The sequence below is a fragment of the Streptomyces melanogenes genome, from assembly GCF_014649795.1.
Taxonomy (GTDB): Bacteria; Actinomycetota; Actinomycetes; order Streptomycetales; family Streptomycetaceae; genus Streptomyces; species Streptomyces noboritoensis.
Genome location: NZ_BMTS01000004.1, coordinates 1 through 114,550 on the forward strand (window position 1 = coordinate 1; position 114,550 = coordinate 114,550).

Here is a 114,550-nt window from a genome sequence, read left to right on the forward strand (position 1 = left end):
GTCCAGCACGTCATTGCCTGGTCGCTATGGCGCAGAAGAAGCCAGGCCCAAGCCCGGATCAGCCACTACAAACGCAGAGGACATCACGGAGTGTCGTTGCAGTACTAGTTGACACTGCGTGAGCTGTGGCGCGTTGGGTTGGAGTCTGGCCGTGACGAGGTGAGGCTCCTGGTTTTCGTGCTGGTGTTCTGCATGCACCCGCACCATGTCTGAGAGGTCTCCTGAACCCGACGGCGTGAACTGAACACCCGCTGGCTAAGGCTTGGTTGGTTCCAGCTGCCTGCTCGTGCTCGTACATCTGCGCAAGAACGAGACCTCACTCAGGTAGGGGCCGGGTTCGGTGTGTCCACCACGGCCGCTGGACGGTACATCTGCGAAACTGTGGGGCCTGACGGAGTACGCGCCCGCCAGGTGTAGAGATGTGAAGGTTTCGACTCCACAGGTCGCGGACGGGACAGACGGACCGTTGTGGCTACGGGCGAAGCACGGCGCTATGAGCAGCTGCGGACATGTTTGGCCATGTCCGCTGCCAACGACCTGTCCCCGCGCAAATCGGACTTCAGCTGGGACTCAACCGACCAACGGATGGGCCCAAGGCTTGTCCCGTAAAGATCTTCGGGCGACCGTGATTGGCTGCAGCCCGCTCTGCTCGCCTGTTGGCCAGGGGCGAGGTTGTGCAGGCGGGCGATTCCACTCATCGCGTGATGGACGCCGTCGTCCTTCAAGCGGCAGTCGCGGAGGATCTTCCAGGTCTTCATGCGGGCGAAGGCGTGCTCGACACGGGCGCGGACCTGGCGGTGGGAGGCGTTGTGCTCTTCCTTCCAGGTAGGCAGTTCGTTCTGCCCGCGCTCGCGGCGGTGCGGGGTGATCAGGGCGGTGCCGCGGTAGCCGCCGTCGGCGATCACGGTTGTGCGGTCGGCGGCGTCCTTGGCTCCGGACAGTGCTCACGCTTTGCAGTCGTTGCGGTTTCCGGGTAACGGTCGGCCGACCACGACGACGAGTCGGGTGTCGGCGTCGATGACGACCTGGTGGTTGGTGGAGTAGCGATAGTTCTTCGAATGCTCGGCCACCGTGTGGTTGCGGGTGGGGACCAGGGTTCCGTCCACAATGAGCACGGTGCTCTTGCGGAACCGGCTGCGGGGCTTGAGCGCGAGCAGAGGGTCGGGGTGGCTGATGATGCGGTCAGCCGCGGACTTTGAGACGCCGAACAGTGGTGCGAGCTGTCGCGGCGTCAAGTTGGTGCGCCGGTAAGCCGTGACCAGCAGCACCCGGTTCTCCAGCGGCAGGCTCCACGGCCGGCCTCTTCGGACCGCGTCAGCTCCTTCGTGCCGCAGCTGTGCCACCAGCGTGCCGAAACGGCGGGGGCTCAACCCGGTGAACGGGACTGTTCAGGACGGCTGCGACGCCGTGATCACACCAGTCACGGCGGGAGCCTCACACGGATCCCCCAGGTGCCAGGGTTTAGTCGAGTACCTATCCTGCCCAGATTTCTGGCCCCTGCTTGACGATGACGAGTCCATGAGCTTGGTCGGATGGCCAGAGATCTACCTGATACAGGAAGTGGTCACCGGGGCCCCTATTGGTGTCGCACGGTGGTGGTCCGGTTGGAACGTAGGAGACCCGGACCCGTAGCAGTCCAGCGGGAACAGGCAGGCTCGGCCCGTCGGTGGCATCGGTCCCAGGGCTGGACATGGTGAGCTGCCCAGTTGGGGCGTCGAGGTCGGTTTCCACGATGTGCTCGGCCGTCGGGTCCGTCGTCGGCGCGCAGGCGTGAACGGTGATCGACGACTCGACCATGTCGTCCCGGGCTGTACCGACGGAGATCGAGTGCGGTTCAACGCCGATGCGATGGACGTAGACCGCTTCGTTCGTCCAGCCGGCGGGTGCCAGGTCAGGGTCCGTCGCGTGTTCGGCGATCCACGCGCCATAGGGGTCAAGGTCCTGGACATAGAACTGCCCGTGATCGGCGTCGATCATGAATCTCAGTGAAGCATCGGCCACTAGAACAGACTATCGAGGCTGATGGCGGCTGCTGAGGCGAGTGCTGCCAACTGGTCAGCCCGAGGCAGACCCGGGAGCAGGAGCAGCCTCCTGCAGTATCACCACTTCGACCGCCCAGCCGGTCACGAGCTCCAGGAGCGACACCAGACGTATTCGCGGAACAGCCCTTAGTCAGGGCGCTCCAATTCCCGCCGCCGACAGAGCTATCTGGCTGAGGAGGACCGCAGTAGCGTCAAGCGCCGGGTGGGCGAGGTGCATGGCTTAAATCCAACGCACTATCCCCGTGGTCACACGCCATGCCTTCCTGCGCCAGGAAGCCTCGGCAATCCATTCTCGATCCTTGTCGATGCTTAACCGTGTAACACCTGCTGCGCCGCTGCTATTATCGGCAGGAATTAGATACCCGCACGCGATACGCCAGCCCACCCGCGCGAGCGATATTCCAAGCAGCTTCGCAGCTTCGCGTTGAGAGACCCACTCATCATCTGAGCAAGATACAGGAGGGTTGCTCCAATTCTTCATTACCCGCGGATACGACCGCTCAGTCACTATGCTTCGACCCCACTTCGATCCAAGTGATTTCGCACACGGGAATTCCGTGAGGCGCCGAGAAATGAGAGCGGGTCCCTGCCTTCCGTCTGGTCGATTAAGCTGGAAGGTAGGGGATGCCGTTGGAACAACCAGTCCTTCATTGTTCTTTCGATTTGCAGTGTCGCCAAATCGGCCTTTGGTCTTCGGTTGGAGCACTAGAAGCCATCAATCAATGGGTTTCGGAAGAATTGATCCAGCCCCGCCATTTCAAATATGGAGATCGCGGCTAAAGCGTGAAGATTTCCATCTTCGACAGTCCAGCCCCCCTTGGACTTAAAGGCAAGGCGTCGCGCGTCTGGCATATCCTCCAATTGGGCGCCCCAGAAATTCCCTCGAAACTCCATGTCGTTCGCCTCGGGGAATGAGAATTTCACAAATCGACGCTTGGGGGAGACTGCTCGCCCAGCTGTAAGGCGACAAGGTGCACCACGGACCACGCCATCTACACCTGATCGAATTTGCCTACTCAAGGAATGGTGTGGTGCGGATAGGCCGTAGAACTCGCATAGCGCTTCCCCGTCGAGCGAAATCCTCCAGTCTTCAAGAGTCCCTCCGGTCGCCGACCGTGAGGGGGATTTCGTCGATGCCGAACGCGTCACAGATACGCGGCCGAGCGGAGTCTCCGCGTACGCGCACTCGCTCCCATCCGTGATGGGGGAAATCCAGGCGACAGGGGAAACCTGAAGCTTTCGCTCAAATGAAAATCTCATCCACTTCCCACCTTGATTGCTCTGAGGTGTGGGCTGCGGCCGGTTGCACTGGCCGGAGCCCACACCTCGTCTACATGAGTCACGATCAGGCTATCTCCGCCTGAGCCTATTCCAGGCCTGTCCGAAGTAGTACGTTGCTGGTCCCTGCCCTGTCAGTGCCCTGAAGGCTCCTTGGAATCCTCCTCGAACGCTGTTACTTGCCAGGTAGCCAACACTTTCGGGCCCTGTGGTCTTATGGCCGAAAGCTTTGTCTACAGCTAGGTTCGCTGGCGTTGCAGTCAAAGAACCGATCACCGCGCCAGCGATTACCACGCATGCTAGACCTGCCGTTCCTGCACACGCTGCACCGGCTGCGATCCCTGCGATGAAACCTGAGCCAACACCGATGGCGAATTGGGTCAAATTCCTCGCTCCTATCGCCTGCGCTGCGTCCGCGACACCAGAAACAACCTTTCCTCCGCTACTGTCCCAGGCGTCGCTGAAGTGACCCTTCATCAAGCTGCCGAAGATGCCGTCCTTCTTGCGGCGCTCCGCTTCCGCCTTCTTGCGCGCTGCTTCGGCTGCGGCTCGTTCCTTGGCTCGGGCGGCGTTGCCGCGGTGGCTGCCGTCCCAGCTCTTGCAGTCCGGGTCGTGGTGGCACGCGCGTTGCATGCGCTGCTTGTAGCGGACGTAGTCGGGGGCCAACGTGCCGCCGCGCCCGTGGGTGATCATCTCGTAGTTCTTGCCGTAGCCGGTCGGCCGCGTGCCGCCGTGGGTGCAGGTGTACTGGCCGCTTGCGCATTCCTCCAGTCGCTCACCGGTCGGGTCGGAGAAGGTGACCGGGTTGTTGTTGCTGTAGGCGTAGGCGTTGTGCTGGCGCGGGTCATCGGTGATCAGCAGGGGATCGACCGAGATGAACCTGCCCAGTGCCGCATCGTACTCGCGGGCGCCGAGATGGGTCAGTCCGGTGGGGTCGGTGGTGCCGCCGACGAATCCTCGTGTGCCGGGGAAGGCTCCGGCTTGGGTGGATCGGTCCTGGCCGAAGGGGAGTTGCTTGCGTCGGGTGATGGCGAGCGAGCCGACGGCCACTGCGGTCAGGGCGGTGCCCTGGCGGTCGGAGAAGAGGTAGGAGATGTCGGAGCCGGTGCGGACGGCGACGGTTTCGCTGTTGTGGGTGTAGTAGCGGGTGCCGGCCTTGGACCCGTCCGTGTTGAGCTTGAGCTCGTTGCCCGCGGGGAGGGTGAGGGTGCTGGTGCCGTCGGCGTTCTTGGCGATCAGCCGGTCGTCGTCGGCGTCGTAAAGGTAGCTGGTGGTCTTGCCTGCTTCTGTGAGCGTGGCCAAGTGTCCCTCGGCGTCCCAGGTGAGGTTCTGGGTGTCGGATCCGATCTTCCGCTGGGTGGTGTTGCCCGCCTTGTCGTAGGCGAAGGTGCTGGTCTGGCCGTCGTGCGTGCCGCCCTTGACGTCGGCCTGCTGCACGGCGTGCGGAAGACCTGTCTTGGCGGCCGGCTGCGTGTACGTGGTGACGGCGTCAGAGCCCGCCTGCGTCCCGGTTCCGTGCTCGGTCAGCTTGGTGCGGTTGCCGATCGCGTCGTAGCCGTAGGTCTGCCAGTAGGCGTCCGGACCACCGACCGTGCCCGACGAGGGCGCTGCGGTGCAGTCCGCGGTGGCCGTCCAAGCCTCGGTGAGACGCCCCAGAGCGTCGGAGGTGAAGCATTGGGTGTCTGTGCTCTTCGCGGTGTCCTGGCCGCTGGCGGTGGTGATGCCCGTGACGTTGCCCGACGGGTCGTAGTTGTACGAGGTGTCGTCGATGCGCTGAGGCGCGAGGTCGCGGTCGGTGGTCTGTCGCATCATGCGGCCGGTGAACTCGTCGTAGGCCTGGCTCTTGTAGACCTTCTTGCCCACGTCGCCGAACTCGGTGCGCACCGGACGCGAGTACACGTCGTAGGTGGTGTTGGCGGCGAGGACCACGCCTGCCCGGCTGGTGCGGATGGGCAGGTCGTCGCTGTTGTAGTTGGTCGTCACGCGCTCGGAGGGGATGTCGCCGATCGCGGGGTGAAGCGTCCAGTCCGGCAGGCCCGTCTGGTTGTTGTAGCCGTACGTCCAGGTGTAGGAGCCCGCGAGGCCGCCGGCCGTCGTTGGGATGCTGACCGTCGTGGACGTCGGCTGGTAGCTGTCGGTGAATCCGCCGTTGGCGGTGGTGTATTCGGCGCCGCCGACGTAGCGGGTGCTGCTGGTCAACTGCCCCTTTGCAACCGTGTCGTAGGTCCATGTCGCCAGAGTGGTCGCGCCCTGCTTCAGTTCAATCTTGCGGCCGAGCTTGTCGTAACCGCTGGTGAGCGTGACGCCGCGGGCGTCCGTGCTGCTCACGGCCCGGTCTGCCTTGTCGTACGAGACGGTGGACAAGCCCTTGTCCGGGTCATCGGCTTTGATCTGCCGGCCGCGTGCGTCGAAGCTGAACGTCCACTCGTTTCCGGCGGGATCAGTGATCTTCTCCGGCTGGTCCTGCTTGCCGTAGGTGTAGGTGGTCGTCTGGGAGGCGGAGCGGTCTGCGTTGGTGTACTGGATGCGCTCGGTGGTACGGCCGAGAGCATCCGTGACCGTCGTGCCTGCAGTGCCGCCCAACGGCGGGATCACGGTGGTGCGATCGCCGTCGTAGGCGGTCTTGGTGCGCCACTGCTCGTCGCCGAACTTGACCGCGATCGCGTCGGTCACACGCCCGGTTCCGTCGTAGAGATTCTGGGTTGCTGCGGGAACAGTGTTGTCCGCTGCGGCCACCAGGGTCGTCGAGGGGGCGCCCGAGGTGTAGTAGGCGGAGTACGTCTTCCTCGTCCAGCCGCGGGTGTCGTACAGGGTCTCCGTGACGATCCTGTCCTGGGTACCTGTGGCGGGCGACTGGGTCTCACGCTGGCGCAGGAGGCCGTCGTAGATCGTGTACGACGCGGCGTAACTTCCGTCGCGCTTGAGCGTCTTGGACGTCACCGAGCTCGGCATGGTCTGGGAGATGTTGTAGCTGTACTGCGCGGACGGCTGGGTGGCGTGAGCGGCCTTGGCCCAGCCGGGCTTCCACACGTTCAGCACCCGTCCGAGGCCGTCGTAGGTGACGTCGGTCCGCTTGCCGTTGGGGTCGACGGTCCCGGTGGTGACGCCGCGTGCCGGGTCGTGCTCGGTGGTCGTGGTGTGGCCGAGCGCGTTGGTGTCGGTGCTCGATGTGGGCGCTTCGCCGGTCTTCGGGGTGTAGGCGGTGGTGGTCGTGTTGCCGAGGGCGTCGGCTTCGGTCAGCACGCGGCCGTACTGGTCATAGGTTCGGGTCTTGGTGGTGAGGTAGCCGGTGCCGGTGTCGTCCTGCTCGTCCAGGCGGGTGACGTCGCCCGCGGTGGGCGCGGCGGTGAGCGAGCCGGCGCCGTCGTAGAAGTTCCGCTTGGTGGCGATCAGGTCGTCGGGCAGGGACGGCGTGGTGTCACAGGCGACGGCGACGGTCTGGGTTTCGGCGATGAGGTCGAGGATGTTCGCCGATGTGTTCTTCGCGTAGGTAGTGGTCGTGCATTCCTCATCGCCGCTCTTGGTGGTGTCGCCGAGCCGCGATTCGGTCAGGATCTGGCCGTTGCCGTCGAAGGTCCGATCGGTCTCGGTGGTGCGCCAGCCCGAGCCCACCAGGGTGCGGGACTTCTCCGAACCGGCGGCGGTGACGTACGCCTTCATCGCCGACAGGCCGGTTCGGGCCTGCGTGGCGGTCGCGGCGGAATGCCACGGAGCGTAGGCCGTGGTGGAGAGCAGCTTGCCGCCGTCACCGTTGAACGTGGCCTCCTCCCGGGCCATGCCGGCGAAGGCCGGATGGTCGGTGGCCGCGACGCCCTCGTGATCCTTGACGTCTGCACCGTCGATGCCGCGGAAGTAGCGGTACTCCCGCAGTGTCCTGGCGTCCGAGCCGGCACCGTTGCGGACCTGGACGCGCCCGTAGCCGCGGCGGCTGCCGTAGGTGAGGTACTTGGACTTGGTGAACTCGTCCTCGTCCTTGCCCCAGGACACGCCGTCGAGGTACGCGTAGTCGGTTTCCTTGGCGGGCGCGCCGCCGGTGTTGTCCTGCTCGAGCACCTGGGTGGCGACGTAGGAGTGGAACCAGTCTAGGTACGGCTCGTAGTTGTCGCCGGGGGAATCCGGCGGTGACCACATGACCGGGTAGCAGCGTCTGGCGTTGGACGAGGGGCTCGGTACGTCCCCTGCCTTGCAGTCGGCGGCGGAGTACGTGATGCCGATGGTGCCGCCGGTCTCGGTGTCGATGCCGTAGACGCGGTAGCGGATCATCTGGGGCACCGGGTCGGCGTTGCCGCCGGTGGTCGCGCCTTCGACGCGGTTGGCGAGCGGCTGCCCCTTGAATGTGACGGGTGGCAGGGAGGCGTCGCCTGTGCCGGTGTGTCCAGTGCGGGTGATGGAGGCCAGCCACATCGCGCGTGTCGTGCCGTCGTTCGTGGCGGGGAACTGCTGGGTGAGCGCCCAGGAGTCGACAGGCTTGTAGGCGCCGCCGACCAGCACTGATGTGTCGATGGTGGTCAGGCGCATGCGTGTCCAGAAGGAGGGCGAGTACTTGTCCTTGCACTCGGTTCCCGTGGCGCAGTACTGGTCGAACGGGACGTCCGGCCAGTTGGGGGCATGGTTCTTGTCGAAGGTCGCGCAGTCGGTCAGGCACCGCTCGGAGACGCCGAACTCGGCCTTCGCCGCGGCCTTGCCGTAGAAGTCGCCGGCGCGCAGTCCGTATTCGATGCGCTTGAGGTAGCCGCCGCGGTCGTACGCAGTGGCCGTGGAGGCACCGGTGGTGGCGTTGACGTTGCGCCCGTAGGAGTTGGCTTCTTTGGCCCAGTAGTACGTGATGGCATCGCCGTGCGGGTCGATGACGGCGTCCAGGTTCCACCGCCAGGCCTGCTGGCACCAGGAGTCCGCGAACGCAGCGGCGTGGCAGGGCTCGCCGGACTGGTTGCCGTACACCGGCACCGTCCACGTCGAGTTGGTCTCGTCCTTGCCGGCGGCCCAGCCGTTGGGGTGGTTGTACCCGAAGTAGTAGCGGGTCCCGTCGGGCGTGGTCACCCGCCAGTACTCGCCGTCGTTGTCCTTGTTGTTGATGGTGCTGCTGGTTAACTTCTCGATCTGCGTGCCGTCGTCGTTCTGCAGGTGCCATTCCCCGGTCGTGTCGTCCTTGACCAGGGTGTTGGTCTTGCCGCCGAGGTTGAGGACGGCGTTGTCCTTCTTCCAGCACAGGTCGCCGACCTTGGCGGTGGTGTTGCTGCCCGTGGTGTCGTCCACGCAGGAGACGTAGCGGCGCTCGACATACCCCGGATCGAGGGACCAGCCGTCGCCGATCCAGTTGGCCTGGTTGTTGGTGGCCGCGGTCCGGCCGTCGATCGACTGCGAGGAGTACGAGAGATCGAGGTCCGGCTCCAGGCCGCCCGGGACTTCCGGGACCTTGATGTCGTACGTCCAGGAGAAACCGCCGTTGTTGCCGCCCGCCGACCAGGACGCGGACGGCGCCAGCGAGGTCGCCTTGAAGTCACCGGAGGCTCCGGACGGGCCGGCCGTTGCCGCCAGCAGCACCGTGTCCTGTGCCGCCGAGAGGCCGGTGGCCGAGTGCAGGGCTGCGGGCGCCTTCGCCACAGGGGCTTGAGGGTTGGACGCGGTGCCGTCGGGTGCCGGTAGCTCGACGGAGGCAGTCAGCGTGGCGTCCGAGGTGTTGTTGGCGGTCTTCAGGACGCGTCCTGTGCCGCAGTTCTTCGCCACGGGAGTGACCAAAGCGCACCCGGGGAGCTGTCGCAGCGTCAGCCGAGATGCCCAGTCACCACCGTACGCATCTCGGAAACCGGAATAGTCGACCTGCACATCGACGTCGCCCTTCACGCCCTTGGTGGGGCGCACGGCCAGAACGACGCCATCGACGCCCAACTTCTCAGTGGTCGCACGGTCCAGGATCTGGACCTGAGCTTCTGCAAGGCTCCCTGCGGCCGCACCCCGGCTCAGCCGAGCCGGCAGCGAACCCGCCTGGGCCTTAACGGGCTTGGTCAGGTCGGCCTTCGCGATACCGGGCTCAGGCCACGCCACCTTCGGCGGCTTCTTCCACGCATGGCGGGCCGCCTCGTCCGTCCGGGAGTCCGGGCGGGCTTTCACCGCCTTCGTGGGCACTGGATCCGGCTTCTTCAGGCTCAGCAGATTCAACTCCGCCGCAGCCGCGACCGGCCCGCCCAGCAGCCCGGAAAACAATAAGACAGCAAGGAAGACCGAGGTGCTCTGCACCCATCCCCCACTGCGTCTTGCCCTGATTCTCCCACCCCGTGGCATGTGCAGATCCCCACCTAGATTGACAGATAGATCACAGCAATCAAAGGACGATAGCAGTGCACTCACATCACCCTTGATGGAATATCGGATTCAGTGCCTATTTTTAAGCCGCATTCATGGCAGCGACATAAGGGATTCGATCCTGAAGGTCCGGAATGTGCCGCTGTCTTGCGCTCCATACAGGCCACTTTGACCCTTCGGGAGCGGCGACCGCGCGACACGACACCGTAACCACTCGCCCCACCCGCCCCAGGCGATCTAATGTTGAATGTGACCGAATCCGGGAGGGGAATGATCGGCATGGGATATCGGATAGCCCGAGGAAGAAAAAGAGCGCGGGGGGCCGCGCTTTCCGCAGCTATAGTCACCGTCTCCATTGCGGCTCTAATTCCGCAATCCGCTGCAGCCGCACCACGGCAGGCCCACTCTCTGGCCGACTCTAAAACGGCTGATAACGAAGAAACGCGCGCCCTCGCCGAGGCAGCCACGTCCGGTGAGCGGGTGGAACTGCCTTCCCTGCGTACCGAGACGAGGCAAGTGTTCGCCAATCCGTCAGGATCGTTCACCGAGGAGCAGTCCGTCATCGCTCAACGGGTGCGGCAGGGCAACAAGTTGGTGGATATAGACCCGACTCTTCACGCAACGGCAGACGGAAGAATTGTTCCCAAGGCGACGTCGGTAGGGCTGGAGTTCTCCGGCGGTGGGAGCGGTCCGCTGGCTACGATCATCCGTGACGGGCGGAGCATGTCGCTGTCGTGGTCGGCCCCGCTGCCCAAGCCGACCGTTGTGGATGACAGTGTGACCTACCCGGAGGTACTGCCGGGGGTAGATCTGAAACTGCGGGCCGCGTCTACTGGATTCGGCCAGCTGCTTGTGGTCAAGTCTGCTGAAGCAGCAGCCAATCCGGCGCTGAAGAGCCTCACATTCAAGCTCTCCACCAGTGGCGTAAGCGTCTCTGCGGATGAGCACGGCAATCTGCGTGCGCTGAACCCTGCGGGACAAGAGGTCTTCACGGCGCCGGTCCCGCTCATGTGGGATAGCTCCACGTCAACAACGGGCGGCTCGGGCTCCGGCTTCGCATCCAAGCCGGGCGCACGGCTTCCGGCATCGGCAACCGAAACAGCCACCCCGCCAGTGCCGACCGATGAATTCGAACCGGGACACGGGGCCCAGGAGAGTGCGATGCCGCTGACCGTGGCAGGCGACACAGTCACTTTGGCGCCGGACCAGTCGTTGCTGACCGGCAAGAACACTACGTATCCCGTGTACATCGACCCGCCTGTCGACGGCTCCCGCGAGGCGTGGACGATGGCGTACAAGATGTACCCGAACAGCTCCTTCTACAACGGCAAGGGCTGGGGCGGCTCCGGGTCCTCGACCTCCACTGCCCGGGTCGGCTATGAGAACGAGACGAACGGTCTGGCCCGCTCGTTCTTCCAGATGGACACCGACAAGCTGTGGAACACGCGGAAGAGCATCATCAAGTCCACGTTCCGGATCAAGAACACGTGGTCCTGGTCGTGCGAGGACCGCAAGGTGGAAGCCTGGTTCACGGGATCCATCTCGTCCTCGACGACCTGGAACAACCAGCCGTCCTGGGCCCGCTACCTCAATCGTGTCGATGACGCCAAGGGCTGGAGCGCGGACTGCCCGGCCGGCAACCTCGCCTTCGACGTCACCTCGGCGGCCGTCGAGGCCGCCAACCGGCATTTGCCCAACATGACGCTGGGCCTGCGGGCAGCCGATGAGGACGACGTCTACGCATGGAAGAAGCTCGACGTCGGCACAGCACTGCTCAGCACCGACTACGACACCTACCCCAACAAGCCCGGCGGCCTCCACACCCAGCCGGACAGCGGCGCGCAGTGCGGAGCCAACGCGCCGTTCACCATCATCGGCAACACGGACATCACCCTCGGCGGCACCTTCTCCGACCCTGACGGCGGCACGGTCAAAGCGCACTTCGAGCTCTGGCCCACCGGTCACGGCGGCGCCGCCAACGAGGTCAACACCACCGTCGACGTCACCTCCGGACGGGGTGCGAAACTGGTGGTCACCAAGGACAGACTCGCGCAGCTCATGAAGAACGCCGGATTGACCGGCACGACCACCTTCAGCTGGCAGGCCCAGACCCAGTCCGGCCCGCTCAGCAGTCCCTGGGCGAACGAGTGCCACTTCCAGTTCGACGGCACCCGCCCCAGCAACCCGCCCGGCGTCACCTCCAGTCAGTACCCCGACGGGTCGGAGGGCTGGCCCTCCCAGACCGGCCAGGCCCGCACTGAGGGTGCCTTCACCCTCTCCAGCGGCAACGTCGGTGATGTGGCCAAGTACGAGTACTGGAGCGACTGGGATCCCACGGTCCGTACCGCAAGCCCGGCTGCGGTCGGCGGATCGGTGAACATCAAGCTGACTCCGCCATCCGCAGGTGCACACGCACTGGGTGTCCGGAGCCTGGACCGCGCAGGCAACCGCTCGGACGGTACGGCCTACCGCTTCTACGCCAACAGCCCAGCCACCCCCGACAAGCCCGGCGACCTCAACGGCGACGGCACAGCCGACTTCTACGGCGTACGCACCGACGGCGCCCTCTGGCTCTACCCCGGCCAAGGCAACGGATACGCGGGGGCCTCCGCCGTCGCGAGCAACACGGACTTCAGCGGCGCCTCCGTCACCCACCGCGGCGACTGGACGACCGACGGCTTCGAAGACCTCGTCGGCCTCATCCCCAGCGGCGATGGCAAGATCCTCAAGGTCTTCCCCAACAACGGTGTCGGCTACGCCTGCACCGCACGCAATGAACAGGCCGACGGCGCCTCCCGGTCCTGCCTGTACGACCAGCAGCAGCTCGACGTCTACAACCCCGCCGACAACCACTGGTCCAACGCCGACCAGATCCTGGCCATCGGCGACGTCGACGGCCCCCTGGACACCAACGGCGACGGCACCATCGACGTCCCCGGCCACACCGACCTGCTCGTCAAAACCGGCGACCAGCTCTGGCTCTACTACGGCTCCGACAGCTTCTCCCTGGACGAGTACCGCGCCCCCGTACTCATCGGCGACGGCGCCTGGTCGAGCTACGACCTCGCCGCACCGGGCGACCGCACTGGGGATGGCCGCGTCGATGTGATCGCCCGCAGCAAGAGCAACGGCGAGCTCCGTCAGTACCAGGGCACCGGCCCCAACGGGGAGGGGCTCGGGTACGGCCCCGGCGCCACGGTGATCGGCACCAGCTGGACCCCCGCCTATCGGCCCCTGTTCACAGCGGTCCCCGACACGAACGGTGACGGCAAACCCGACCTGTGGTCCACCGGTGGCGACGGCAAGCTCTACTTCTACTCCAACGTCCAAGGCGCCGGCGTCGAAGTCGGCATCGGCGGTTGGAAGAACTTCCAGCAGATCAGCTGACACACGCTCCTGCGTGGGTGAGGGGCAGGCCGCCCCTCACCCACGTGCCTCAGGCGAGGCGCGCCACTCAGCGCACCGAACGGTCCCAGGGTGGTTGCCATCTTCCTCAAGGCGGGAACATGGTTGGGTGCCCGCCAGGAACCTCGTCAAACTGGCCCCCACAGGAGGTGGCCGCGCATGCCCGAACCCAGCCCGCTGCTCACCGCGCCCGACCCCGGCTACTTCGGCCCCCAGTCGGTGACCTGGCAGATGCACGGGGATCCGATCATGTGGGTCGCCGGGGTGCGGGCGCTGTATCTTCAGGCGCTGCATCCGCGGGCCGTGCGCGGGGTCGTGCAGAACAGTGACTTCCGCAAGGACACCTGGGGGCGGCTGCTGCGCACCGCGCGGTTCGTGGCGACCATCTCGTACGGGACGAAGGACGAGGCGGAGCGGGCCGGTGCGCGGGTGCGGCGCATTCACGGGTTCCTGAAGGGCGACGACCCCGTGACGGGGGAGCCGTTCCGGATAGACGATCCCGCGCTGCTGCTCTGGGTGCACTGCGCGGAGGTCGACAGCTATCTGCACGTCGCGCGCCGCTCGGGATACCCGGTCAGCGACGCGCAGGCCGACCGCTATGTGGACGAGCAGCGCGCGGCCGCGCGGCTCATCGGGCTCGACCCGGCCGTCGTCCCGGCGTCCACCGCGCAGCTCGCCGCCTACTTCGTGGACGTACGGCCCGAGCTCGCCGCCGGTGCCGACGCGCGCGACGTCGACGCGTTCCTGCGGCGGCCGCCCGTGCCCCGGCTGCTGGCACCGGCGCGTGCGCTGCTGTGGCGGCGCGTGGCGCGGCTCGCCTACGACGCGCTGCCCCCGTACGCCCACGAGTTGTACGGGCGGCCCGCGCCCGGGCCGGACGAGGTCACCCGGCGGCTCGTCCGCGCCGGGCGGCTGCTGCGGCTCATTCCGGCGACCGTGCGCTGGCAGCTGCCCCCGAAGCACATCCTGCGCGCGGTCGCCCGGATGGGGGCGGGAACGCGCCCGTCGCCGTACACACTCCGCAGACAGGCGGCCATACTGGAGGCAGCCGGGGAGGGCGCAGCTCAGTGACGTGACGGGGGCGACATCGCGCGATGGCGGACACCAGGCTGATCCACGGCCGGTACCGGCTGCTGGAGCTGATCGGGCGCGGCGGCATGGGCGAGGTGTGGGCGGCCCGCGACGACTCGCTGGGGCGGCGGGTCGCGGTGAAGTGCCTCAAGCCGATGGGGCTGCAGCACGACCCGGCGTCCGCCCGGGTGCTGCGCGAGCGCTTTCGGCGCGAGGCGCGGGTCGCCGCCGCGCTCCAGCACCGGGGCGTCACGGTCGTCCATGACTTCGGCGAGTTCGAGGGCGTGCTCTACCTCGTCATGGAGCTGCTCGACGGCCGCAATCTGAGCCAGCTCCTCCAGGACGGCAAGGGGCACCCGCTGCCGGTGCCGGACGTCGTGGACATCGCCGAGCAGCTGTCCTCGGCCCTCGCCTACACCCATCAACAGGGCATCGTCCACCGGGACCTGAAGCCCGCCAACATCATGCGGCTGCCGGACGGCACGGTGAAGATCCTGGACTTCGGGATCGCCCGGCTCGGCGCCGACATCGGGTTCACCTCCCGGCTCACCGGCACCGGCATCGCCATGGGCACCCCGCACTACATGTCGCCCGAGCAGATCGGCGGCGCCCCCGTCGACCACCGCAGCGACCTGTACTCGCTGGGGTGCGTGCTGTACGAACTGGCCACCGGGGCGCCGCCGTTCGACCTCGACGACGCCTGGGCGATCCTCGTCGGCCACCGCGACACCGCACCCGAGCCGCCGCGCGCCAATCGTGCCGAACTCCCCGAGTACTTCGAGGAGATCGTGCTCGACCTCCTCGCCAAGGAGCCCGGCGCGCGGCCCCGGGACGCCAGGGAGCTGGTGCGGCGGCTGGCCGGCGGGCGCGGGCCGGTCAGGGGCCCGGTGGCTTCCGCCGTCGTGGCGCCGCCGCCCGTGCGGCCGCGCGGGCTGCCGTCCTGGGCGCGCGGGATGACCACCGGCCACAAGGCGACCGGCTCCACACCCCCGGACCCGGCCCCGCCCGACCCCGACGCCAGCCTCACCGGCGCGTGGACGACCGCCCTGCCGCCCGCCCCGCCCGCCCCCGACCGGCCGCCGCCGCCCCCGCCCGAGCTCCTCGCCGAACTCGACGACCGGCACCGCGAAGGCCTGTGCCTCGGCCGCGCCGGGCGCTGGGCGGAGGCGGGCGAGGTGCACCGCGCGGTCGCCGCCGAACGCGCCCACGCACTGGGCCCGGACCACCCCGACACCCTGGCCAGCCAGTACGAGGTGGCCTTCGCCCTGAGCCGGACCGGGCGCGAGGCGGACGCCCTGCGCGAGTTCGGCATGGTCGCCCAGGCCCGGGCCCGCACGCTCGGACCCGACGACCCGGGCGCGCTCGACGCCCGCCAGGAGACCGCCTACGTCCTGGGCCGCCTCGGGCGCCACTTCGAGGCCCACCAGGTGTACGCCTCGGTGCTCGCCGCCCGCGAGCGCGCCATGGGAGCCGACCACCCGGCGACCCTGCGCTGCCGCCACAACCTCGCCTTCAACCTGGGCCGTCTGGGCCGCCTGGAGGACGCCTACCGCATGGCGCGCGACGTCGCCGCCGACCGGGCGCGCGTGCTCGGCGCGGGGCACTCGGACACCTTGGTGTCCCGGTCCGAAGTCGCCTATGTGCTCGGCCAGTTGGGGCGCTGGGTCGAGGCGCTCCAGCTCTACCGCGAGGTCGCCTCGGCGCGCGCGACCGTGCTCGGGGCCGACCACCCCGACACGCTCGCCACCCGCTACGAGGTCGGCATCGCGCTCGGCCGCCTCGGCCGCAGCGCCGAGGCGCTGGAGCTGTACCGGGTGCTCGTCCGCGACCGCACCCGCGTCGAAGGCCCCGAGGACCCCGAGACCCTGCGCGCCCGCCACGGCCTCGGCGTCAACCTCGGGCGCCTGGCCCGCTGGGAGGAGGCCCTGACCGAGGCCCGTGACGTGTGCGCGCTGCGCGAGCGCGTCCTCGGCCCGGACCACCCCGACACCCTCGTCAGCCGGCGCGAGATCGCCGTCGGGCTCGGCTGGCTCGGGCGGTGGGCGCAGGCCCTGGCGGTCTACCGGCAGGTCGCCGACGCCCGCGAGCGGGTCCTGGGCACCGCCCACCCCGACGCCCTCGCCAGCCGGAACGACGAGGCCCACTGCCTGGAGCGGCTGGGACGCGGCGCCGAGGCCGCGGCCCTGTACCGGCGGGTCGCCGCCCTGCGGCAGCAGGGCGCGCCACGCGGGAGGTAGCGGGCGGCGGATCACCGGCGCCACCCTGGCCGCCGGCGATCCGCGCGTGCTAGGAAGGGCCATGCCCGCACACCAGGTGTACGACACCGTCATCGTCGGCGGCGGCCACAACGGCCTGGTGGCCGCCGCCTACCTCGCCCGCGCCGGCCGGTCGGTGCTGGTCCTGGAGCGCCTCGGCCACACCGGCGGCGCGGCCGTCTCGACCCGCCCCTTCGCGGGCGTCGACGCCCGGCTCTCGCGCTACTCCTACCTCGTCTCGCTGCTGCCGCGGAAGATCGTGGACGACCTGGGGCTGCGCTTCGCCGTCCGCAAGCGGACCGTCTCCTCGTACACGCCGGTGGTACGCGACGGACGCCCCACCGGGCTGCTCGTCGGCGGCGGCGAGGAGCGCACCCGGGCCTCGTTCCGCAGACTGACCGGCTCCGACGCGGCGTACACGGCCTGGGAGGAGTTCTACGGGATGACCCGGCGGGCCGCCGAGCGGATCTTCCCCACGCTGACCGAGCCGCTGCCCACCCGCGCGGACCTGCGCGAGCGCCTGGGCGACGACACCGCGTGGCGGGTGCTGTTCGAGGAGCCGATCGGCGTCGCCGTGGAGGAGCGGTTCGACGACGACCTGGTGCGCGGCGTCGTCCTCACCGACGCCCTGATCGGCACCTTCGCCGACGCCCACGACCCCTCCCTCGCCCAGAACCGCTGCTTCCTCTACCACGTGATCGGCGGCGGCACCGGCGACTGGGACGTGCCGGTGGGCGGCATGGGCGCCTTCACGGACGCGCTCGCGGGCGCCGCGCGGGCGGCCGGCGCGGAGATCGTCATCGGGCACGAGGCGACCGCGCTGCGCACCGACGGCCGCGCGGCCGAGGTCGACTTCCGTACGGAGTTCGGCGAGGGCACGGTCGCGGCCCGGCACGTCCTGGTCAACGCCTCGCCCGAGGCGCTGGCCGCGCTCACCGGCGACCCGGCACCGGAGCCCGCCGAGGGCGCCCAGCTCAAGGTCAACATGCTGCTCACCCGGCTGCCCCGGCTCAAGGACACCTCGGTCGACCCGCGCGAGGCGTTCGCCGGGACCTTCCACATCGGCGAGGGGTACGGGGAGTTGGCGACCGCGTACGCGCAGGCCGCGTCCGGAGTGCTGCCCACCGCGCCGCCCTCCGAGATCTACTGCCACTCGCTGACCGACCCCTCGATCCTCGGCCCGGAGCTGGCGGAGCGCGGCTACCAGACGCTGACGCTGTTCGGGCTGCACACCCCGGCGCGGCTGTTCGCCGGTACCGCCGAAGAACACGACAAGACGCGTGAGGTGCTGCTTGAGGCGACTCTCGCCCAGCTGGACGCGCATCTGGCCGAGCCGCTCGCCGACTGCCTGGCCACCGACGCCGACGGGCGGCCCTGCATCGAGGCGAAGACGCCGCTCGACCTGGAGCGGGAGCTGAGGCTGCCCGGCGGCAACATCTTCCACCGCCCGCTCTCCTTCCCGTACGCGCAGGAGTCCGCGGGCCGCTGGGGCGTGGCGACCGCGCATCCGAACGTCCTGCTGTGCGGGGCGGGCGCGGTCCGGGGCGGCGGGGTCAGCGGCATCCCCGGCCACAACGCGGCGATGGCGGTGCTGGGGAGGTAGGACCGGCCGTCAGTGGGCGATCGCCCGAGCCAGGGCATCGGCCAGGGCCACGCGCGGCGCCGAGCCGGAACGCCAACTCCGCACCGGATGAACGGAGTTGGCGAGGACGACCAGGAACGTCTCGGTGTCCGGGGAGATGACGAGGCTGGTGCCGGTGAAGCCGGTGTGGCCCGCCGTGCGCGGCGAGGCGAGCGCGCCCATGTACCAGCGCTGGTCGAGCTCGAAGCCGAGGCCGTGCGCGTCGCCCGGGAACGCGGCGTTGAAGTCGGTGAAGAGCAGGTCGACGGAGGCGGGGCGCAGGATGCGGGCGGTGCCGTACGCGCCGCCGTTCAGGAGCGTGCGGGCGAGGACCGCGAGGTCCCAGGCGGTCGAGAACACCCCGGCGTGCCCGGCGACCCCGCCGAGCGCGCACGCGTTCTCGTCGTGCACCTCGCCCCACAGCAGCCCCCGGTCCAGCCCCGACCAGGGCTTTCGGGCGTCCTCGGTCGCGGCGATCCCGGGGCGCCAGGAGGCGGGCGGGTTGTAGCGAGTGCGGTGCATCCCGAGTGGAGCAGTGATCTCGTCGTGGAGCAGGGCATCCAGAGTGCGAGCGGTGATCCGTTCCAAGAGCAGCTGAAGCGCCAGAAGATTGAGGTCGGAGTAGCGGTAGGCGCTCCCCGGCGGCCGCTCGGGCCGCTCCTCCCACAGCAGCCTCAGCTTCCCCTCGTACGTGGGCTCCTCGTACAGCGGGAGCCAGGCGCGCAGCCCCGAGGTGTGGGTGAGCAACTGCCGTACGGTGACGGCCTCCTTGCCCGCCGCCGCGAACTCCGGCAGGTACGCGGCCGCCTCGGCCTCCAGCTCCAGCGCGCCCCGCTCGATCTGCCGCACCACGAGGAGCGAGGTGAACAGCTTGGAGACGGAGGCGAGGTCGAAGACCGTGTCCCGGGTCATCGGGATCCGCTGCCCGGGCGGGAGGTCGACGCCGGTGTCCGTCCGCTCGTCGTACGCCGAGTAGCGCACGGCCGCGCCGACGGCGTGGTGCAGCGCCACCGTCGAGCCGCGCCCGGCGAGCACCACCGCGCCCGCGTACCAGGGGTGGACCGGCGACGGCCCCAGGAACCGCTCGGCCACGCCGACCAGCTCGCCCAGCGGCCCCGGCAGCAGCCCGGCCTCCTCGGCGCTGCCGTACCGCAGCACGGCCTCCATGTCGTTGCGCCCGATCATGGCGGCAGCCTAACCGGCCCGGATGCGCCGCCCACGTAAAGAATCTGACGTGGCATCAGAAAATCTCTTCCCTCGTCGTCCGGGCTGCGGCATCCTGCGCCCCATGCAGACGGAGCTGAGCAGAAGACTGGGAGTGGAGCACGCCATCTTCGGCTTCACGCCGTTCCCGGCGGTGGCCGCCGCCATCACCCGGGCCGGCGGGTTCGGCGTGCTCGGCGCGGTCCGCTACACCGCCCCCGACGCCCTCGCGCGCGACCTCGACTGGATGCAGGACCACACCGACGGGCTGCCCTACGGCCTCGACGTCGTCATGCCCGCGCGGAAGGTGGAGGGCGTCACCGAGGCCGACGTCGAGGCGATGATCCCCGAGGGGCACCGGCAGTTCGTGCGCGAGACGCTCGCCAAGCACGGCGTCCCCGAGCTCGCCGAGGGCGAGGCGTCCGGCTGGCGGATCACCGGGTGGATGGAGCAGGTCGCCCGCAACCAGCTCGACGTCGCCTTCGGCTACCCGATCAAACTGCTCGCCAACGCGCTGGGCTCCCCGCCCGCCGACGTCGTCGACCGGGCCCACGCCAACGGGGTCCTGGTCGCGGCCCTCGCGGGCAGCGCCAAGCACGCCCGCCACCACGCCGAGGCGGGCATCGACATCGTCGTCGCCCAGGGGTACGAAGCCGGCGGCCACACCGGCGAGATCGCCTCCATGGTGCTGGTGCCCGAAGTCGTCGACGCGGTCGGACCGCTGCCCGTGCTCGCCGCCGGAGGCATCGGCAGCGGCGCCCAGGTGGCCGCCGGACTCGCCCTCGGCGCCCAGGGCGTCTGGCTCGGCTCCCTCTGGCTCACCACCACCGAGGCCGATCTGCACTCGCGCGCGCTCACCCGCAAGCTCCTCGCCGCGGGCTCCGGCGACACCGTCCGCTCGCGCGCCCTCACCGGCAAGCCCGCCCGCCAGCTGCGCACCGAGTGGACCGACGCCTGGGACGACCCCAGCGGCCCGGGCACCCTGCCCATGCCCCTGCAGGGACTGCTGGTCGCCGAAGCCCTGTCACGGATCCAGAAGTACGAGGTCGCGCCGCTGCTCGGCACGCCGGTCGGCCAGATCGTCGGCCGGATGAACTCCGAACGCAGCGTCCAGGAGGTCTTCGACGACCTCACCCGCGGCTTCGAGCAGGCCGTCGACCGCATCAGCCGCATCGCCCGAAGGAGCGGGTCATGACCCCATCACAGCAGCCGCCCAACGGGTTCTGGGCGCAGGCCGCGGCCGACCCCGACCGGGTGGTGCTCACCGCGCCCGACGGCGAGCGCTGGACGGCGGGGCGGCTGCACGCCGCCGTCAACCAGCTGGTGCACGGGCTGCGCGCGGCCGGACTCGAACAGGGCGACGCGTTCGCCGTCGTCCTGCCCAACGGCGTCGAGTTCTTCACCGCGTATCTGGCCGCGTCCCAGGCCGGGTTCTACCTCGTCCCCGTCAACCACCACCTGGTCGGGCCCGAGATCGCGTGGATCGTCGCCGACTCCGGCGCCAAGGTCCTCATCGCCCACGAGCGGTTCGCGGCCGCGGCGACCGCGGCCGCCGACGAGGCGAAGCTGCCGGGCAGCCACCGGTACGCGGTGGGCGAGGTGGCGGGATTCCGCCCGTACGGCCAACTCCTCGACGGACAGTCCGCGTCCGTGCCCGACGGCCGCACCCTCGGCTGGGTCATGAACTACACCTCGGGCACCACCGGCCGCCCGCGCGGCATCCGGCGCCCGCTCTCCGGCAAGCTCCCCGAGGAGTCCTACCTCGGCGGCTTCCTGGGGATCTTCGGCATCAAGCCGTTCGACGACAACGTCCATCTGGTCTGCTCGCCGCTCTACCACACGGCCGTGCTCCAGTTCGCGGGCGCGTCCCTGCACATCGGGCACCCGCTGGTCCTGATGGACAAGTGGACGCCCGAGGAGATGCTGCGCCTGATCGACGCATACTGCTGCACCCATACGCACATGGTGCCGACCCAGTTCCACCGGCTCCTCGCACTGCCCGAGGAGGTCAGGGCGCGGTACGACGTGGGCTCGCTGCGGCACGCCATCCACGGCGCGGCCCCCTGCCCCGACCACGTGAAGCGGGCGATGATCGAGTGGTGGGGGAGCTGCGTGGAGGAGTACTACGCGGCGAGCGAGGGCGGCGGGGCGTTCGCCACCGCCGAGGACTGGCTCAAGAAGCCGGGCACGGTCGGCCGGGCGTGGCCCATCAGCGAACTCGCCGTCTTCGACGACGACGGCGAGCGGCTGCCCCCGGGCCAGTTGGGCACCGTCTACATGAAGATGTCGACGGGCGGCTTCAGTTACCACAAGGACGAGACCAAGACGCGGAAGAACCGCATCGGGGACTTCTTCACCGTGGGCGACCTCGGCTACCTCGACGAGGACGGCTACCTCTTCCTGCGCGACCGCAAGATCGACATGATCATCTCGGGCGGGGTCAACATCTACCCGGCCGAGATCGAGGCCGCGCTCCTCACCCACCCGGCCGTCGCCGACGCCGCCGCGTTCGGCATCCCGCACGCGGACTGGGGCGAGGAGGTGAAGGCGGTCGTCGAGGCGGCGCCCGGGCACGAGCCGGGCGACGCGCTCGCCACCGACATCCTCGCCCACTGCGGGGAACACCTCGCGGGCTACAAGCGCCCCAAGTCCGTCGACTTCATCGCGACCATGCCGCGCGACCCCAACGGCAAGCTCTACAAGCGGCGGCTGCGCGAGCCGTACTGGGAGGGCCACGAGCGGGCGATGTGAGCGATCCTTCGCGGTGATGCCGCGGCCCACGTCACATCCGGCGACTGTCACGCGCGGCGGCCCCGGACGCGGTCGTGTACCCGCTCACCTCCGTGCGCGGCCCGCCCCGACGGCGGGCCGCGCGGACGTCAGCGGTGCTCGCGCACCTTCACGACCCGCAGGTCGGGCGAGGAGCGGATGTCCCGCTCGCAGAAGCGCGAGGTGGCCCAGCGCTGCTGAGAGTAGAGCTGCGTCTGGTCGCTGTAGTGCGGGGAGAGGACGTTCTCCGACTGGGAGTACGTCAGGAGGGTGCGGGCGACGGGGCACTTGCCGCCGTCCCAGCCGACCGCCTGGATGTGGCTGGATCCGGTGGATATCTCGGCGTAGCCGCGGGCCGGGTCCCAGATCCCCTCCACCTTGTTCCAGATGCCGAGGGCCTCCGTCCCGCCGGAGACGGGCAGACGCTTGCCGTTGCGCACCACGTACTGGTGGTCGCCCAGCGCCGAGTCGAGCGGGATACCCGCCGCGCGCAGCTCGCCCACCGCGTCGGCGAGTGCCCGGGCGACGCCGGGCGAGGCGGTGTTGAGGGTGTTCGGCGTGCGCACGGGGTCGGCGGCGGAGAACGGCACCTTCCACAGCTCGGCCGCCGGAACCACCGCTGTCACCTTGCGCCAGTAGCGGTCGAAGAGCAGCGCGCCCCGGCTCCTGGCGTCGACCGTACGGTGCCAGCCGGCCAGCACCGCGCACGCCCCGGAGACGTCGACGGCCTTGCCGGTGCTGTCCGTCGCGGTGCCGCCCGGCAGCGCGGCGCAGGCCTTGGCCGTGTCGGCCGCCGCCAGGCTCCCGGCGGGCGCCCGGTCGGCGAACTCCTGGCGCTGGAGGTCGGCGACGGTGAGCCGGCCCTTCGCGGCCATCGCCGAGACGTCCTCGACGGCGCCACGCGTGCGCAGCGAGCGCGCGGTGGCGAGGGTGCCGAAGATCCGCTCGTAACCGGTCAGCGGGTGCTCGGCGTTGGTCAGCCAGGCGCTGTCGTTGGAGTTCTCGGCGTACGCGGCGTCCTTGAGCAGCGGCATCCGGGCGGGCCCGAAGACCCCGGCCTGGACCGCGTCCGGGTCCGAGCCGAGGGCGCAGTCGCCGCGCGAACCGTCCAGGACGGCCACCCCCGACGCCGGGTAGAGCGCCTTGCCCAGCGGGGTCGAGCAGCGCGCGGCCAGCTCGTCGGTGATCCGGGGGAGCACCTGCGACTGCGTGAACAGGGAGTGCCCCCGGGAGTCGGCGGCCACGGTGTTCACCCAGGGCAGGCCCTGGGTGCGGCGCAGCGACGTGAGGACGTCGTCGGTGCCGCGCGCCTTGGAGAAGCCCAGCGAGGTGTCGGCGGCGCGCAGATTGAGGGCGTTGGGGTCGTTCAGCGCGAACGCCGTGGTCCTGGACCAGGGCAGCGGCATCGAGGGGCCGAGTGCGGTGACCACCGGCCCGTACCGCGTCCACCACTGGGTGCGCGTCACCGGCGCGCCGCCCTTCACCGGGACCGTCACCGTGCGCCGGGTCATGCGCTCCGAAGTGCCGTCCACGAGGTACGCCGTCGGGTCGGCCGGGTCGAGGGTCAGCTGGTGGAGGTTGAGCGTGACGCCGGTGGCGACGGTGTGGCTCCAGGCCACCTTGTCGTTGAAGCCGATGCTCATGGTCGGCGTGCCGAGCAGGGCCGCGCCCGACACGTTGAGCTCGCCGGGGATGGTCTGCTGCATCTGCCAGAAGCGGCGGCCGCCGTGCCACGGGTAGTGCGGGTTGCCGAGCAGCAGACCGCGTCCGTTGGCCGTGGCGGCGCCGCTGAACGCGACGGCGTTGGAGCCCATGTCGGCCTGGTCGGCGGCGAACAGCCGCTCGGCCGCCTTCGCGCTGCCGGCGGGGTCGGGCGCGGTGGGCGTGGAGGCGGTGGTGGGCGGTTGTGCGGCGGTGATGCCGTCGGTGACGCGGCCCTGCCCGCCGAGCACGGATATCGCGAAGGCGCGCGCGGCCACGTCGACGACGGTCACCGGGCGCACCCAGGCCGCGCCTTGGCAGGCGGGGTCGGTGACGCGGTGCTGCTTCAGCCAGGCGTTGTAACCCGCCGCCCAGCCGCGCATCAGCTCCTTCGACTGGCGGCTCGGCCCGGCGGGCGCGGGGGTGGCCAGGAGCTTCTCGACCGTGCCCGAGTCGCGTACCGAAGTGAAGTACAGGTCGCTGGAGAGGTTCTTGGTGGCGGCGGAGAGCGAGCCGTCGGGAGTCGCGTCCGGGCCGAACCACTTCGACCGCTCCCCGCGCAGCGTGACGAACCCGTCGGCGAGGGTGCACACCTGGTCGGCCGCCTGGGCGTATCCGGTGCCGAAGCCGAGGTCGGCGTAGTCCTCGGCGAGGATGTGCGGAATGCCGTACTCGGTGTACCGGATGACGGCGGACAGGCCGCCCCCGGAGGGGTGGTGCTCGCGGTCGCCGGACGCGGCCGAGGCCGTCGGGGACAGCGACGCCGAGGCGGTCAGCAGGGCGATGCCGAGCAGGGCGAGGCGCCTGATCGGGGTACGGGCTCGGGTGCGGGCGGCGGTGCGGGTGCCGGTGCGGAGAGCCAATGTTCCTCCCAACTCAGTGGGTGACACAGGTGGTTGCTCATGGCACACGAAGTGCCGCCAGCCACTCAGTCACCCCGACGCACGCCTGTCAACACTCACACCCCGCCCACCGGCCCCCGCCGCAGATCCACGATCCGTTTGAACTTGCCCACCGACCGCTCGATGGTCTCGGGGGCGACGACCTCCACCGCCACCGAGACCCCGATGCCGTCCTTCACCGCCGCGACGATCGACCGCGCGGCCGCGTCACGCTGCTCGGGTGGAGTGTCGGCGCGCGCCTCCACCCTTACCGTCAGCGCGTCCAGCCTGCCCTCCTTGGTGAGCCGCAGCTGGAAGTGCGGGGCGAGGCCGGGTGTGCGCAGCACGATCTCCTCGATCTGGGTGGGGAACAGGTTCACCCCGCGCAGGATCACCAGGTCGTCGCTGCGGCCGGTCACCTTCTCCATCCGCCGGAAGACCCGCGCCGTGCCCGGCAGCAGCCGGGTCAGATCCCGCGTCCGGTACCGGATCACGGGCATGGCCTCCTTGGTGAGCGAGGTGAAGACCAGCTCGCCCCGCTCGCCCTCGGGCAGCACCTCGCCGGTGAGCGGGTCGACGACCTCCGGATAGAAGTGGTCCTCCCAGATGTGCAGCCCGTCCTTGGTCTCCACGCACTCCTGCGCCACACCGGGCCCGATGACCTCCGAGAGCCCGTATATGTCGACCGCGTCGATGGCGAAGCGCTCCTCGATCTCGCGGCGCATCTCCTCCGTCCACGGCTCGGCGCCGAAGATCCCGACCTTCAGCGAGGTGGAGCGGGGGTCGACGCCCTGCCGCTCGAACTCGTCGAGGAGGGTCAGCATGTACGAGGGGGTCACCATGATGATCTCGGGCCGGAAGTCCTGGATCAGCTGGACCTGGCGGGCCGTCATGCCGCCGGACGCCGGGATCACCGTACAGCCGAGCCGCTCCGCCCCGTAGTGCGCGCCCAGGCCGCCCGTGAACAGCCCGTATCCGTACGCCACATGCACCTTGTGGCCCGGGCGGCCGCCCGCCGCGCGGATCGAGCGGGCCACCACGTCCGCCCAGGTGTCCAGGTCGCGCTCGGTGTAGCCGACCACCGTCGGGCGGCCGGTGGTCCCGCTGGAGGCGTGGATGCGGCGGACCTCGGCGTCGGGGACCGCGAACATCCCGAACGGGTAGTGGTCGCGCAGATCCGCCTTGGTGGTGAACGGGAAGCGGGCGAGGTCCGCGAGCGAACGGCAGTCCTGTGGCCGGATCCCCGCCTTGTCGAACGCCTCCCGGTAGAAGCCCACGTTGTCGTACGCATGGCGCAGCGAAGCTCTCAGCCGGTCGAGCTGGAGCGCCTCCAGCTCCGCCCGGCTCAGCCGTTCCGCCGCGTCCAGCAGGGGTTCCATGGGCCGCTCCCGTCCTCGCCGTCTTGCCGGTCGTCACTCCGCCCGAAATCGGACGACCGATCATTCGGTAGATCTGCTCGGGTTCAGTAATCCAGCCACCCAACCGCACCGTCAAGGCCTGTGGACAACGCTCTTCACCGAGCCGTCCGCGTTCCCGTCCGCGCCGCCGACCGCGTAGCCCTCCCCTCCCGCCGCCGTTCGCGCTGTCGGCGAAATCCCTTGGCCCGCTCACCACGGCCTGTGAGGATCACCGGCATGCCGAAGTTCACCGAGTACGACGGGACCGCACTCGTCCACCGCCCGACGGGGGCGTCGAAGCCACCGGCCATGGCCGATCCGTACGACGGCGACTTCGCCCGTATGGTCGCCGCCTTCCTCGCACCCGGCGTCCACAACGTACGGACCGCCTCCGGCAACCGGCTCGCCTACCGCACCTGGGGCGACGCCTCAGCACCGCCCGTCGTGCTCGCGCACGGGCGCGGCGGCTCCGGCGCGCACTGGACGGAGGTGGCCGAGCGGCTCGCCGCGACGCGTCGGGTGTACGCGGTCGACCTGCGCGGCCACGGCCTCAGCGACTGGCCCGGCCGCTACTCGTTCGAGGGCTTCCGCGACGACCTGCGCGGCTTGATCGACGCGCTCGGCCTGGCCGGTGCCGACCTGGTCGGCCACTCCATGGGCGGCGGGGCCGCGCTGCTGCTCGCCCAGGACGCGCCCGAGCTGATCGGGCGGCTGGTCCTGGAGGAGGCGCCCACGTTCGTACCGATGGATCCGGCGCGCGGATTCATGGCGCGGCCCGACGAGGAGCTCGCCTTCGACTGGCCGGTGGTCGCCGACACCAACGCCCAGCTCAACGCGCCCGACCCGGCCTGGCGCGAGCGGCTCGCCGGGCTCGCCGTGCCGACCCTGCTGGTCGCGGGCGGCGCGGCGAGCGAGATCATGGACCAGGCGGGCATCGCCGAGATGGCCGCCCGCATCCCCGGCTCCCGTCTCGTCACCATCGACGCAGGCCACTCGGTCCACACGGTCCGGCCGGACGAATTTGTGGCGGCCCTGATGGAGTTCGGGTTCTGAGGTCACCCGGCGGGGGAGTCGGCCCCCGCCGCCACCGCCCGCGCCCACCGGTAGTCCGCCTTGCCGCTCGGTGAGCGCTGGATGCTCGGGGCGATCACCAGCTGGCGCGGCACCTTGTACCCCGCGAGCCGGGTGCGGCAGTGGCTCTGGATGTCGTCGAGGGTCGGCTCCTCGGCACCCTCGCGCAGCTGCACCACGGCCGCCACGTGGTTGCCCCAAGTGGTGTCCGGCACCCCGGCGACCAGCGCGTCGTACACGTCCGGGTGCGACTTGAGCGCCTGCTCTACCTCCTCCGGATACACCTTCTCGCCCCCGGTGTTGATGCACTGCGAGCCCCGCCCCAGGACCGTGACGATGCCGTCCTCGTCGACCGTGGCCATGTCACCGAGCAGCACCCAGCGCTCGTCGCCCCGCTGGAAGAACGTCTCGGCGGTCTTCGCCGGGTCGTTGTAGTAGCCGAGCGGCACATGGCCGCGCTGCGCGATCCGGCCGGGCTCACCGGGCTTCACCGGCTCGTGCGTGGCCGGGTCGACCACCGCCGTACGGGAGTTGACACGCAGCCGGAAGCCCTTGTCGGGGCCGGAGTCGTCGGTGGCGGTGCCGTTGAAGCCGGACTCGGACGAGCCGAAGTTGTTGAGCAGCAGCGCGGTCGGCACCAGCGCGCTGAACTGGGCGCGGACCGTCTCGGACATGATCGCGCCGGAGGACGAGACGCTGAACATCGACGAGCAGTCGGTGCCCTTCATCGGGCCGCTCAGCGCGTCGATGAGCGGGCGCAGCATCGCGTCGCCGACGAGCGACATGCTGGTGACCTTCTCCTTCTCCACCGTCCGCAGGACCTCCTCGGGCGCGAACTTGCGGTGGATGACGACGCGCTGGCCGAAGTTGAAGCCGATGAACGCGGTGAGCGTGGAGGTGCCGTGCATCAGCGGGGGAGTGGGGAAGAAGGTGATGCCCTCGCCGCCCGCCGCGACCCGCTCGGCCAGCTCCTCGGGGCGAGCGACCGGCTCGCCCGTGGGTGCGCCGCCGCCGAGCCCGGAGAAGAACAGGTCCTCCTGGCGCCACATCACGCCCTTGGGCATGCCGGTGGTGCCGCCGGTGTAGATGATGAAGAGGTCGTCGGGCGAGCGGGGTGCGAACCCCCGCCCCTCGGACCCGGCCGCCTCGGCCTCGGCGAACGGCACCGCGTCCAGTGCGGGCGCGCCCTCGGGCGGTTCCCCGACCCGTACGAGGTGGCGCAGCTTCTCGGTGTGCGGCAGCGCGCCCGCCACGCGCTCGGTGAACTCCGCGTCGAAGACCAGCGCCGCCAGATCGGCGTCCCGGTAGAGGTAGACCAACTCGTCTTCCACATAGCGGTAGTTGACGTTGACCGGGACGATCCGCGCCTTGAGGCAGCCGAGCACGGTCTGGAGGTATTCGACGCCGTTGTACAGATGCAGGCCCAGGTGCTCGCCCGGCCCGATGCCGTTGTTGATGAGGTGGTGTGCGATCCGGTTGGCGGCTGCGTCGAGATGCGCGTACGTCAGTCGGCGCTCCGCCCCCGTGCCCGGGTGGTCGAGGTAGACCAGTGCCTCGCGGTCGGGGACCACGTCGACGACCGACTCGAACAGGTCGGCAAGGTTGTACTCCACCGCTCCTCCTGACCCCGGCGCCATCCGTGTGGCCGTCATCAGAGCAGAGCCGACCACAACTGTGAAGGGGCCCCGGCGAAAGAATCTGACTGACTGTCAGAAAACTATTGAACTGCGCCCCCGGCTCCTGCAACCTGTTCCAGTCCGACGACGGGAGGCATGGGCATGGGTGGCACCGAACACCTCACCGTGCGGCGCGAGGGCGCCACACTCGTACTGACGCTCAACCGGCCGGAGACCAGGAACGCGCTCTCGCTGTCGATGCTGGTCGGCCTCTACGACGGCTGGCTGGAGGCCGACGCCGACGACGCGGTCCGCTCAGTCGTCCTCACCGGCGCCGGCGGTGCGTTCTGCGCGGGCATGGACCTCAAGGCCCTGGCGGGCAAGGGGATGGAGGGCGAGCGGTACCGGGACCGCCTCAAGGCCGACCCGGATCTGCACTGGAAGGCGATGCTGCGCCACCACCGCCCCCGCAAACCCGTGATCGCGGCCGTCGAGGGCCCCTGTGTGGCGGGCGGCACCGAGATCCTCCAGGGCACCGACATCCGGGTGGCGGGCGAGAGCGCCACCTTCGGGCTCTTCGAGGTCCGGCGCGGGCTCTTCCCGATCGGCGGCTCGACCGTCCGGCTCCAGCGCCAGGTCCCGCGCACCCACGCCCTGGAGATGTTGCTCACCGGGCGGGCCTACAGCGCGGCCGAGGCGCGGGACATCGGGCTCGTCGGGCGGGTCGTGCCCGACGGCACCGCGCTGGAGCAGGCGCTCGCCCTCGCCGAGCAGATCAACGCCTGCGGTCCGCTCGCCGTCGAGGCGGTCAAGGCCTCGGTGTACGAGACCGCCGAGATGACCGAGACCGAGGGGCTCGCCGCCGAGCTGAAGCGCGGCTGGCCGGTCTTCGACACCACCGACGCCAAGGAAGGCGCCCGCGCCTTCGCCGAGAAGCGCCCGCCCGTCTACCGGCGCGCTTGACGCTCCGCTGGAAGTGCGGTGATTCGACTGCGGGCCGTCGGTGGCTGGTCGCGCAGTTCCCCGCGCCCCTGGAGGGGCGCGGCCCCGGAGCTCCAAGTCGACGCACTCGAGAAGGAATTACCGATGCCCGAAGTCCTCAGCGCCCCCCTGGTGGTCGAGTTCCCGTTCACCCGCTCGCTCGGCCCGGTCCAGAGCGCTTTCCTCACCGGGCTGCGCGAGCGGACCGTCCTCGGTGTGCGGACCTCCGACGGCCGGACGCTCGTGCCGCCCGTCGAGTACGACCCCGCCACCGCCGAGGAGCTCCGCGACCTCGTCGAGGTCGCCGCCACCGGCACCGTCACCACCTGGGCCTGGAACCCGTCCCCGCGCCGGGGGCAGCCGCTGGAACGCCCCTTCGCCTGGGTCCTGGTGCGGCTCGACGGCGCCGACACCGCACTGCTGCACGCCCTGGACGCGCCGGGCCCCGACGCCGTGCGGACCGGGATGCGGGTGCGCGTGCGGTGGGCGCCGGAACGCGCCGGCGCGATCACCGACATCGCGTGCTTCGAACCGTACGAGAGCGAGTCAGCGGGCGAACCCTCCCCGCACACGGGCGAGTTCAACGCCCCCGTCACCGGGATCGTCGCCCCGGCCCGGCTCGACTACACCTACAGCCCGGGCCGCGCCCAGGCCGGATACATCGAGGCCCTGGCCGACCACCGGACCGTCGGCGAGCGCTGCCCGGTGTGCCGCAAGGTGTACGTGCCGCCGCGCGGGGCCTGCCCCACCTGCGGGGTCGCCACCGACGAGCGGGTGGAGGTGGGTCCGGCCGGGACCGTCACCACGTACTGCATCGTCAACATCAAGGCGAAGAACCTCGACATCGAAGTGCCCTACGTCTACGCGCACATCGCCCTCGACGGCGCCGACCTCGCCCTGCACGGCCGGATCGGCGGCATCCCCTACGACCAGGTGCGGATGGGGCTGCGGGTCGAGCCGGTGTGGACCGAAGGCGGGCGTCACCCCGACCACTACCGGCCCACCGGCGAGCCCGACGCCGACTACGACACGTACAAGGAGCTGATCTGATGCGCCCCGCACGGGATGTGGCCGTCGTCGCCTTCGCGCAGACCGACCACCGGCGCCGCACGGACGAGCTCTCCGAGGTCGAGATGCTGATGCCGGTGCTGCACGAGGTACTGGACCGGACCGGGCTGAAGACCAGCGACATCGGCTTCACCTGCTCGGGCTCCTCCGACTACCTCGCGGGCCGCGCCTTCTCCTTCACCATGGCCCTCGACGGTGTGGGCGCCTGGCCGCCGATCGCCGAGTCGCACGTCGAGATGGACGGCGCCTGGGCGCTCTACGAGGCCTGGGTGAAGATCCTCACAGGCGAGGCCGACACCGCGCTCGTCTACTCGTACGGCAAGTCCTCGCCCGGCGAGGTCCGTGACGTACTGACGCGCCAGCTCGACCCGTACTACCTGGCGCCCCTGTGGCCCGACTCCGTCGCGCTGGCCGCGCTCCAGGCGCAGGCCCTGATCGACGCGGGCGACACCGACGAGCCCGCGCTCGCCGCGATCGCGGCGAGCAGCCGGGACTCCGCCACCGCCAACCCCCATGCCCAGGTGCGCGGTTCACGGCCGCAGGGCGACTACCTCGTACGCCCGCTGCGCACCGGCGACTGCCCGCCGGTCGGGGACGGGGCCGCCGCCGTGATCCTCGCCGCCGGGGACACCGTGCGCGGGCTGTGCGAGCGGCCCGCCTGGATCCGGGGCATGGACCACCGCATCGAGGCGCACGGCCTGGGCGTGCGCGACCTCACCGACTCACCGTCGGCCCGGCTCGCCGCCGAGCGCGCGGGCGCCTTCGAGCGGCCCGTCGACACCGCCGAACTGCACGCCCCCTTCAGCTCGCAGGAAGTGGTGCTGCGCAAGGCGCTGCGGCTGGACGATTCGGTACGGGTCAACCCGTCCGGGGGAGCGCTGGCCGCCAACCCCGTGATGGCCGCAGGGCTCATCCGCATCGGTGAGGCGGCCGCCGCCATCCACCGGGGCGAGTCCGACCGGGTGCTGGCCCACGCCACCTCGGGGCCGTGCCTCCAGCAGAACCTCGTCGCCGTCCTGGAGGGGGAGCCGTCGTGAGCAAGGAACCCGTGGCCGTCGTCGGGATCGGCCAGACCAAGCACGTCGCCGCCCGACACGACGTGTCGATCGCCGGACTGGTCCGCGAGGCCGCCCAACGCGCCCTGGATGACGCCACGTTGACATGGGCGGACATCGACGCGGTCGTCATCGGCAAAGCCCCCGACTTCTTCGAGGGGCTGATGATGCCGGAGCTGTACCTCGCCGATGCCCTCGGCGCGGTCGGCAAGCCCATGCTGCGCGTGCACACGGCGGGCTCGGTCGGCGGCTCGACCGCGCTGGTCGCCGCCAACCTGGTGGCCGCCCGGGTCCACGGCACGGTCCTGACCCTGGCCTTCGAGAAGCAGTCCGAGTCCAACGCCATGTGGGGACTGTCGCTGCCCATCCCCTTCCAGCAGCCGCTGCTCGCCGGGGCGGGCGGCTTCTTCGCGCCGCACGTGCGCGCGTACATGCGGCGCACCGGCGCCCCCGACACGGTGGGCTCGCTCGTCGCCTACAAGGACCGGCGCAACGCGCTCCTCAACCCGTACGCGCATCTGCACGAGCGGGACATCACCCTGGAGAAGGTGCAGGCGTCCCCGATGCTCTGGGACCCGATCCGCTACTCGGAGACGTGCCCGTCCTCCGATGGAGCGTGCGCGATGGTCCTCACCGACCGGGCGGGCGCGGCCCGTTCGCCGCATCCGCCCGCCTGGGTGCACGGCGGCGCGATGCGCAGCGAGCCCACGCTCTTCGCGGGCAAGGACTTCGTCTCGCCCCGCGCGGGCAAGGACTGCGCCGCCGACGTCTACCGGCAGGCCGGGATCGCCGACCCGCGCCGCGAGATCGACGCCGTCGAGATGTACGTGCCGTTCTCCTGGTACGAGCCCATGTGGCTGGAGAACCTGGGGTTCGCGGCGGAGGGCGAGGGCTGGAAGCTCACCGAGTCGGGCGTCACCGAGCTCGACGGGGACCTCCCGGTGAACCCGTCGGGCGGGGTGCTCTCCACCAACCCCATCGGCGCCTCCGGCATGATCCGCTTCGCCGAGGCGGCCCTCCAGGTGCGGGGCCGGGCCGGCGAGCACCAGGTGGAGGGGGCCCGCAGGGCGCTCGGGCACGCCTACGGCGGCGGCTCGCAGTTCTTCTCCATGTGGCTGGTCGGGTCCGAGCCGCCGAGCCGCTAGGGCCTGTCCGGCGGATCCGGCCGGCCTCGCAGGGGGCACGGGCGGCCGGTCGCCGGGGCCGTACGGGCCCTCGCCGGGGGCGGGTCGCGGTACTCCTTCCGTGGCCTGTCCGGGACCGGACGCGATCGCTAGTCTGGCCCCCGGACGACAGGGAACCGGGAGGAGCAGGGACGTGGCCGAGAGCACCACCCAGCAGACCCTTGTGGGCTGGGACAAGCCGGATCTCGATCTCAGCAAGGCCGACTGGAGGTCGAGCAGCCAAGGAACGGGAGACGTCCAGATCGCGTTCGTCGAGGGGTTCATCGCGATGCGCAACGGAGGCCGCCCGGGCAGCCCCTCGCTGATCTTCAGCCCGGCAGAGTGGCGCGCCTTCGTGCTGAACGCGCGCGACGGGGAGTTCGACCTCACCTGAGGGACCGGCCGGACGGAGTCGCCCCGGCCGACCGCGAGCGTCCGCGCACCCGCCCGGCCCACCGGCCGGGCGGGGCCCGAGCGCGGAGCACCCGCGCCCCGGGCTCCCGGACACCGTCCCGGTCTAACGCTTGCCGCCGTGGCTACCATTAGCCGCATGGCCGACCACTCCCTCGTACTCGCTCTCGCCCTCACCGTCCGGCACGACGGCCAGGGCGGGGTCGCCGACGACCTGGGCGGACCGGAGGGGCTGACCGCGTGGGTGCGCGAGCACGCGGCGGCACTGGAGTCGGATGCGGGCGTGGATGGCTTCGCGGCCGACGCCTTCACCGCCGACGAGGAGGCCCTCGCGGCGGTGCGCGCCCTGCGGGCCGCCGTGCGCGCCCTCTTCGCCCGCGCGGTACGACCCGACCCGCCGAGCCCCGCCGACGCCCAGCGGCTGCTCCCCGTCGGGATGGCCCTGGAGGTGCTGAACTCGGCCGCGGCAGCCGTCCCCACCGTGCCCCACCTGGAATGGTCCGAGGGCCGCGACCCGTACGCCGTCCACCGCGGCACCGGCGCCCCCGACGCCGTCACCGCGCTCTGCGCCGCGCTCGCCCGCGCCGCCGTCGGCTTCCTGGCCGGGCCCGACCGGGAGAAGCTGCGGGCCTGCCACGCGCCCCGGTGCGTGCGGTACTTCCTCAAGGAGCACCCGCGCCAGGAGTGGTGCAGGCCCTCCTGCGGCAACCGCGCCCGGGTCGCCCGCCACCAGCGGCGCCACCAGCTCCACGACGGGTCCTAGCCGCGTCAGGCCTCCAGCGCGTCCGTCTCCTCGAAGAGGTGCGCCCAGGGGCGCTGGCCCCGGCCCGCGGCCTCGATGCCCGTCTTGCCGTACCGGGCCGTCGTGCGCGACCACGCCAGGTTGCCGCTCATCAGCGCCCGCATGCCCGCCACATAGTCGTCGACCTGGGCGCGCAACTGGCTGGATACCCCGGCGAACGCGAGCTCCTCGGTCAGCTGCACCGCCAGCGTCTGGAAGCGCTCCACCCGGGAGTTGGCCAGCCGGGCGACGTCGCGGACGGCCCGGTCCACCGAGAGCCCGGCCCCCTTGTGCAGGATGATCACGCTGTTGTTGACGTCCCCGGCGGCCAGCTCCTTGTCCACCGACACGATGTCGTTGACGAAGATCACCACATCGGCGGTGATCCAGCGCATCTCGGCCAGCGGGCTGCCGCGGTGCAGCTCGTCGGGGAGCGTGTACCGGCCGCACCGCTCGACGAGATCCAGACAGGGCTGTACGCCGATGGAGTCGCGGCGGCCGCGCAGGAACCCGGGCAGCGACGGCGGCCCGGTGCGGGTGCGGTTGATGGCCTCCCAGTGATAGGCCGTCAGATAGTCCCGCCAGTGGTCGCGGAAGCGCTCCTGCCAAAGGAGCGGGGTGCCGTCGCCCAGCCGCTTCCACAACTCCGCGAGCGTGCCCGCGAGATGGTTGGTCGGATCGCCCGGCGCCGGGCCCCGGTCGCTCATCGTGCGCAGCATGATGTCGATCTGCCGGGCCACCGCGTCCGGCTGCCGGCCGATCGGGCCGTCGAACTGGTCGTCGAAGACGAAGAACCAGGCGTTGAGGTCGGTCGCCAGCGCGAGGTCCGAGTCCGTGGCGTCCGGGTAGAAGTACGCCATCAGGCGTTCGAGCCCCATCGCGTCGTACTCGTCCGTGGCGTTCTGGCCCGAGAGCATCCCGAACCGGTGAAGCCAGTCGAGCGTGTGCTGACGTGCCGCCGCGTGGCGCGGATGACAGCGGGCGCGGAACGGGATGTCGATGAGCTCCGTGCGGTCCTCCGACGGCGGTGAGCCTGCTGGGGACGACATCGCTCCGCCTCCTCTGCGCCGAAGGGTGAGCAGCCTTGGGCGGAGCTGCTGTCCGGAAAGCTCATAGTGCGCCCGTGGCCGGAACCGCACAAGCGGCGTGTGGGCCGGTGCTTCGCGCCCCCTGGACCGGCGTCAACCCCCCAGCAGATCCAGGCGAGTTAGTCAAGCCGGGTTTGCAAGACGGTCACATCGGTGTCACGGTGCGTGTCCGAAAGCGTAGGCTCGGCCCTACTGTCAAAAGGGGACGGTTGTGGCGGACATGAAAGGCCGGCGGACCAGTGGTGCGCGCAGGCGACTGTTCGAGCGGGAGAATGAACTCCTGCTCCTCGAAGGCATGTTGGACGACCTGTGCGGCGCGGGAGCCGAGGGGGATACGGGCGCGTCGAGCGGCGGGCTGCTCGCCGTCTCGGGAGCGGCCGGTCTGGGCAAGACGAGTCTGCTCGCCGAGGTGCGCAGGGAGGCGGTCGCCCGCGGCTGCACCCTGCTGACGGCCCGCGGCGGCGAGCAGGAGCAGGGCGTGGCCTTCCACGTGGTGCGCCAACTGGTGCAGCCGGTGCTGGCCGCGGCCGGCGAGAGCGAACACCGGCGGATACTCGGAACCTGGTACGACATCGTGGCGCCCGCGGTCGGCCTGGTCGCCCTGCCGGGCGGCTCGCCGGACCCGCAGGGCGTGCGCGACGGCCTCGACTGGCTGGTGACCCGGTTCGCCGTGGAGCACACGCCGGTGGTACTCATCGTCGACGACGCGCACTGGGCGGACGACGAGTCCCTCACCTGGCTCAGCTCGTTCGCGCTGCGCGCGGCCGAGCTCCCGATCCTGATCGTGGTGGCCTACCGGCCCGAGGAACTGCCCGCGCAGGCGAGCGAGTTCCGCAGGCTCGCCGAGCGGCACGGCTCCCGGCCGGTCACCCTGGCGCCGCTCTCCCCGCACGGCGTGGGCAGGCTCGTCCACGAAGTGCTGCAGAACGGCGCCGACGACCTGTTCTCCCGCGAGTGCTGGGCGCTGACGGGAGGCAACCCGTTCGAGGCGGTCGAACTGATCGCCAAGATCCGCGAGCGGAACATCAAACCGCACTACGCCAACGCCGCCGAGCTGCGGGAGCTCGCCTCCCTGGCGCGCGGCAGCGGACTCGTCGAGCGCCTGGAGCGGCTCGGCCCCTCACCGGTCAGGCTGGCCTGGGCCGTCGCCATCCTCGGCACCGCGGTCGACCCGCACATGGCGAGCAGCGTGGGCGGCCTCGGCGTCGAGGAGTCCGCCGACGCGATCCAGCGGCTGCGCGAGGCACGCATCCTGGCCGGCCGCACGGGCGACTCCGACCGCTGGACTTCTTCCACCCGCTGGTCGGCACGGCCGTCTACCGCGCCATCCCGCCCGCGATGCGGGTGGCGATGCACGGCCAGGCGGCGGTCTGCGTCACCGAGGCGGGCCTCGGCCCCACGGTTGCCGCCCGCCACCTCCTTGAGATGCATCCCGAGGACGACCGCTGGGCGGTCCAGCAGCTCAGGGCCGCCGCGCGCGAGTGCATGCGGGCCGGTGCGCCCGAGGCGGCCCGGCGCTGCCTGGCCCGCGCCCTGCGCGAACCGCCCTCCCTGGAGGAGCGGGCCGAGGTGCTGTTCGAGCTCGGCTGCTCGGCGCTCCTGAACGAACCGGCCACCACGGTCAACCACCTCCAGGCCGCCCTGGAGGAGCCGGAGCTCGACCCCGCCCTGCGCGAGGCGATCACCTACCGACTGGCCCAGGCGCTGGCGCATACCGACCGGATGGGCGAGGCGGCCGAGCTGGTCTCCGTGGAGGGCCGCAGCTCCACCAACCCCCGCACCCGGCTGCGCATGCAGGCCGAGGGATTCAAGTGGAACGCGTTCCGGGCCGACGAGGAGGACTCGGCGGCCCGCTCGCGCAGGCTGGCCCGGCTCGCCGATCACCTCACCACCCGGGGCATGGCCGAGCGCTACATCCTCGGGCTGCGCGCCTGGGACGCCATGGTCCGCGGCGAGCCCGCCGCCGTCGCCCTCTCCTACGCGGAGGAGGCGCTGGGTGACGGACTCTCCTGGACCGACGAGGACTGGGGCTTCGAGGTCCCCGTCATGGTCGCGCTCACGTTCATGTACTGCGACCAGCCGGGCCGCGCGGACGAGCTGTTCAGCAGGGGCATCGCGGAGTGCGAGAACCGCGGCTGGCGCGGCGCCCACCTCTCGTTCGGCCTCACCCTGCTCGGGTACATCCGGTTCTGCCGCGGCCGCCTCGCCGAGGCCGAGGACCTGGTCCACGGCGGGCTGCGGATCGCTGACCGGGTCGGCCAGCGCATCCCGGCCCAGTGGTTCGCCCTCGGCATCCTGATCGAGATCCTGCTGGCCCGGGGCCGGGTCGACGAGGCGCAGGAGCTGTCCGACCGGTACAACTACGGCCAGGTCGTCCCCAACGCCGTCGTCTACCCCGACTCCGAGACCGTCTACAGCGAGCTGCTGCTCGCCCGCGGTCTGCGCAGCGACGCCGAGCAGCGGCTGCGCGCGGTCGGCCGGCGCCTGGACCGCAGGGGCATGCGCAACCCGGCGTGGTGCCCCTGGCGGCCGCTGCTCGCCGAGGCGCTGGCCCAGGCGGACCCGGCGGAGGCCCAGAAGGTGGCCGACGAGGGAGTCGAGCTGGCCCGCCGGTTCGGCACCGCGGGCGCCATCGGCCGGGCCCTGCACTCCGCCGCCAAGGTGGCCACCGGCGCGAAGAGCCTCAAGCTCCTCGCGGAGGCGGTGCACTACCTGGAGCGCTCGCCGTCCGCGTACGAGCTGGCCTGCGCGCTGGTCGACCACGGCACGGCGCTCAGCCGGGCCGGGCTGCCCCAGGACGCCTCGGAGCTGCTCATCCGGGGCATGGAGAGCGCGGTGGTGTGCGGCGCCGACGCGCTGGCGGCCCGGGCGCGCGACGAGCTGGCCGCGTCGGGGCTGCGCCCGCTGCGGCTGCGTGCGGTGGGCACGGACTCGCTCACCGCGCAGGAGAAGACGGTGGCCGACCGGGCGGCGCGGGGCTGGGAGAACACCCGCATCGCCGAGGAGCTGGGCATCCGGGAGCGGGCCGTGGAACTGCTGCTCTCGGGCGTCTTCCGCAAGATCGGCACCGATCTGGCCGGGCTGCCGGAGCTGCTGCGGCACGCCGAGAACCGCCCGGCGCCGGGGACGCCGCCGCGCTGAACCGCCGGACGTGGGCCGGGGCCCGTCGAGGTGCCCCGGCCACGTACCATGGGCGGCATGTCGTTCCTCCGCCGCCGCAGCTCCGCCACTCCCGCGGGCCCGGACTTCGATGTCCTGGCCATGGACCCGGGCGACTGGCCCGGAAACCTCGGTGCCGGGCTGCTGCCCGCGCCCGACGGAAGCTGCCAGGGCGTCTTCCTGCGCTACGACCTGTTCGGCGGCCGCGGCCCCGCGATGGTCATCGGCAACCTGCCCGAGGGCTCGCCGGCCCGGGAGCTCGACGAGGGCCAGGTGCCCTTCGAGGTCGCCCAGCTCCTGCTCGCGCTGGAGAACGACGAGCCGGTCGAGGTCGTCGACTCCGAGGACATCCCCGTGATGCAGGGCGACAACCTGCTGATCGTGCGGCGCCTCAAGCTGTCCGAGAGCCGCGTCTCCTGTGTGCAGTTCGACCGCAGCGACAACGTGCTGGTCACCATCGCCAGCTGGGACCGGCCGATCACCGACGACCTGTACGCCCTCCTGAAGCCGCTGCCCGCGGAGCTCTTCCAGCAGGGCTGACGGCGCCAGTGGCAGGTCAACGGCCTGCCACCGGTCTGGTCCACTGATACAACCCACCCTTGTGGCGGCACTCTTGACGCGCCCTCACCCGGGGTCACACAGTGTGCGCGCACCGCACCCGAGGTGAACTCCCGGCAGGAAGGGTTGTCATGACATCCCATCAGAGGACCAGGCTCGCACTCGCGCTGACCGCCACCGGGGCCTTCGGCCTCGCCCTGCTCTCCCCCGTGGCACCGGCCGGCGCACAGGAGCGCACCACCGAGTGCCCGCGCGTGCTGAAGTGCGACTGGATCCCGGCGGCCTACCAGCAGAACGGCGATCCGGACAACAAACAGGCGTACGGGAACTACGACATCGCCGACCGGCCGTCCACCAACCGGATCAAGTACATCGTCCTGCACGACACCGAAGAGGACTACGACGGCACGATCAGGATCTTCCAGGATCCCAAGAGAGCCGTCTCCGCCCACTACGTCGTGCGCTCCTCGGACGGCCATGTGGCGCAGATGGTGAAGACCAAGGACGTGGCCTGGCAGGCCGGGAACTGGTACATCAACACGCACTCCATCGGCATCGAGCAGGAGGGCGTCGCCGTCGAGGGCGCCAAGTGGTACACGCCGGAGATGTACCGCTCCACGGCCGCCCTGGTGCGCTATCTCGCCGCCAAGTACGACATCCCGCTGGACCGCCAGCACATCATCGGCCACGAGAACGTACCGCCGACCACGGCAGGCGGCACCAAGAACATGCACTGGGACCCGGGCCCGTACTGGGACTGGAACCGCTTCATGGCCGTGCTCGGCGCACCCACCCACCCCACCGCCCGGCCCGGCAGCCAACTGGTCACCATCAGCCCCAAGTTCGCCGCCAACCAGCAGGTGTTCCGGGACTGCGAGAAGAACGCCGACCTGCCCGCCCAGGGCAGCAGCGCCGTCCCGCTGCACATCGAACCCTCCGCCACGGCCCCGCTGTTCGCCGACCCCGGCCTGCACGCGCCCGGCGAGCCCGGCACCAACTGCGCCAACGACTGGGGTAGCAAGATCAGCGCCACCCAGCAGGCCGTGGTGGCCGAGCGCAGAGAGGGCTGGACGGCGATCTGGTGGTACGGCCAGAAGGCCTGGCTCCGGACGCCCGAGCACACCCGCACCACCACACCGACCGCGGGCTACGTCGTACGGCCCAAGGCGGGTCTGACGGAGGTGCCGGTGTACGGCGTCGCCTACCCCGAGAAGTCCGACTACCCGGCCGACTTCACCGCGCCACGCGTCGGCACCCCGCTCGCGTACACCATCAAGGCGGGCCAGTCCTACCCCGGCGGCGGCGAGGCGCCCAGCGGCTACTTCTACGCGCCGACGATCGACTCGTCCCGCCCGTACGACCACACGTACTTCCCCGGCTCGGCCAAGTACGTCACCGTGCAGATCGGCCACCGCATCGCCGTGGTGCGGGCCGCCGACGTAGATGTCGTACGGGTGCGCTGAGCGCGCGCGGCGGCGCGCCGCGCGTCCGGTGTGTCGGCACCGGGCGCGCGGCGCGCACCTTTCCCACGGGCCCGTTCCAGCGGAGCAGGTAGCCGGAACGGGCCCTCACGCGGCGGTCAGCGGGTCCCGACCGCCGCACGCACGGCCCGACGCGCCAGGGCGCAGTCGTCGTGCAGCCTGCGCAGCAGCAGCCGCTGCTGCTCCCCGGCCGACGGCACACCCGGCTGCTGCGGCGAGGCCGCGCCCGAGGGCGCCGACTCGCGCATGGTGCGCTGCACGGCCGTCTCGTACGTCCGGATCTCCCGCGTCAGTACGAGCATCAGGTTCACCAGGAAGGCGTCCCGCGCGGCCGGGCCGGACGCCTGGGCCGCCTGGCTGATCTGCCGCCGGGCCACCGGGGCGTCCCCGAGCACCGCCCACAGCGTCGCCAGGTCGTACCCCGGCAGATACCAGCCGGCGTGCTCCCAGTCGACGAGCACCGGCCCCGCGGGCGACAGCAGGATGTTCGTCAGCAGCGCCTCGCCGTGCGAGAACTGCCACGCGACCGGGCGGCCCGAGTGGGCCAGACCGTGCAGCAGCTTCTGGAGGTCGCTCAGATCCCGGTCGGTGAAGAGCCCGAGCTCGTGGTAGCGGGCGATCCGCGGCGCGTACTCCAGCGGCCGGCCGAACATCTCGGCCGGTGGCCGCCAGGCGTTGACCCGGCCGATCGCCCCGAGCGCCGCCCGGACGTCCGCGCGGGGCGGAGCCTCGACCGGGTGGCGGGACAGCGCCGCCGCTCGTCCGGGCATCCGCTCGATCACCAGGGTGCAGTTGTCGGGGTCCGCGGCGATCAGCCGCGGCACCCGCACCGGTGGGCGGTGCCGGACGAACGCGCGGTAGACCGCTATTTCGTGCCTGAACCGCTCGGCCCAGACGGGCGAGTGGTCCAGGAGGCACTTGGCGACCGCCGTGGCGCGGCCGGTCGATCCGACGAGCAGCACGGACCGGCCGCTGCGCCGCAGCACCTGCACCGGATTGAACTCGGGACAGATGCGGTGCACCGACGCGATGGCCATCCGCAGCTGCGCGCCCTGCGGACCGGACAAGTCGATCCTCCCGCTGAGCGGTTGGACGCCCGCCCCGGGCCGGCGCGCGGTCCGGCCGGCGCCGAGCGCCGCCGGAGCGGCGTGCGAGGGGTCGAGGTACGGTCCGCCGCCCGTCACCAGGTGGCGGTGCGGCCGGGGCGGGGCTGACACGGAGGACGATGCTGTGTACATGGGCGAGACAGATCCCTTCGTGCGCCGACGAGTTGCTGGCCAACCCGGCCCCGGTGGCCCTGATCCCACCCTGGGGAATGGGGTCCGCCTGCCGGGGCGGGGTGGCGCCTTCTTACCTGACACCCGACCGCGGGTGGCACACCATGTGGCGCACCCTGGCGAACCGTGGCGAATAGTCGCACCGCATCTGACAGGGGGTTACTGTCAACTCAGCCGAGAACCTGGGGGCTTGAAGTGAACGGACAACCCAACACTCGCCTGAACGACCTCTTCGGCCTCGCCGGCTGGTCCAAGGGCGAACTCGCGAGGCTGGTGAACCGGCAGGCGGCCGCGATGGGCCACCCCCAGCTGGCCACCGACACCTCGCGGGTGCGGCGTTGGATCGACATGGGGGAGTCCCCGCGCGATCCGGTGCCGAGGGTGCTGGCGGCTCTGTTCACCGAGCGGCTCGGCCGTGTCGTGACCATCGAGGACCTCGGTTTCGACCGGCAAGGGCGCGCCGGAAAGCGGCGGGACGTCGGACCCAAGCAGAACCCCGACGGCCTACCGTGGGCGCCTGAACGGACGGCGGCGGTCCTCACCGAATTCACGGGAATGGACCTCATGCTCAACCGACGCGGTCTGGTGGGCGCGGGCGCCGCGCTCGCCGCAGGCTCCGCACTCAGCAGCGCCATGCACGACTGGCTGCACACCGACCCCGTACTCTCGGCCGACGCCCCCCGACTCGACGATCCCCTCTACGCCGACCCCGCCGGGTACGACCGCTACGAGGCCGCCCCCATCGGGTCGCAGGAGATCGGGGCGCTGGAGCGCTCGGTCGAGGTCTTCCGCGCCTGGGACGCGTCCCGGGGCGGCGGACTTCAGCGCAAGGCCGTGGTGGGCCAGCTCAACGAGGTGGGCGGCATGCTCGCCTACCGTCACCCCGACCATCTCCAGCGGCGCCTGTGGGGCGTCGCCGCCAACCTGGCCGTCCTGGCCGGCTGGATGTCCCACGACATCGGCCTCGAACCGACCGCCCAGAAGTACTTCGTCATCGCCGCGCACGCGGCCCGCGAGGGCGGCGACCGCCCGCGCGCCGGCGAAGCACTGTCCCGCGCCGCCCGGCAGATGGTCCATCTGGGCCGTCCCGACGACGCGCTCGACCTCATGAAGCTCGCCAAGTCCGGTTCCGGCGACGAGACCCTGCCGCGCACCCGGGCCATGCTGCACACCATCGAGGCCTGGGCGCAGGCGTCGATGGGGCAGGGCCAGGCGATGCGGCGTACCCTCGGCGAGGCAGAGGAGCTCTTCGTCTCGGACCGGGGCGACGTGCCCCCGCCGAGCTGGATGCAGATGTTCGACGAGGCGGACCTCCACGGCATGCAGGCCCTGGCGTTCCGTACGCTCGCCGAGCACGACGCGAGCGCGGCGGGCGTGGCTGCCCGCCATGCCAAACAGGCGCTCGAACTCCGGGTCAACGGGCGCCAGCGCTCGAAGATCTTCGACTACATCTCGCTCGCCTCGGCCTGCTTCATCGCCGACGACCCCGAACAGGCGGACCGCTACGCCCGGTTGGCCCTGGTGTCGATGGGGGAGACCTCCTCCCACCGCACCTGGGACCGGCTGCGCGAGATGTACCGGCTGACCGGGCAGTACGCCGGGTACCAGAAGATCCAGGACCTCCGCGAGGAAATCCAACTGGCCCTGCCGAAGGCACCGACGAGGCGGGGCCGGAGCATGGACCTGTAGCGGGCCCGGTCAGCCGGACCCGCTCACAACCCCATTCTGCTCAATCGATCCGTACCGCCGTCAACAACCGATCCATGCCGCCGGGAAGTTCACGACCCGATGCGTGCCACCAGCACACACGCGTCATCTTCTCGGTCCGTCTCGCCGAACTCCTCCACCACCGTCCGCACTCCGTCCTGCGCCGTGCGGACCGTTTCGAGGCGGGCGGCGAGTTCAAGCAGCCTGCGGCACCCCGGCTCGTCCGAGGTGCCCCGCCGGGTCAGCCCGTCGGTGTGCAGGACCAGCAGATCGCCGGGCCTCAGCTGTACCTCGGCCTGTCCGTACCCGGCTCCTGACGTCGCTCCGAGCAGCACCCCGTCCGGCGGCGTCAGAGCGCACCCCGTCCCACCGCGGAACAGCAGTGGGGCGGGGTGTCCTGCTTGCGCCCAGGAGAGGATGCGGGTGGCCGGGTCGTACTGGCAGCAGACCGCGCTGCCGAGCGCGGGCTGGACCGAGTGGTCGAGCAGCTGGTTGAGGTGGCCCATCAGATCGCCGGGGCGGATGCCGGCGACGGCCATGCCGCGCAGCGCGCCGAGCAGCATGGCCATGGCACCGGTGGCGGTGACGCCGTGGCCGGTGAGGTCTCCGACGGTCAGTAAAGACCTGCCGTCGGGCAGTTCGAGCGCGTCGTACCAGTCGCCGCCGATGAGCGCGCTGGTGCCCGACGGCAGATAGTGCGCCGCCACGTCGAGCGCCGCCGGGTTGCCCTGGGGAAGCCGCAGCGAGCCGCGCCACGGCGGCAGCACGGCCTCCTGGAGCTCGACCGCGAGCCGGTGTTCGGTCTGGGCGATGTGCTGTTCGCGCCGCAGCGAGTCGCGCGACTCCCGCACGGCGCGCTGGCTGCGGCGCAGCTCGCTGACGTCGCGCAGCACCGCCCACATCGAGGCGGTGCAGCCGTCCGTGTCGAGCACCGGCTCGCCCATCATGTGCAGCGTCCGCACGCGCCCGTCGGTCCGGACGATCCGGAACTCCCCGTCGATCGGCTTCCCGTCGACCAGACAGTCCGTCACCATGGCCGTGAGCAGCGCCTGGTCGTCGGCGAACACCATCGACGGCAGTTCGTCGAGCGACATCGCTCCGCTCTCGGGCGCCCGTCCGAATATCTGGAAGAGCTCGTCGGACCAGTCCACCGCGTCCGTGAGCAGGTTCCACTCGGCGCTGCCGACCCGGCTGAGCAGCGAGCCGGGCATCGGGTCGAGTTCGTACCCGGCCGGTGCCTCCTCTTCGCCGAGCTCCTCCGCGGCGGGCTCGGGCAGGCCCTCCTTCAGCTGGTCCAAGTGCGTGCCGAGGTCGTCGAGGTGATGGACCGCCAGGTCGCACAGGGCGCGCTGCCAGCGGCCGTGCGCGTCGTCGTCGTCCACGAGCGCGTCGCGCCGGACGGCGTCCACTCCGCCGCGCAGCCGACGGGTCTGCGTGATCAGCGCGTCGACCGTCTCCCGCTCCGGCGGTTGCGGGCTGGGACGGTCCGCGAACAGATGGGACGGCATGACGTACTCCGATACAGGCGCGGCACTGCAAGTCGGAAGGATGGACCGGTAACGACTGTTGCACAGGGAGCGATGCCCCGTAAGGGATTTGGCAACACTCGATACGGTGGTGCTTCTGACATATGCCTGCGGCCGACCTTGGGCGATCAGCGCACGCGCCGCCGGACAGGGAAACCACGGGTGCGTGCGGTCCAAACCACCAGTACGGCACCGATGACGAGCGGCAGGGCCGTCCAGGGCAACGCCCCGGCGCCCGCGTTCTCCAGGACCACGCCCCCGGTGAGCGATCCGGCGGCGATCCCGACGTTGTAGACGGTCGCCTGGAGCGAGGTGGCCACGTCCGCGTGCTCCGGTCCCGAGACGTCGACCAGGGCCGTCTGGATCAGCGTCGGCGCCCCGCCGAAGGCCGCGCCCCACAGCGTGACCGCGACCACCAGGACGGCGGGCACCCGCCCCAGTGCGCCAAGTGCCGCCATCACGAAGGCGATCAGACCCAGGGCGCCCAGCAGCGCGGCCCGCAGCCTGCGGTCGGCCAGCGCGCCCGCGAGCCAGATGCCGCCGACGGTCGCGGCCCCGAAGACGAAGAGGACCAGGCCCGCGCGCCCGAACCCGGCGTGCTCGGCGAACGGCACCAGGAACGTGTACACCGCCTGGTGGCCGAGGAGCAGCAGCAGGGTGACCGACAGGACGGTCCGGATGCCCGGCAGGGCCGCGATGTGCCGCAGCGGGGTCCGCCCGGCGCTCGGCTCGCCGGGGAAGTCGGGCACGTACCGGAGCGCGCTGAGGATCAGGAGCGCGGCGAGGACGGCGAGCGCCCCGAAGCCCGCGCGCCAGCCCACCGTGCCCGCGAGCGCCGTGCCCAGCGGCACGCCGAGCGAGAGCGCGACCGTGATGCCCGCGAGGACGATCGCGATGGCGCGGCCCCGGCGTTCGGCGGGGACCAGCCGGGCCCCGTAGCCCGCGAGCATCGCCCAGAGGGTGCCGCCCATCGCCCCGGCCAGCAGTCGGGCCGCACAGGTCAGGAGGTAGGAGGAGGAGAGCGCGGTGACGGCGTCGGCGAGGGCGAGGCCGGTGAGCGCGCCGATGAGGACCGTACGCCGGGGCAGCCCGCGCAGCAGCGCGGTGAGCGGTATCGCGGAGAGGAACGAGGCGGCCGCGTACAGCGTCACCAGGAATCCCACCCGGCCCTCCGACACGCCGAGTCCGCCGCCCATGCGCGGAAGCAGTCCCGCGGGCAGCAGCTCGGTCAGCACGGCGGTGAAGGCCGTCGCGGCCAGTGTGAGCAGGGCGCCCAGCGGCAGTGCGGCGGGTCCGGTGGCGGTCGGCGCGGCGGTGCGCGCCGGTGATGCGGTCGGCATACGGCCATGATCGAACCCTCACATTAGTGTGAAGGGCAAGTCCCCTTTCCCCGGCGACCGTGCTGACCTGCGCCGGAACCCGTTCCGGGGCGGGGAGCGAGGTTCCCGGCTGTTCATGACATCCTGTGTCGTCACAGCTCGCCGGACAGATCGGCGGACGTCCGGGGGGTTACAGGGGAAGGTCGATGAGGCTCTGCTTTCTGGTGGAGGAGCACTACCGCCACGACGGCATGCCGGTGGAGGTGATCAGCCAACTCGTCGCCTGGGGTCATCGGGTGGACGTGCTGCGCCCCGGCGGTTCCCTACTGCGGATGTCCGAGGCGGTCAACGCGGGCAGCCATGACGCCTGGGTGCTCAAGACGGTGTCCGGCGGCCCGGGCCTCACGCTCCTGGAGGCCGCCGCCGCGGTCGGTCTGACCACCGTCAACGACGCCCGGTCGATACGGGGCGTACGGGACAAGGCGCTCGCGGCGGCCATCGGCCGCAGCCGGGGTCTGCCGATGCCGACGACGTACGCGGCGGCCGTTCCGGAACTGCTCGCGGAGATACCCGAGTCCGAGTTCCCGCTGGTGGTCAAGCCCGCCGACGGCAGCGCCGGGCGCGGGGTGTGCCTGGTGCCGTCGCCGGACCGGCTCGCCGCGATGATGGGACAGTTGGCGGGTCAGGGCATGCTGGTGGCCCAGCCGTACGTGCCCAACTCGGGCGTGGACCTCAAGGTGTACTGCGTGGGCGGCGAGCTGTACGCCACCGAGCGCTGCTCCCCGCTCCACCCCGACCACGCCGTGCGCGAGCGCCAGGTGGCGCTGCCCGCCGAGGTGGCCGCGACCGTCGCGCAGGTCGGCGCGGTCTACGGCCTGGACCTGTACGGCGTGGACGTGCTGCTCGGCCCCGACGGGCCGGTGGTGGTCGACGTGAACGACTTCCCGAGCTTCCGTCAGGTCCCCCAGGCCGCGGCCCGGGTGGCGCGCGCCGTGCTCGAACTGGCCCGCACGGGCCGGGGGAGCGGCCCGGACGTGTTCCCGGCGGCTCTCGTCCCGGAACAGCAGCCGGGGGCGGCGGTATGAGGGTCGGGCTGATCACTCCGGAGCCCGGCCATCCGCTGCTCGCCGCCACCACGGCCCTGCTCGCCCGCGAGCACGTGGTGGAGCCGGTGGACCCGGCCTCGCAGCCCCCGGACCGGGTCGCGGACGTCTACCTGCTCAAGTCCCGTACGCCGCACGCCCTCGCGCTCGCCCGGGAGCTGGAGCTGCGGGGCGCCGCGGTGCTGAACTCCGCGTCCGCGACCGCCCTCTGCCAGGACCGCACGGCGATGGCGGAGCTGGCCGACGCGGCCGGGCTGCCGTTCGCGGCCACCCGCACCTTCGCCGCGCTCGCCCCTCTGCCGGACGACCCGGACCTCGCGTATCCGCTGGTGGTGAAGAGCCGCCACAGCCGCCGCCACGACCTGGTCGCGCGCGCCGACGACGCGGCGGGGCTGCGGGCGCTGGTCGGGGCGTGGGCGCGGGAGCCGGTGGTGGTGCAGGAGTTCACCGCCAACAGCGGCTGGGACCACAAGCTGTGGGTGATCGGCGACCGGGTCTTCGCGGCCCTGCGCCGCTCCGAGCTGGCGCCCGGCGGGCGCGGCCCCACCCGCTCGCTCGCGCTCGACGACCTGCCGCCCGGCTGGGCCGAGCTGGCGCTCCGGGTGGGGGAAGCCTTCGCCCTGGACGTGTACGGGGTGGATCTCATCGACGCGAGCGGCGCCCCGCTCATCGTGGACGTCAACGCCTTTCCCGGGATACGGGGTCAGCGCGGCGCCCCCGAGGCGCTCGCGGAACTCGCGCTGGGGGCAGGCGCCGGCCGCCTCACCCCACGGGCGCGGGCACGCTCTGGGCAAGAGTCGCGTTCCACGCGGTGATCACGGGCCGGCCGTGCTCGGTCCCCAGCCGCGACACGGCCCCGGTGCCGAGCAGGAACAGCGACCCGGCCGAGGCGGGCAGCCCCAGATAGCGGGCCGTCAGGACGCGCAGGAAGTGCGAGTGGGCGACGAGGGTGACATCGCTGTCGGAAGCCGCGAGCGCGGCGCGCGCCTCCGCGAGCACCCGGTCGGCCCGCTCGCCGACCTGCTCGGCGCTCTCGCCGGGGTGCTCGGCGGGCCCGGCGGCCACCCCGTCGGTCCACAGGTTCCAGTCGGGGCGCTCGCGCTGGATCTCGGGGGTGGTGACGCCCTCGTACCCGCCGTAGTCCCACTCGCTCAGATCGGGCCGCACCTGCGGGTCGGTGAGTCCGGCGAGTTCGGCGGTGCGGCGGGCGCGGGCCGTCGGGCTGACGAGCGTGAGCCCGATCCGGTGTCCGGCGAGCAGCGGCGCCACCGCGCGGGCCTGGGCCTCGCCGTGCTCGGTGAGCGGCAGGTCGGTGTGGCTGGTGTGCTGACCGGTCAGGGTCCACGCCGTCTCGCCGTGCCGTATCAGGATCAACTCGCCCATGGATCGTTCCCGTTCTCCGCGACCGGCCCGCCGGGCTCGTCCCGCCGGACCGTGTACGGCACAACCATGCCGTACACGATGGCATTCCGGCAGGTGGGGCCGGTGGCGGAGGTCACGCTCAGCGGGCCAGGAAGGCGCGCACGCCCTGCGAGACGGCGTCGTCGCCGAGCAGGTCGTTGTGCTTCAGGCAGCCCGCCGGGTTGTTGACCGCACCGGTCAGCGGCACGCTGCTGTCCGGGTTGATCACCTCGTCGCAGTTCGACCACCAGGTGGCGTACTGGACGGCGCCGGGCGTCTCGTCGCCCTCGGCCAGGCGCTTCTGGACGTACGAGCCCGGGGTCATGTCGCGGCAGGCCTGGGACCACAGCGCGCAGGCCCAGGCGGTGGAGGTGCCGTGGTTGGGCCCGGCGAGCGAGACCCAGTGGCCGACGGTGGCGGTGCCGCCGCCGAACTTGACGTACCAGCGCGTCACCAGGCTGCCGAAGGAGTGGGCCACGACGTCCACCTTGGCCGCGCCGGTCCGCGCGCGGACCTGGTCCACATAGGCGGCGAACCGGCCGGACAGCACCTCGTTGACGGACTGACCGGTGTCGTAGCCCCAGGAGAACAGCTCGGCGTCGGTGTATCCGGCCGCCTTGAAGTCGTCGCGCATCCCGCCCCAGACCCCGGGGTCGGCGTTGTAGCCGTGCACGAAGATCACCGGGGTGTGGGCGGGGGCGGCCGCCGCCGGTCCGGGGGCGATTCCCAGCCCGGCGGCAGCGGCCGCCAGCGTCACCACCAAGGACACTGCTCTACGGCGTATGGACAGCACGATGTCTCCCTCACTCCGCGACGGGGTCGCGGATCACGGTGGTGACGGCCGGGTGGCCGGGAGCATGGTGGGCCCTGGGGCCGGTGATGGCCAGATGCGTGTGTCGACCCGTCGTCTCTACCGGCGCCCCGCGGGCGCCGGCAGGGGAGTGGCCGGGCAGCTGGTGTCGCCCGCCGGGGTCCGGTCGTCGAGGAGGTAGCCCTCGACGAGCCCGTCCACGCACGCGTTGCCGTCGAGGTACTGGCCGTGGTCGCCGCCGCCGGTCACCGTCACCAGGCGCGAGGTGGGCAGGGCGCGGTGGGCGCGCAGGGCGCCCTCGTAGTGGGTGGCCGGGTCGTGCGTGGAGTTGAGCATCAGCACGGGCGGCAGGCCCTTGCCGGTGACCTCGACGTGCGGCGCCTTCGAGCGCGGCCAGGAGGCGCAGATCGAGGCGAACGTCAACTCCCGGGCGCCCGCGAGCGGGTGGGTGCGGGTGGCCTCGGCGCTCTCGCGGACCCAGTGGCCGCTGTCGCGGTTCCACGGGGTGTCGGCGCAGGTCACGGCGAAGAAGTCGGCGAAGAAGTCCGCGCCCATGGCGTGTTGGAGGCGCTGGGCGAGGGCCTTGCGGGCGGCGGGCGCGGCCGTGTCGGGGTGCTCCAGGACGCCGAGCGCGGCGGCGAATGAGCCGAAGCGCCCGGTGTTGTACATCGCGTCGGTCGCGGCGACGTCGAGGCTGTTGGCGCTGACGGTGGTGCCTTCCAGCTCCAGCGGGCGGTCGTGCAGGGCCCGGCGCAGCCGCTCGTAGCTCGCCTTCGCCTCGGCCGGGGTGCGGCCCTGGTGGTAGACGGCGTCGTTCTGGGCCAGCCACGGAAGGAAGTCCTGCTCGAACCGGCGCTGGAAGCTGAGCGGCTGCCCCGTCAGGAACGACTGCCAGAAGCCGCTGAAGTCGACGATGCTGTCCAGGACCATCCGCCGCACCCGGCCGGGGAACTCGGTGGCGTAGTACGCGCCGAGGAAGCTGGCGTAGGACGGCCCGTAGTACGAGATCTTGTCCACGCCGAGCAGCGCGCGGTACAGGTCCATGTCGTGGACGGCCTGGTCGGTGGTGATGTACGGCAGCAGATCGCCGGAGTTGCGCTCGCAGTCCCGGACGAACGCACGCGCTCGGGCGAAGGTCTGGCGGATCGCCGGGGAGGTGCGGTCCCTCAGGTCGCCGCTGGTGAAGAAGGAGTCGACGGTCGGCTGGTCCGAGCAGACCACGCGCGTGCTGGCGCCGACGCCGCGCTGGTCGAAGCCGACGATGTCGTACGCCGCCGCCACCTTCGGCGCGTTCGCGGCGAGGCCGGTCGGCCGGGTGAGGCCCGAGGCGCCCGGGCCGCCCGCCGCCATCATCAGGACGCCCTTGCGCGGCCCGGGGCCGGTCGCCCGGTGGCGGGAGACCGCGACGGTGAGGTCCGGGCCCGCGCCGGGGTGGCGCCAGTCGCGCGGGACCGCCATGGCCGCGCACTCCAACGCGCCCGAGTCGCAGGGCCGCCAGTCCAGGCGCTGCTGGAGATAGCGGTCGGGCACGCGCGCGGCGCCTCCCGGGGGTGCCGAGGCGTGGGCCGTGGCGGCCGGCAGCGCGGCGGCCACCAGGAGTCCGGCCGCGGCGGCGACGGACCACCGGGTGGCGTTGCGGAACGTGCTCAACGTGCTCATGTCGTACTCCCCGTCGGGGTGGATCGGTCGTCTGCGATCCTCCTGCCGGGGGCGGTTCGCGATCGATCCCGCAGGCACCCCGATCGGCGGTGGTACTGGTGCCACCGCCCGCCCGGTCACCGGTCGGCGAGCGTGTTCCAGAACATCGCCTCGTACGTCTGCAGCAGCCTGCCGTAGCGGCGGGCCAGGGCGGTCTCGGCCTCCGTGCGCACGCCCGAGGCGACGGCCGCGAGGGCCTGGCGCTCCAGGTCGGGCGAGGGCTCGGCGAAGAAGTCGAAGAAGCCGCAGGCCTCGTCGGAGAAGCCGTAGCGGCCGCGCAGCGCTTCGGCCACGGTGGCGCAATAGCCGCCCCACGCCGCGAAGTTGGCGGTGAGCGCGAGGGCCACCAGGGGCGGCTCGCCGTTCAGTGCCAGCCACGCCGCATAGGCCGGATACGCCTGGCAGCCGGCCAGCGGCTCGTACCGCTCCACGTCGTCCGCGTCGAGGCCGCAGGCCGCCGCGTACGCGCCGAGCCGCTCCTGGGCGAGCGTCTCGCCGGTCGCGAGCGAGCCGAAGAACTCCGCACAGGCGGAGTTGCCCGCGCCCGCCGACCGGTCGGCGAGGAAGGCGAAGGCGCGCAGGTCGGAGGCGATGACATGGTGCTGTTCGAGCGCCAGCGCGGCCAGCGCGTGCACCGTGGCCGAGCCGTTCGCGATCCTCGGCACCAGCCGGTTGGCGTCCTTCGCGGGCGCCAGTTCCGCCGTGATCCGCTCCACCAGTTCCCGGGCCGTGACTGCCATGCGGGACCCCCTTCCGCCCTGCGCTCGTGGTGCTGGGCTCCCCAGGCTCTCATGCACACTCGGGGCGAGACGGCCCAATGCGGCAGAAATCAGCCGGATCGTCCCGCACGGGTGATTCGGCCGAACTCTGCGTAGAGTACTTAGCTGCCTTGGGCATGTAATGGAGATCGGCAAGACGGACTCTTCGCTTGCGAGGTTCACCCATGACCGAATCTGTCTCCTTCCCCCAGGACCGCACCTGCCCCTATCAGCCGCCCGCCGCCTACGAGCCGTTGCGGGAAGCGAGCCCGCTGTCGCGCGTGACGCTCTTCGACGGCCGCACCGCGTGGTTCGTGACCGGCCACGCCGAGGCACGGGCGCTGCTCGTCGACCCGCGCCTCTCCTCCGACCGGCTCCACCCGGCCTTCCCCACGACCACCGAGCGGTTCGCGGCGCTCAACGAACGCCGCACCGAACTCCTCGGCGTGGACGACCCCGAGCACAACACCCAGCGCCGCAAGGTCATCCCCGGCTTCACCCTCAAACGCACCGCCGCCCTGCGCCCGATGATCCGGCGGACCGTGGACGGCCTGCTGGACGCCATGGTGGCGACGGGGCCGCCGGCCGACCTGGTCACCGCGTTCGCGCTGCCGGTGCCGTCCATGGTGATCTGCGCGCTGCTCGGCGTTCCCTACGACGACCACGACTTCTTCGAGGAGCAGTCCCGGCGGCTGCTGCGCGGTCCGGAACCGGCCGACACCCAGCACGCCCGCGACCAACTGGACGGATACCTCGGCAAGTTGATCGACCACAAGGTGCGCGAGCCGGGCGACGGGCTGCTCGACGAGCTCATCGAGGACCAGTTGCGCACCGGCGGCATGGACCGCACCGAGCTGGTCAGGATGGCGGTGCTGCTGCTGGTCGCCGGACACGAGACCACTGCCAACATGCTGTCGCTCGGCACTTTCACGCTGCTTGAGCACCCCGAACGGCTTCAGGAGCTGCGGGCGGACCTGTCGCTGATGCCGGCGGCGGTCGAGGAGCTGATGCGGTTCCTCTCCATCGCCGACGGCATGCTGCGGGTGGCCACCGAGGACATCGAGGTGGCCGGGACCGTGATCCGCGCCGAGGAAGGGGTCGTGCTCGCCACCTCCCTGATCAACCGGGACGGCTCGGTCTACCCGGACGCCGACGTGCTCGACTGGCACCGCTCGGCCCGCCACCACGTGGGCTTCGGGTTCGGCATCCACCAGTGCCTGGGGCAGAACCTGGCGCGGGCCGAGATGGAGATCGCCCTGGGCGCCCTCATCACACGGCTGCCGGGGCTGCGGCTCGCGGCGCCCGCCGACCGGATTCCGTTCAAACCGGGCGACACCCTCCAGGGAATGCTGGAACTCCCCGTCACTTGGTAGTGGAGTGAGCACATGAACATCAGCATCGACGGGGACCGCTGCATCGGCTCGGGGCAGTGCGCCCTGACGGCGCCGGGCGTGTTCACCCAGGACGACGACGGGTTCAGCGAGTTGCTGCCGGGGCGCGCGGACGGCGGGGGAGACCCCATGGTCCGCGAGGCGGCCCGCGCCTGCCCGGTGCAGGCCATCTCGCTGGAGGACTGACGCCGCGCGGGTGGTACGGCGCGGATCCCCGTGCCGTACCACCCATGGGCGCGGCCGTCAGCGGTCCGTGTGCCGCAGCCGTACGACGGGGATGTCCCGCTCGGTCTTCTTCTGGTAGTCCGCGTAGGGCGGGAACACCTCCACCAGGTGCGGCCACACCCGGGCCTTCTCCTCGGGGGAGAGGGTCTCGGCGTGGGCCGGGAACCGCTCGGTGCCGACCCGGATGCTGACGTCCGGCTGGTCCACGAGGTTGAGGTACCAGAGCGGATGGTCGTCGGACCCGCCCTTGGAGGCCACGATCAGGTAGTCGTCGCCGTCGCGCCCGTAGATCAGTACGGTGCGGCGCACCGCGCCGGTGCGGCGGCCGACGTAGTCCAGGAGCAGACAGGGCGCGCCGTGCAGGGTCGTTCCCTTGGTGCCGCCCGACTCCTCGTACAGCTGGGCCTGTTCGGCCACCCAGCCGGTCGGGCTGATCTCCACCGAGCCGCCGTCTCCGGGTTTCAGAGCCACTGCGTCCTCCCTTGCCGAGGGTTCTCGCCCTCCAGCCTGCCCCACCCGGCCCGGGTGCGTCGGCGGGGCGCACCCGGGCGGCCGGAAACGTTCGCTCGAAGGTGCGCGGCCGTCAGCCTCCGGTGGTGGAGCCGGGCCGCAGGATCATGAGGACGGTCACCGCCGCCCACAGCAGGTTGAACACCCCGGTGAACATGGCCAGTCGGACGGTCCGGCGCGCGTCGACGCTGGTTACCGGCCCGGACTGCGCGGACGTGGCGGCCGCGTCGAGCTCGGTGAGCAGCGCGTCCTGCCGGGGCAGGATCAGCGCGATGAGCGCGCCCGCCGCGAGCGTCGTCAGGACGATCGAGACGATCAGCCAGGTGTCGCCGAGGATGTGCATGTTGCTCGCCGTGGCGAACCCGAAGACGGGCACCGCGACGCCCACGGCGGCGTAGACCCGGCAGATCCGGTACAGCAGCCGCACCGACGCCAGCGCCTGCGCGTCGCCGGGCGCGGCCAGCGCCCGCCGGACGGTGGGCGGGAACATGCTGGCGGCCACGGCCACTGGTCCGACGGCGAGGATCGCGGCCAGGATGTGCACGGTGAGTAGGAACTTCGTCACGGGATGAGCGCTTTCGTACGGGCGTGAGAGCCCCCGGACGGGAGCCCCGGCCGACGTTATGGCGTGCTCGGACACCGGAGAAGTGGCGGGAGTGCCAGCATCCAACGGATTCCCGCCAAGTGCGCTCCAGCCCTTTATGCGCAGGGCTCCTGGGGCGTCGTCAGTGCCGGATCCTACGATGGTGGAAGATCACTTCCATTTTCGGAGTGGCCGCCTTGGAGCGGCCGTCCGTCCAGCGCCGGAGGTTCGTTGTGGAGCAGAGGTTCGTCACCGTCGTCACCGGCGGCAGTCGCGGGATCGGCGCCGCGGTCTGCGCCCGGCTGGCCGCCGAGTGCCACGACGTGGTCGTGGGCTACCGCTCGGACGCCGAGGCGGCCGAAGCCGTCGCCGAGGAGGTGCGCGCGGCGGGCCGCAAGAGCCTGGCCGTGGCGGTCGACACGGCGGACGAGGCCTCCGTGGACGCGCTCTTCGACGCCGCCGCCGCACTCGGCCCGGTCACCGGGCTGGTCAACAACGCGGGGGTCAGCGGCCCCAACGGCCGTCTCGCCGACGCCGACGCGGAGGGGATGCGCCGGGCCATCGACGTCAATGTACTGGGCTATCTGCTCTGCGCCCGCCGGGCCGTGCGCGACATGGCGGCGCGCGGCGGCGGGTCCATAGTCAACATCTCCTCGGCCGCGGCCACCCTGGGCAGCCCCGGGCAGTACGTGCACTACGCCGCCACCAAGGCCGCCGTCGACGCCATGACGGTCGGCCTCTCCAAGGAGGTCGCGGCCGACGGCATCCGGGTCAACTGCGTGGCGCCGGGCATCATCTGGACCGGCTTCCACGAGGACCCCGAGCGCCCCGCGAAGCTCGCCGGCACCATCCCGATGGGCCGGGCCGGGCACCCCGACGAGATCGCCGGAGCGGTCGCCTGGCTGCTCTCCCCCGACGCGTCGTACGCGACGGGGACGGTGATGCGGGTGGCGGGCGGGATGTAGCCGCGCTCCGGTCTACGTCAGCGGACCGGGCGAGGGCATCGGTTCCGGTACGGGGTCGGGCCCCGGCGGGTGGGGCACGGGATCCGGCTCCGGTACGGGCAGGGGTCCCGGTAGCGGTCCCGGTCCGGGCGCGGGCGGGCCGGGCTTCGGCGTGGGCGTCGGCGGCACCGGATCGGGCGGGCGGGGGGTGGGCGGTCCCGGGGTCGGGCCCGGAGCGGGCCCCGGCGTCGGCGGGTTCGGATCGGGGTACGGGGGCTGGGTCATCGGACCTCCGTAAGTTGTTGGGTGGCCCGGGAGGGCCGGATGTGGCTTATCGGGTCTTGCCTTCAGTGGCTTCCTAGGAGTGGCCGTCCGGCTCTCTTGGGCGCCCTGGCTGCTGATTGAGATGTGCGCGCTTCTTGCGGTCGCTGATTACGGAGATGACAGCGGGGTGTTCCTCGGGCCGACGGCACGCTGTGCGGAACGAGGAGGGCGAGTGAGCAAGCGGAAAGCCCGGGTCTGGGCCGGTGTCGATGCCGGTAAAGGCCACCACTGGGTGGCAGTGGTCGACGAGACCGGCGCGACGCTGTGGTCGAAGAAGGTCGACAACGGCGAGTCGGCGATCCTGACCGTGCTCGGTGAGATCCTCGACCTGGCGGACCAGGTTAACTGGGCGGTGGACATCTCCGGGACGTCGTCCGCGCTGCTGCTGGCCCTGCTCGCGGCGCACGGCCAGCAGGCCGTCTACGTGCCCGGACGCACGGTCAACCGCATGTCGGGCGCCTACCGGGGCGAGGCGAAGACCGACGCCCGCGACGCCTACGTCATCGCCGAGACCGCCCGTCACCGACGCGACTTCGCCACGATCGACGTGCCCGCCCAGCTGGCCGCCGACCTCGCTCTGCTGACCGCTCACCGCTCCGACCTCGTGGCCGACCGGGTGCGGATGATCAACCGCCTGCGTGACGTGCTGACCGGCGTCTTCCCGGCACTGGAGCGAGCCTTCGACTACTCGGCCCACAAGGGTGCGCTGGTGTTGCTGACGGGCTACCAGACGCCGGCCGCGATCCGTCGCCGCGGCCGGGCGAGGCTGACGGCCTGGCTGGCCAACCGCAGCGTGCGCGGCGCCGACGCGGTCGCCGCGACCGCACTGGAAGCGGCCCAGGCCCAGCAGACCGCGCTGCCCGGCGAGGATGTCGCCGCGCAGATCGTGGCCGACCTGGCCACACAGATCCTGGCTCTGGATGACCGGCTGAAGCGGATCGACCTGCAGATCCGCGAGACGTTCCGAAGCCATCCGCAGGCGGTGATCATCGAGTCCCTGCCCGGCATGGGCCCAATACTCGGCGCCGAGTTCGTTGTCGCCGTCGGCGACCTGTCGGCCTACGCCGACGCCGGCCACCTGGCGTCGGCGGCCGGGCTCGTGCCCGTCCCGCGTGACTCCGGACGGCGGACCGGAAACCTGCACAGGCCCAAGCGCTACAGCCGCCGTCTGCGCCGGGTGTTCTACCTGTCCGCGCAGACCAGCATCATCCGCGAGGGACCGAACCGGGACTTCTACCTCAAGAAGCGTGGCGAAGGCTGCAAACACGTCCAGGCCGTCCTCGCCCTGGCCCGCCGACGAGCCAGCGTGCTGTGGGCGCTGCTGCGTGACGGACGGGTCTTCACCCCCGCTCCGCCGGTCACGCAAGCCGCTTGACTCCGGCATTGAGACTCCTGGGGTGCTCCGGCCCTGCTCCGGGCCGGTGGGCGGGGCGTCGGCTCCGCGCCCGGGAGCTGTGCCCGTGCGGGCCGACGCCGTGTCCACTGTCTCCTCCAGCGCGTGCCCACGCCCGTCGGCCGTACTCCATCCGCCGCCCTGGGGGTCGGCGGCCGCCGGGTCAGTCGACGCCGTCCCCGAGGGATTCGAGGAGTTCGCGCAGGGTGTCCGCGAGCGCGTCCCGCCGGTCCGTACCGAGGGCCGCGAGCAGACGCTCCTCCGTGGCCAGATGGTCGGGCAGCGCCCGGTCGACGAGCGCGCGGCCCTCGGCGGTGAGGGCGACCTCGACGACCCGGCCGTCGCTCGGGCTCGGGGAGCGGGTCACCAGGCCGCGCGCCTCAAGGCGGTCCAGGCGCTGCGAGACGGCGCCCGAGGTGACCATCGCGGAGCGCATCAGCTCGGCGGGCGTGAGCAGATGGGGCGGGGCGCTGCGGCGCAGGGTCGCGAGCACGTCGAAGGAGGCGGGGTCGAGGCCGTGCTCGGCGAAGGTGCGGCGCAGCTCCGCCTCGATCAGCCGGGAGAGCCGTTTCAGCCGCCCGATCACCGCCATCGGCGACACGTCGAGGTCGGGGCGGCGCTCGCCCCACTGCGCGAGCAGGAGGTCCACATGGTCGGTCACGGATCCAGACTAGCCAATCTCTTAGCGGTGAGATACTTTTCTCTTAGTGATAAGAGAAACCTTCCGGCGCGACCGGACGGACAGAAGGAGCGGACACCCATGCGCATCACCGTCTTCGGAGCCGCGGGAAACGTCGGCAGCCGCGTCGTGGCCGAGGCCGTCGCCCGGGGGCACGAGGTCACCGCCGTCGTGCGTGACCGGGCCCGCTTCCCCGAGCTCCACCCGGCCGCCGCCGCCCGTACCGGCGACGCGCAGAACGTCGAGGACATAGCCGAGCTGAGTGCCGGACAGGACCTGGTCATCAGCGCCACCCGGCCCGCACCGGGCAGCGAGGGCGACCTCGTCACCGTCACCAAGGCGCTGGCGGCCGGGCTCGCCGGAACCGGCGTGCGGGTGCTGGTCGTCGGCGGCGCCGCCACCCTGACCCTGCCCGGCGGCAACGGCGCCACCGTCGTCGACGACCCGGACTTCCCGGCCGACTGGCGGCCCATCGCGCAGGCGTGCACCGAGCAGCTCGCCGTCTGGCGCGCCGAGACCGAGGTCGACTGGGCCTACCTCAGCCCGGCCGCGCTCCTGGAGCCGGGCGAGCGCACCGGCCGCTACCGGCTCGGCGCCGACGAGCTCCTGGTCGACGACCGGGGCGAGTCCGCGATCTCGATGGAGGACCTCGCGGTGGCGCTCCTCGACGAGGCCGAGCAGCCCCGCCACCACCGCACGAGGTTCACCGCGGCGTACTGAGGCACCGCCCTCAGTGCCCGAGCAGCACCCTCAACTCGGGCTGGAGCAGCTCCCCATGGGCCTGTACGAGGTCGTCGCACAGGTCCCAGATCCGCTCCACCGGCAGCGTGGCCGCGGTCGCCGCGTCCGTCATCGCGGCGTGCCGCACATGCCGGGGCTCGCCCTCGGTGGCGGCCCGCACCACCAGGTCGGTGACGCTCGCGTACGTACGGTTCAGCGCGGCGCACTGCGGCGGGAGCGGGCCCACCCTGGTCGGCTGCACGCCCTGCGAGTCGACCAGGCACGGGACCTCGACGACGCAGTCGTCCGGCAGGTTGGCGATCAGGCCGTGGTTGGGCACATTGCCGTAGATCGTGCGAGGGCCGCCCGTCACCACGCTGTGGATGATCTGCGGGGCGTACTCCATCGTCCCCTCGACCGGCAGCGGCCGGCCCGCCGCCAGGGCGTTGCGGGTGCGCTCGTAGCTGACCGTGTTGTCCTCGATGATGTCGAGGTAGGCGCCGATCGGCAGCCGCAGCCGCTCCACCTCGCTGTCGTGGTGCAGGTACCACGGCACGTACTCGGAGGAGTGCTCGCTCGTCTCGGTGGGGTAGTGGCCGAGCCTGCGGTACATGTCCACGCGGACGCGGCGCAGCAGTTCGCGGTCCTTCTCGATGGCGGCGTCCAGGAGCGGGTGCAGATCCCGGCCGTCGCGCTCGAAGCGCAGCACCCACGCCTGGTGGTTCATCCCGGCGGCCAGGTACGACACCTCGGAGAAGTCCACGCCGACCAGCTCGGACAGGTCGTGCATCGTCCAGTACACCGAGTGGCACAGCCCCACCGCCTTCAGCCGGGGGGCGATCCGGTGGAGATACAGGAGGTTCATCGCCATCGGGTTGGTGTAGTTCAGCAGCCAGGCGTCCGGGCAGAGTTCGGCCATGTCCTCGGCGATCCCGCGCAGCACCGGGAAGGTGCGCAGGGCGCGGAAGATGCCGCCGACGCCGAGCGTGTCCCCGATGGTCTGGCGCAGCCCGTAGCGGGCGGGGACGGCGAAGTCGGTGCGGGTCGCCGCGTTCATGCCGACCTGGACGGTGTTGACGACGAAGTGCGCGCCGTCGAGCGCGCCGCGCCGGTCGGGGTGCGCGGTGATGACGGGGGCGACCTTCAGCGTCCCCGCGATGTGCCGGGCCGCCGCCTCGGCGGTCGCCAGCCGCTCGGGGTCGATGTCGTGCAGCGCGATCCGCAGCCGGGTGAACTCGGGGAAGGCGAACAGGTCGGCCAGCAGCCCCTGGGTGAACACCACGCTGCCCGCGCCCATGAAGGCGATCTTCACTTCGGCCGGTTCGGCCATCTCGGTCACTCCAGTCGTGTCGGTGGTCGGCTCGGTCATGCGGAAACCCCCGTGCCTCCGGTGGGGCCCGGGTCGGGAACGCGGGCGACGGCCTCGTCCCAGGTGGGCTGGGTCGCGGTGCCGCCCCGGCCGCGGGTGGACAGCGAGCCGCAGGCGGTGGCGACGGCCAGGGCGTCGGCGAGGTCGAGCCCGCGCAGTACGGCGGCGACGAACCCGGCGTCGAAGCTGTCCCCGGCCCCGACCGTGTCGAGCGGCTCGACGGGCAGGGCGGGAGCCGTGGTGACCCGTGTCCCGTCGTGCGCCAGTGCGCCCTCGGCGCCGTTCTTGACCACGACGAGCGGGCCGCGCCGGGCCAGCGTGGCCGCCGCCTCGGCCACGCCCTTGGCGACCCCGGTCAGGGCGCGCGCCTCGGCCGCGTTGGGCAGCACCTGGTCGGTCACCTTCAGGACCGGGTCGAGCAGTTCCGGGTCCCAGCGGCCCGACGGGTCGTCGTTGGTGTCGAGCGAGGTGGTCGCGCCGAGCTCGCGGGCCCGCGCGAACACCTCGGCGAGCGCCCCGGCGAGCCGCGGCATCAGGAAGAACGAGGCCGCGTGGACGTGCCGGGTCCGGGCGAGCAGCTCCTCGGGGACGTCACCGGGCCCCGTCGCGGTCAGGCATCCCGGCGCGGTGAGGATCGCCCGGTCGGCGCCCCGGGTGAGGACGGCGGTGAGCGGAGTGGCCCGTTCGGGGTCCGTGGTCAGGGCCGAGGTGTCGACTCCGCGCGCGGTCAGGGCCGTACGCACGAAGGCGCCCGCCGGGTCGTCGCCGACGCGGCCCGCGAACGCCACGCGGAGCCCGAGCCGGGCCGCGCCGCACGCCATGATCGCGGCGGAGCCGCCGAGGACGAGGTCGGCGCGCTCGACCAGCTGCTCGCGCTGGCCGTACGCGAGGTCGCGCGGCACCGGGCCGAGGACCACGTCCGGGTTGGCGTCGCCCACGACGAGCAGGTCGAAGGGGCGGGAAGAGGGCGCGGGCGCGGGTGGTGAAGGCATGGCGAAGGGCTTTCTGGTCCGGGGAAGTCGAGTGACGGGGTGTCGGGGGAGCGGTGGCGTCGGCGGGCCGGGCACCCGGCCCGCCTCAACCGCTGGGCTCGTCTCAGCCCTTCAGCCCGCTCGACGTCAACGACTGGATGAAGGTCCGCTGGGCGAACAGGAAGGCGAGCAGCACCGGCAGCACCGTGATGACGTTGCCCGCCATCACCGCCGCCCACTGGGTGTGGTGCTGTCCCTGGAAGGTGGTCAGCCCCAGCTGGAGGGTGTACTGGGTGTCGTGGTTGATGGCGATCAGCGGCCAGGACAGGTCGTTCCAGGTGGCGAGGAAGGTCAGCACCGCGACCGTGGCGAGCGCGGGCCTGGCCAGCGGCGCCACGATCGAGAAGAGCACCCGCAGCCGTGAGCACCCGTCGATCCAGGCGGCCTCCTCCATCTCCCTGGGCAGCCCCAGGAAGAACTGCCGGAAGAGGAACACCGCGAACGGGGTGACCAGTGACGGCACGATCAGCGCGCCGAGCGTGTCGATCAGCCCCAGCCACTTCATCACCAGGAACGTCGGGATCATCGTCAGCTGGAACGGGATCACCATCGTCGCCAGCATCAGCGCGAGCAGCGCCCGCGAGCCCCGGAACCGCATCCGGGCGAAGGCGTAGCCGCCGAGCGCGCCCAGCACCAGGTTGGAGCCGACGGCGACGGTCGAGACGATGCACGAGTTGGCGAACCAGCGCGGGAACATCGCGTTGCCCAGCACATAGCGGTACCCGCCGAAGTCGATCCCCTTGGGCCACAGCGCCGGCGGGAACCGGTTGATCTCGGCGTTGGTCATGAACGAGCTGAGCACCAGCCAGACCAGCGGCAGCGCGAAGCAGAGCGACAGCGGCGCGAGCAGCAAGTGCCAGGGACTGAAGGGGAGCCGGCGCCGCCTGGTCGTGCGCGTCGCCGGGGCCGCCGCCGGTGCGGCGCCCTCGGTGACCATGGTGGACGCGGTCATCGGGCCACTCCTTCCACGCGCGGCAGTCCGGGAGCGGCGCCGGTGGTGCGCTCCCGGTGGCGGCGGTAGAGCGTCACCGCCGTGCCCGCGAGCAGCAGGGCGACGGCGAGGACGTACGCGGCGGCGGCGCCGTAGCCCGCGGTGAACGTGCGGAACGCCTGCTCCCAGACGAAGTACACGATGACCGTGGTCGACTCCAGCGGCCCGCCCTTGGTCGTCACGTACACGAGGTCGAAGACCTGGAGCGCGGTGATCAGCTGCCACAGCACCAGGAACGCGGTGACGGGGGCGAGCGTCGGCAGCGTCACGTACCGCAGGACCTGCGCCCGGTTCGCCCCGTCCAGGCGCGCGGACTCGACGAGTTCGGTGGGTACGTCCTGGAGCGCGGCGAGGAAGACGACGACGCAGAACCCGATGCCGCTCCACAGCGAGATCGCGAGCAGGACGTACAGCGACTGGCCGGGGTCGGTCAGGAAGCCCTGCGGCGAGACGCCGAGCTTGTGCAGGATCGAGTTGGCCGCGCCGAACTGCGGGTCGAAGATGAAGGAGAACAGCACGCCCTGTGCGGCGGCCGAGACGACGAACGGTATGAAGACGAGCGTGCGGTAGATGCCGACGAACCGGATCCGCCGGTTGAGCGCGAGGGCCAGCGCGAGCCCGCCGGCCAGGCTCAGCGGCACGTACAGGCCCGCGTAGGTGACGGTGTTCTCGACGGCCTTGCGGAAGCCCGGGTCCTTCGACAGGGCCCGGTAGTTGTCGAGGCCGACCCAGCGGCCGGGGGTGACCAGGTCGTCGGCGCGGAACGACAGCAGCAGCGACCAGACGACCGGCACCACGCTCAGCCCCAGGATCACCAGGACCGACGGGGTGATGAACGCCCAGGCGGTGGCCTGCTCGCCGCGCGCCCGCCGGCGCCGGGCGCGGCGCCGTTCGGCGGGCTCCCGGTCGGCGGGGGCCAGGGTGAGCGGGCGGGGTGCGCCCGTACGGGATCCTCGGTCCACGACGACCCTCCTCATCGGGGAATCAGCAGGGCGGCGTCCGCCTTGTCGGCGCACCGGCGCACCGCCTTGGCGGGGGAGGCGCGGCCGAGCAGCACGGACACCACGGCCTCGCCGGTGGCCTGGGAGATCTGCGGATAGGCGGGGTGGATGGGCCGCACCCGGGCGGTCTCCAGGGCCTTGGTGAACACCGGGAGGCCGACGGTGTCGGCAGAGTGCCGCTGCCAGGCGCTCTCGGCCTCGGTCTGTCTGCTCAGCGGCAGACTGCCGCCCCCTATGTCCCACCGCACGTCCTGCGCGGGAGCGATCAGCCAGCGCACGAACTCGACGGCGGCCCGGGAGCGCGCCTTGCCGTTGTCGAAGACGGTCCAGGTGTCGGGCCCGGAGATGGTCAGCGGCTTCCCGCTGTAGGTGGGCATGGGCACCACGTCGTACGGCAGCTTGGACTCCACGATGTTGGGCAGCTGCCACGGGCCGGTGATCACCATGCCCATCCGGCCGGAGGTGAACACCTGGTACATCTGCTCGCTGCCGGGTTTGGGGTCGATGTAGACGCTCTTGTCGGCGACCAGTTGGGCCACGGTCTCCAGGGCCCGTTTCCCGGCGTCGGCGAAGCCGATGCTCTTGCCGTCGGGGGCGATCACGTCGCCGCCGAGGTCCCACACCATGGGCCACAGCCGCCACACGGTGTCCTCGTCGCCCGCGCCGGGCCAGGCGGTGCCGAAGACGCCGTGTCCGGCGTCGGTGAGCTTCTTGGCGGTGGCCACGAACTCGAGCCAGGTCCAGCCGGGCTTGGGCAGCGGGATTCCGGCGCGCTGGAAGAGCTTGGTGTTGCAGGCGACAGCGAGCGAGTCGAGCAGTGAGGGCGCGGCCCGCACCTTGCCGTGCAGGGTGACGGCTTCCCGGACGGAGGGCCAGAAGCCGTTCCACGGCGGGTCGCCGTCGTGCATCACGCCCGTCAGATCGACGACTTTGGGGCTGCGGGCGATGCTGGCGAGGTCCGAGCCGAAGATGTACGCGATGTCCGGGAAGGCACCGGCGGCGAGCGCGGCCGTCACCTTCTGGAGCATGGCGTCGGCGACCACGCCGCCGCCGCTCGCGTTCACCCGGATGCGGGACTGCGAGCGGTTGAAGTCGGCGGCGAGCGCCTCGATCGCCTTGGCGCCGATCTCGTTCTGGCCGTGCCACATCTCGATGGTGACCCGGCCGTCGGCGCCGACCCCGTCGGAGGTGGTCGCGGCGCAGGCGTCGAGCAGGGGGAGGGTCGCGGCCCCGGCGACGACGCCCGCCCCGGTGCGCAGGACCCGGCGGCGCGGGAGGCCCGGGGCGGGGTGGGGCTTGCTGCTGCGGTCCTGACCGGCGGGCATGGTCGTCCATCCCTTCGCGGATGCGCCCCGCCTCGGACGCGGGACACACGTCCTGGCGACTCGGGCCGGACTCGGGACCGGGTCAAGGTCCGCTACCGGCTGGGCACACCTCTCGAAGCGCCGGGCCGCGTGGGCCCCGCACTGGCTGGATGAAAGCGCCTCGGGGAGCACGCGTCAAGTACCCGAGAGGGCCTGCGGTTCGCGTGCCGCCGGGCACCACACCCCACTTCAAGGGCACAACAGTGCGCTTCCGGCCGCGCCGGGCGATCTTTCGGCCTACTTGCGCGTACGAGGCGTCCAACTGATCGCGACGCCACTAGATGTGAGGCGCCATCACATCTCAGGAGGCATACATGGCTCATACGGTGAAACGTTTCAGCAGGCTGCGGGTCCTCATAGGCGCGGGCGCCTCGGGCGCGGCGCTGTTCGCGACGGTCCTGTTCGGCGCGGCGCCGGCGCAGGCGGCGGAGCCCGGCCGGGGCACGGCCGCAAGCGCGGGTGCCGCGTCGCAACCGGTGGCCCCGGCCGCCTGCTCGGGCACGTACCAGGGCGACGAACGCCTCGGCCCGCAGTACCTGCCGAAGCCCTGGCAGGCCCCGGTCGGCCCGCTGGTCCTCGGCTACCACCGCACCGGCCACCTCAGCGCGACGGCGTTCCTGGCCACCTACTGGGACCCCACGGCGGGCAGTTGGAAGTACCCGCCCAACGACGGCTTCGCCAACCGCCCCGACGGCAGCCTCGACAAGCGGGCGGTACGGCTGCGAGTGGGTGAGGACCTGGACCGCTTCGGTTCCGAGTACGGCGCCTTCCTCGCCCCGGCCGGGGCGAGCTACGCCCGCCGGGCGCTGCCGCCGCAGAGCCTGATCACGCGCGAGGCGGCGTACCCCTGTGCGTACCACTCGTACGAGGTCACCAAGAGCTTCACCGTCTGGGAGGGCCGGATCGCGCCCTGGTTCGAGCAGCGCGGCGGCGGCGAACAGATCAAGTTGGACCCGTCGTTCGTCGACCCGGGCGCGGGTCAGAAGCTCAATGTGAAGTGGCTGCTCGACCACGGGTATCTGAAGGCGGAGGCGAACGTGGCGGCGGCGAGGAGCGCGCTGGCGGGGGTGGCGACCGGCTGAGCGCGGGCTGCCCCGGGGCGTGGTGCACACGCGGTTCCGGCTCCGTCCCCGGGGCAGCCGTGCCTTCGGTGAATCTCCGGGCATCTGACGAACTCACCCCGATCACCGTAGAGTTGATGGTGTGCTCTGACATCAGGGGGTGAGCCGGATGGCGTGGAGAACCCTCCTGAACGGCGCCCTCGACGTCATTGCGCCTGGGCACCCGGGGGTGACCGAGCCAGCCACCGACGAGGACTTCTTCGCACGCCTCGACCGGCACTGTTCCCATGCGTACGACCAGCTCGGCACGCCACCCGAGCTCACGGCGGAGCAAGTGCACCGGATGGCCCTGCGGCGCGTGCGGGAGGGTTTTACGGCGGAGGGCGAGCAGCTGCTGCGTGGTCTGGTGGAAGCCGGTGACCTGCGTGCGCTGACCGACCTCGGAGTCCTTCGCTACCGGACGGGTGCCAAGGCCGAGGCGCTGTGCCACTGGCGTCGTGCCGCCGACCGGGGAGACCCGACGGCCATGCACTATCTGGGCGTTGCCCTCGCGGAAACGGGTTACCACGTCGAGGCGGTCGTGGAGTTGAGGCGTTCCTTCCGGAACGGCCGCGCGGCGGCGGGCAAGGACCTCGGACTCGTACTATCGCGGACGGGAAAGGCCGACGAGGCCCAGGACGTCTGGCAAGAGGCGTCCAAGCTGGGCGTCGCGGAAGCGGACTTGCTGCTGGGGTTTCTGTGGCTGGGGCGCGGGGACACGTCCCGAGCGGTCCACTGGTGGCGCAGGTCGGCTCAACGGGGGAGTGCGGAGGCCGCCTTCGACCTGGGACTGCTGCTCGGGGAGGAGGGCGCTCTCCTGGAAGCGGCGATGTGGCTGCGCAAGGCGGACGACCGAGGCCATGCCCAGGCCCCCGAAGGGCTGTCGTGGCTGCGGCGGCTGCTCGTGGAGTACTTGCGAGTGGCTGCGGGTCCGGTATTCGGAAGCGAGGCGACCGGCTCCGTGCTGGGGACCAATCCCGTCCTCGGGAGTGAGACGTGATGGCGGCACGGGACTCGGGGCCGGGACCGCGCTGGGACGCGCAGGTGGCCAAGGAGTGGGAGGCGGTCCAGCCCGGGATCGCCGAGAAGATCTGGGAGGAGTTCCGCGCCGACGAACGGCATCGTCGGCTGCTCTCCTGGGCCGGTGTCGTCCAGCGTGCCCTGGGCCAGCTGTTCGCCCTAGCCTCGGTCGGCGGGATGCTCCTGTTCGCCAGGTACGCCCTTGACCGGGGCGAGCCGTTGGTGGCGACGTTCGCCGTGGGCGCCCCGTCCGTCTCACTCGCCGTCATCTTCGGCTTGGCCCGGATGCCGGGCCGTACGCTGGAGGGCGCCGTTGCCCGGTCGGCCCGCCGGGTCAGGGCCGTGGCCGCGGCGGCACCGCCACCGTCCGATCCGGCGTCCTCTTCATCGACGACTCCCACGATCTAGGGCCATCCAGCCTGCCCGCCGCGCAGGATCGGTCAGATCGGCGTCGAGGCGCCTGCTGTTGATCGTACGGGTGCCGAGGTGCGAGGGCCGCTCGGGAGCATCGCCGACTGACACATAAGAGTTGATAGAACTGGCGGCGTGACGGGTTGGGATGTGACACTCTCGAAGAGAGCGCGGAATGGTACAGCGCGCATCGTTCGCGCAGGCCCCGCGCGCGTAGGCCCCGAGGGGTTCCTGGTTGCGGCGCCTCCCCGGGGCCGTCGGGCTGTACCCCTGATCGGCTGGCGATCACGGTGTCGAGATCACCATGATCGCCAGCTACAGGAGCACGTCCAACACCCTCGTCACCAGTCCGGACGTGATTGCTCCGGTCATGACGAGCGTCAGGTCACGTACACTTAACCAGTGGACGAACTTTCCCCAGTGCCCGTGCATGCGAATCGCCTCCTGCGTTCCACCCGAGCCCGGTGCTCGGGCGTGACGAGCAGAGAAGGTGTTCGTGTGCTTGGCACCATCTGAGCGTACGGCAACGTTCCGTGCTGCGAGGGGAGTTGCCGGAACCTACCTGGTATAGGTCTTGGCGGTAGGAGAGTCGCTTTGTGCAAGCCACTTCCAACGTGAGGCAGAGCGTGGCGGACTCGATTTTCACGCCCGCCGGGGCGCGGTGAACACCAGCTCCGACCACCGCACCCCCGGGCGCCCGTGCAGATCCACGCGGCCGCCCTGGTGCGCCACCCGCAGCCCCGCCGCCTTCGCCAACGCCACCGTCTCCGCCTCCGGTACGTCGAACATCCGCCGCCCGGGCGGCACCGGGCCGCTGCGTACGGTCATCGCCAGGATGCCGCCGGGTGCGAGCAGGGCGGTGACGGCTCGCATGCCCCGGGCGCGTTCGGTGGCGTCCAAGTGCATCCACACCGCAGTGATCAGGATGAGCCCGAACCGCTCGCCGCGCCCGGTCAGCACCGGCACGTCCGGCAGTGCGTCATCCACCCAGGTCAGGGCGGGCTCCGGGTGCAACCGCCGCCCACGGAGGCGGAGTTCGGGGGTCGGCTCGACCGCCGTGACGGTGTGGCCCAGGCGGGCCAGTGCCGCCGCGTCCCTCCCCGTTCCGGCGCCGAGGTCCAGAGCCCGTACGGGCGTCGTCGGATACAGGTGCAGCAGACCGCCGTGGACCTCCTCGAAGGTCACGCTCTCGTACTGCTCGGCCAGCGCGTCGGCGTCCGCGCCGTACCCCTGCGTCCCCGCCACGGTGTCGTTCACACCGTCAGGCTAAACGATCAGCCTGACGGGCGGCGGCCCGGGATTACCCACCAGGTAATCGACCAACCCACCCCGCTCCCCGCACCATCGATCACACAACGCACCGCCGACCGAGGCGGTCGCCGACGGGGAGGATCCAAGCGCCATGCCGTACTTCGAGACCAGCACCGACGGCACCCGCCTGCACTACGTCGACTACGGGCCGCGCGAGGGCCGGACCCTCGTCTTCGTCAACAGCTCCTACTTCGGTACGGAGATGTGGGAGTTCCAGATGCTCCCGCTGGCCGCCGAGGGCTACCGGTGCGTCGGGCTCGACCGGCGCGGGCACGGGCGGTCCGACGACGTGTGGGACGGGTTCGACCTCGACACCCTCGCCGGAGACGTCGGCGCGCTCCTCGACCACCTCGACCTCACCGACATCACCCTGGTCGGCCACTCGGTCGGCACCGCCGAAGTCGTCCGCTACCTCACCCTGCACGGCAGCGGGCGGGTGGCGCGGGTCGCCCTGGTCGCCGGGATGGCGCCCGGCCCGGCCCGCTCGGCCGACCACCCCGAGGGCGTCGACCCGGCCCTCATCGAGGCCGGGAACGAGGTCTTCCGCAAGGACCGCCCCGCCTTCTTCGCCGACGGCGCCGCCGGATTCTTCGCCCTGGACCGGCCCGGCAACGACGTCTCGCCCGCCCACGTCCAGTACTGGGAGCACCGCTGCACCGGCGCGACCGCCCGCGCCGCGGGCGCCCTCGGCGACCTCATCGTCACTCTGAACGTCGCTCCCGAACTCACCAAGATCGACGTCCCTGTCCTTGTCATCCACGGCACGCATGACGTCTCCGCCCCGATCGCCCTCACCGGGGAGCGGTCCGCCCGCCTGATCCCGGACAGCACGTACCTCGTGTACGAGAACGCCGGGCACGGTCTCTTCGTCACCCACGCGGACCGGCTCACCGCCGACCTGCGGGAGTTCACGAGCCGCTGACCCCGCCGATGCCCAGCACCTCCCGCACCTCCCGGAACAACCGCTTGTCCAACCCGTTCAGGCTCATCCGGTTCTTCGTCACCGCGAAGGAGAACCGGTGGGCCGGGTCGGCGGACGCGGCGCTGCCGCCCGAGCCGTTGGTGCCGAAGCCGCCGTCGGGGGAGCGGACCACCGAGCCCGCGCCGCCCAGCATGAAGCCGTAACCCTTCAGGAGCGGGAAGCCCAGGGAACGGTCCTCGCCGCTCGTCCTCGGGGCCGTCGCCTCCTTCAAGGTGGCCTCCGACACCAGGCGTACGCCGTCCAACTCGCCGCAGGCCAGCGCCGCGTACACCTTGGCCGCCGCGCGGGCCGTCATCGTCCCGTTGGCCGGGAGCGCCGCCCGGCGGAAGTCGGCCCGGTTGGCGAGCGAGGCCACCGGCAGCACCGGGCGGGGCGCGAAAGTGAAGAACGGGGAGTCCGGCGGCATACCGTCCAGGTACGCCGACCAGCCGCCGTCGTAGCACGTCGCCAACCGGTCGACCAGCTCGTCCGGGACCGAGAACAGCAGCGAGTCCGTCACCCCCAGCGGCCCCGCCAACTCCTCCCGCAGCAGCTCGTCGCACGGGCGGCCCGTGGCCCGGCGCAGGGTCTCCGCGAGCAGCACGCCGTACGTCCAGCCGTGGTAGCCGCTCGCCGTGCCCGGCTCCCACAGCGGCGCCTGCCCGGCCAGCCAGTCCCCGACCGACGGCACGTCGAACAACTCCTCCGGAGTCACCTCCGGGTGCAGTTGGGGCAGACCCGCCGAGTGCGAGAGCAGCTGGCCGAGGGTGATCTCCGACTTGCCATACGCCGCGAACTCCGGCCAGTGCGCGGCGATCGGGGCGTCGTAGTCCGCCATGCCCCGGTCCACCAGCACCGCCACCAGCGCCGCCGCGATCCCCTTCCCCGTCGACCACGACGGCACCAGCGTCTCCGCGTCCATCGGCCGCCCGGCCTCCACGTCGGCCAGGCCCGCCCACGTGTCCACGACGAGCTCGCCGTCGAGGTAGGCCGCCACCTGGACGCCGGTCTCCTCGCCGGACGCGGTCACCTCGTCCAGGATCTCCTCGACCCTGGTCTGCGCGGCGTTGCGCAGTCGTCCATCGGTCATCCCGCCGCTCCCCACTCGCGCCGGTGGCCGCCCACCGCGAAGTGCGACGGACGGCCACCCCTTACGTAACTCCAGGCTACAGAGCCGCAGGGGTTACATACGTGCGAACTCCGATCCCGTGATCACCTGGAACGGCAACCACGTCGAAGTGGCCGTCCCCGGCAGGCTGTTGTCCGTGCGCAGCGTCGTCAGCTCGTCCGCCGACAGCGCCTTGCGGGTGATCCGGAACTCGTCCAGCGCGCCCGTCAGCGGATTCGTTCCGTCCGGCTTGGCGCCGAGGCGGAAGCCGTCCACGGCGTAGGTGTCGCCCGTCGTCACCGAGCCCGCCGGGGCCGCCGCGCTGCCCAGCGTCTGCCCGTCGATGATCAGCCGGAGCTGGCCGTCCGCCCGTTCCAGGGCCACGTGGTGCCAGGCCCCGTCGCCGAAGCCGGCCGCCGCCGAGCCGTCCACCGCCGCCACCACCGTGGTCGCCGTGTCCGTCTCGAATGCGGCATACAGCCGGTCCTGCGCGGGCTGGGCCCGCAGCCAGATCTGCCGCTCCGAGGCGCCCGTCCCGTACGCCCACACCAGGACCTGGTCCGGACTGCTCACGGTGGCCGAGTACTTGAGCCAGGTGCTGATGGTGAAGTCCGCCGAGCCGAGTGCGGTGGCCGCGCCGTACGGCAGGTCGACGGCGTCGTTCGAACCGTCGAAGGCGAGCGCGTTGCCGAACCTGCCCGGCACGCTCGCCGCGCCGCCGCGCACGAAACCGTGGCCGCAGTGGACCGTGGAGTCCGGTGTCGCCGGACCCGCCGCCGGGCGCACTACGTCCTTCGCGCCCGTGTACTGGTTCTCGAACGACCACCACAGCGCCGGGAGATCGGCCGGGTAGGAACCGGAGGATCCCGCCGTGGAACCTGCCACCGTCGAGACCTCGGCCGTCGTCAGCGCCCGGTGGTAGATCCGGAACTCGTCCACGTCACCGTCGAACACACTGGTGTTGTCGAGCTTGGAGCCGACCCGCACCCCCTGCTGGCCGCTGCCCTGCGCGGGCGTCAGCGAGCCGGTCAGACCGCTCGCCGTGACCGGCGTACGGGCGTCCACGCCGAGCGAGACCTTGTCCGCCGAGCGGGTCAGCGTCATCAGGTGCCAGAGGCCGTCGCCGAACGACCGCGTCGACGTGGTGTCCGGCAGCGCCACGGCCACCGAGCCCGCGTCCGACTGCACCCAGGCGTAGAGCCGGTCCTGCGACGGCTGGGCGCGCACCCACAGCTGCGGACTGCTGCTCCCCGTCCCGTACGCCCACACCAGCGCCTGGTCCGGCGTGGTGGAGCCCGCCGCGTACCGGAACCAGAGGCTGTACGTGAAGTCGCCCGCGCCGACGTCCAGCGTCGGCGAGAAGCCGGTCTCCGTGCCCGGGTGGGTGCTGTCGACGGTCGCCGCCAGCGACCCGATCCGGCCCGTCGGCAGGGTCGGCACACCGCCCAGCAGGGTGCCGCTGGCGCAGTGGCCGGAGACGTCGTCCTCGATGGTGATGCGGCGCCGGTCCGGGACGACGGCCGTGTCGATCACCTGGAAGGGCAGCCGAGCCCCCATCGAGCGCGTGGCGGCCTCCGTGTCCAGCTCCGTCGCGTTGGCGCGCACCTGGGTGAGCGCCGCATCCGTCAACGCCGAGCGGTAGACGCGGAATTCGTCGATGACGCCGCCGAACGCGTCGCTCACCCCGGTGTCCGACTTGGCGCCGATCCGGATGCCCTCGACGCCGTTCTGCGGCGCGTCCGTCACCGAGCCGGACACGCCCGTCGCCGTGCCGGTGACCGTGCCGTCGACCGTGAGGCGGATCTGCGTGCCCGAGCGGATCAGCGCCACGTGGTGCCACTGGTCGTCGCCGAACGCCACCGCCGACGAGGGGTCGGTCAGCGTCAGCCAGGCGCCGCCGCCCGCACCCTGCACCCAGGCGTACAGCCGGTCGTCGGCGGGCTGGGAACGCAGCCACACCTGCGGCTTGGTGCTGCCCTGCCCGTACGCCCAGAACAGCGCCTGCTGCTTGCTCGCGGTCGTCGCCGCGTACTTGAACCACATCGAGTACGTGAAGTCGCCCGCACCCGGGTCGATCGTCTTGCCGTACGGCACATCGGCGTAGTCGCCCGTGCCGTCCAGGACCAGGCCCTGCCCGAACCGGCCGCTGCCGAGGGCCGCGTTGCCCTGGAGGTAGGCGTCGTTGGCGTCCGGACCGGAGTCGGGGCTGGTGCGGCCCGCCGTCGGGCTCTTCTGCGGGGAGCCCTTGCCCGCGAACGTGCCCGGTATCCCCAGCGCGCCCGGCGTGGTCACGTTGAAGCGGATCTCGTCGGCGGAGTTCGTCGGGCCGCCCTCGTAGATCAGACCCAGCTCACCCGTGTCGAGCTCGGCGAGGTCGGAGTAGGAGGCCCGGTCGTTGCTGATCAGGCCGTTGGAGGCGGCCGTCCAGGTGGTGCCCTGGTCGGTGGAGTAACGGATCTTCATCAGCTTGCGGTCGGACGCGTCCGACGGCGCCGAGAACACCATGGTGTCGCCGGGCGTGCGCTGATACGTCTGGCGCAGCGTGAGCGCCGAGCCCTGGACCTCCGGGGTGATCAGACCGGGGATGACCGTGGAGGCGGGGACCGTGGTGCCGCCGTCGGTGCTCACCGCGCGGGTGCGGTGGTTGGCGCTGCCGCCGATCTCGTTGCGGGCGGCCAGATACACGCTGCCGCCCGGCAGCTCGGTCACCGAGACCTCGCCCGGCTTGACCGCGCCCGCCACGTAGGAGTTGGCGGTGGAGCTCGCCTGCCAGGTGGCGCCGTGGTCGTCGCTGTAGAGAACGCCCGCGTAACGCGTCGTGGAGTCGGGGTTCTGGTGGGCGCCCACCACCAGACGCCCGGCGTGCGCGCCCTCGGTCAGCTGGACTCCGTGCGAGGGGCCGGTGGCGAACCAGCCGTTGTTGGCGCCGGTGTACGTGGGCAGCGCCTTGGGCGCGCTCCAGCTCACCCCGTCGTCGTCGCTCCGCTGCACCCACGGCAGCCGCAGCCCGGTGGGAGTCTCCTCGTTGGAGGTGGTCAGCAGGAACACCGCACCGGTCTCGCGGTCCACCACGGGCGCCGGATTGCCCCGGGTGAAGGGCTCGGTGCCGTCGGTGGGGCTGCCCTCCAGGACCACACGGGCCGGGCCCCAGGTGCGGCCGTCGTTGGTGGAGCGGCGCATCACCAGATCGATGTCGCCGCGATCGGCGCAGGTCGGCGACTTGCGCCCCTCCGCGAACGCGAGCAGGCTGCCCGCCTTCGTCTTCACAAGCGCCGGGATGCGGTAGCAGCCGTAGCCGCCCACACCGGAGCGGAACAGCACCTGCTCGGCGCCGACGAGGGCGCGCGAGGACGCCAGCGGGCCGCTCGCGTACGAAACGGGCGCGGCGAGGAGGAGGGAGACGGCCGCGACGGCTAGGGCGAGCAGCCCTGCGACCGCCCCGGCGGGCGACGGTCTGCACCGTGCGACGCGAGCGCCGCCCGGTGCCGGTGAGTTGTACGGGGTGAACGACATGGGGATCATGGTGATGATCGTCAGGTACCGGATTCGACCAACACCTGGTGACCAGCTGTTGAACGCCGTGTGAAAGGCTGTTCACTCCCGGACAAGAGCCGCCCGGAACCGGAAGCCGCCGGCTCCGGACGGCCCCGCTCAAGACGACTTCCGCCCGTACGGGCCTACGTGTGCGGCCGGTGGCCCCTCTCCTGGCGCGGGAAGGACTGGTCGGCGCCGGGCAGCGTCGGCTTCGGCAGCGTCGCCACCTCCTTCTTCGCCTCCTCCCACTGCTCCGCCGTGTTCCGCGGCAGGCGGGGCGGGCGCGGCCGGGCGTGGGTGAAGCGGAACGCCGAGGTCAGGTCGCCGAAGGTACGGCGCCGCCACTGGCTGATGTTGGGCTCCTCGACCCCGGTGAACTCCTCCAGGAACCGCAGCGCCGAGGTGTGGTCGAACGCCTCGCTCGCCACCCAGCCGCCCACGGTCCAGGGCGACACGACGATCGCCGGGACCCGGAAGCCACCGCCGATCGGCAGCCCCTGCACGAACTCGTCGGCCGTGCCCGCCTTCGGCGTCGGCGGCGGTACGTGGTCGAACAGGCCGTCGTTCTCGTCGTAGTTCAGGATGAACGCGGTCTTCGCCCACACCTTCGGGTTGGCCGCGATCGCCTCGATCTTGCGGGCCACGAAGTCCGCGCCCGCCGCCGGCAGATAGTCCGGGTGCTCGGACTCGAAGCTCGTCGGCATGATCCAGGAGACCGCCGGCAGCCGGTCGGCCCGGGCGTCGTCCTCGAACGTGCCCTCGGGCTGCGGGCGCACCCCGCGCTCGTACAGGTCCGAACCGGGCGGCGCGGAGCGGAAGGCGGCGAACCGCTCCAGCATGTTGCAGCCGTAGTCGTCGTCCTGCTGGTAGACCTTCCAGCTCACCCCGGCCGCCTGCAGCCGCTCGGCGTACGTCGTCCACCGGTATGGCGTCGGCGCCCTGTTGGTGATCACCGGGCCGCCCAGGGTGCCGCCCGGATCGATCGTGCCGGTCATCCAGTACAGCCGGTTCGGCCAGGTCGGCCCGAAGACCGAGCAGAAGTAGTTGTCGCAGACCGTGAAGGTCTCCGCGAGGGCGAACTGGAACGGGATGTCCTTGCGGGTGTAGTACCCCATCACATAGGGCCCGTTGACCCCGTCCGCCTTGCGGTGCGCGGGCAGCCACTGGTCCATCTTCCCGCCGTTCCAGGCCGCGTGCTGCACGGCCCAGGCGTGGCTGGTGGACGGGATGGCCTGCGCACTGGAGCGGTGGGTGTCCAGGTGGAACGGCAGCAGATAGCCGTCGGGGTTGACCGCGTCCGGCTGGTAGAACACCGAACGGCCGTCGGGCAGCCGCAGCGCGTGCGGATCGTTGAAGCCGCGGACGCCGGAGAGCGTACCGAAGTAGTGGTCGAACGAACGGTTCTCCTGCATCAGCATGACGACGTGTTCGATGTCGCGGATGGAGCCCCGGCGCGGCGGCCCGGCCGCGACCGCCTTCTGCACGCTGGGCGGAAGCAGGGAGAGCGCCGCAGCGCCGCCGATCGAGCCCGCCGCCGATCCGAGGAGTCTGCGTCGCGTCAACTCGGCCATGAGGATTGCCTCCTGAGCTGTCGGTGCGGATCCGTTTGTCGTGGACCCGACCGAAGGCTTCCCGGCGACGGGGGAGGGCAGTGGGGCAATCAGTGAACAAGTGGCCAACGAGCAGGGAGCGCGCGGCCAAGCGTACGGACCGGCGGTCGGACGTTGTGGGAGGCGCGCGGCGGGTCAGCCCCGTGCCGCCGCCAGGAGCGCGGCCGCCGCCTCGCGGGCCTGGAGCGCGGGCTCCGGGCTGTGGAAGATGCCCGCGGTCACCATCGCGCCCTCGGCCAGGAGCGTCAGCTGGTCGGCCAGGCGCTCGGGCAGCCCCGCGTCCGCGACGAGCGAGCCCAGGTACGCGCGGAACGCGCTCTTGTGGGCGCGCGCCTGGGCGGCGACGCGGTCCGAGGAGGCGCCGAGTTCGCCGTACGCGTTGATCCACGCGCAACCGCGGAACCCGGGCTCGCCGAACCAGCGGTGCAGATGGTCGAAGACCGCGAGGATCCGCTCCCGCGGCTCCGCGCGCTGCTCGACGTACTCCGCCAGACGTCCGCGCCACAGCGTGTCCCGGCGTTCCAGATACGCCTCGACGAGCTGGTCCTTGGCGGGGAAGAGGGCGTAGAGGCGCTTGAGCGAGACGCCGGAGGCGCCGCGGATCTCGTCCATGCCGACGCTCTGGATGCCCCGCCCGTAGAACAGCGTCCCGGCGGCGTCGAGCACCCGCTCCCGTGCGACTGCGCTGTCCATGACCTCACCACTCCTTGAACTGAGAACGATCGTTCTCTAGAGTAGCGGCACCACGATGAGAACGCACGTTCTCCCCGGTTCGCCCTGCTCGTTCCCGCTGCTCGACCGGAGGTCCCAGCCATGACCGCTCGCCCGCCCCTGCCCCCCTTCGACCTGCACACCGCCCGGCAGAAGGTCCAGGCCGCCGAGGACGCCTGGAACACCCGCGACCCCGAGAAGGTCTCGCTCGCGTACACAGAGGACTCCCGCTGGCGCAATCGGGACACCTTCGTCACCGGGCGGGCCGAGATCGTCGAGCTGCTCACCGCCAAGTGGGAGCGCGAGCTCGACTACGCACTCCGCAAGGAGCTGTGGGCGTTCGACGGCAACCGCATCGCGGTGCGCTTCCAGTACGAGAGCCGGGACGCGGCGGGGCAGTGGTGGCGCAGTTACGGAAACGAGCTCTGGGAGTTCGACGAGAACGGTCTGATGGCCCGCCGTGAAGCGAGCATCAATGATGTTCCGATCGACGAATCGGAACGTCGGATCTTCGGAACACGCCCCGATTCCGAGCGCTCGGTTCCCTTTCCTCTCCGCTGAACAGGGGAATTTTGGAGTGGTTGGCCCGACGGTCTCGTTCTTCCAGGCGGCACCTGTCCGTCAGTGATCCGAGACCCAGAGGGATGGAAGTACCTATGAAGCTCACCAAGCGGGCCGGCCTCGCGGCCATGATGACGTGCATGGCCACGGCGGCGGCGGTCACGCCCGCCGCGGCCGGGTCGTCCGTACCCGTCGTGGTTCCGCTGGAAGGTCTGGACGCGGCGCTGCCGTTCGAATCCCCCTCGGTGAGCACTGGCGTACCCATCCCGATGCCGGGTTCCCCGGGCGGGCCGCGCCACGTCGCCGGTTCGCTGACGCCGTCGCCGCTGCTGCCGACGCTGCCGGTCACCACGGAGCTGCCGTCGACGCTGCTCAAGGCGCCGCTGAGCGATCCGATCACGGACGAGAAGCTCGGCTCGGCGGCCATCACCTCGCCGTCGTCCCCGCTGCGCGCGGAGAGCCCGGGGGCGATCCTCAAGGCGCCGCTCACCCTGCCGCAGGGCAGGCTGTTCGGACTGCCCGCGCTCAGCGATCCGCAGGCCGGACTGCTCGCCCCGACGCTGCACGGCTCGCCGGACGCCAACCTCGGCCTGCTGTAAGGCCCGCCGCGCCAGGCGCTCCCGTCGTGTTTCCCAGGAGGCGCTAGCGCACCACGTGTTCATCTGTCAAGGGCACTAGAAATGCGCGGACTTGGGCTCGTAGCGTGCTGAACAGCCCCCACTGTTGCACGAAGGAGCTCTTCCGTGGACCACTCGCGCCTTGTCGAGGTCAGTGAATACGTCAACCGCAATGCCCCTCACCTCGCATTCGAGAAGTCGTCTTTCAGTGACCTCGACTACTCCAAGGATTGCGTCGGATTCGCCGTGGACGGCGACCGGATCGCCGTGACGCATACGAAGGACGCCGACGCACCGGTGCTCCGGTACACCCGGTCCGAGATCGCCGCCATGGTCCGTGCGGCGAAAGCGGGGCAGCTGGACAAGTTCTGCTGAGCCCGTGCCTTCCCCCAGCCGCCCGCGGCCGCCACCGACGCGGCCGCGGGCGGCGTGTTGTCGTGATCACGACGCCCAGGTGAACGCAACGTTCCGGCCGAATCGGCGCCGCCGCGGCCGGGATTGTGAAGCCGTCACCACAAGCCGCGCGACCGGCCCCGGAGGCCGCCCGACCGCTGCTGGCGGCGGCAGGAGCGGGGTCACCGGCCCGTTCGAAGGCGGGAGCGGCCGGTGCCGTACCGGGTAAGTGATCGACCCGGGCATGCGAATTTGCGACACCGTACGCACAGTTTCCACATCCCCGGGCGAATTTGTTCGCGAAGTCGGTCACTATCACGGCCGTTGAGTACGTCATAGATGCGTATACCGAACAACGCCCGGCGACCGGCCGCCGGTGACTGTCCCGACGAGGGGGGCGACATGGAAGAGATCTGCGTTCCGTTGTATGTCGAACTACTGCACGAGGGTGATGCCATGACCCCCGTGGAGGCCTTGATGGCTTACGATCCCGCCGACCCGCTCGCCGTTTCGGTGGAATTCGTCTGCGGCAATGGCATGCATACGACGTGGACCATGGGCCGCGATCTCGTGGCGGAGGGCCTGACCTCGCGCTGCCCGGTCGGCCTCGGCGACGTACGGGTCTGGCAGTACGGCGAGGGCGGGCTGCGGATCCGGCTGCACTCGGACGAGGGCAGCGCGGACCTCCTCGCCGAGATCGAGGACGTCGCGGACTTCCTGTCCCGTACCTACCAACTCGTCCCCGAGGGCAGCGAGTTGGAGGGCTTCGACGTCGACGAGGTGATCCGGTTACTGCTGGCCACCACACCGGTGCAGGGGCGCTGCTGGTGCGGTCACGAGTACCCGTGTCTGGACCATGGCGCCGAGTGAGCCCCCTCGCCCCGCCGTACGGCAGCGCCTCAGCCCAGCTGCGAGGCGCCGAACCGCGCCAGCCGGTCCGCGGTCGTACTCCCCGGCGGAGGGGTGAAGAGCACCAGGCGGTGGTCGCCCTCGGGGGCGAGCAGCACCTGGCAGAGCAGGTCGAACGGGCCGAGCTCGGGGTGGAGCACCCGGACCCGGTCGCGTCGGCGCACGGCGACCTCGTGCAGCTCCCACAGCGCCGTGAACTCGGGACTGACGCTGTGCAGCCGGGAGATCAGCCGTGCCGACTCCGCGTCGCCGAAGCGGCGCGCCGCGGCCGCGCGCAGATCCGCCACGTGGAGGTGGCTGTAGTAGCTGTGCTCCTCCTCCGGGTACGGGAGGCGGGCGGAGGGTTCGGTGAACCAGCGCCACACCACGTTGCGGCCGTGCTCGGTGACCGTGCACACCTCGCCCAGGAGCTCGCGCGCCATGGGGTTCTGGACGAGCACGTCACCGAGGTCGCTCAGCACCACGGCCGGGGTGTTGGTGAGCTGTTCGAGCAGATGCAGCAGCCCCGGGCTCACCTCGCCGTCGGAGGAGTGCGCGACGGGCGGCCGGTGCCCGGCGAGCAGATACAGATGGTCGCGCTCGTCGTCGTTCAGCCGCAGGGCGCGGGCCAGCGCGCTGAGCATCTGGGGCGAGGGCTGCGGCCCCCGGGCCTGTTCCAGCCGGATGTAGTAGTCGGCGGACATCCCGGCGAGCTGCGCGACCTCCTCGCGCCGCAGTCCGGGCGTGCGGCGGCGCGGCCCGGCGGGCAGTCCGGCGTCCTGCGGGGTGACCCGGTCACGGCAGCGGCGCAGGAAATCAGCGAGCTGGCGGCGGTCAGTCGTCATGATCATCATCATGGCGGAAGCGGGCCGCCGGAACCAGGGACCGGCGGTACCAGGGTCCGCTGGACCCGCGCTCGACCCGGCGCGAGAGCGTGATGTCCCGGCCCGCAAGGCTGGTGTAAGGCAACCGACAGAGCCGTGGCCACGATGGGGGCATGGAGTCTGCGAGGGGGATCCGCGAACCGGCCGAGAGGCTGCTCGTGGAGATCGTGGAAGCGGTGCTGGCCCGCACGGGGGTCGGGCCAGTCACCGGCGGGCCGTGGCGGCTGCGCGAGGGGGAGTTCTGGTGCCACGTCTCGCCGCCGGGCGAGGCGGGGCGGCTCCAGGGCTGGAAGCTGCACGTCGCCGCGACTCCGCTGGCCGCGCCCCTGGTCCTGGCGCGGGCGGCGGAGATCCTGGTGCGCCACGGGTGCCGCTTCAAGTTCGCCGGGACGATCGGCCGGGCCGGCGACCTCGTCTCGCACCGCTACGACCGGGGCGGCGGCGGGAAGTTCCTCACGGTCTACCCCGAGCTGGACGACGCCCGGCTGCGGGAGCTGGCCGCCGAGCTGCACCGCGCGACCCTGGGCCTGCCCGGCCCCGGCATCCTCTCCGACCGGCCGTGCTTCCCCGGCAGCCTGGTCCACTACCGGTACGGGGTGTTCGGCGGGGTGCCCGCGCTCGGCGACGACGGCATCCGCGGCGCGATGCTGGTCGCACCCGACGGTCGGCTGGTCCCCGACCGGCGCCGGGCCTGGTTCGCGCCGCCCGAGTGGGCCCCGCGCGACCCGTTCGCCCAGGGCGGGTCCGCCGTGGTGGCGGGCCGGGCCGCCCCGGCCGAGGTGCTGCTCGACGGGCGCTTCCTGGTACGGGGAGTGATCCGGCATGCCTTCGGGGGCGGTGTCTTCCGGGGCGTCGACGAGTCCACCGGCACGCCCGTGATCATCAAGCAGGCGCGCCCGCACACCGCCGCCACCCTGACCGGCCGGGACGCGCGGGACCTGCGGCGCCACGAGGCGGCGATGCTGGAGGAGTTCGCCGGGAGCGGCTTCACCCCGGCGCCGGTCGCGCTCTTCGAGCAGCAGGGGGACCTGTTCCTGGTCCAGGAGGCCGTCGACGGGGTGACGCTCCGCCAATGGGTCTTGGACAGAATGAGGTTCGGTGAAGACGAGCGGTGGGGCATACCCGCCCTCGCCGCCCTGCGCCGGGCGCGCTCCCTGGCCTGTCTGATGCGGCTCGTCCACGACGAGGGATGGGTCCTGCGGGACTTCAACCCCAACAACGTCATGGTCACCGAGGACGGCGAAGTGTGTCTGATCGACCTGGAGATGCTGGCGCGGCCGGGCGAACCCGCCGTCCGCATCCACACCCCCGGATACGCGGCGGCGGAACAGGTGAACGCGCCGCGCTACGGCCCCGCGCCCGGCCCGGCCGCCGATCTCTACAGCCTCGGCGCGACTTTCTTCCACCTCGTCACCGGCGTCGACCCGCTGCTCGCCGCCGACGACCCCGGCATCCGCGGCAACGTCGGCCGGCTCGCCTCCTGGCTCGGCCCGCTCGCCCACGGCAATGAGGCCGCCCGCCTGCTCGCCCCGCTGATCGTGGCCCTGCTCGACGACGACCCGGCCCGGCGCCCCGGCCTGGACGAGGTGCTCGACCGGCTGGCGGAGACCGCCCGCGCCACCGCCGAGCCCAGTGCCGCCGCCACGGCGGCGGGGGCGATCGGCCTCGCCGTCACCGAGGCCGATCCCGCCCCGTCGGCCGGAACCCGCGGTCTGGCCGAGCCCGAGCTCAAGGAACTGGTGGCCGACGGGGTCGACCACCTCCTGGCCACCGCCGACCTCCAGGCGCCGGACCGGCTCTGGCCGTCGGGGCCGGTGGGCGGCGCCACCGACGCGTTCAACGTCCAGCACGGAGCGGCGGGCGTCCTCGGAGTGCTGGTGCGCGCGTACGAGGCGGGTGAGCACCCGGCGGTGCTGGACGCCGTGCGGGACACCGCCACCTGGATCGCCGACCGCGTCGGGCGCGAGCCCCGCACCCTGCCAGGCCTGCACTACGGGCGCTCCGGCACCGCCTGGGCGCTGCTGGACGCGGCCCAACTCCTGGGCGACGAGCGGCTGCTGGGACATGCCATGGAGCTGGCGGCCCGCGTCCCGGTCCGCTGGGCCGCCCCCGACGTCTGCCACGGCGTTGCCGGTGCCGGGCTGACCCAGCTGCGGTTCTGGGAGGCCACGGGGGAGCGCCGCTTCCTCGACCGGGCCGAGGAGGCGGGCGCCGAACTCGCCGCCATGGCCCGGCGGCGCGACGGGCGGCTGCTGTGGCCGGTGCCGCGCGCGATCCTGTCCACCCCCACCGACGTCGTCCACTACGGCTTCGCCCACGGGGTCGCGGGCATCGGCGCGTTCCTGCTCGCCCTCGCCCGTACCACCGGCGACACCGCGCCCGCCGACCTGGCCGTCGAGGGTGCCCGGACGCTGCTCGCCGTCGCCGAGGTGGCGGACGGGGCCGCGTACTGGCGCTCCGGCGAGCAGGGCGGCCCGCGCAAGACGCACTGGTGCAGCGGCTCGTCGGGGGTCGGCACGTTCCTGCTGCGGGTCTGGCAGGAGACCGGGGAGGACGCCTTCCTGACGGCTGCGCGCCGGGCGGCCGTGGCCGTGCGCCGCTCCCGCCGGCACATCGGCACCTCCCAGTGCCACGGCCTCGCCGGGGACGGCGAGTTCCTGCTCGACCTGGCGGACGCCTGCGCGGCCCCGGCGTACCGGGGCTGGGCGGCGGAACTCGCGGCGGGCCTGTACGCCCGCAACGTCGTGCGCGACGGCCGCACCCTGGTCCCCGACGACACCGGCGCCCAGGTGTGGGCCGACTACGGCACGGGCCTGTCCGGAGTGATCGCCTTCCTGCTGAGGTCCGCCTGCGGGGGCCCGCGCCTCTGGCTCCCGCGCTCGCTCACCGAACCTGACACCGTGCAGAGGGGGTGAACACCGTGAGGGAATCCGATGTGACCGCTCTCCAGATGCTCGAAGAGGAGGAGGCTCCCGACTCCGAGTCCTGGCCGCCGCCCACCGCCGGCTCCTGCTGCAGCACGTTCTGACCGCCCTCCCCGGTCACCGTCGCCACCGCCTCCCCGCGTGGCGACGGTGACCTCGATGCTTCAACCAGCGGGTCAGGGGGCTCTGTTGGGCCCGTACCGCAGATATGTGAGCACCGCCGTGACCCTTCGGTGCAGCTGGGACTCCTCGACCAGGCCGAGTTTGGAGAAGGTCGAGTTGACGTGCTTCTCGATGGTCGACTCGGAGAGCGAGAGCGACTCGGCGATGTTCCGGTTGTTCTTGCCCTGGGCCATCTGCCGCAGCACGTCCAGCTCCCGGCGGGTCAGCTGGGCCAGCGGCGCGTCGACGGTCCGGATGTGGCTGCCGACCAGCACCTCCACGATGCGCGGATCGATCACCGACCGCCCGGCCGCCACCTCGCGCAGCGCGCGCAGCAGCTCCTCCAGCTCCCCGATGCGCTCCTTGAGCAGATAGGCCAGGCCGTTGGTGCCCTGCTGGAACAGGTCGAAGGCGTACTGCTCGTTGGCGTGCTGGGACAGCACCACCACGCCGATGCCCGGATGCGACGCCCGGATGGTGTGCGCGGCGGTGATGCCCTCGGTGTGGTGGTTCGGCGGCATCCTGATGTCCGCGATCACCGCGTCCGGGCGGAACCGCTCGACCGCGTCCAGGAGCTCCTCCGCCGTGCCCACCGCCGCGATCACGTCGACCTCGCCGGTGTCCTCCAGGAGCCGTCGCGTTCCCTCCCGTACGAGATAGTGGTCCTCCGCGATCACGATGCGCATCCGGGCAGGGGCGTCAGGCATGGGCCGTCTCTCTTGAGCGTTCGGTGAGCTGGGCACGGAGTGTGGTGCCGCCGCCGGGCCGGCCGGCGATGGACAGCCGGCCGCCGACCGCCTCGATCCGGTCGCGCATCCCGGTGAGCCCCGACCCGAGCCGGGAGGCCGCGGGCAGGCCCACGCCGTCGTCGCTGACGTCGAGGAGGAGCGAGCCGTCGGCGCGGCCGATCCGGATGGTCACGCCGTCGGCCCGGGCGTGTTTGAGCACATTGGTCAGCGCCTCGGAGACCAGGAAGAACGCCGCCTCCTCGATCTCCGGCGCGAACCGTGCCGAGGACACCGAGGGGTCGACCTCGACGACGACGGGCAGCGGCAGCCGGCGGGCCTTGGACAGCACGGCGGCCGCGAGGCCCTGGTCGGTGAGGACGGGCGGGTGGATGCCGTGGGCGACCTCGCGCAGCTCGTCGATGACCCGGCAGGCGTCGTCCTGGAGCTCGGTGAGCGTGGTGTGCACGGTGTCGCCGTTGCGGCACAGCTGGTTGCGGGCGAGCGCCAGCTTGGCGACCAGGGCGACCAGCTCTTGCTGGATCCCGTCGTGCAACTGCCGCTCGATGCGCCGCCGTTCGGTGTCCTGGGCCTGCACGATCCGGGTGCGCGAGGCGTTGAGCTCGCACGCCTGGCGCTGCACCTCGTCGACCCGGGTGGACAGCTCGGCGGTCAACTGCGCGTTGTGGACGGCGAGCGCGGCCTGCCGGGCCAGCGTCTCGATCACGTCCTGGTCCTCGGGGGTGAACCGGCCCTCCTCCTTGGGCCCGTACTCGATCGAACCGAGCACCTCCTCCCCGTACCGCAACCGCACCTCGCCCCACGGGCTCTGCCCGGTCTCCGCCTCCGCCCCGGCCGAACCGAACCCGAACGGCACCCGCCCCGGCCCGAGCCGCACGCGCACCCAGCGCAGATCGAGCCCCTCGCGCAGGGTGACCGCCAGCTGCGGGCCGAGCCGTTTGAGGTCGTAGGCGTGCTCCAGGGTGGTGCCGCACTGCACCAGGAGCTCGAAGTTGGTCGGCCGGGCCCCGAACACGCGCCGTGCGGCGAGCCGGTTGAGCTGGCGGTGCACCGGCTGGAACAGCATGGTCGCGGTCACCGCCACCAGGACCGCCAGGCCGATCGGCAGGTACTGGCCCGCGGTCAGCCCGAGCGCCGTGGTCATGCCCAGGTACCAGGCGCCGATGATGGTCCACAGCACGCCGTAGACCAGCGAGCGCCGGATCGCGAAGTCCATGCCGGGCAGCCGGTGGCGGAACGCGGCGTACACCAGACCGGCCGAGATGGTGATGTACGGCAGCGCCCCCAGGGCGGAGCCGATGAAGTAGTTGAGGCCCTTGCCGGCCAGCCAGAGCCGGAACAGCCGGGCCGAGCCGCGCCCGGCGAACACCACGAAGGCGACCAGGGCGATCATCCACAGCCGGTCCGTCCGCGCCGCGGGCCCGGCCCGCCGCTCGCGCGTGTCCAGGAGCGAGCGGACCAGGAGCAGCCCGGCGCCGAGCCCCGGCGCCCACGACTCCGGCACCACGAGCAGCCACGGCCGGGTCCCCTCCGAGAGGGGCAGCGCCATCAGCAGGACGGGATAGGGCACAAGGAGCCACAGGGACCGCAGCACCACCCGTTCGTAGCCGCGGCGCACGAGCCCGTCGGGCAGCAGCGCGACCAGTCGGCAGAGCGTGATCGCGGCGAGCACGTCGAAGGTCCGGGCGACGCCGAGGAACGCCCAGGCGCGGGGCGTGTCGGCGTGCCATCCGGTGGCCGGGGGCTTGCCCATGGAGAGCCGGACGGCCATGCCGATCGCGCCGAACGACCCGGCCGCGAGCAGCCGCCGGGCGACCGGATGCCGCGGGCTGTGCCAGGACAGCGAGAGCCCGGCCACATAGCAGGGCAGGATGCAGGCCATGGTCCACGGAAGCGTCTGGGCCGCGGAGATCCCCACCCCTGTCGGTACCCCGTAGAGCAATGCCACCCCGCCGCCGATCGCGAGAACGCGCCTCGGCCGTCCCTCAGGCTCCGCCATTCCACCATTTTCCCGGCCCGCGCGAGCGCTGTACAGAAAGCCTCCCTCACCGCCCGTATGGCGGACAGCCTCCATACGGCGGCGAGGCGGTCCGGATTCCGCGACGGGGCGCGCGTGCGCACACTGAAGCGGTGGAGTCCGGCGGCGCGGGAGGCGGACACTCCCCTCTCACCGCGTCTGACCAGCGCGGCCCGGCGGACCCAGCCGTGAGCGTACGAACGGATCAGACCCGTCCGACGGGACGGGCAAGGGGGGAACGATGAGTACGGCTCAACTGGTAGACCACAAGCGGGAGTACAGCGGAGCGGCGGGCGAGCCGGCCCGCTCCGGCCATCTGCCGGGTCCGGACGGCGCGGCGGGCGGGGAGCCGCGCACCGGAGTCCTGGACGCCGCCGAGGGGCGGCGGCTAACGATGGCGCACCAGCTGCTGGGGGAGCCCGCGCGGGCGCTGGAGGTCCACCGGCGCACCGAACTCACCGGCGCCGCGACCCAGGACGAGATCGGGGCGCTGGCGTGGGCCGCCGCCGCGTACTGCGCGCACGGTGAACTGCGCCGGGCGCAGGCGTCGGTGCGCCGCGCGCTTGCGGCGCTCACCCACTGCGGCGACTCGGGCGCGCAGGCGGTCACCCACGCGGTGGCCGCGGTGGTGGCGGCCTGCGACGGACGGGGGGCGGTGGCCGAGCACCACCGGGAGCTTGCGGGGGAGACGGCGTGCGGATCGGGGGATCCCGCGCTCGTCCTGCTGGTGCGCACCTGCGCCGCGCAGGAGCGCATCGAGCAGGGCGAGGCCCGCCGCGTCCTCGCCGGGCTCGACACGGCGCTCTCCGCGCTCGGCCCGGACGACGAGCGGACCGAGCCGCCGGAGCTCCTGCTGGCCGCCGGGTGTCTGCGCGGCTGCGCCCACCTGGCGCTCGGCGAACTCGACTACGCCGCCGCCGAGTTCGGCCGGGCGCTGGCGGGCTACCAGCGCCTCGGCGAGACCACCGGGCACGCGGCGCTCGGCGCCCGGGCGCTGCTCGGGCTCGGCGACGTCCACCGCGAGCGCGGGGCGCTCGGCCCCGCGCGGGCCGCCTACCAGGAGGCGGTGGTGCGCAGCGAGCAGTGCGGCGACCGGCAGGTCCTCGCGGCGGCGCTCACCGGGCTCGCCCTGGCGCGCGGCGCCGAGGAGCCGCGTGCCGCGGCCCTGCTGGCCCGGCGCGCGGTCGGCCAGTGCGCGGGCCGGACCCGGATCCGGGCGCTGATCGCGGCGGGCTGGGTGGCGCTCGCCGACGAACGGCCGGAAATCGCGGCCGAGGCGGCCCGCCAGGCGGCGGGCGAACCCGGCGCCCAGGCCTGCCGCCCGGTCTTCGCCGAGCTCCTGGAGCTGGAGGCGATGTGCACCCGCGAACCCCGTGTACGGGACCGGCTCCTCGAAGACGCCCAGGCGATGTGGACCGCCGCGCGCCGGCCCGTGGCGGTGGCGCGGGTGGCCGCCGCCCGCGCCCTGCTGTCCGGAGCGGGCGGCCCGGAACTGCGCGAAGCGGTCGCCAGACTGCGGCAGTCGGGCGTGCGCGAACGCGCGGCGGACGCGGCCGGGCTGCTCAACCGGGCGACCGCGCCGCTGCGGCCCTCGGCGGCCGTACGGGTCCTGGGCGGCTTCCAGGTCCTGCGCGACGGCGTCCCGGTGGGACCCGAGGAGTGGCAGTCCAAGAAGGCCCGCGACCTGCTCAAACTCCTGGTCGCCCGGCGCGGGTTGCCCACTCCGCGGGAGGTCGTGGTGGAGGCGCTGTGGCCCGAGGAGGACCCGGCCCGGTGCGCCAACCGGCTCTCGGTGGCGCTGTCGATCCTGCGCCTGGTGCTCGACCCGGAACGCCGCCTCGCGCAGGACCACTTCATCGCCGCGGACAAGCACGTCATCGGTATCGCCCGGCTCCGCGTCGACGTCCGGGACTTCCTGGCCGCCGCCCGCCACGCCCTGGCGCTCGCCGACCGCTCCGGCGGCCACGCCTATGCGGCGCTGGTCGACGCCGAACGGCTCTACCGGGGCGACGTGCTGGAGGACGAGCCGTACGCGGAGTGGGCGGTCGCCCTGCGCGAGGAGGCCCAGGCGGTCCACGCGGAGCTGCTGGCCCGGCTCGCCACGGCGGCGGCCGAGCGGGGGGACCACCACGCCGAGGTCCACTTCCGGCTGCGCCTGCTCGAGCGCGACCCGTACGACGAGGAGACCCATCTCGCCCTGATCGCCCTGCTCGCGTCGGCGGGCCGGCACGGCGAGGCCCGGCGCCGCCATGTGCTCTACGTCGAGCGGATGCTGGAGATCGACGTGGAGCCCTCCCCGTTCCCCCGCCCGGGCCGGCGCGCCCCGGCTCAGCGCGGGCGGGACCGATAGAGCCGGGCGTGGTAGCGGCCCGCGCTCTCCAGACCGGCCGGGTCGTGGCCCGCGAGGACGGCCTGCTCGATCGCGCTGTCGCGCTCGGCCGGTCCGGTGAACAGGCGCTGCCGGTAGGCCCGCGCGGCGTCCGACACGGTGACCAGGCCGTGCGCGGCGAGCGCCGAGGCCACCGGCTCGTACGAGACGGTGCGCAGGGCGAACGCGCTCACCCACACCGGCTGCCGTGCACACCCCAGCAGCGCGTCGAAGGTGCGGTGGGTGATGTAGCTGATGCCTCCGGTGACCGTGATCAGACCGGTGCGCGCGACGGCCCGGCGCAGCGGTGCGCTCGGCGGGGCGTGCTCCAGGTTCTCGGCGTACGCCTCGTCGAGCAGCCCGACCGCGAGCGCGTAGCCGACGGCGCGCCGCGCCGCGTCCAGACCGACGACCGGGCTCGCGTCGGCCCGGCGCCGGGAGGCGTAGAACGCCCGGTCGTACGCGATGAGTTCGCCCGTCGAGAGGTCCGCCACGGCCGGGCCGGTGTAGTGCGCGTACAGCTCGGCGAGGGTGAGGTGGTGGTTGAGGAGCGCCGCGTTGATCCCGTACGAGCAGCACAGGTCGAGCACTGTGACCGGGCCGCCCGGGCCGCAGGCGGCGGCCCGGGCGGCCCGGTCGTGCCGGAAGACCTCCTGCGCGTGATGCGGGATCTCGTACTCCAGCGGGGCGAGCCGGCGGAAGTAGGCGCGGGGGTCGGGGGCGTCGTAGATCTCGTCGAAGCGGGTCTTGCCCGGCGACGCGTGGAGCGGTCCTCGGCTCATCGGGGCGTACCTCCGCGGACAGGGGGCGGGTGTGGGGCGGATGAACCTCTATCGGACGCGTGGAGTACGCCGGTAGGCCGCCCGGCCCGAACCGGCCATCGGGGTCCGGGCCGGGGGAAGGGCGTCGTAGGGTGTGATCACCATGAGTCTCTTTGCCATCAGTGACCTGCATGTCGGCCACGCGGAGAACCGCGCGATCGTGGACGCGTTGCGTCCGGACGCGGCCGAGGACTGGCTGATCGTCGCCGGGGACGTGGGGGAGAAGGCGGACGGCGTGCTCCGGGCGATGGAGCAGCTGGCGGACCGGTTCTCCACCGTCGTCTGGGCGCCCGGCAACCACGAGCTGTGGACGCCGCCCGCAGACCCGGTGCAACTGCGCGGCGAGGCCCGCTACCAGTATCTGGTCGAGCGGCTGCGCGAGCTCGGCGTGGCCACGCCCGAGGACCCCTACCTCCAGTGGCCGGGCCCCGACGGACCGGTCGTCGTCGCGCCCCTCTTCGTCCTGTACGACTACACGTTCCGCCCCGAGGGCGCGCACACCAAGGAGGAGGCGCTGGCCGTCGCGCACGGCACCGGTGTGGTGTGCATGGACGAGCATCTGCTGCACCCTGACCCGTACCCCACCCGCGACGCGTGGTGCCGGGCGCGGCTCGCGTACACCCGCTCGCGGCTGGACGCCGTCGACCCGGCGCTGCCGACCGTGCTGGTCAACCACTTCCCGCTGGTGCGCCAACCGACCCGGATCCTGCGCCACCCGGAGTTCGCCCAGTGGTGCGGCACCGAGGCCACCGCCGACTGGCACGTGCGCTACCGGGCCGCGGCCGTCGTCTACGGGCATCTGCACATCCCGCGCGCCATCGACGTCGACGGGGTGCCGCACCTGGAGGTGTCGCTCGGCTACCCCCGGGAGTGGGGCAAGCGGTCGGCGCCGCCGCAGGGGCTCTGCCGCATCCTGCCCGCACCGGACTCGGTGCGCCGGTGGTGACCCGCGCGCTGCTCGAAGGGCTGCTCCCGGCCCATGTGGTGGTGGCGGAGCTGTTCGCCGACCCGCCGACGGTCGAGCTGTTCCCGCAGGAGGCCGAGCTGGTGGCCAAGGCCGTCGACAAGCGGCGGCGCGAGTTCGCCACCGTACGGCTGTGCGCGCGCACCGCGCTGGCCCAGCTCGGGCACGCGCCCGGCCCGATCCTGCCCACCCGCGAGGGCCCGGCCTGGGCGCAGCGCGCCCCGCGCTGGCCGGACGGCGTCGTCGGCAGCATGACGCACTGCGACGGCTACCGCGCGGCGGCCGTCGCCTCCACCTCGGCGATCGCCTCGGTCGGCGTGGACGCCGAGCCCAACGCGCCGGTCCCCGACGGGGTACGGGAGATGGTCACCCGGCCCGAGGAGCGCGTCACCCTGGACCGGCTCGCCGCCTCGCATCCGGCCGTGGCCTGGGACCGGCTGCTGTTCAGCGCCAAGGAGAGCGTCTTCAAGGCGTGGTTCCCGCTGACCGGCCGCTGGCTGGACTTCGGCGACTGCGTGATCACCCCCGACCCCGAGAGCGGCACCTTCACGGGGGCGTTGCAGGTGCCCGGCCCGGTGGTGGACGGCGTCCGGGTGGACGTGTTCAGGGGGCGGTGGCGCACGGTGGAGGGGGAGAACGGGGGTCTTGTGGCCACCGGTGTGGTGGTGGGGCGGGAGGGCGCCGGGGGATGAGCGCGGGGGCGAGCCGTGCTCGTACGCCTCACGCGCCCGCCCCTCAGTCGCCCCCGCGCCCGCCCTTTACGACCCGGTCATTGCCGCGATGTGGTCGCGGATCTCCTGTGCCACGGCGGGCAGATGGGCGTCCAGGAAGAAGTGGCCGCCGGTGAAGACCCGCATCCGGAACGACGCCGAGGTATGCCGCTCCCAGTGGGTCACGTCGTCGGGGTCGACCACCGGGTCGGCGTCCCCGCACAGGGCCACGACCGGACAGGCCAGCGACCGGCCGGGCTCGGGGAAGTGGGTTTCCAGGGCCCGGTAGTCGCCGCGCAGCGCGGGCAGGACCATACGCAGCAGGCCCTCCTCCGCGAGCAGTTGGGCGTCCGTCCCGGAGAGCTCCATGAGGTGGCGGACCAGTTCGCCGTCGTCCGCCAGGTGGAGCCGGCGGGGGATGGGGACGGAGGGCGCCGCGCGGCCCGACGCGAACAGGCCGAGCGGCCGGACGCCCTTCTCCTCCAGCCGCAGCGCGACCTCGTACGCGACGGAGGAGCCCATGCTGTGGCCGAAGAGCGTGAGCGGGCGGTCGGTCCACGGCATCAGCTCGTCGGTGAGGCGCTCGACGAGGGTGCCCATGTCGTCGATCGGGCGCTCGGCCAGCCGGTCCTGCCGCCCGGGGTACTGCATCGCCAGCACGTCCACGTCCGGCGACAGCGCCTTGGAGGCGGCGAAGAAGGACGTGGCCGAGCCGCCCGCGTGCGGGAAGAAGACGACGCGGGTCGGGGCCTGGGGGGCGGGGTGGTACCGCTTGATCCAGGGGTTGTTCACCGCTGCGCCCCCACCCGGTGCTGGTGCACCCGCAGGTGCAGGGTGGCCAGGTCGAGCAGCGGCGTGGGCACCGAGAGCGCGCGGGCGCGTGCGGTCAGGTCGCCGAAGACGTGCTCCACCTCGGTGGGGAAGCCGGACACCACGTCGCGGTACATGGAGGACGCGAAGGCGGAGCCGGTCTGGGTGACCAGGGAGGTGGTGAGGGCCTGTTCGCTCTCGGGAACGGGGAAACCGGCCGCGGCCGACACCGCGGCGCCCTCGGCGAGGACCGCCGGGCCGATGCCGGAGCCGCCGGGAACGGCGTTGACGTCGCCGACCTCGCCGCGCATCAGACAGGTCACGGTGGACAGGGTCGTGATGAAGACCCACTTGTGCCACATCGAGGCGACGATGTCGGGCGACACGCTCGCGTCGATGCCCGCCCCGGCCAGCACGGCGCGGATCTCCTCGGTCCGGGGCGAGGCGCCGCCGTCCTGCTCGCCGAGGGCGAGGACCGCCAGCGGGGCCAGCCGGACGATGTCGCCCTCGTCGCTGAGCGTCGTGATGACCTTGGCCACGCCGCCGAGGACCCGCTCCTTGCCGAAGCGGGCGTTGAGCACGTCGAGGTGGCGTATGCCGTTGAGCAGCGGCACGATCGCGGTGTCCGGGCCGACCGCCGGGGCGAGGTCCTCGACGGCCTGCTCCAGGGCGGTGGACTTCACCGACAGCAGCACGAGGTCGTACGGCTCGGCGAGCTCGTCGGCGGTGACCAGGCGGGGGTCGAGCACCTCGTCCTCGCCCGAGCCCGTCAGCCGCAGCCCCCGCTCGCGCAGTGCGGCGGCGCGCCGTGGTCGTACCAGGAACGTGACGTCGCGGCCCGCGCGGGCGAGCAGGGCGCCGAAGTAGCCTCCGGTGGCTCCTGCGCCGACGACCAGGATCTTCATGTGCGTACACCTTTCGTCGTGAACATCGTCGTGCGAGAGGTTGAAGCGAAGGGTTTCTCGGCCGGTTTTTCGGCCAAGGTTTCTCGATCGGGTTTTTCCGGCGCTTTTTTCAGCCGCGCAGTGGTTGGAGCAGGCGGTGCGGGCGGCTCAGGGCCACCGTCACCGGGTCGTCGTCCTCGTCGCCCGAGCCGAGGCCGGGCCCTGGCGTGACGAGGATGTCGCGCACCTCGACGGCCGCGTCGCAGCGGGTGCACCGCCCGTCGGCGGCGATCGGCGCGTCGTCGGCGGCGTGCCGGAAGATCCGGCGCGGGCCGCCCGTCGCGTAGTGCTCGTCGCCCCAGACCGTGAGCGCGCGCACCGCGGGCCACAGCGACACGCCCTTCGGCGTCAGTTCGTACACCTCGCGCCGCCCGGTGCCCGGCACCCGGGCGAGGACGTCCGCCCCGGTGAGGGTGGTGAGCCGGTCGGTGAGGACGGCGCGCGGGACCCCGAGGTGGGCCGCGAAGTCGCCGAAGCGGCGCACCCCGTAGAACGCGTCCCGCACGATCAGCAGCGTCCAGCGCTCGCCGACGATCTCCAGGGAGCGGGCGAGGGAGCAGGACTGGCCGGTGTAGTCGCGGGGCAGCGTCACGGGGCCGACCCTAACCGAGAACAGTTCGGTGAGTGAACCAAAATCTTTGAACGTCCTCCACCGCATGGTTACCTTGGTGTGGACCCCCGTGTGCGGCGTGTGTTCGACCTGGTGCACGATCTGGGGGTACGTGGGGAGCTACGCGCCGATTGTCTTGACCGCTGGCGCTGGCAGCGTGAGGGGTTGATCAAGCAGTGTTCCGAGTTGCCGACGGCCGTCGTGACGGCGTCGAGAGCGGGCACGTCGGTGGGGCCGAGGGGGCCGGTGCGCCGCCCGTGCCGCCCGTGACCGGTGGTGGGGGCCGTCGGCAACGGGCCGACCCGCTGCTCCGGTTCGTTCGTTTCCTCGTGCGCACCCTGCGCGGCGAGTTCCAGGGCATCGTCGTGGACCCCGTACGGCAACTGGTCAACCGGGGTCTGCGCGGGCTCTTCCTCGGGGTGCTCGCCTGTGTCGCGGTGACCGTCTTCCACGCCATCCATGTGACCCGGGCGGGCGCGGTGGTGGTCCGGCTGACCGGCGAGGTCAAGGCCGATCTGCCGCTGTGGCTGGCGCTGCTGCGCACCCCCATCTCGCTCTTCGTCCCGGCCCTCGACCTGCCGGTCTGGGCGGGCCTGACCCAGCTGTTCCTCGGGTTCGCCCTCGCGGAACTCGCGCTCGGCCGGACCCGGACGCTGGTGATCGCGTACGTGACGACGCTCGCCGGGACGCTCAGCGCGCGCGTGATGATCGCGCTCGGCCCCGGCACCTGGGGCGGCCTCGGGCTGCCTCCGGAGATCGGGCAGGTGCTGGACACCGGCCCGTCCGCGGCCGTGGTGGGTCTGTTCACGTATCTCTCGGTGGTCCGGCGGGCCCCGATCGTGTTCGCGCTGACCGGCGGCTCGATGCTGTTCGAGGCGATGGTGAAGCCCAATCTGGCCGGCCGCGAGCATCTCATAGCGGTGGGCATGGCGATCGTGCTCGGTCTGCTGCACGGCCGCGTCGACTGGGGCCCGGCGGCGCTGCGCCGCAGGGTGTCGCGCTGGCGCAATCGCCGCGCGATGGCGGCCGTCGAGGCCACCGCGTAGGCATTTCTACACAGAACGCCCGAAAGTTCTGTAGATATCGGATAGCCGTTCAATCTGCATATAAAGGCCAGATAAGAGCACACTGGAATCGCGACCGGATGTCGCATCGGGGCCAACAGACTTGCAGGCATCAGAAGGAGGCGAGTCACATGGCCGACGTCTCTCACCGACCAGGTGACATATCCGGGCACCCTGACGTATCGGAGATGCGGGACAGGTACGCGGCGATGCTGGAGACCCGAGGGGTCGCGGCGGTCGAGGAACTCGTGATCCTCGCCGGAATCTACGCGGCCATCTCCGGCTGGACCGTGCACTTCTCCGGCGCGCTGCCGACGCTCGCCCTGACCAACCTGATCGTCGGCATCGCTCTCGCGGTGGTGGGCCTGTGCATGTCCGTCATCCCGGAGCGGTCGCAGGACCTGAACTTCGTGGCCCTGCTGTTGGGCGCCTGGCTGATCGTCGCTCCGTGGGTGGTCGCCCGCCACCCCGGTACCGGAGCAGTCCTGAGCAACGTCATCACCGGCGGTGCGGTGTGTCTGTTCGCGCTGGTCGCGGGCGGCATGCTGATGAGCAAGAACAGAAGGGCGACCTGATCCACGGCGGCTGCCCGCACAGCCGCCCGCCCCAGGGCCCCCGCCCGCGCGAGCCGCGGCCGGGGGCCCGTCCCGTCCGCCGCGGGGGCGCGTCGGCAGCTTTCCCTATCTGCTGATCGTCGCCGACCGCGTCCGGGTGCCGAGTCAACTCCCTTGGCGTACAAAGGTGCTGAGGTGACGGGGCGGTGTGCGCGAGATGCGGGCGGCCCCCATATCGTGGTCGCATGTCTACTCCCGAGTTGATCCGGATCGTCTCGCGTGACTCGCCCATGGCGCTCGCCCAAGTGGAACGCGTACGCGCCGAACTCGCGGCCCTCCACCCCGGCGTCGCCACCGAGGTCGTCCCGGTCAAGACGACCGGCGACAAGTGGATGGGCGACCTCTCGCTGGTCGAGGGGAAGGGCGCGTTCACCAAGGAGGTGGACGCCGCGCTGCTCGCGGGCGAGGCCGACCTCGCCGTGCACTGCGTGAAGGACGTGCCCGCCGACCGCCCGCTGCCCGCCGGAACCGTCTTCGCCGCCTTCCTCAAACGCGACGACATCCGCGACGCCCTGATCCACCCCGGCGGCCGCACCCTCGACGAGCTGCCCGCCGGCACCCGTATCGGCACCTCCTCGGTCCGCCGCATCGCCCAACTGGCCGCTTCCCACCCCGACCTGCACTGCGTCCCGATGCGCGGCAACGCCAACCGCCGTCTGGAGAAGCTGGCCGCGGGCGACGCCGACGCGCTGCTGCTCGCCGTCTCGGGCCTGGAGCGCATCGGCCGTACGGACGTGATCACCGAGGTGCTCTCCCCGGAGGTGATGTGCCCGCCGATCGGCGCGGGCATCCTCGCCCTCCAGTGCCGCGAGGGCGACCGCGAGCTGATCGACCTGGTGAGCGACCTGGGCGACCCCGACGCCCACCGCGAGGCCACGGCCGAGCGGATGTTCCTCCACGTCCTCCAGGGCCACTGCAACAGCCCGATCGCCGGATACGCCCGCGCGTCCCGCAACGGCGACCTCTCGCTGCGCGCCTGTGTGTTCACCCCCGACGGGAAGACCGTGCTCAACGCCCACGAGTGGGCGGGCCCGCTCGACCCGGCCACCCTGGGCACCTCGGTCGCGGTCACGCTGCTGCGCCAGGGAGCCCGCGAGCTGATCGACTCGATCGCGCACTGAGACCCCACTGAGACCGTACCGGCCCGGGTGCCTAGGCCTTTGGGATGAGGAGAAGCGCGACCGCAGACCGATCCGCCGAAGATCGTCCCGCCGATAGCATGGGCGCTCGCTCGCCGGCTTCGTCGTCGATGCCCAGTCCATCGGCGAAGCCGGCGAGAGCGTAGGTTCAGTAGGACAGGAAAGCGACTGGACCGGAGGACGTCAGCAACATGCTCAGCAGCCGTACCGATGAGGTCGAATCATTGATGGCGCGGTTCCCCGGGGTGCCCAGGGAAGCCGTGATCAAGGAAGATCTGCTGCGCGGAGGTGTGGCCTTCGACGACTCGGCGCTCAGCGACAACGAGTCCGGCGAGGTCAAGCCGAAGTCGTACTTCATCTTCTCGTTCGACCACCGCACCCTGCCGGAGCTGGGCGCCGCCGCGCTGCGCCGCCCGCCGGAGGAGATCGTGCTGACCGGGGGACCGTACGAGCTGCGCCGCACGGTCGTGTCGGTGCGGGTCAACCCGGCGTCCCCGTACCGGGTCGCCGCCGACGACCACGGCATGCTCGGCCTCTACCTGGACGGCAAGCGGATCTCGGACGTGGGGCTGCCGCCGATGCCGGAGTACTACCGGCACAAGCTGTCGAACGGCAAGTCCGTGATGGAGGTGGCCCCGACGATCCAGTGGGGGTATCTGATCTACCTCACGGTGTTCCGGGTGTGCCAGTACTTCGGCGCCAAGCAGGAGTGCCAGTACTGCGACATCAACCACAACTGGCGTCAGCACAAGGCGGCCGGGCGCCCCTACACCGGCGTCAAGCCGGTCGAGGAGATCCTCGAAGCGCTGGAGATCATCGACCGGTACGACACCGCCAAGGCGTCCACCGCGTACACCCTCACCGGCGGCGCGATCACCTCGCACGTCGGCGGGCGCGACGAGGCCGACTTCTACGGGATGTACGCCAAGGCGATCGAGGAGCGCTTCCCCGGCCGCTGGACGGGCAAGGTCGTCGCCCAGGCGCTGCCCAAGGAGGATGTGCAGCGCTTCCACGACTACGGCGTGCGGATCTACCATCCCAACTACGAGGTGTGGGACCGGCGGCTGTTCGAGCTGTACTGCCCGGGCAAGGAGGAGTACGTCGGCCGGGACGAGTGGCACCGGCGCATCCTCGACTCGGCGGAGATCTTCGGGCCGCGCAACGTGATCCCCAACTTCGTCGCCGGTGTGGAGATGGCCGAGCCCTTCGGGTTCACCACCGTCGACGAGGCGATCGACTCCACGGTCGAGGGGCTGCACTACTTCATGTCGCGCGGCATCACCCCGCGCTTCACGACCTGGTGCCCCGAGCCGACCACCCCGCTGGGCAAGGCCAACCCGCAGGGCGCGCCGCTGGAGTACCACATCCGCCTCCTGGAGGCCTACCGGGCGACGATGGACGAGTACGGCCTGACCTCCCCGCCCGGATACGGGCCGGCGGGGCCGGGGAACGCGGTGTTCTCGGTGAGCTCCTTCATGGACAGCCTGTCGGTCTAGCCATGGTTTACTATTCATCTATATGCGGGTCGCGCTGAACCGCCCGCCCCTGAACGAGCCCCGGCAGGTCTCCCCCGTCCTGCCGGGGCTCTTTTTTGCCTGTGTTGCGCGTTCACCCGGATGGGGTCACGCTGATGGCGTTCCCGCTGTATCTGAGTGACTACTTTCCGCTTACTCGGGGCTGTCATTGTCAAAGCGGCGGCCGGTCCGCCGGCCGCTCTGATGAGGAGCGCAGTCGTGGGCGTGGTCGTGGATGTGAACCGTCAGTACACCCTGGATCTCGAAGCCGCCCCCGAGCGGGTGCCGCAGATCCGCCGGATCGTCGCCGCACACCTTCGGTACTGGAAGCTGGAGTGTCTGATCCAGCCGGTCAGCCTCGGGGTGTGCGAGCTGCTCACCAACGTCTTCCGGCACACCGAGGGCGACAAGCGCTGCACGCTCGAACTGCGCTGGACCGGCCGCCGTCTGACCGCGGCCGTCCTCGACCACGACCCCCGGCTGCCCGTCCTCGGCGGCGGCGAGCCGCTGGCCGCCCGTGGCCGGGGCCTGGCCATGGTGGCCTCGCTCAGCGACAGCTGGGGCACGCACGCCACGGCCGACGGCAAGGCCGTCTGGTTCACGCTGCGGGCCGAGGCGCCCGACGCGCAGACCCTGGTCCGGGTGAGCCCGCTGCGGGCGCTGCCCGAGGCGCAGCGGCCGCCCGCCGCGGTCACCCGCCGCCCGCTGGTCCCGCTGGCCGCGTTCGCGCGCGGATAGCGGGCGGTACGGCACCGGCGCCCTGCTTCACGGCACTTCGCGCAGGAACAGGGCGCCGCAGGTGTGGCAGAACGGCCGCGCCTGCTCGGTGCCCCAGGCGTCGGACGGCAACTGGCTCTGGTTCATGTCGAGGTCGCGGCCGCACATGGACATGCTCTGGCCGGTGCGGACCATGTGCCACTCCTTGAGTGTGCTGCCGCCGGGCTCGGTCATCTCGGCGACGATGTGGTGTTCCATCGTGTCCTGCTCCTTCGTGTGGGGCCAGGGCGCCGGGCGGGCCGGGTGCGGCGAGCGTGGCACCGGTCCCACTCTGAGGCCCGCCCGGGGTGCGCGCACGTCCGGCGGCCCGGGCGGCGCAGGTGGCGGGCGTGATCGTGGCCCGCATATGAAATCTCAGCGAAACCTCTCTATTCAAGATTCAATGTTCTCGTTGCTTTAGAAACCAAAGCAGAGGCGGCTTTGCGCCTTATTCTCTACGGGCGTCCATCAGTCCGCCCGACCGTTCGGATGGCTGTGGCCTGCGACTTTCAGCGATCGGGGCGTGGCGGAGTGTGACCGGATTTGTATACGGCGGTCAGCGGCACTCCCGGGACTGGACAAGACTCTGGCTCGTTCATCGGTCTCTGAATGACAGGAGTGTTCGATATGCGTAAGACGCTTGGGCGTACGACTCTGGTGGCCGCGCTGGCGCTCGTCGGCGCAGCGGTTGCCGTACCGGGTGCGGCCGGCGCCGATCAGCACGACACCCGGGGTGCCGCGATGAGCCTCTACCCGCCGTCCGCGCTAGTCCTCACCGTGGCGCCGGGCACCGGCGACGACGGTGCGTCCGTCCTGCGCGCGGTGACGCTCAGCTGCGCGCCCACCGCCTCCGGCACGCACCCGGCCGCCAAGCGGGCCTGCTCGGAGCTCGCCCGCAACCAGGGCGACTTCGCCGCCATCACGGCCGGTCCGCCGCTCGGCGCGGTGTGCACCAAGGAGTGGAATCCGATGACCGTCACGGCCGACGGCGTCTGGGACGGCCAGCGGGTCTCCTACAAGCACACCTTCGGCAACCCCTGTGAGAAGCAGGCGGGCCAGGGCGTCGTGTTCAACTTCTGACCGACGAGCACGCTTCGTCGCCCGCACGCGACAGCACGAACGGCGGGGCACCCCGAGCGGGGGGCCCCGCCGCCGCGTCGCCCGGCCCCCGTACCGGAGGCGCGCGGCGGCGGGCCGACGGACAATGGGGGGCGGTCGGAGGTGGCGATGGATCCGGTGACGGCGCTGCGGCGCATCGCGTTCCTGCTGGAGCGCACACGGGCCCCCACGTACCGCATCCGGGCGTTCCGTACGGCCGCCGCCGCGGTCGAGGGGATGCCGGGCGGCGAGGTCGAGAAGCGGGTGGCCGCCGGGTCGCTGGAGTCGGTCAAGGGGGTCGGCCCCAAGACGGCCCAGGTGGTGCGCGAGGCCCTGGCCGGGGAACTGCCCCAGTACCTGCGGCGGTTGGAGGAGGAAGGCGCCTCCGCGCCCCTCGCCGAGGGCGGCGACGAACTGCGCGCGGCCCTGCGCGGCGACTGCCATCTGCACTCCGACTGGTCCGACGGCGGTAGCCCCATCGAGGAGATGGGGTGGGCGGGGGCCGAGCTCGGCCACGAGTGGGCGGTGCTCACCGACCACTCGCCCCGGCTGACGGTCGCCAACGGCCTGTCCCCGGAGCGCCTGCGCAGACAACTGGAGGTGGTGGCGGAGGCGAACGAGCGCTGGGCGCCCTTCCGGCTGCTCACCGGCATCGAGTGCGACATCCTGGAGGACGGCTCGCTCGACCAGGAGGAGGAACTCCTGGCACAGCTCGACGTCGTGGTGGTGTCGGTCCACTCCAAGCTGCGCATGGACGCCCCCGCGATGACACGCCGCATGGTCGCGGCCGTCCGCAACCCGCACGCCGACGTGCTGGGGCACTGCACCGGGCGGCTGGTGACCGGGGAGCGGGGCAAGCGGCCCGAGTCGGCTTTCGACGCGGACGAGGTCTTCGCCGCCTGCGCCGAGTCGGACACCGCCGTCGAGATCAACAGCCGTCCCGAACGCCTGGATCCGCCGCGCAGGCTGCTGCGGCGCGCGGTCGACGCGGGCGTCCTCTTCTCCATCGACACCGACGCGCACGCCCCCGGCCAGCTGGACTGGCAAGTCTTCGGGTGCGTACGGGCCGAGGAGTGCGGGGTCCCGGCCGAGCGCGTCATCACGACGTGGACCGAGGAGGAACTGCTGGCCTGGACGCGCGAGGGCAGGACACCGGCACAGGGGTGACGCGCCCTGCGCGTCCAGGGCATCGGCTTCTCGGGTGAGGCTGGGCCGCGGCCGTGTCCATCGGCGGCGTCGGCCGGTTGTCAGGGCGTGATCTCAACACGACGTATCGCCACAGTCCTCGCCCTCGCCGCCGGAGTCTCGGGCCTCGGTGCGTCCGCGGCGAGCGCCGCGGGCCCGGTCGGAGCCAAGCCGACCGACATCTCCCCGATCACCGTGCTCGACGAGCTGGTGACGAGCTCGGTCCCGGCGGAGCACCGCAGCGAGCTGCCCACCCTGAAGGCCCAGCTCAGCCAGTTGAGTTGAACAAGGTGAACGACCTCAACCAGCTCCACCAGGTCACCGACCCGGTCGCCCCGATCACCGGCCTGCTGCCCTCCGTGGGCTAGGAGAGTCGCGGGTACGGAACGGGGGCGCCCGGCACCCCCGTTCCGCACGGCATCAGTCGATCTCGAAGTCGAACCAGATGCGATGCGTGCCGTCGGCGTCGATCGCCAGGCCGCCCGAGCCGGAGATCCCGGTGAGGGCGCCCGTCCCGCTGGACGGCACGATGACGCAGAACTCGCTCTCGCGGCCCGCGCCCAGCGTGGTCGCCGAATGCGCGAAGTTGAAGGTGCCCCGCCGGTCGTGGAGCGAGCCCTCGAAGGACTCCATCGCGACGTACGTGCCGGTGGCCGCGGTCTGGTCGTACGCGGCGGTGAACAGGGTGGAGGAGCGCCCCGCGACCTCGCCCTCGTAGTGCTTCTCCATGGTGGCGACGCCGACCGGTAGCCCCGTCTCGACGGCCGGGGTGGGGACGAGCGCCGTGGGGGTGAACCCGGTGACCTTGAATGTGCCGGAAGCTCTCATCGCGGGATCGTAAGCCACCGTCCCGGCGACCGGGGCCCGTTCGGCCCGTGCCCCGACCGGCGGTCCCCCGGACGGGGCACGACAATGAGGGCGCCGCACCCCGTACGCCCACGCGGGCGTCCGACCACCGGGAGACCCGTATGGCAGTCCACTGGAAACTCGTCGTCGACTGCGCCGAGCCGCTGAGCCTCGCCGACTTCTGGGCCGAGGCCCTCGGCTACGAGGTGGAGGACCACACCGTCCTCATCGAGCGGCTGCTCGCCGCGGGCGCCGTCACCGACGAGCTGTACACGGTGGTCGACGGCCGCAAGGCCTGGCGGACCCTGGCCGCCGTACGCCACCCCGACGACCCCGTCGAGGCCGCCTCCGGCATGGGCCTCGGCCGCCGTCTGCTCTTCCAGCGCGTCCCCGAGCCCAAGCGGGTCAAGAACCGCCTCCACATGGACCTGCACTTCGGCCCCGAACACCGCGAGGCGGAGGTCAAGCGCCTTGAGGGCCTGGGCGCGAGCGTGCTCCAGGTCGTCGTCGAGCCCGGCACCAACCACGTGGTGATGGCCGACCCCGAGGGTAACGAGTTCTGCGTGCAGTAGCCGCACGTTCGTGGTGCCGCGCCCGGTTCCGTCCCGGCCGTCCGCTGGGACAATGGCGCGCACGAACGGGGTCCGCCTGACGGGGGGCGCGCGTGATGCGGTACTGGCGGCGCGGTATCTGGGTGGGGGCGGTGCTGGCCACCGGGGCGGTCGTCGCCGTGGCGGTGCGCGAGCGCAGCCTCAGCAGCACCGGCTCGCTCGTCTCGGTGCTCGGCTTCCTCGTCTCCATGGCCGGACTGGTCGCCAACACGCTCAGCACCGCCCCCGGCGAGCGCTCCCCGGACGAGCACCTGGAGCACGCCGCCGACGCGCTGGCCGAGGCGGTGCGGCTGCACTGGCAGGCGGAGTGGCGGCTGCGCAGGCTCCAGGACCCCCGGCCGCTGCCGGTGCGCTGGACCACGGCGGACCCCTGGCTCGCGGACGCGCCCGAGAACATCGGGGGCGGCGGGGACGCCCGGTTCGACGGCGTACTGGACGACATCGCCCGGGTGTTCGCCCGCGTCCCGGCCCGGCGGCTCGTGGTGCTCGGCGCACCCGGCAGCGGCAAGACCGTCCTCGCCGTCCGCTTCGCCCTCGACCTCCTGGAGCGCCGCGACACCGGCGACCCGGTGCCGGTGATCTTCCCGCTCGCCACCTGGCAGTCCGACAGCACCGAGTTGTACGCCTGGCTCTCGGCCCGGCTCGCGGAAGGGTATCCGGCGCTCGGCTCCATCCAGCGGTCCGGGGCCCCGCTGGCGGCGGAGCTCCTGGAGGCCGGGCAGGTCCTGCCCGTACTCGACGGCCTCGACGAACTCGCCCCGCCCCTGCGCACGGAGGCCGTCCGCCGCCTCAACTCCGCGCTGGACGAGGGCAGTCCGCTGCTGCTGACCTGCCGCAGCGAGATCTACGCCCAAGTCGTCGCCGACGGCGACGTGTTCACGGCGGCGGCGGTCGTCGAGCTCCAGCCGCTCGCCTTCGAGGAGGCCGCCGACTTCCTGCGGCGCACCGCGAGACCCGTGCGCGGCCCGGCGGGGGAGCGCACCACCGCCTGGGACCCGGTGCTCGCCCGGACGCTGCCCGGGGATCCCGTGCGCCAGGTGCTCGCCTCGCCGCTGATGGTGGCGATGGCCAGGGCTGTCTACGGCGAGTCCGGGAACGACCCGGCCGAGCTGCTGCGGCGCCCGGAGTTCGCCGATCCGACGGCCCTGGAGGAGTATCTGCTCGACGCCTTCGTGCCCGCCGCCTTCGCCGGGTCCGCGCGCTGGGACACCGGGCGCGCGGTGCACTGGCTGCGCTTCCTCGCCCGCCGGCTGGAACACCGCGACACCCGCGACCTCGCCTGGTGGGAGCTGCACACCGCACTGCCCCGGCCACTGCCGCGCCTGGGCCCGCTGCTGCTGCTCGGACTGCTCGCGGAGGCCGTCTGCCTGCTGCTGTGGGCGCTCGGCCAGGACCCCGCGCTGCCCGCGGTGACCGCCGCCACGGTGGCCGGGGTCTGCGCCGGATACGCCGCGCGGAGCCGCCCGCGACGGCGGTTCGTGCTGCCGCTGCTGTACGCGCTGCCGCTCAGCCTCGCCGTGGGGCTCACCCGGCCGCTCAGCCAGGATCCGTACTTCGCGGTGCCGTTCGCGGGCATGCCACGGGCGCTCGGCTGGCTCGCCGTGGGCGGGCTGTACGGCCTGGTGATCGCCACCGGGCTCGCGGCCATCGGCCTGCCGACGTCGCCGCTGCCGTCGACGATGCCGTTCTTCGGCCGCCGCCGGCGCGGACCGCGCGGGCGCTGGTCGCGCAGGGCGGGCGCCGGGCTGCTCACCGCCGCCGGGGTGCTGCTCGTCGGCGCCGGGTTCCTGCCGGACGCACCGCTGCTCGCCGCACTCGCGGCGGTGGTCGCGGGCGCCCTGACGGCGTACCTCGTACGCGGCGAGTCCGGCGTGGTGGCCAAGGGCGGGCCGCGCGACCCCGCCGGCCGGGCGCGCCGCCTGGGCCGGGCGATGGCCCACGGCCTCGCCGTCGGCCTGCTCGCGGGGCTGAGCCTGGGGGCCGTCTTCACCCTGGCCGAAGGGGGTACGGCGGCGGCGCGCGCCGCGCTTCGCGCCGACTTCCCCGTCCCCGGGCCCGTGCGGCACGCCCCGGACGGCTCGCGTTACGTCGACGCGGCGGACGGCACCCGCTACGGCCTGCGCGCGCACGGCCGCACCTATGTCGTGCTGCCCGAGCCGGTCCACGGCACGCTGATCGAGCACGGCGGCACGCGTGCGTTCGCGCTGCCCGCCGACGTGAGCGACCTGGACCTGTGTGCCCCACCGGCCCGCTGCACGGCGGTCGACCAGCGGCTCGCGATCTCCGCGCACGACTACCGGCCCGACGGCGAGGTCTTCACCGTCCGGCTCACCGACGGCCGCGACCTCGACTCGTACGACCTCTCACCGCTCCTCGACCGCGCCCGGGGCGAGTGGGTGACCCGGCAGAGCCCGGGCGCGATCCTGCGCAGCGCGGTGATCTTCGGGCTCGCGGGCGGCCTCGGCCTCGGGATCGTCGGCGGGATCGCGGCCGGGCTGCACCGGTGGCTGGGGGCGCCCGTCGACGTCACCCGCAGCCTCAGCCCCTCGGCGAGCCTGCGCACCGACCGGGGCACCGCGCTCGCCCGCGCGCTGTTCACCTATCTGGCCGCCGTCCTCGCGGGCAGCGCCCTGCCGCGCCTGCTCGGCCTGCCGGACGCGGCGAGCATCGGTGCGTACGCGCTGATCCCCACCGGCGTCGTCACGGTGGCGATGTCGGCGTGGGGGCGCCTCGCCGTGGCCCGGCTGTGGCTGTGCGGGCGCGGCGCCCTGCCCTGGCGGCTGATGGCCTTCCTCGGCGAGGCCCACCGCCTGGGCGTGCTGCGCCAGGCGGGCGCGGTCTACCAGTTCCGGCACGCACGCCTGCAGGAACGGCTCTCCTCGCCTCCCGCTACTCGTCCCAGGCCTGCACCAGGGTGTGTTCGACGATCTTCCCGTCCTTGAGCGACATCATCGAGTTGGCCAGCACCCGTACGCCGTCGGGGTACTCGCAGGACTCGGTGAAGGCGACGCTGTCGCCCTGGACCACGCACTGCTCCAGCTTGTGCGTCATCTCCCGGCTGTAGACGTCGTCGAGCATCTTGGAGATCTCGCCCTGGCCGTGCATGACCATCGGGTGGCTCGGCTGGGTGTTGCGGTCGACGACACGGATCTCCGCGTCGTCCGCGTAGAGCGACAGCAGGGCCTTCGCGTCGTGGCCCTCAATGGCGCGGCGCAGCGTCTCGGTGTCGAAAGCGGTGCCCATGATGACCTCCTTCAGAAGGTCGCGGCCCGCGCCTCGCAGGCCGCGAGGGGCCTACGCTTCGAGCCTCCTCTCCCCGGACGCGGACGGCAAACCGTGTGGTGTCGTGCCGCCCGGAAGCGGCGCCCGCGGGAGATCGTTGCCCGAAGGCACGGCGAGCGGCGGAGGCGGTATGAAGAGCGACGGCACCCCGGAACTCGTCCTGGTGACCGGCGCGACCGGCTACATCGGCGGCCGTCTTGTGCCCGAGCTCCTCGACGCGGGCTACCGGGTGCGCTGTCTGGCCCGTACGCCGCGCAAGCTGCGCGACCACCCGTGGGCCGGGCGCGTGGAGACCGTGCGCGGCGACGTGACCGACGCGGAGTCGGTCGGGGCGGCGCTGCGGGACGTGGACGTGGCGTACTACCTGGTCCACTCGCTCGGCGCCGGTCCCGGCTTCGAGGAGACCGACCGCTCGGCCGCCCGGATCTTCGCCGAGCAGGCCGCGGCGGCCGGGGTCCGCCGGATCGTCTACCTCGGCGGCCTCACCCCCGAGGGCGTGCCGGAGGAGGACCTGTCGCCGCACCTGCGCTCGCGCGCCGAGGTCGGCCGGATCCTCCTCGGCTCGGCCGTGCCGACGACCGTGCTGCGCGCCGCCGTCATCATCGGCTCGGGATCGGCCTCGTTCGAAATACTGCGCCATCTGACCGAGCGGCTCCCGGTGATGATCACCCCGAGCTGGCTGGGCAACCGGACCCAGCCGATCGCCGTACGGGACGTGCTGCGCTACCTCGTCGGCAGCGCCCGGATGCCCGCCGACGTCAACCGGACGTTCGACATCGGCGGCCCCGAGGTGTTCACGTACGAGCAGATGATGCACCGGTACGCGGCGGTGGCGCGGCTCTCGCACCGGCTGATCCTGAAGGTGCCGATGCTGCCGCCACGGCTCTCCAGCCAGTGGATCGGCCTGGTCACACCGGTGCCCAGCGCGCTGGCGCGGCCGCTCGCGGAGTCGCTGCGGCACGAGGTGGTCTGCCACGAGCACGACATCGCGCGGTACGTGCCGGACCCGCCCGGCACGCCGATCGGCTTCGACGAGGCGATCGAGCTCGCCCTGCGCCGGATCAAGGAGGCCAACGTGGCCACCCGCTGGTCCTCGGCCGCGCTCCCCGGCGCCCCCAGCGACCCGCTGCCCACCGACCCCGACTGGGCGGGCGGCAGCCTCTACACCGACCGCCGCGAGCGGGTCGTGGACGTGTCGCCGGAGGCCCTGTGGCAGGTCATCGAGGGCATCGGCGGGGAGAACGGCTGGTACTCCTTCCCGCTCGCCTGGGCCGTGCGCGGCTGGCTGGACCGGCTGACCGGGGGAGTGGGCCTGCGCCGGGGCCGCCGGGACGCCGCACGGCTGCGGGTGGGGGACTCGCTGGACTTCTGGCGCGTGGAGGAGATCACCCGGCCGCACCTGCTGCGCCTGCGCGCCGAGATGCGGCTGCCGGGTCTCGCCTGGCTGGAGATGTACGCGGAGCGCGAGCCCGACGGCCGCACCCGCTACCGCCAGCGCGCCCTGTTCCATCCGCAGGGGCTGCTCGGGCACGCGTACTGGTGGAGCGTGTCGCCGTTCCACGCCGTGGTGTTCGGTGGCATGGCGCGGAACATCACCCGGGCGGCGGCGCGGGCGCAGGAGCGGGCGGCGGGCTGACGCCCGGCCGGGTCAGACGCGCTCCTCGACTCCGGGGAGGTGCACGACGAGCAGGGTGAACGCGGCCAGCATGAAGTCGCGCGTCGCCGCGTCCAGGCCGTTCCACGCCTTGGACTGCCACATCGCGAACCACTCGCCCCCGACGGCGATGAACCCGGCGCCGAAGAGCAGCATCACCATCAGCAGCCCCACCGTGCTCAGCCGCCGCGCCCGCGCGAACCCGCCGCCCCGCAGCGCCCGCGCCCAGACGACCCCCGCCGCCACGAGCACCAGCGCGGCGACCGTCTCCCAGACGATGATCAGTACGTACGCGATGTCCTGGAGCGTCGTCGAATCGACGGACCGCCACATCAGGTCCGGGTCCTTGAACGTGGTGTCCATGGCCAGGACGTGGTGGACGAAGGCGCGGTTGGTGTCGAAGTCGGTGATGTTCCCGAACGCCACAAGTGCCATGTAGAGAGCGACGGTTGAGGTGAGGAGGGCGGCGGCGAGGGGCAGTACGGGGAGCGCGCCCGCCCGTCGGCGGAGGGAGGACCTGGTCCGGGGCCTTGAGATCATGCCGGACTCTTTCCGGCGGGGTCACCGGTGAAACCCGCCGCCGATCAGGCGGTTGCGGGCGAGTCCGCGATCGCGGTGATCATGAGGTCGGCCGGTCGGACGGTGTACGCCACGTCGGCGGCGGTGCCGTCGCCCCACTTCTGGGAGACGACGACGTGCGACCCGTCCGCGCCCACGGAAGCGAACGTCCAGGTGGAGGGGATGTTCGGGGCGCGGAACACCGGGTCCTGGCCGGTGTGCGCGGCGGCCCACGCGTCGAGAGTCTGGTTGAGCTCCTTGGTGAGGAACCTGGTCCGCACCTCGGCCGGGGTCGCGTCCTCGGTCGTGCCGAGGCGCGCGTTGCGGTAGGCGGTGAAGAACGCCTCGACCTGGTCCTGCGACGCCTGGGCGGGCGAGGGGGCCACCGCGGTCACCGGAGCGGGGTCGGCGGCGACGGGCCCGGCGCACAGGAGGCCGAGCAGCGCTGCGGCCGCCGCGACACCGGCGGCCTGGATGCGCGTACGAATGATCATGCCGTCGAGTCAAACACCGATCGCGCGGGACCGGGATCGCCCACTCGGGTGGCGCCGAACGGCGCCGAGGGGCTCACGCAGGACGTGTGCCCCTCGGACCGCCGTCGGCGGACAGCAGACGGAAGGAGACCGTCAGAGCTGGCCGGACTCGGAGATGGTGATCTTCGCCGCGGTCTTGCCGCTCTGCGAGCCGAGGCTCTCGATCTTCTTCACGAGCTTCATGCTGTCCTCGTCCGCGACCTCGCCGAAGACGACGTGCTTGCCGTCCAGCCAGCCGGTGACGATGGTGGTGATGAAGAACTGCGAGCCGTTGCTGTTCGGGCCGGCGTTGGCCATGGACAGCAGGCCCGGGCGGTCGTGCTTGAGCGTGAAGTTCTCGTCGGCGAACTTCTCGCCGTAGATGCTCTTGCCGCCGGTGCCGTTGCCCCGGGTGAAGTCGCCGCCCTGGAGCATGAACTCGGGGATCACGCGGTGGAAGGAGGAGCCGGCGTAGCCGAAGCCCTTCTCGCCCGTGGCGAGCGCGCGGAAGTTCTCCGCCGTCTTCGGAACCACGTCGTCGAACAGGTTGAAGTTGATCCGCCCGGCGGGCTCGTCATTGATGGTGATGTCGAAGTAGACCTTGGTCGTCATGCCCCCATCCTGACATCCCGTCCGGCAAACCCGCGCTCCGGGCACCCTTTCCGGGGGTTCGCGCGCCGATCCGGGCGTGCTCGGCCGCCCAGGTCAGCGGTGGCGCCGGGGTCGGATCGGCGGCCCGCGGCTGCCGTCCGCGTCAGCCGTCGGGGTTGGCCTCCCAGCAGGTGAGCTCCATCTCGTCGAGGTACGCCTCGTGCGTCTTGCCGGTCAGATGCGCGTTCGACTCGATGCCGACCGCCGTCCACCCGGCGATGCTCATGACGAGCACCCGCAGCCCGTCGGAGCCGTGCTTCGCCAGCACCTCGTCGGCCACCCGCAGCGCCTCCTCGGGCACCCGCTCCGGGGGTTCGAGGCCGACGACCGTCCTCAGCAGGTCGATCGTGACGCGGGTGATCTCCGGCGCGATGGCCCTCAGCCGCCGCTCCTCGTCCTTGTCCACACGCCCCTCCTCGCCGGTGAGCACAGCGGAACGATAGGGCCATTCCCGGCGAGCCGGACGGACAAGCCAACTCACCGAGTAGCGCGGTTGGATTGAGCCGCCAAGTCAGCGGGGCCGCGACCCGAGCGCGCTCCGCCGCCGGTCGGCCGCATCGGCCGCCCCGACGTCTCCTGCCTCCCGGCTGAGCCGGGCGTAGGAGTCCAGCACCTGGGCGTACGGCTGCTCGTACGCCGCCGCGTCCTGCCCGTGCAGCCGCTCGTACGCGTCGACCGCCAGCGCGCAGGCCGCGAGCGCGTCCGGGTTGTCGGGGCGCGTCCCGTCGTACAGCCCGCCCGCGAGGCGGTGCAGCGCGCCGGCCGCCGTGGCCAGCCGCTCCACCGGCGTCCGCTCGTCCTCGACCGCGATCCGCAGCCAGCGCAGACAGCCGCCGAGGTCGTCGTGGTCGTTCATGGCCACCTGCGCGATCCGCAGCACCGCCTCGATGTGACCGGCCCGGGCGGCGGCGGTCCACCAGCGCTCGGCCCCGGCCCGGTCGCCCTTCTCGTCCAGGAGGCAGGCCAACTGGTACGCGCAGAGCGCCTCGCCCGAGTCGGCGGCCCGGACGAGCGCGTAGCCGAAGCCGCTCTCGGTCGGCATGTGGGAGCCGGTGAAGTCCTCCGGGTCGCCGAGCCGCCCGGCGGCCTGCCGCCACCAGCGCTCGGCCTCGTCGATGCGGCCGCTCCGGGCCAGGAGCACCCCGAAGTAGTAGGCGCCCTGGCTGTTGCCGCGCTCGGCGGACTCGCGCCACCAGCGCTCGGCCTCCTTGAGATCACCGGCCTCGTGCCGCAGGAAGCCGATGTGGACGGCGGCCCCCGCGTTGCCCGCCTCGGCCGCGCGGACCCACAACGCCTCGGCCTCGGCGGTGCGTCCCTGCCGGTTGAGCAGGACCGCGAGGTTCTGGGCCGCGTTGGGCTGCCCGTTGTCGGCGGCGAGCTTCCACAGCGTCTCGGCCTGGGCGTCGTCGCCCCGTCCGGCCATGATCGCGCCGAGCCCGTCGACCGCCGTCCAGTCGCCCTCGTCCATGGCCTGCCGGTACCACCGCTCGGCCCGGTCCGTGTCGCCGCGCTGGAGCGCCGCCACGCCCAGGTTGTTGTAGGCCGCCGGGAACCGGTGCTCGGCCGCGACCTCGTACCACCGCTCCGCGCCCGCCAGGTCGCCCTGCTCGTGCAGCAGCTTGCCGAGCGCGAAGGCGCCGTGGCCGCTGCTCGCCCCGGCCGCCGCCCGGTAGGCGTCCGCCGCTTCTCGCATCCGGCCCGCCGCCAGGTGCCGGTCGCCCTCCTCCCGGTGGCGCAGGCCCTCGCGGGGCTCCGGCTCCGGGGCGGGGCGCGGGCGGCCGCGCATGATGCTCGCGCCGTCGGACGAGACATGGGCCGCGATCTCGAAGCGCCGGGTCTCGCCGTCCTGCCCGTCAGGGCCGTCAGGGGCGGCCGGATTCCAGTGGTCGGGGAAGAGCTCGTGCACGGGCGTGCTGGTACGGCCGCCGCCCGGATGGTGGGTCGCCGTACCGCTGGTGGCGGTGACGGTCAGGTCCCAACTCGGGCTGTACGTACGGCCGCCGCACACGATCTCGGCCTCCAGCCGCCAGTGCACCCAGTACCCGGACGCGGTGACCGGGGCGAGGACGAGCCGCAGGCTCGCGCCGCCGGACACGGTTCGCGGGAGCGGGGGCGTGTCGTCGTCGACGGGAGCCACGGCAGCCGGGCCGTCGTCGAGCCGCACCTCGAAGTCCGGGCGCTCCAGCGGCTCGAACGCCTCCACCGAGCGCTGGATCGACTCCAGCAGGTCGGGGCTGTACACCATGTCCGGCATCCGCCGGTGGGCCATGCTGATGCCGTCCGCGACGAGCGAGGCGTGCCGGGTCGCCCGCGCCCGAAGGCGTACGAGGGTGACGTCGGACGGGCCGTCGGCGGTCAGCGCGAACACCAGGTTGTGGCCGGTGAGCGGGATGTGGACGCCTTCGCCGCCCGGTCCGGAGCCGGGCGGCCCCATCACGGCGAGGTGCGTGCGCGTCGTCACGTCCACCGTGTACGGCACGTCGTCGGGGAGGCCGTTCACGGGCACCGCCCGGACGGGCCGCTGCATCGCGTACACCGCCGCGCCGCCCCGGTCGGGTTCGGGCCGGGCGGCCGGGGAGGGACGCGGGGGCGGCGCCGTCCGCCGCAGGGCCGCCGTCCCCGACACGGCGGACACCGCGACGACGGCCGCCCACGCGGGCCAGGCGTGGACGCCGCCCGCGAGTAGCACCGCGCCGCCCAGGACGAGCGGGACCAGGGTGGTCAGGGCCGCGCCGCGCAGCGCGGGTGCCGTCGCCATCAGACGGCCGGGCGGGCGTGTCGGGCGGCGGTCCGGAAGGGGTGTCCGTCGAGGTCGACGCGGACGCTCCCGGTCCGGCCCGCGCAGGACCAGTCCAGCCACAGCACCCACTGGACGTCCCCGGCCTCGGTCCTGACCTCCAGGTCCAGCACCTCCACCTCGTCCTGGCCCACCTGGTACGGGAAGTCGCTGGCGGCGAGCGGGCGTACGCGCGGCGGCTCGGCGTCGAGCAGCACCTCGAACCGCCGCACGGGGACCTCCGCCGCGTGCCGGGACAGGTCGCCGGAGCGGTCCGCCCGCGCGAGCACCTCGACGCGCAGGTCCGTCAGCACCACGGGCAGCGGCCCGGCCCCGGTGGCGACCACCCGGACGGTGTGCCCGCTGGCCGGAACCTCGACGACCCGGGTGCCGTCGTCGAGCACCACGTAGTCCTGGTTCCTGACGCGCGTCGAGACGAGGACCGGGACCTCGGTGCCGGAGTCCTGCTGGGCCCTGCGCCGTGCCAGCCGGTCGCTGAACTGCCGGGGCAGGTCCTGGCTCAGATACGCGGCGGCGGCTGCGGCCGCCACCCCGCCGGACCACGACAGGGCTCCGCCCGGCGCCCAGATCAGCAGTGCGGCGACCGCGCCCGCTCCCGCGCCCCCGATCAGCCAGGCGCGACCGCGCGCCCCCCGTATCGCCATCGCACCCCGTCCCGGACAGTCCCTGCGGATCCGCCCGCACAAGGTAGCCGTCGAACGAACGTCGTGTCAGACACTCGGTGATTCAACCGCTCAGTGATTCAACTCCGCCCTGACGTCCGCGACTTGGGGTCCGGTTTCCTTGGTGGGAATGCTCCAGCGGTCGGCGGAGTCCGTTCCGTCGGTGTAGATGAGCTTGCCGCCCTTGGCCTGGGCGGCGGTGAGGTCGAAGACCTTGGCGCGCAGCTGGTGTGTGTCGGGCTCGATGACGCCCGAGTGCTGGTACTTGCCGAGCGCGACCCGCGACGCGTTGCCCATGCCCTCCGCGATCAGCGTGCCGTTCGGCGCGATCCAGTACCAGCCGCCGCCCTTGGCGAGCGTGGTCTCGGCGGCCGGGTTGGCGCTGAGCGACTTCTCGTCCATGGCCACGACGGCGAACGTGCCGTACTTCGAGGTCTGTCCGCCCGCGTCCTTCAGATACACGACGGTCGTCGGCGTGATCTCCAGGATGCCCACGGTGTTGGCGCCCACCGTCCGCGACGGCTCGCCCAACGCCTGGGCGACGGCACCGGGCGAGGGGTCGGTACCGGCGTTGCCGGGTGCGTCGGTGGGCGGGGGCGTGGGCGCCTGGGTGGTCGGCGACTTGGCGCCGGAGTCGTTGTCGCTCTGACAGGCCGTCAGGGCGAGGCAGGCGACGACGGCAGTAGTGGCTGCGAGCAGGGACTTGCGCATGGATTCCCCCCGGAGGTCTGGTACGCACAGTGACCGTACCGATACACACCGGGCCCGAGGGGCGCGGTCACCGAACCGGGACGAAGGGGAACCGCGACGGTGAAGAAGTCCGTGCGGGCGGGACCCGCCCGCACGGCGACCGCCAGCGCGCTCAGCAGTGCGGCATCCCCTTCGGGGGGTCGTGCGGCGTGTTGACGTTGCCGCCCCAGACGTAGACGTCGTCGAGGTAGCGGCTGCCCGTCCACACGGACCCGCTGTACCAGACGTTGGTGTGGTGCCCGCCCGAGTTGACGTCGTCCCCGCGCGTCCAGCATTCGACGTCCATCGGGCGGCTCTTCGTCGTGGTGTACACGACGGTGCCCTTGCGGACGTGCGGGGTGGTCCGCACGTTGCTGTTGGCGTCCACGCTGTACGTGCCCTTCACCGCGGCCCGTTCGCCGACGCCCGCGGCGGACGCCTGTCCGACGCCGATCCCCGTCACCACACACACCGCCACGAGCACGCCCGCGAGCGCGCCCTTCCGTACGCCGAGCATGTTGTTCCCCCTTCTGATCGACCGTGGCCGGTCTGTCACCACGTGGGCCCATCGTGTGCCGGGCGGTGACCCGGGGGCGTCAACCCAGGGTGGTGAAAGGGGGTAAACCTGCGCGGTACCCGTTTCAGAACGCGGCGATGGTACGGGGTGCCCGCTCCCCACGGCTCAGCGCCCGCAGCACCGCCGTCGGGCCGTGGCGGCGCACGGCCAGGCGCGAGAGCAGATCGACGACCGTCTCGACGGCGCCCGGCGCGAGCTCCGGCGGGGCGATGCCCGCGCTCACCGCCAAGTCGTCGCCGTGCACCGCGATCTCCATCATCCGGGTGGTCAGGAAGTCGTCGAGCAGCAGCGACCACGGTCCCCAGAGCGGGATGCGGACCGGCCGGTTCTCCACCGAGGCCAGCGTGCCGGTGAGTTCGTCGACGGCCGCGGCCACCCGGTCCGCCAGCGCCCCGGCCCCGTCGGCGCCCGCGCTCTCACCGCCGCGCCGGATCCGTACGTTGATCTCGTCGTCGAGACCCGCCCCGATCCACTCCACCCGCTCGTAGTGTCCGAGCAGCGAGACGGTGGGCTCGGACGGTACGGGTTCGGCCAGCGCGGGCGGGATCGACAGGACCTGGTAGGCGAGATGGCCCGCCAGACCGCCCACGGTGAACTCCGCGAGCGCGCTCGGCCCCGGCCACGCGGCGGCGACCTTCGGGGCGCGCAGCAGGTCCGGGACCGAGGCCGCCAGGGCGAGGAAGTCGTGCCGCAGGGAAGTCATCCCCGTACCATCCCGCCCTCGTTCCTCACCAGGCAAGCGGCAGGGTCTCCGGCCCCCGGTTGATCGAGCCCCGGCGCCAGCGCACCTCCTCCGGCGCGATCGCCAGCCGCAGCTCCGGGGCCCTGCGCAGCAGTGTGGAGAGGATCACCTCCGCCTGCATCCGGGTCAGCGCGGCCCCGAGGCAGTAGTGCGCGCCGTGCCCGAAGGCGAGGTTGGGGGACTCGTCGCGGGTCAGCTCGAAGCGGTCCGGATCGGTGAAGACCTCCGGGTCGCGGTTGGCGGCCAGATACGAGACGTACACGGCCTCCCCGGCGCGGATGAGCACATCGCCCACCTCGACGTCCTCGGTGGCGATCCGGGGCAGCCCCACGCCGTTGCGCTGCGGGATGAACCGCAGCAACTCCTCGATGGCGGTGGGCAGCAGCTCCGGCTCCGCCCGCAGCCGCGCCAGCTGCTCGGGGTGCGTGAGCAGTGTGTACACCATCGTGGAGCACTGCTGGCGGACCTGGTCGAGGGCGTTGAGGACGATCATCACGGCCAGTGAGATCAGCTCGGGGCGACTCAGCGCGCCCTCGGCCTGCGCCAGGGACAGCTCGCTGAACAGGTCGTCGCCCGGGTCGGTGAGCCGGCGGTCCGCGAGTGCCCTGAAGTACCCGGCGATCTCGGCCTTGACCGCGTTGCTCTCCTCAAGGGAGTGGTCGCTGGAGAGGATGACGCCCCGCCAGGCCTGGAGCCGCCCGAGGTCGGACTCGGGCACCCCGAGCAGCTTCCCGATCACCTGCTCCGGCATCGGGCCGGTCACGTACTCGGTGAGGTCGGCGGGCGGCCCCTGGGCCAGCAGCTCCCCGACCAGCCGCTCCGCGATCGCCTCCGTCTCCACCCTCAGCAGCGCGATCCGCTTGCGGTTGAAGGTCTGCGCGAGGAGCCGCC

The 114,550-nt window shown here is 72.0% G+C and carries 96 protein-coding genes and 2 pseudogenes (1 of these 98 cut by a window edge); 49 read left to right on the top strand and 49 right to left on the bottom strand.

Going from position 1 to position 114,550, the window contains the following annotated elements; all coding sequences use genetic code 11:
• Positions 1-665: 665 nt before the first annotated feature.
• The 4 genes and pseudogenes from IE252_RS10040 to IE252_RS10055 all read right to left on the bottom strand — a co-directional run.
• Positions 666-1,370: pseudogene (locus tag IE252_RS10040) on the bottom strand (transposase); the annotation flags it as partial.
• A gap of 103 nt (positions 1,371-1,473) precedes the next feature.
• Positions 1,474-1,977 (bottom strand): hypothetical protein, encoded by a 504-nt coding sequence (locus IE252_RS10045; RefSeq protein WP_190089003.1) that lies wholly within the window; start codon positions 1,975-1,977, stop codon positions 1,474-1,476.
• A 770-nt stretch (positions 1,978-2,747) separates the two neighbouring features.
• A complete protein-coding gene (locus IE252_RS10050) occupies positions 2,748-2,966 on the bottom strand; it encodes a hypothetical protein (protein WP_190089004.1) in 219 nt (72 codons plus the stop codon).
• A 426-nt stretch (positions 2,967-3,392) separates the two neighbouring features.
• Entirely contained in the window at positions 3,393-9,557 is a 6,165-nt protein-coding gene (locus tag IE252_RS10055) for an RHS repeat domain-containing protein (RefSeq protein ID WP_229848182.1), read from the bottom strand.
• A 1,227-nt stretch (positions 9,558-10,784) separates the two neighbouring features.
• On the opposite strand from IE252_RS10055, the gene IE252_RS10060 reads away from it, so the two are divergent.
• The 4 genes from IE252_RS10060 (at position 10,785) to IE252_RS10075 (ending at position 17,957) form a co-directional block, all read left to right on the top strand.
• Positions 10,785-13,010 carry a DNRLRE domain-containing protein gene (locus IE252_RS10060; protein WP_229848184.1) on the top strand — a complete coding sequence of 742 codons (2,226 nt, stop codon included), beginning with the start codon at positions 10,785-10,787 and terminating at the stop codon, positions 13,008-13,010.
• 177 nt (positions 13,011-13,187) lie between these two features.
• Positions 13,188-14,099 (top strand): oxygenase MpaB family protein, encoded by a 912-nt coding sequence (locus IE252_RS10065; RefSeq protein WP_190089006.1) that lies wholly within the window; start codon positions 13,188-13,190, stop codon positions 14,097-14,099.
• A gap of 23 nt (positions 14,100-14,122) precedes the next feature.
• Positions 14,123-16,336 (top strand): serine/threonine-protein kinase, encoded by a 2,214-nt coding sequence (locus IE252_RS10070; protein WP_190089007.1) that lies wholly within the window; start codon positions 14,123-14,125, stop codon positions 16,334-16,336.
• A 61-nt stretch (positions 16,337-16,397) separates the two neighbouring features.
• Positions 16,398-17,957, top strand: a complete 1,560-nt coding sequence (locus tag IE252_RS10075) for a phytoene desaturase family protein (RefSeq protein WP_190089008.1) — start codon at positions 16,398-16,400, stop codon at positions 17,955-17,957.
• Between the two features lie 18 nt (positions 17,958-17,975).
• Here the strand turns inward: IE252_RS10075 and IE252_RS10080 are convergent.
• Positions 17,976-19,160, bottom strand: a pseudogene (locus IE252_RS10080) (serine hydrolase domain-containing protein); the annotation flags it as partial.
• 103 nt (positions 19,161-19,263) lie between these two features.
• On the opposite strand from IE252_RS10080, the gene IE252_RS10085 reads away from it, so the two are divergent.
• Positions 19,264-20,373: an NAD(P)H-dependent flavin oxidoreductase gene (locus IE252_RS10085; RefSeq protein WP_190089010.1), complete on the top strand. Its 1,110-nt coding sequence runs from the start codon at positions 19,264-19,266 to the stop codon at positions 20,371-20,373.
• Entirely contained in the window at positions 20,370-21,929 is a 1,560-nt protein-coding gene (locus IE252_RS10090) for an acyl-CoA synthetase (RefSeq protein ID WP_190089011.1), read from the top strand. Before IE252_RS10085 ends, IE252_RS10090 begins: the two co-directional genes overlap by 4 nt.
• A 128-nt stretch (positions 21,930-22,057) precedes the next feature.
• Here the strand turns inward: IE252_RS10090 and IE252_RS10095 are convergent, their stop codons facing one another.
• Entirely contained in the window at positions 22,058-24,457 is a 2,400-nt protein-coding gene (locus IE252_RS10095; protein WP_190089407.1) for a penicillin acylase family protein, read from the bottom strand.
• Between the two features lie 149 nt (positions 24,458-24,606).
• Positions 24,607-25,908 carry a phenylacetate--CoA ligase PaaK gene (paaK, locus tag IE252_RS10100; protein WP_190089012.1) on the bottom strand — a complete coding sequence of 434 codons (1,302 nt, stop codon included), beginning with the start codon at positions 25,906-25,908 and terminating at the stop codon, positions 24,607-24,609.
• 255 nt (positions 25,909-26,163) lie between these two features.
• Here paaK and IE252_RS10105 point away from each other — a divergent pair, with 255 nt between their 5' ends.
• Positions 26,164-26,979, top strand: a complete 816-nt coding sequence (locus IE252_RS10105; protein ID WP_190089013.1) for an alpha/beta fold hydrolase — start codon at positions 26,164-26,166, stop codon at positions 26,977-26,979.
• Positions 26,980-26,981: 2 nt separating this feature from the next.
• Here IE252_RS10105 and IE252_RS10110 read toward each other — a convergent pair whose 3' ends face one another.
• Positions 26,982-28,610 (bottom strand): acyl-CoA synthetase, encoded by a 1,629-nt coding sequence (locus tag IE252_RS10110; RefSeq protein ID WP_190089014.1) that lies wholly within the window; start codon positions 28,608-28,610, stop codon positions 26,982-26,984.
• Positions 28,611-28,775: 165 nt separating this feature from the next.
• On the opposite strand from IE252_RS10110, the gene IE252_RS10115 reads away from it, so the two are divergent.
• From IE252_RS10115 to IE252_RS10140, 6 genes are all read left to right on the top strand, one after another.
• Positions 28,776-29,576 carry a crotonase/enoyl-CoA hydratase family protein gene (locus IE252_RS10115; protein WP_190089015.1) on the top strand — a complete coding sequence of 267 codons (801 nt, stop codon included), beginning with the start codon at positions 28,776-28,778 and terminating at the stop codon, positions 29,574-29,576.
• A gap of 123 nt (positions 29,577-29,699) precedes the next feature.
• Entirely contained in the window at positions 29,700-30,644 is a 945-nt protein-coding gene (locus IE252_RS10120; protein ID WP_190089016.1) for a Zn-ribbon domain-containing OB-fold protein, read from the top strand.
• The gene (locus tag IE252_RS10125; RefSeq protein ID WP_190089017.1) at positions 30,644-31,699 is read left to right on the top strand and encodes a thiolase family protein; all 1,056 of its coding nucleotides are present in this window, start codon (positions 30,644-30,646) and stop codon (positions 31,697-31,699) included. Before IE252_RS10120 ends, IE252_RS10125 begins: the two co-directional genes overlap by 1 nt.
• Entirely contained in the window at positions 31,696-32,862 is a 1,167-nt protein-coding gene (locus IE252_RS10130) for a thiolase family protein (protein ID WP_190089018.1), read from the top strand. Before IE252_RS10125 ends, IE252_RS10130 begins: the two co-directional genes overlap by 4 nt.
• 172 nt (positions 32,863-33,034) lie before the next feature.
• A complete protein-coding gene (locus IE252_RS10135; RefSeq protein ID WP_101386816.1) occupies positions 33,035-33,274 on the top strand; it encodes a DUF397 domain-containing protein in 240 nt (79 codons plus the stop codon).
• A 156-nt stretch (positions 33,275-33,430) separates the two neighbouring features.
• Entirely contained in the window at positions 33,431-34,054 is a 624-nt protein-coding gene (locus IE252_RS10140; protein WP_190089019.1) for an ABATE domain-containing protein, read from the top strand.
• A gap of 5 nt (positions 34,055-34,059) precedes the next feature.
• On the opposite strand, the gene IE252_RS10145 is transcribed toward IE252_RS10140, so the two are convergent.
• Entirely contained in the window at positions 34,060-35,121 is a 1,062-nt protein-coding gene (locus IE252_RS10145) for an isoafricanol synthase (RefSeq protein ID WP_190089020.1), read from the bottom strand.
• Between the two features lie 259 nt (positions 35,122-35,380).
• Here IE252_RS10145 and IE252_RS44130 point away from each other — a divergent pair, with 259 nt between their 5' ends.
• The 4 genes from IE252_RS44130 (at position 35,381) to IE252_RS10160 (ending at position 40,340) form a co-directional block, all read left to right on the top strand.
• The gene (locus IE252_RS44130) at positions 35,381-36,763 is read left to right on the top strand and encodes an ATP-binding protein (protein ID WP_229848272.1); all 1,383 of its coding nucleotides are present in this window, start codon (positions 35,381-35,383) and stop codon (positions 36,761-36,763) included.
• A gap of 1,220 nt (positions 36,764-37,983) precedes the next feature.
• Entirely contained in the window at positions 37,984-38,301 is a 318-nt protein-coding gene (locus IE252_RS44135) for a LuxR C-terminal-related transcriptional regulator (protein ID WP_229848275.1), read from the top strand.
• Positions 38,302-38,358: 57 nt separating this feature from the next.
• Complete coding sequence (locus IE252_RS10155) at positions 38,359-38,859, top strand: glycosyltransferase family protein (RefSeq protein ID WP_101392197.1); 501 nt, start codon at positions 38,359-38,361, stop codon at positions 38,857-38,859.
• Between the two features lie 149 nt (positions 38,860-39,008).
• Positions 39,009-40,340: an N-acetylmuramoyl-L-alanine amidase gene (locus IE252_RS10160; RefSeq protein ID WP_190089021.1), complete on the top strand. Its 1,332-nt coding sequence runs from the start codon at positions 39,009-39,011 to the stop codon at positions 40,338-40,340.
• A 116-nt stretch (positions 40,341-40,456) separates the two neighbouring features.
• Here IE252_RS10160 and IE252_RS10165 read toward each other — a convergent pair whose 3' ends face one another.
• The gene (locus tag IE252_RS10165) at positions 40,457-41,596 is read right to left on the bottom strand and encodes an aminoglycoside phosphotransferase family protein (protein WP_190089022.1); all 1,140 of its coding nucleotides are present in this window, start codon (positions 41,594-41,596) and stop codon (positions 40,457-40,459) included.
• Positions 41,597-41,830: 234 nt separating this feature from the next.
• Between IE252_RS10165 and IE252_RS10170 the strand changes: the two genes are divergently transcribed.
• Positions 41,831-43,324, top strand: a complete 1,494-nt coding sequence (locus IE252_RS10170; protein WP_190089023.1) for a DNA-binding protein NsdB — start codon at positions 41,831-41,833, stop codon at positions 43,322-43,324.
• A gap of 89 nt (positions 43,325-43,413) precedes the next feature.
• On the opposite strand, the gene IE252_RS10175 is transcribed toward IE252_RS10170, so the two are convergent.
• Positions 43,414-44,850 (bottom strand): PP2C family protein-serine/threonine phosphatase, encoded by a 1,437-nt coding sequence (locus IE252_RS10175; RefSeq protein ID WP_190089024.1) that lies wholly within the window; start codon positions 44,848-44,850, stop codon positions 43,414-43,416.
• Positions 44,851-44,996: 146 nt separating this feature from the next.
• A complete protein-coding gene (locus tag IE252_RS10180; RefSeq protein ID WP_190089025.1) occupies positions 44,997-46,208 on the bottom strand; it encodes an MFS transporter in 1,212 nt (403 codons plus the stop codon).
• Between the two features lie 185 nt (positions 46,209-46,393).
• Between IE252_RS10180 and IE252_RS10185 the strand changes: the two genes are divergently transcribed.
• Both IE252_RS10185 and IE252_RS10190 read left to right on the top strand, forming a co-directional pair.
• Positions 46,394-47,272 carry an ATP-grasp domain-containing protein gene (locus IE252_RS10185; RefSeq protein ID WP_190089026.1) on the top strand — a complete coding sequence of 293 codons (879 nt, stop codon included), beginning with the start codon at positions 46,394-46,396 and terminating at the stop codon, positions 47,270-47,272.
• Positions 47,269-48,105 (top strand): ATP-grasp domain-containing protein, encoded by an 837-nt coding sequence (locus tag IE252_RS10190; protein ID WP_190089027.1) that lies wholly within the window; start codon positions 47,269-47,271, stop codon positions 48,103-48,105. Before IE252_RS10185 ends, IE252_RS10190 begins: the two co-directional genes overlap by 4 nt.
• Here IE252_RS10190 and IE252_RS10195 read toward each other — a convergent pair.
• The 4 genes from IE252_RS10195 to IE252_RS10210 all read right to left on the bottom strand — a co-directional run bounded on the left by IE252_RS10195 (position 48,053) and on the right by IE252_RS10210 (position 51,940).
• Positions 48,053-48,673 carry a histidine phosphatase family protein gene (locus IE252_RS10195; protein WP_190089028.1) on the bottom strand — a complete coding sequence of 207 codons (621 nt, stop codon included), beginning with the start codon at positions 48,671-48,673 and terminating at the stop codon, positions 48,053-48,055. The two genes, IE252_RS10190 and IE252_RS10195, sit on opposite strands and share 53 nt — an antisense overlap.
• 118 nt (positions 48,674-48,791) lie before the next feature.
• Positions 48,792-49,460, bottom strand: coding sequence for an esterase/lipase family protein (locus IE252_RS10200; protein WP_444545949.1), 669 nt, complete (start codon positions 49,458-49,460; stop codon positions 48,792-48,794).
• 141 nt (positions 49,461-49,601) lie between these two features.
• Positions 49,602-51,161: an alpha/beta hydrolase gene (locus IE252_RS10205; protein ID WP_190089029.1), complete on the bottom strand. Its 1,560-nt coding sequence runs from the start codon at positions 51,159-51,161 to the stop codon at positions 49,602-49,604.
• A gap of 116 nt (positions 51,162-51,277) precedes the next feature.
• Positions 51,278-51,940, bottom strand: a complete 663-nt coding sequence (locus tag IE252_RS10210) for a transcriptional regulator (protein ID WP_190089030.1) — start codon at positions 51,938-51,940, stop codon at positions 51,278-51,280.
• A 203-nt stretch (positions 51,941-52,143) separates the two neighbouring features.
• Between IE252_RS10210 and IE252_RS10215 the strand changes: the two genes are divergently transcribed.
• Positions 52,144-53,331, top strand: a complete 1,188-nt coding sequence (locus IE252_RS10215; RefSeq protein ID WP_190089031.1) for a cytochrome P450 — start codon at positions 52,144-52,146, stop codon at positions 53,329-53,331.
• Between the two features lie 12 nt (positions 53,332-53,343).
• Complete coding sequence (locus IE252_RS10220; RefSeq protein WP_190089032.1) at positions 53,344-53,535, top strand: ferredoxin; 192 nt, start codon at positions 53,344-53,346, stop codon at positions 53,533-53,535.
• A gap of 57 nt (positions 53,536-53,592) precedes the next feature.
• Here the strand turns inward: IE252_RS10220 and IE252_RS10225 are convergent, their stop codons facing one another.
• Both IE252_RS10225 and IE252_RS10230 read right to left on the bottom strand, forming a co-directional pair.
• The gene (locus IE252_RS10225) at positions 53,593-54,045 is read right to left on the bottom strand and encodes a nitroreductase family deazaflavin-dependent oxidoreductase (protein ID WP_190089033.1); all 453 of its coding nucleotides are present in this window, start codon (positions 54,043-54,045) and stop codon (positions 53,593-53,595) included.
• Positions 54,046-54,157: 112 nt separating this feature from the next.
• The gene (locus IE252_RS10230) at positions 54,158-54,649 is read right to left on the bottom strand and encodes a DUF2269 family protein (protein WP_190089034.1); all 492 of its coding nucleotides are present in this window, start codon (positions 54,647-54,649) and stop codon (positions 54,158-54,160) included.
• A 251-nt stretch (positions 54,650-54,900) separates the two neighbouring features.
• Between IE252_RS10230 and IE252_RS10235 the strand changes: the two genes are divergently transcribed.
• Positions 54,901-55,632: an SDR family NAD(P)-dependent oxidoreductase gene (locus IE252_RS10235; RefSeq protein WP_190089035.1), complete on the top strand. Its 732-nt coding sequence runs from the start codon at positions 54,901-54,903 to the stop codon at positions 55,630-55,632.
• 475 nt (positions 55,633-56,107) lie between these two features.
• A complete protein-coding gene (locus IE252_RS10240) occupies positions 56,108-57,310 on the top strand; it encodes an IS110 family RNA-guided transposase (RefSeq protein ID WP_190089036.1) in 1,203 nt (400 codons plus the stop codon).
• A 181-nt stretch (positions 57,311-57,491) separates the two neighbouring features.
• Here IE252_RS10240 and IE252_RS10245 read toward each other — a convergent pair whose 3' ends face one another.
• Entirely contained in the window at positions 57,492-57,989 is a 498-nt protein-coding gene (locus IE252_RS10245) for a MarR family winged helix-turn-helix transcriptional regulator (RefSeq protein ID WP_190089037.1), read from the bottom strand.
• A gap of 99 nt (positions 57,990-58,088) precedes the next feature.
• Between IE252_RS10245 and IE252_RS10250 the strand changes: the two genes are divergently transcribed.
• On the top strand, positions 58,089-58,727 hold the full coding sequence (locus tag IE252_RS10250) for an NAD(P)-dependent oxidoreductase (RefSeq protein WP_190089038.1): 639 nt from the start codon (positions 58,089-58,091) through the stop codon (positions 58,725-58,727).
• 10 nt (positions 58,728-58,737) lie between these two features.
• Here IE252_RS10250 and IE252_RS10255 read toward each other — a convergent pair whose 3' ends face one another.
• The 5 genes from IE252_RS10255 to IE252_RS10275 all read right to left on the bottom strand — a co-directional run bounded on the left by IE252_RS10255 (position 58,738) and on the right by IE252_RS10275 (position 64,444).
• Positions 58,738-60,096 carry an alpha-glucosidase/alpha-galactosidase gene (locus IE252_RS10255; protein ID WP_229848190.1) on the bottom strand — a complete coding sequence of 453 codons (1,359 nt, stop codon included), beginning with the start codon at positions 60,094-60,096 and terminating at the stop codon, positions 58,738-58,740.
• Positions 60,093-61,088, bottom strand: a complete 996-nt coding sequence (locus IE252_RS10260; RefSeq protein ID WP_190089039.1) for a carbohydrate kinase family protein — start codon at positions 61,086-61,088, stop codon at positions 60,093-60,095. Before IE252_RS10260 ends, IE252_RS10255 begins: the two co-directional genes overlap by 4 nt.
• 103 nt (positions 61,089-61,191) lie before the next feature.
• Positions 61,192-62,079: a carbohydrate ABC transporter permease gene (locus tag IE252_RS10265; protein WP_190089040.1), complete on the bottom strand. Its 888-nt coding sequence runs from the start codon at positions 62,077-62,079 to the stop codon at positions 61,192-61,194.
• A complete protein-coding gene (locus IE252_RS10270) occupies positions 62,076-63,095 on the bottom strand; it encodes a carbohydrate ABC transporter permease (RefSeq protein ID WP_190089041.1) in 1,020 nt (339 codons plus the stop codon). The genes IE252_RS10265 and IE252_RS10270 overlap by 4 nt, the downstream gene beginning before the upstream one ends.
• Positions 63,092-64,444: an ABC transporter substrate-binding protein gene (locus IE252_RS10275; protein WP_190089042.1), complete on the bottom strand. Its 1,353-nt coding sequence runs from the start codon at positions 64,442-64,444 to the stop codon at positions 63,092-63,094. Before IE252_RS10275 ends, IE252_RS10270 begins: the two co-directional genes overlap by 4 nt.
• Positions 64,445-64,797: 353 nt before the next feature.
• Between IE252_RS10275 and IE252_RS10280 the strand changes: the two genes are divergently transcribed.
• The 3 genes from IE252_RS10280 to IE252_RS10290 all read left to right on the top strand — a co-directional run bounded on the left by IE252_RS10280 (position 64,798) and on the right by IE252_RS10290 (position 67,011).
• On the top strand, positions 64,798-65,565 hold the full coding sequence (locus IE252_RS10280) for a TNT domain-containing protein (RefSeq protein ID WP_190089043.1): 768 nt from the start codon (positions 64,798-64,800) through the stop codon (positions 65,563-65,565).
• Positions 65,566-65,773: 208 nt separating this feature from the next.
• Positions 65,774-66,583: a tetratricopeptide repeat protein gene (locus IE252_RS10285; RefSeq protein WP_190089044.1), complete on the top strand. Its 810-nt coding sequence runs from the start codon at positions 65,774-65,776 to the stop codon at positions 66,581-66,583.
• Positions 66,583-67,011 carry a hypothetical protein gene (locus tag IE252_RS10290; protein ID WP_190089045.1) on the top strand — a complete coding sequence of 143 codons (429 nt, stop codon included), beginning with the start codon at positions 66,583-66,585 and terminating at the stop codon, positions 67,009-67,011. The genes IE252_RS10285 and IE252_RS10290 overlap by 1 nt, the downstream gene beginning before the upstream one ends.
• A 645-nt stretch (positions 67,012-67,656) precedes the next feature.
• Here the strand turns inward: IE252_RS10290 and IE252_RS10295 are convergent.
• Positions 67,657-68,271 (bottom strand): class I SAM-dependent methyltransferase, encoded by a 615-nt coding sequence (locus tag IE252_RS10295; RefSeq protein WP_190089046.1) that lies wholly within the window; start codon positions 68,269-68,271, stop codon positions 67,657-67,659.
• 145 nt (positions 68,272-68,416) lie between these two features.
• Here IE252_RS10295 and IE252_RS10300 point away from each other — a divergent pair, with 145 nt between their 5' ends.
• Positions 68,417-69,247 (top strand): alpha/beta fold hydrolase, encoded by an 831-nt coding sequence (locus tag IE252_RS10300; RefSeq protein ID WP_190089047.1) that lies wholly within the window; start codon positions 68,417-68,419, stop codon positions 69,245-69,247.
• Here IE252_RS10300 and IE252_RS10305 read toward each other — a convergent pair.
• From IE252_RS10305 to IE252_RS10320, 4 genes are all read right to left on the bottom strand, one after another.
• Positions 69,234-70,376: a serine hydrolase domain-containing protein gene (locus IE252_RS10305; RefSeq protein WP_190089048.1), complete on the bottom strand. Its 1,143-nt coding sequence runs from the start codon at positions 70,374-70,376 to the stop codon at positions 69,234-69,236. The two genes, IE252_RS10300 and IE252_RS10305, sit on opposite strands and share 14 nt — an antisense overlap.
• A 93-nt stretch (positions 70,377-70,469) precedes the next feature.
• A complete protein-coding gene (locus IE252_RS10310; RefSeq protein ID WP_190089049.1) occupies positions 70,470-73,907 on the bottom strand; it encodes a sialidase family protein in 3,438 nt (1,145 codons plus the stop codon).
• 164 nt (positions 73,908-74,071) lie between these two features.
• Complete coding sequence (locus tag IE252_RS10315; RefSeq protein WP_190089050.1) at positions 74,072-75,499, bottom strand: alkaline phosphatase family protein; 1,428 nt, start codon at positions 75,497-75,499, stop codon at positions 74,072-74,074.
• A 174-nt stretch (positions 75,500-75,673) separates the two neighbouring features.
• Positions 75,674-76,231, bottom strand: coding sequence for a TetR/AcrR family transcriptional regulator (locus IE252_RS10320; protein WP_190089051.1), 558 nt, complete (start codon positions 76,229-76,231; stop codon positions 75,674-75,676).
• Between the two features lie 120 nt (positions 76,232-76,351).
• Here IE252_RS10320 and IE252_RS10325 point away from each other — a divergent pair, with 120 nt between their 5' ends.
• From IE252_RS10325 to IE252_RS10340, 4 genes are all read left to right on the top strand, one after another.
• Positions 76,352-76,810 carry a nuclear transport factor 2 family protein gene (locus tag IE252_RS10325; protein ID WP_190089052.1) on the top strand — a complete coding sequence of 153 codons (459 nt, stop codon included), beginning with the start codon at positions 76,352-76,354 and terminating at the stop codon, positions 76,808-76,810.
• 95 nt (positions 76,811-76,905) lie between these two features.
• Positions 76,906-77,409 carry a hypothetical protein gene (locus IE252_RS10330; protein WP_190089053.1) on the top strand — a complete coding sequence of 168 codons (504 nt, stop codon included), beginning with the start codon at positions 76,906-76,908 and terminating at the stop codon, positions 77,407-77,409.
• A 144-nt stretch (positions 77,410-77,553) separates the two neighbouring features.
• A complete protein-coding gene (locus tag IE252_RS10335) occupies positions 77,554-77,802 on the top strand; it encodes a DUF397 domain-containing protein (RefSeq protein ID WP_190089054.1) in 249 nt (82 codons plus the stop codon).
• A gap of 495 nt (positions 77,803-78,297) precedes the next feature.
• Positions 78,298-78,690, top strand: coding sequence for an SsgA family sporulation/cell division regulator (locus IE252_RS10340; protein ID WP_190089055.1), 393 nt, complete (start codon positions 78,298-78,300; stop codon positions 78,688-78,690).
• A 29-nt stretch (positions 78,691-78,719) separates the two neighbouring features.
• Here the strand turns inward: IE252_RS10340 and IE252_RS10345 are convergent, their stop codons facing one another.
• Positions 78,720-79,553, bottom strand: coding sequence for a helix-turn-helix transcriptional regulator (locus IE252_RS10345; protein WP_373298540.1), 834 nt, complete (start codon positions 79,551-79,553; stop codon positions 78,720-78,722).
• 152 nt (positions 79,554-79,705) lie between these two features.
• Between IE252_RS10345 and lanL the strand changes: the two genes are divergently transcribed.
• Both lanL and IE252_RS10355 read left to right on the top strand, forming a co-directional pair.
• On the top strand, positions 79,706-82,507 hold the full coding sequence (lanL, locus tag IE252_RS10350) for a class IV lanthionine synthetase LanL (protein WP_190089056.1): 2,802 nt from the start codon (positions 79,706-79,708) through the stop codon (positions 82,505-82,507).
• Positions 82,508-82,512: 5 nt separating this feature from the next.
• Positions 82,513-82,620, top strand: coding sequence for an ALQxL family class IV lanthipeptide (locus tag IE252_RS10355; protein WP_268248399.1), 108 nt, complete (start codon positions 82,513-82,515; stop codon positions 82,618-82,620).
• Positions 82,621-82,692: 72 nt separating this feature from the next.
• Here the strand turns inward: IE252_RS10355 and IE252_RS10360 are convergent, their stop codons facing one another.
• Both IE252_RS10360 and IE252_RS10365 read right to left on the bottom strand, forming a co-directional pair.
• The gene (locus IE252_RS10360) at positions 82,693-83,385 is read right to left on the bottom strand and encodes a response regulator transcription factor (protein WP_229848191.1); all 693 of its coding nucleotides are present in this window, start codon (positions 83,383-83,385) and stop codon (positions 82,693-82,695) included.
• A complete protein-coding gene (locus IE252_RS10365; protein WP_190089058.1) occupies positions 83,378-85,423 on the bottom strand; it encodes a sensor histidine kinase in 2,046 nt (681 codons plus the stop codon). Before IE252_RS10365 ends, IE252_RS10360 begins: the two co-directional genes overlap by 8 nt.
• A gap of 259 nt (positions 85,424-85,682) precedes the next feature.
• Here IE252_RS10365 and IE252_RS10370 point away from each other — a divergent pair, with 259 nt between their 5' ends.
• Positions 85,683-87,791: an AfsR/SARP family transcriptional regulator gene (locus IE252_RS10370; RefSeq protein WP_190089059.1), complete on the top strand. Its 2,109-nt coding sequence runs from the start codon at positions 85,683-85,685 to the stop codon at positions 87,789-87,791.
• Here the strand turns inward: IE252_RS10370 and IE252_RS10375 are convergent.
• Positions 87,770-88,591 carry a hypothetical protein gene (locus IE252_RS10375; protein WP_190089060.1) on the bottom strand — a complete coding sequence of 274 codons (822 nt, stop codon included), beginning with the start codon at positions 88,589-88,591 and terminating at the stop codon, positions 87,770-87,772. The genes IE252_RS10370 and IE252_RS10375 overlap by 22 nt on opposite strands.
• Positions 88,592-88,733: 142 nt before the next feature.
• Here IE252_RS10375 and IE252_RS10380 point away from each other — a divergent pair, with 142 nt between their 5' ends.
• Together IE252_RS10380 and IE252_RS10385 are read left to right on the top strand one after the other, a co-directional pair.
• A complete protein-coding gene (locus IE252_RS10380) occupies positions 88,734-89,576 on the top strand; it encodes a metallophosphoesterase family protein (RefSeq protein WP_190089061.1) in 843 nt (280 codons plus the stop codon).
• Positions 89,577-89,584: 8 nt separating this feature from the next.
• Positions 89,585-90,286 carry a 4'-phosphopantetheinyl transferase family protein gene (locus tag IE252_RS10385; protein WP_190089412.1) on the top strand — a complete coding sequence of 234 codons (702 nt, stop codon included), beginning with the start codon at positions 89,585-89,587 and terminating at the stop codon, positions 90,284-90,286.
• Positions 90,287-90,352: 66 nt separating this feature from the next.
• Here IE252_RS10385 and IE252_RS10390 read toward each other — a convergent pair whose 3' ends face one another.
• The 3 genes from IE252_RS10390 to IE252_RS10400 all read right to left on the bottom strand — a co-directional run bounded on the left by IE252_RS10390 (position 90,353) and on the right by IE252_RS10400 (position 92,650).
• Positions 90,353-91,096, bottom strand: coding sequence for a thioesterase II family protein (locus IE252_RS10390; RefSeq protein ID WP_190089062.1), 744 nt, complete (start codon positions 91,094-91,096; stop codon positions 90,353-90,355).
• On the bottom strand, positions 91,093-92,019 hold the full coding sequence (locus IE252_RS10395) for a ketopantoate reductase family protein (RefSeq protein WP_190089063.1): 927 nt from the start codon (positions 92,017-92,019) through the stop codon (positions 91,093-91,095). Before IE252_RS10395 ends, IE252_RS10390 begins: the two co-directional genes overlap by 4 nt.
• Before the next feature lie 109 nt (positions 92,020-92,128).
• Positions 92,129-92,650: a winged helix-turn-helix transcriptional regulator gene (locus IE252_RS10400; protein WP_190089064.1), complete on the bottom strand. Its 522-nt coding sequence runs from the start codon at positions 92,648-92,650 to the stop codon at positions 92,129-92,131.
• A gap of 284 nt (positions 92,651-92,934) precedes the next feature.
• On the opposite strand from IE252_RS10400, the gene IE252_RS10405 reads away from it, so the two are divergent.
• The 5 genes from IE252_RS10405 (at position 92,935) to IE252_RS10425 (ending at position 97,737) form a co-directional block, all read left to right on the top strand.
• Positions 92,935-93,714, top strand: coding sequence for a hypothetical protein (locus tag IE252_RS10405; RefSeq protein WP_373298546.1), 780 nt, complete (start codon positions 92,935-92,937; stop codon positions 93,712-93,714).
• Positions 93,715-93,863: 149 nt separating this feature from the next.
• Positions 93,864-94,307 carry an SPW repeat protein gene (locus IE252_RS10410; RefSeq protein ID WP_190089065.1) on the top strand — a complete coding sequence of 148 codons (444 nt, stop codon included), beginning with the start codon at positions 93,864-93,866 and terminating at the stop codon, positions 94,305-94,307.
• Between the two features lie 224 nt (positions 94,308-94,531).
• Positions 94,532-95,467 (top strand): hydroxymethylbilane synthase, encoded by a 936-nt coding sequence (gene hemC, locus IE252_RS10415; protein ID WP_190089066.1) that lies wholly within the window; start codon positions 94,532-94,534, stop codon positions 95,465-95,467.
• A gap of 209 nt (positions 95,468-95,676) precedes the next feature.
• Positions 95,677-96,981 carry a radical SAM protein gene (locus IE252_RS10420; RefSeq protein WP_190089067.1) on the top strand — a complete coding sequence of 435 codons (1,305 nt, stop codon included), beginning with the start codon at positions 95,677-95,679 and terminating at the stop codon, positions 96,979-96,981.
• A 237-nt stretch (positions 96,982-97,218) separates the two neighbouring features.
• A complete protein-coding gene (locus IE252_RS10425) occupies positions 97,219-97,737 on the top strand; it encodes an ATP-binding protein (RefSeq protein WP_190089068.1) in 519 nt (172 codons plus the stop codon).
• A gap of 27 nt (positions 97,738-97,764) precedes the next feature.
• Here the strand turns inward: IE252_RS10425 and IE252_RS10430 are convergent, their stop codons facing one another.
• Complete coding sequence (locus tag IE252_RS10430; protein WP_190089069.1) at positions 97,765-97,974, bottom strand: hypothetical protein; 210 nt, start codon at positions 97,972-97,974, stop codon at positions 97,765-97,767.
• Between the two features lie 408 nt (positions 97,975-98,382).
• Here IE252_RS10430 and IE252_RS10435 point away from each other — a divergent pair, with 408 nt between their 5' ends.
• The 3 genes from IE252_RS10435 (at position 98,383) to IE252_RS10445 (ending at position 100,323) form a co-directional block, all read left to right on the top strand.
• Positions 98,383-98,835 carry a subtilase-type protease inhibitor gene (locus tag IE252_RS10435; RefSeq protein WP_190089070.1) on the top strand — a complete coding sequence of 151 codons (453 nt, stop codon included), beginning with the start codon at positions 98,383-98,385 and terminating at the stop codon, positions 98,833-98,835.
• 147 nt (positions 98,836-98,982) lie between these two features.
• Positions 98,983-100,020 carry a PHP domain-containing protein gene (locus IE252_RS10440; protein ID WP_190089071.1) on the top strand — a complete coding sequence of 346 codons (1,038 nt, stop codon included), beginning with the start codon at positions 98,983-98,985 and terminating at the stop codon, positions 100,018-100,020.
• Between the two features lie 87 nt (positions 100,021-100,107).
• On the top strand, positions 100,108-100,323 hold the full coding sequence (locus IE252_RS10445; protein ID WP_308434528.1) for a hypothetical protein: 216 nt from the start codon (positions 100,108-100,110) through the stop codon (positions 100,321-100,323).
• A 135-nt stretch (positions 100,324-100,458) separates the two neighbouring features.
• On the opposite strand, the gene IE252_RS10450 is transcribed toward IE252_RS10445, so the two are convergent.
• Positions 100,459-100,866 (bottom strand): DUF3224 domain-containing protein, encoded by a 408-nt coding sequence (locus tag IE252_RS10450; RefSeq protein WP_190089072.1) that lies wholly within the window; start codon positions 100,864-100,866, stop codon positions 100,459-100,461.
• 140 nt (positions 100,867-101,006) lie between these two features.
• Here IE252_RS10450 and IE252_RS10455 point away from each other — a divergent pair, with 140 nt between their 5' ends.
• A complete protein-coding gene (locus IE252_RS10455) occupies positions 101,007-101,456 on the top strand; it encodes a VOC family protein (protein WP_190089073.1) in 450 nt (149 codons plus the stop codon).
• Between the two features lie 95 nt (positions 101,457-101,551).
• Positions 101,552-104,437: an NACHT domain-containing protein gene (locus IE252_RS10460; RefSeq protein WP_190089074.1), complete on the top strand. Its 2,886-nt coding sequence runs from the start codon at positions 101,552-101,554 to the stop codon at positions 104,435-104,437.
• Here the strand turns inward: IE252_RS10460 and IE252_RS10465 are convergent.
• Complete coding sequence (locus IE252_RS10465; RefSeq protein ID WP_190089075.1) at positions 104,385-104,738, bottom strand: nuclear transport factor 2 family protein; 354 nt, start codon at positions 104,736-104,738, stop codon at positions 104,385-104,387. The two genes, IE252_RS10460 and IE252_RS10465, sit on opposite strands and share 53 nt — an antisense overlap.
• A 169-nt stretch (positions 104,739-104,907) precedes the next feature.
• Between IE252_RS10465 and IE252_RS10470 the strand changes: the two genes are divergently transcribed.
• Positions 104,908-106,413, top strand: a complete 1,506-nt coding sequence (locus IE252_RS10470) for an SDR family oxidoreductase (protein ID WP_190089076.1) — start codon at positions 104,908-104,910, stop codon at positions 106,411-106,413.
• 12 nt (positions 106,414-106,425) lie between these two features.
• Here the strand turns inward: IE252_RS10470 and IE252_RS10475 are convergent, their stop codons facing one another.
• From IE252_RS10475 to IE252_RS10520, 10 genes are all read right to left on the bottom strand, one after another.
• The gene (locus IE252_RS10475) at positions 106,426-106,971 is read right to left on the bottom strand and encodes a DUF2165 domain-containing protein (RefSeq protein ID WP_190089077.1); all 546 of its coding nucleotides are present in this window, start codon (positions 106,969-106,971) and stop codon (positions 106,426-106,428) included.
• 44 nt (positions 106,972-107,015) lie between these two features.
• A complete protein-coding gene (locus IE252_RS10480; protein ID WP_190089078.1) occupies positions 107,016-107,483 on the bottom strand; it encodes a hypothetical protein in 468 nt (155 codons plus the stop codon).
• 132 nt (positions 107,484-107,615) lie between these two features.
• Complete coding sequence (locus IE252_RS10485) at positions 107,616-108,113, bottom strand: peptidylprolyl isomerase (RefSeq protein ID WP_190089079.1); 498 nt, start codon at positions 108,111-108,113, stop codon at positions 107,616-107,618.
• 142 nt (positions 108,114-108,255) lie between these two features.
• On the bottom strand, positions 108,256-108,582 hold the full coding sequence (locus IE252_RS10490) for a hypothetical protein (RefSeq protein ID WP_229848195.1): 327 nt from the start codon (positions 108,580-108,582) through the stop codon (positions 108,256-108,258).
• Between the two features lie 81 nt (positions 108,583-108,663).
• Positions 108,664-110,910, bottom strand: a complete 2,247-nt coding sequence (locus tag IE252_RS10495) for a tetratricopeptide repeat protein (RefSeq protein ID WP_190089080.1) — start codon at positions 110,908-110,910, stop codon at positions 108,664-108,666.
• On the bottom strand, positions 110,910-111,593 hold the full coding sequence (locus IE252_RS10500) for a hypothetical protein (RefSeq protein WP_190089081.1): 684 nt from the start codon (positions 111,591-111,593) through the stop codon (positions 110,910-110,912). Before IE252_RS10500 ends, IE252_RS10495 begins: the two co-directional genes overlap by 1 nt.
• Positions 111,594-111,683: 90 nt before the next feature.
• Complete coding sequence (locus IE252_RS10505) at positions 111,684-112,322, bottom strand: hypothetical protein (protein WP_190089082.1); 639 nt, start codon at positions 112,320-112,322, stop codon at positions 111,684-111,686.
• 151 nt (positions 112,323-112,473) lie between these two features.
• The gene (locus IE252_RS10510; RefSeq protein WP_190089083.1) at positions 112,474-112,857 is read right to left on the bottom strand and encodes a hypothetical protein; all 384 of its coding nucleotides are present in this window, start codon (positions 112,855-112,857) and stop codon (positions 112,474-112,476) included.
• Positions 112,858-112,981: 124 nt separating this feature from the next.
• Complete coding sequence (locus IE252_RS10515) at positions 112,982-113,620, bottom strand: maleylpyruvate isomerase N-terminal domain-containing protein (protein ID WP_190089084.1); 639 nt, start codon at positions 113,618-113,620, stop codon at positions 112,982-112,984.
• Positions 113,621-113,645: 25 nt separating this feature from the next.
• On the bottom strand, positions 113,646-114,550 hold the 3' portion of the coding sequence (locus tag IE252_RS10520) for a cytochrome P450 (RefSeq protein WP_190089085.1). Its footprint extends 334 nt past the window's final position; the window shows 905 of its 1,239 coding nt (coding positions 335-1,239); its start codon lies off the right edge, out of view; the stop codon is at positions 113,646-113,648.

Bases quoted from the DNA above. Each gene is read 5' to 3' on its own strand.
- IE252_RS10455 (WP_190089073.1), top strand. From the start codon at position 101,007: ATGGCAGTCCACTGGAAACTCGTCGTCGACTGCGCCGAGCCGCTGAGC.
- IE252_RS10275 (WP_190089042.1), bottom strand. From the start codon at position 64,444: ATGCCCGCCGGTCAGGACCGCAGCAGCAAGCCCCACCCCGCCCCGGGC.
- IE252_RS10065 (WP_190089006.1), top strand. From the start codon at position 13,188: ATGCCCGAACCCAGCCCGCTGCTCACCGCGCCCGACCCCGGCTACTTC.
- IE252_RS10460 (WP_190089074.1), top strand. From the start codon at position 101,552: ATGCGGTACTGGCGGCGCGGTATCTGGGTGGGGGCGGTGCTGGCCACC.
- IE252_RS10280 (WP_190089043.1), top strand. From the start codon at position 64,798: ATGGCTCATACGGTGAAACGTTTCAGCAGGCTGCGGGTCCTCATAGGC.
- IE252_RS10315 (WP_190089050.1), bottom strand. From the start codon at position 75,499: ATGGCCGAGTTGACGCGACGCAGACTCCTCGGATCGGCGGCGGGCTCG.
- IE252_RS10410 (WP_190089065.1), top strand. From the start codon at position 93,864: ATGGCCGACGTCTCTCACCGACCAGGTGACATATCCGGGCACCCTGAC.
- IE252_RS10270 (WP_190089041.1), bottom strand. From the start codon at position 63,095: ATGAGGAGGGTCGTCGTGGACCGAGGATCCCGTACGGGCGCACCCCGC.
- IE252_RS10075 (WP_190089008.1), top strand. From the start codon at position 16,398: ATGCCCGCACACCAGGTGTACGACACCGTCATCGTCGGCGGCGGCCAC.
- IE252_RS10290 (WP_190089045.1), top strand. From the start codon at position 66,583: ATGGCGGCACGGGACTCGGGGCCGGGACCGCGCTGGGACGCGCAGGTG.
- IE252_RS10160 (WP_190089021.1), top strand. From the start codon at position 39,009: ATGACATCCCATCAGAGGACCAGGCTCGCACTCGCGCTGACCGCCACC.
- IE252_RS10465 (WP_190089075.1), bottom strand. From the start codon at position 104,738: ATGGGCACCGCTTTCGACACCGAGACGCTGCGCCGCGCCATTGAGGGC.
- IE252_RS10440 (WP_190089071.1), top strand. From the start codon at position 98,983: ATGGATCCGGTGACGGCGCTGCGGCGCATCGCGTTCCTGCTGGAGCGC.
- IE252_RS44130 (WP_229848272.1), top strand. From the start codon at position 35,381: ATGAAAGGCCGGCGGACCAGTGGTGCGCGCAGGCGACTGTTCGAGCGG.
- IE252_RS10500 (WP_190089081.1), bottom strand. From the start codon at position 111,593: ATGGCGATACGGGGGGCGCGCGGTCGCGCCTGGCTGATCGGGGGCGCG.
- IE252_RS10250 (WP_190089038.1), top strand. From the start codon at position 58,089: ATGCGCATCACCGTCTTCGGAGCCGCGGGAAACGTCGGCAGCCGCGTC.
- IE252_RS10190 (WP_190089027.1), top strand. From the start codon at position 47,269: ATGAGGGTCGGGCTGATCACTCCGGAGCCCGGCCATCCGCTGCTCGCC.
- IE252_RS10300 (WP_190089047.1), top strand. From the start codon at position 68,417: ATGCCGTACTTCGAGACCAGCACCGACGGCACCCGCCTGCACTACGTC.
- IE252_RS10330 (WP_190089053.1), top strand. From the start codon at position 76,906: ATGAAGCTCACCAAGCGGGCCGGCCTCGCGGCCATGATGACGTGCATG.
- IE252_RS10320 (WP_190089051.1), bottom strand. From the start codon at position 76,231: ATGGACAGCGCAGTCGCACGGGAGCGGGTGCTCGACGCCGCCGGGACG.
- IE252_RS44135 (WP_229848275.1), top strand. From the start codon at position 37,984: ATGGAGAGCGCGGTGGTGTGCGGCGCCGACGCGCTGGCGGCCCGGGCG.
- IE252_RS10475 (WP_190089077.1), bottom strand. From the start codon at position 106,971: ATGATCTCAAGGCCCCGGACCAGGTCCTCCCTCCGCCGACGGGCGGGC.
- IE252_RS10165 (WP_190089022.1), bottom strand. From the start codon at position 41,596: ATGTACACAGCATCGTCCTCCGTGTCAGCCCCGCCCCGGCCGCACCGC.
- IE252_RS10430 (WP_190089069.1), bottom strand. From the start codon at position 97,974: ATGGAACACCACATCGTCGCCGAGATGACCGAGCCCGGCGGCAGCACA.
- IE252_RS10325 (WP_190089052.1), top strand. From the start codon at position 76,352: ATGACCGCTCGCCCGCCCCTGCCCCCCTTCGACCTGCACACCGCCCGG.
- IE252_RS10505 (WP_190089082.1), bottom strand. From the start codon at position 112,322: ATGCGCAAGTCCCTGCTCGCAGCCACTACTGCCGTCGTCGCCTGCCTC.
- IE252_RS10175 (WP_190089024.1), bottom strand. From the start codon at position 44,850: ATGCCGTCCCATCTGTTCGCGGACCGTCCCAGCCCGCAACCGCCGGAG.
- lanL (WP_190089056.1), top strand. From the start codon at position 79,706: ATGGAGTCTGCGAGGGGGATCCGCGAACCGGCCGAGAGGCTGCTCGTG.
- IE252_RS10045 (WP_190089003.1), bottom strand. From the start codon at position 1,977: ATGATCGACGCCGATCACGGGCAGTTCTATGTCCAGGACCTTGACCCC.
- IE252_RS10470 (WP_190089076.1), top strand. From the start codon at position 104,908: ATGAAGAGCGACGGCACCCCGGAACTCGTCCTGGTGACCGGCGCGACC.
- IE252_RS10185 (WP_190089026.1), top strand. From the start codon at position 46,394: ATGAGGCTCTGCTTTCTGGTGGAGGAGCACTACCGCCACGACGGCATG.
- IE252_RS10450 (WP_190089072.1), bottom strand. From the start codon at position 100,866: ATGAGAGCTTCCGGCACATTCAAGGTCACCGGGTTCACCCCCACGGCG.
- IE252_RS10510 (WP_190089083.1), bottom strand. From the start codon at position 112,857: ATGCTCGGCGTACGGAAGGGCGCGCTCGCGGGCGTGCTCGTGGCGGTG.
- IE252_RS10090 (WP_190089011.1), top strand. From the start codon at position 20,370: ATGACCCCATCACAGCAGCCGCCCAACGGGTTCTGGGCGCAGGCCGCG.
- IE252_RS10195 (WP_190089028.1), bottom strand. From the start codon at position 48,673: ATGGGCGAGTTGATCCTGATACGGCACGGCGAGACGGCGTGGACCCTG.
- paaK (WP_190089012.1), bottom strand. From the start codon at position 25,908: ATGGAACCCCTGCTGGACGCGGCGGAACGGCTGAGCCGGGCGGAGCTG.
- IE252_RS10220 (WP_190089032.1), top strand. From the start codon at position 53,344: ATGAACATCAGCATCGACGGGGACCGCTGCATCGGCTCGGGGCAGTGC.
- IE252_RS10155 (WP_101392197.1), top strand. From the start codon at position 38,359: ATGTCGTTCCTCCGCCGCCGCAGCTCCGCCACTCCCGCGGGCCCGGAC.
- IE252_RS10255 (WP_229848190.1), bottom strand. From the start codon at position 60,096: ATGACCGAGCCGACCACCGACACGACTGGAGTGACCGAGATGGCCGAA.
- IE252_RS10435 (WP_190089070.1), top strand. From the start codon at position 98,383: ATGCGTAAGACGCTTGGGCGTACGACTCTGGTGGCCGCGCTGGCGCTC.
- IE252_RS10485 (WP_190089079.1), bottom strand. From the start codon at position 108,113: ATGACGACCAAGGTCTACTTCGACATCACCATCAATGACGAGCCCGCC.
- IE252_RS10260 (WP_190089039.1), bottom strand. From the start codon at position 61,088: ATGCCTTCACCACCCGCGCCCGCGCCCTCTTCCCGCCCCTTCGACCTG.
- IE252_RS10070 (WP_190089007.1), top strand. From the start codon at position 14,123: ATGGCGGACACCAGGCTGATCCACGGCCGGTACCGGCTGCTGGAGCTG.
- IE252_RS10205 (WP_190089029.1), bottom strand. From the start codon at position 51,161: ATGAGCACGTTGAGCACGTTCCGCAACGCCACCCGGTGGTCCGTCGCC.
- IE252_RS10375 (WP_190089060.1), bottom strand. From the start codon at position 88,591: ATGAGCCGAGGACCGCTCCACGCGTCGCCGGGCAAGACCCGCTTCGAC.
- IE252_RS10140 (WP_190089019.1), top strand. From the start codon at position 33,431: ATGGCCGACCACTCCCTCGTACTCGCTCTCGCCCTCACCGTCCGGCAC.
- IE252_RS10145 (WP_190089020.1), bottom strand. From the start codon at position 35,121: ATGTCGTCCCCAGCAGGCTCACCGCCGTCGGAGGACCGCACGGAGCTC.
- IE252_RS10370 (WP_190089059.1), top strand. From the start codon at position 85,683: ATGAGTACGGCTCAACTGGTAGACCACAAGCGGGAGTACAGCGGAGCG.
- IE252_RS10085 (WP_190089010.1), top strand. From the start codon at position 19,264: ATGCAGACGGAGCTGAGCAGAAGACTGGGAGTGGAGCACGCCATCTTC.
- IE252_RS10515 (WP_190089084.1), bottom strand. From the start codon at position 113,620: ATGACTTCCCTGCGGCACGACTTCCTCGCCCTGGCGGCCTCGGTCCCG.
- IE252_RS10310 (WP_190089049.1), bottom strand. From the start codon at position 73,907: ATGTCGTTCACCCCGTACAACTCACCGGCACCGGGCGGCGCTCGCGTC.
- hemC (WP_190089066.1), top strand. From the start codon at position 94,532: ATGTCTACTCCCGAGTTGATCCGGATCGTCTCGCGTGACTCGCCCATG.
- IE252_RS10265 (WP_190089040.1), bottom strand. From the start codon at position 62,079: ATGACCGCGTCCACCATGGTCACCGAGGGCGCCGCACCGGCGGCGGCC.
- IE252_RS10495 (WP_190089080.1), bottom strand. From the start codon at position 110,910: ATGGCGACGGCACCCGCGCTGCGCGGCGCGGCCCTGACCACCCTGGTC.
- IE252_RS10125 (WP_190089017.1), top strand. From the start codon at position 30,644: ATGCGCCCCGCACGGGATGTGGCCGTCGTCGCCTTCGCGCAGACCGAC.
- IE252_RS10480 (WP_190089078.1), bottom strand. From the start codon at position 107,483: ATGATCATTCGTACGCGCATCCAGGCCGCCGGTGTCGCGGCGGCCGCA.
- IE252_RS10060 (WP_229848184.1), top strand. From the start codon at position 10,785: ATGCCGCTGACCGTGGCAGGCGACACAGTCACTTTGGCGCCGGACCAG.
- IE252_RS10340 (WP_190089055.1), top strand. From the start codon at position 78,298: ATGGCTTACGATCCCGCCGACCCGCTCGCCGTTTCGGTGGAATTCGTC.
- IE252_RS10120 (WP_190089016.1), top strand. From the start codon at position 29,700: ATGCCCGAAGTCCTCAGCGCCCCCCTGGTGGTCGAGTTCCCGTTCACC.
- IE252_RS10210 (WP_190089030.1), bottom strand. From the start codon at position 51,940: ATGGCAGTCACGGCCCGGGAACTGGTGGAGCGGATCACGGCGGAACTG.
- IE252_RS10105 (WP_190089013.1), top strand. From the start codon at position 26,164: ATGCCGAAGTTCACCGAGTACGACGGGACCGCACTCGTCCACCGCCCG.
- IE252_RS10420 (WP_190089067.1), top strand. From the start codon at position 95,677: ATGCTCAGCAGCCGTACCGATGAGGTCGAATCATTGATGGCGCGGTTC.
- IE252_RS10180 (WP_190089025.1), bottom strand. From the start codon at position 46,208: ATGCCGACCGCATCACCGGCGCGCACCGCCGCGCCGACCGCCACCGGA.
- IE252_RS10380 (WP_190089061.1), top strand. From the start codon at position 88,734: ATGAGTCTCTTTGCCATCAGTGACCTGCATGTCGGCCACGCGGAGAAC.
- IE252_RS10395 (WP_190089063.1), bottom strand. From the start codon at position 92,019: ATGAAGATCCTGGTCGTCGGCGCAGGAGCCACCGGAGGCTACTTCGGC.
- IE252_RS10360 (WP_229848191.1), bottom strand. From the start codon at position 83,385: ATGCCTGACGCCCCTGCCCGGATGCGCATCGTGATCGCGGAGGACCAC.
- IE252_RS10365 (WP_190089058.1), bottom strand. From the start codon at position 85,423: ATGGCGGAGCCTGAGGGACGGCCGAGGCGCGTTCTCGCGATCGGCGGC.
- IE252_RS10115 (WP_190089015.1), top strand. From the start codon at position 28,776: ATGGGTGGCACCGAACACCTCACCGTGCGGCGCGAGGGCGCCACACTC.
- IE252_RS10305 (WP_190089048.1), bottom strand. From the start codon at position 70,376: ATGACCGATGGACGACTGCGCAACGCCGCGCAGACCAGGGTCGAGGAG.
- IE252_RS10345 (WP_373298540.1), bottom strand. From the start codon at position 79,553: ATGACGACTGACCGCCGCCAGCTCGCTGATTTCCTGCGCCGCTGCCGT.
- IE252_RS10215 (WP_190089031.1), top strand. From the start codon at position 52,144: ATGACCGAATCTGTCTCCTTCCCCCAGGACCGCACCTGCCCCTATCAG.